General features: G+C 65.0%; 118 protein-coding genes and 1 tRNA gene (2 of these 119 running past the window's edge). 66 read left to right on the top strand and 53 right to left on the bottom strand.

Going from position 1 to position 111,480, the window contains the following annotated elements; translation table 11 throughout:
- The 12 genes in view from NP825_RS15255 to NP825_RS15200 are tightly spaced (at most 48 nt apart) and all read left to right on the top strand, a layout consistent with a single transcriptional unit that may run on beyond the window.
- Positions 1–82, top strand: the end of a protein-coding gene (locus tag NP825_RS15255) for an alpha/beta fold hydrolase (RefSeq protein WP_231732772.1). 749 nt of this gene lie to the left of the window's left edge; only the last 82 of its 831 coding nucleotides appear in the window; its start codon lies beyond the left edge, outside the window; its stop codon occupies positions 80–82.
- Positions 83–101: 19 nt separating this feature from the next.
- Positions 102–1,025, top strand: a complete 924-nt coding sequence (locus NP825_RS15250) for a catechol 2,3-dioxygenase (RefSeq protein ID WP_037557638.1) — start codon at positions 102–104, stop codon at positions 1,023–1,025.
- Between the two features lie 48 nt (positions 1,026–1,073).
- Positions 1,074–1,460 (top strand): heme-binding protein, encoded by a 387-nt coding sequence (locus NP825_RS15245; protein WP_231740077.1) that lies wholly within the window; start codon positions 1,074–1,076, stop codon positions 1,458–1,460.
- A complete protein-coding gene (locus tag NP825_RS15240) occupies positions 1,461–2,972 on the top strand; it encodes a 2-hydroxymuconic semialdehyde dehydrogenase (protein WP_052182496.1) in 1,512 nt (503 codons plus the stop codon). It begins immediately after the preceding gene.
- 2 nt (positions 2,973–2,974) lie between these two features.
- Positions 2,975–3,778 (top strand): 2-keto-4-pentenoate hydratase, encoded by an 804-nt coding sequence (locus NP825_RS15235; RefSeq protein WP_037557713.1) that lies wholly within the window; start codon positions 2,975–2,977, stop codon positions 3,776–3,778.
- A 27-nt stretch (positions 3,779–3,805) separates the two neighbouring features.
- Positions 3,806–4,741, top strand: a complete 936-nt coding sequence (locus NP825_RS15230) for an acetaldehyde dehydrogenase (acetylating) (RefSeq protein ID WP_037557641.1) — start codon at positions 3,806–3,808, stop codon at positions 4,739–4,741.
- The gene (gene dmpG, locus NP825_RS15225) at positions 4,738–5,781 is read left to right on the top strand and encodes a 4-hydroxy-2-oxovalerate aldolase (protein WP_037557643.1); all 1,044 of its coding nucleotides are present in this window, start codon (positions 4,738–4,740) and stop codon (positions 5,779–5,781) included. Before NP825_RS15230 ends, dmpG begins: the two co-directional genes overlap by 4 nt.
- Positions 5,778–6,548: a 2-keto-4-pentenoate hydratase gene (locus NP825_RS15220; protein ID WP_037557645.1), complete on the top strand. Its 771-nt coding sequence runs from the start codon at positions 5,778–5,780 to the stop codon at positions 6,546–6,548. The genes dmpG and NP825_RS15220 overlap by 4 nt, the downstream gene beginning before the upstream one ends.
- Complete coding sequence (locus NP825_RS15215; RefSeq protein WP_037557646.1) at positions 6,548–6,754, top strand: 2-hydroxymuconate tautomerase; 207 nt, start codon at positions 6,548–6,550, stop codon at positions 6,752–6,754. The genes NP825_RS15220 and NP825_RS15215 overlap by 1 nt, the downstream gene beginning before the upstream one ends.
- Before the next feature lie 5 nt (positions 6,755–6,759).
- Positions 6,760–7,038 (top strand): 2Fe-2S iron-sulfur cluster binding domain-containing protein, encoded by a 279-nt coding sequence (locus NP825_RS15210; RefSeq protein ID WP_037557647.1) that lies wholly within the window; start codon positions 6,760–6,762, stop codon positions 7,036–7,038.
- 14 nt (positions 7,039–7,052) lie between these two features.
- Positions 7,053–8,558, top strand: coding sequence for an aldehyde dehydrogenase (locus NP825_RS15205; protein WP_037557648.1), 1,506 nt, complete (start codon positions 7,053–7,055; stop codon positions 8,556–8,558).
- Positions 8,559–8,569: 11 nt separating this feature from the next.
- Positions 8,570–9,802, top strand: coding sequence for an NAD(P)/FAD-dependent oxidoreductase (locus tag NP825_RS15200; RefSeq protein ID WP_231732771.1), 1,233 nt, complete (start codon positions 8,570–8,572; stop codon positions 9,800–9,802).
- 11 nt (positions 9,803–9,813) lie between these two features.
- Here the strand turns inward: NP825_RS15200 and NP825_RS15195 are convergent, their stop codons facing one another.
- Positions 9,814–10,599, bottom strand: coding sequence for a 1,6-dihydroxycyclohexa-2,4-diene-1-carboxylate dehydrogenase (locus NP825_RS15195; protein WP_037557649.1), 786 nt, complete (start codon positions 10,597–10,599; stop codon positions 9,814–9,816).
- 173 nt (positions 10,600–10,772) lie between these two features.
- Between NP825_RS15195 and NP825_RS15190 the strand changes: the two genes are divergently transcribed.
- Genes NP825_RS15190 through NP825_RS15180 form a run of 3 tightly spaced genes read left to right on the top strand, consistent with a single transcriptional unit; the run spans position 10,773 to position 13,455 of the window.
- Positions 10,773–11,789 (top strand): dihydrodipicolinate synthase family protein, encoded by a 1,017-nt coding sequence (locus NP825_RS15190; protein WP_037557715.1) that lies wholly within the window; start codon positions 10,773–10,775, stop codon positions 11,787–11,789.
- Positions 11,786–12,961, top strand: coding sequence for an aromatic ring-hydroxylating dioxygenase subunit alpha (locus NP825_RS15185; protein ID WP_037557650.1), 1,176 nt, complete (start codon positions 11,786–11,788; stop codon positions 12,959–12,961). Before NP825_RS15190 ends, NP825_RS15185 begins: the two co-directional genes overlap by 4 nt.
- Positions 12,958–13,455: an aromatic-ring-hydroxylating dioxygenase subunit beta gene (locus tag NP825_RS15180; RefSeq protein WP_037557651.1), complete on the top strand. Its 498-nt coding sequence runs from the start codon at positions 12,958–12,960 to the stop codon at positions 13,453–13,455. Before NP825_RS15185 ends, NP825_RS15180 begins: the two co-directional genes overlap by 4 nt.
- A 68-nt stretch (positions 13,456–13,523) precedes the next feature.
- Here the strand turns inward: NP825_RS15180 and NP825_RS15175 are convergent, their stop codons facing one another.
- Entirely contained in the window at positions 13,524–14,390 is an 867-nt protein-coding gene (locus tag NP825_RS15175) for an alpha/beta fold hydrolase (protein ID WP_037557652.1), read from the bottom strand.
- Between the two features lie 168 nt (positions 14,391–14,558).
- Between NP825_RS15175 and hpaH the strand changes: the two genes are divergently transcribed.
- The 10 genes from hpaH (at position 14,559) to NP825_RS15125 (ending at position 24,056) form a co-directional block, all read left to right on the top strand.
- A complete protein-coding gene (gene hpaH / locus NP825_RS15170; protein WP_037557653.1) occupies positions 14,559–15,359 on the top strand; it encodes a 2-oxo-hept-4-ene-1,7-dioate hydratase in 801 nt (266 codons plus the stop codon).
- A gap of 61 nt (positions 15,360–15,420) precedes the next feature.
- Positions 15,421–16,131, top strand: a complete 711-nt coding sequence (locus NP825_RS15165; RefSeq protein ID WP_231732770.1) for an HpcH/HpaI aldolase/citrate lyase family protein — start codon at positions 15,421–15,423, stop codon at positions 16,129–16,131.
- Positions 16,132–16,264: 133 nt separating this feature from the next.
- Positions 16,265–16,888 (top strand): UbiX family flavin prenyltransferase, encoded by a 624-nt coding sequence (locus tag NP825_RS15160; RefSeq protein ID WP_231732769.1) that lies wholly within the window; start codon positions 16,265–16,267, stop codon positions 16,886–16,888.
- The gene (locus NP825_RS15155) at positions 16,888–17,460 is read left to right on the top strand and encodes a hypothetical protein (protein WP_052182497.1); all 573 of its coding nucleotides are present in this window, start codon (positions 16,888–16,890) and stop codon (positions 17,458–17,460) included. Before NP825_RS15160 ends, NP825_RS15155 begins: the two co-directional genes overlap by 1 nt.
- Complete coding sequence (locus NP825_RS15150; RefSeq protein ID WP_037557655.1) at positions 17,457–19,010, top strand: FAD-binding oxidoreductase; 1,554 nt, start codon at positions 17,457–17,459, stop codon at positions 19,008–19,010. Before NP825_RS15155 ends, NP825_RS15150 begins: the two co-directional genes overlap by 4 nt.
- Positions 19,011–19,043: 33 nt before the next feature.
- Positions 19,044–20,504, top strand: coding sequence for an aldehyde dehydrogenase family protein (locus NP825_RS15145; RefSeq protein WP_037557719.1), 1,461 nt, complete (start codon positions 19,044–19,046; stop codon positions 20,502–20,504).
- Positions 20,504–21,982 (top strand): non-oxidative hydroxyarylic acid decarboxylases subunit C, encoded by a 1,479-nt coding sequence (locus NP825_RS15140; RefSeq protein ID WP_052182498.1) that lies wholly within the window; start codon positions 20,504–20,506, stop codon positions 21,980–21,982. Before NP825_RS15145 ends, NP825_RS15140 begins: the two co-directional genes overlap by 1 nt.
- A complete protein-coding gene (locus NP825_RS15135; protein ID WP_037557656.1) occupies positions 21,979–22,218 on the top strand; it encodes a non-oxidative hydroxyarylic acid decarboxylases subunit D in 240 nt (79 codons plus the stop codon). The genes NP825_RS15140 and NP825_RS15135 overlap by 4 nt, the downstream gene beginning before the upstream one ends.
- Before the next feature lie 12 nt (positions 22,219–22,230).
- On the top strand, positions 22,231–23,691 hold the full coding sequence (locus NP825_RS15130; protein ID WP_037557721.1) for an FAD-binding oxidoreductase: 1,461 nt from the start codon (positions 22,231–22,233) through the stop codon (positions 23,689–23,691).
- Positions 23,692–23,714: 23 nt separating this feature from the next.
- Entirely contained in the window at positions 23,715–24,056 is a 342-nt protein-coding gene (locus NP825_RS15125) for a cytochrome c (protein WP_037557657.1), read from the top strand.
- Here the strand turns inward: NP825_RS15125 and NP825_RS15120 are convergent.
- The 3 genes from NP825_RS15120 to NP825_RS15110 all read right to left on the bottom strand — a co-directional run bounded on the left by NP825_RS15120 (position 24,022) and on the right by NP825_RS15110 (position 26,802).
- On the bottom strand, positions 24,022–24,555 hold the full coding sequence (locus NP825_RS15120; protein ID WP_058456271.1) for a TIGR02444 family protein: 534 nt from the start codon (positions 24,553–24,555) through the stop codon (positions 24,022–24,024). The genes NP825_RS15125 and NP825_RS15120 overlap by 35 nt on opposite strands.
- Before the next feature lie 72 nt (positions 24,556–24,627).
- Complete coding sequence (locus tag NP825_RS15115; protein WP_152567708.1) at positions 24,628–25,497, bottom strand: IclR family transcriptional regulator; 870 nt, start codon at positions 25,495–25,497, stop codon at positions 24,628–24,630.
- Between the two features lie 219 nt (positions 25,498–25,716).
- Positions 25,717–26,802: a DMT family transporter gene (locus tag NP825_RS15110; protein ID WP_235211618.1), complete on the bottom strand. Its 1,086-nt coding sequence runs from the start codon at positions 26,800–26,802 to the stop codon at positions 25,717–25,719.
- A 58-nt stretch (positions 26,803–26,860) separates the two neighbouring features.
- On the opposite strand from NP825_RS15110, the gene NP825_RS15105 reads away from it, so the two are divergent.
- Positions 26,861–28,066, top strand: coding sequence for a CaiB/BaiF CoA-transferase family protein (locus tag NP825_RS15105; protein ID WP_037557658.1), 1,206 nt, complete (start codon positions 26,861–26,863; stop codon positions 28,064–28,066).
- A 74-nt stretch (positions 28,067–28,140) separates the two neighbouring features.
- Here the strand turns inward: NP825_RS15105 and NP825_RS15100 are convergent, their stop codons facing one another.
- From NP825_RS15100 to NP825_RS15060, 9 genes are all read right to left on the bottom strand, one after another.
- Positions 28,141–28,794, bottom strand: coding sequence for a GntR family transcriptional regulator (locus NP825_RS15100; RefSeq protein WP_161786582.1), 654 nt, complete (start codon positions 28,792–28,794; stop codon positions 28,141–28,143).
- 191 nt (positions 28,795–28,985) lie between these two features.
- Positions 28,986–30,299 carry a site-specific integrase gene (locus tag NP825_RS15095; protein ID WP_231729164.1) on the bottom strand — a complete coding sequence of 438 codons (1,314 nt, stop codon included), beginning with the start codon at positions 30,297–30,299 and terminating at the stop codon, positions 28,986–28,988.
- Between the two features lie 45 nt (positions 30,300–30,344).
- Positions 30,345–31,076 carry a tRNA (guanosine(46)-N(7))-methyltransferase TrmB gene (locus NP825_RS15090; RefSeq protein WP_257545044.1) on the bottom strand — a complete coding sequence of 244 codons (732 nt, stop codon included), beginning with the start codon at positions 31,074–31,076 and terminating at the stop codon, positions 30,345–30,347.
- A gap of 68 nt (positions 31,077–31,144) precedes the next feature.
- Positions 31,145–32,365: a methionine adenosyltransferase gene (gene metK / locus NP825_RS15085; RefSeq protein ID WP_257545042.1), complete on the bottom strand. Its 1,221-nt coding sequence runs from the start codon at positions 32,363–32,365 to the stop codon at positions 31,145–31,147.
- Positions 32,366–32,419: 54 nt separating this feature from the next.
- Entirely contained in the window at positions 32,420–34,087 is a 1,668-nt protein-coding gene (gene lnt / locus NP825_RS15080; RefSeq protein WP_257545040.1) for an apolipoprotein N-acyltransferase, read from the bottom strand.
- Positions 34,088–34,463: 376 nt separating this feature from the next.
- A complete protein-coding gene (locus NP825_RS15075) occupies positions 34,464–34,616 on the bottom strand; it encodes a hypothetical protein (protein ID WP_257545038.1) in 153 nt (50 codons plus the stop codon).
- A gap of 98 nt (positions 34,617–34,714) precedes the next feature.
- Complete coding sequence (locus NP825_RS15070; RefSeq protein ID WP_257545035.1) at positions 34,715–35,272, bottom strand: LptA/OstA family protein; 558 nt, start codon at positions 35,270–35,272, stop codon at positions 34,715–34,717.
- A gap of 14 nt (positions 35,273–35,286) precedes the next feature.
- Positions 35,287–35,928, bottom strand: a complete 642-nt coding sequence (gene lptC / locus NP825_RS15065) for an LPS export ABC transporter periplasmic protein LptC (RefSeq protein ID WP_257545033.1) — start codon at positions 35,926–35,928, stop codon at positions 35,287–35,289.
- A 21-nt stretch (positions 35,929–35,949) separates the two neighbouring features.
- Entirely contained in the window at positions 35,950–36,567 is a 618-nt protein-coding gene (locus tag NP825_RS15060) for a ribonuclease D (RefSeq protein ID WP_257545031.1), read from the bottom strand.
- A 260-nt stretch (positions 36,568–36,827) separates the two neighbouring features.
- Between NP825_RS15060 and NP825_RS23575 the strand changes: the two genes are divergently transcribed.
- Entirely contained in the window at positions 36,828–37,580 is a 753-nt protein-coding gene (locus NP825_RS23575; protein WP_306997110.1) for a cold-shock protein, read from the top strand.
- 269 nt (positions 37,581–37,849) lie between these two features.
- Here NP825_RS23575 and NP825_RS15045 read toward each other — a convergent pair whose 3' ends face one another.
- The 3 genes from NP825_RS15045 to NP825_RS15035 are packed head-to-tail and all read right to left on the bottom strand — an operon-like array spanning position 37,850 to position 39,490.
- Positions 37,850–38,245, bottom strand: a complete 396-nt coding sequence (locus NP825_RS15045; protein WP_306997106.1) for a DUF2141 domain-containing protein — start codon at positions 38,243–38,245, stop codon at positions 37,850–37,852.
- Positions 38,205–38,960 carry a sterol desaturase family protein gene (locus NP825_RS15040; RefSeq protein WP_257545029.1) on the bottom strand — a complete coding sequence of 252 codons (756 nt, stop codon included), beginning with the start codon at positions 38,958–38,960 and terminating at the stop codon, positions 38,205–38,207. Before NP825_RS15040 ends, NP825_RS15045 begins: the two co-directional genes overlap by 41 nt.
- Positions 38,957–39,490: a GNAT family N-acetyltransferase gene (locus tag NP825_RS15035; protein ID WP_257545027.1), complete on the bottom strand. Its 534-nt coding sequence runs from the start codon at positions 39,488–39,490 to the stop codon at positions 38,957–38,959. The genes NP825_RS15040 and NP825_RS15035 overlap by 4 nt, the downstream gene beginning before the upstream one ends.
- A 45-nt stretch (positions 39,491–39,535) precedes the next feature.
- On the opposite strand from NP825_RS15035, the gene crtY reads away from it, so the two are divergent.
- The 10 genes from crtY to NP825_RS14985 all read left to right on the top strand — a co-directional run bounded on the left by crtY (position 39,536) and on the right by NP825_RS14985 (position 49,442).
- A complete protein-coding gene (gene crtY, locus NP825_RS15030) occupies positions 39,536–40,693 on the top strand; it encodes a lycopene beta-cyclase CrtY (protein ID WP_257545025.1) in 1,158 nt (385 codons plus the stop codon).
- Entirely contained in the window at positions 40,690–42,165 is a 1,476-nt protein-coding gene (locus NP825_RS15025) for a phytoene desaturase (protein WP_257545022.1), read from the top strand. The genes crtY and NP825_RS15025 overlap by 4 nt, the downstream gene beginning before the upstream one ends.
- An 88-nt stretch (positions 42,166–42,253) precedes the next feature.
- On the top strand, positions 42,254–42,835 hold the full coding sequence (locus tag NP825_RS15020) for a TIGR00730 family Rossman fold protein (protein ID WP_257545020.1): 582 nt from the start codon (positions 42,254–42,256) through the stop codon (positions 42,833–42,835).
- A complete protein-coding gene (locus tag NP825_RS15015) occupies positions 42,835–43,797 on the top strand; it encodes a phytoene/squalene synthase family protein (RefSeq protein WP_257545018.1) in 963 nt (320 codons plus the stop codon). The genes NP825_RS15020 and NP825_RS15015 overlap by 1 nt, the downstream gene beginning before the upstream one ends.
- Positions 43,794–44,363, top strand: coding sequence for a nicotinamide riboside transporter PnuC (gene pnuC, locus NP825_RS15010; RefSeq protein WP_257545016.1), 570 nt, complete (start codon positions 43,794–43,796; stop codon positions 44,361–44,363). The genes NP825_RS15015 and pnuC overlap by 4 nt, the downstream gene beginning before the upstream one ends.
- A complete protein-coding gene (locus tag NP825_RS15005; protein WP_257545014.1) occupies positions 44,360–44,878 on the top strand; it encodes an AAA family ATPase in 519 nt (172 codons plus the stop codon). Before pnuC ends, NP825_RS15005 begins: the two co-directional genes overlap by 4 nt.
- 240 nt (positions 44,879–45,118) lie before the next feature.
- The gene (locus NP825_RS15000) at positions 45,119–46,138 is read left to right on the top strand and encodes a hypothetical protein (RefSeq protein ID WP_257545012.1); all 1,020 of its coding nucleotides are present in this window, start codon (positions 45,119–45,121) and stop codon (positions 46,136–46,138) included.
- 357 nt (positions 46,139–46,495) lie between these two features.
- The gene (locus tag NP825_RS14995; RefSeq protein ID WP_257545010.1) at positions 46,496–48,028 is read left to right on the top strand and encodes an acyl-CoA synthetase; all 1,533 of its coding nucleotides are present in this window, start codon (positions 46,496–46,498) and stop codon (positions 48,026–48,028) included.
- Entirely contained in the window at positions 48,025–48,642 is a 618-nt protein-coding gene (locus NP825_RS14990; RefSeq protein ID WP_257545008.1) for a 2-hydroxychromene-2-carboxylate isomerase, read from the top strand. Before NP825_RS14995 ends, NP825_RS14990 begins: the two co-directional genes overlap by 4 nt.
- A complete protein-coding gene (locus tag NP825_RS14985) occupies positions 48,639–49,442 on the top strand; it encodes a crotonase/enoyl-CoA hydratase family protein (protein WP_257545006.1) in 804 nt (267 codons plus the stop codon). Before NP825_RS14990 ends, NP825_RS14985 begins: the two co-directional genes overlap by 4 nt.
- Here NP825_RS14985 and NP825_RS14980 read toward each other — a convergent pair.
- From NP825_RS14980 to NP825_RS14955, 6 genes are all read right to left on the bottom strand, one after another.
- Positions 49,439–50,134, bottom strand: a complete 696-nt coding sequence (locus NP825_RS14980; protein ID WP_257545004.1) for an ATP12 family chaperone protein — start codon at positions 50,132–50,134, stop codon at positions 49,439–49,441. The genes NP825_RS14985 and NP825_RS14980 overlap by 4 nt on opposite strands.
- The gene (locus tag NP825_RS14975; RefSeq protein ID WP_257545001.1) at positions 50,131–50,367 is read right to left on the bottom strand and encodes a hypothetical protein; all 237 of its coding nucleotides are present in this window, start codon (positions 50,365–50,367) and stop codon (positions 50,131–50,133) included. The genes NP825_RS14980 and NP825_RS14975 overlap by 4 nt, the downstream gene beginning before the upstream one ends.
- On the bottom strand, positions 50,364–50,984 hold the full coding sequence (locus NP825_RS14970; RefSeq protein WP_257544999.1) for an FMN-binding negative transcriptional regulator: 621 nt from the start codon (positions 50,982–50,984) through the stop codon (positions 50,364–50,366). The genes NP825_RS14975 and NP825_RS14970 overlap by 4 nt, the downstream gene beginning before the upstream one ends.
- Positions 50,984–52,186, bottom strand: a complete 1,203-nt coding sequence (locus tag NP825_RS14965) for an RluA family pseudouridine synthase (protein ID WP_257544997.1) — start codon at positions 52,184–52,186, stop codon at positions 50,984–50,986. Before NP825_RS14965 ends, NP825_RS14970 begins: the two co-directional genes overlap by 1 nt.
- Entirely contained in the window at positions 52,183–52,560 is a 378-nt protein-coding gene (gene crcB / locus NP825_RS14960; RefSeq protein ID WP_257544995.1) for a fluoride efflux transporter CrcB, read from the bottom strand. Before crcB ends, NP825_RS14965 begins: the two co-directional genes overlap by 4 nt.
- Positions 52,561–52,621: 61 nt before the next feature.
- Positions 52,622–53,197: a thermonuclease family protein gene (locus NP825_RS14955; RefSeq protein WP_257544993.1), complete on the bottom strand. Its 576-nt coding sequence runs from the start codon at positions 53,195–53,197 to the stop codon at positions 52,622–52,624.
- Between the two features lie 233 nt (positions 53,198–53,430).
- On the opposite strand from NP825_RS14955, the gene NP825_RS14950 reads away from it, so the two are divergent.
- Both NP825_RS14950 and NP825_RS14945 read left to right on the top strand, forming a co-directional pair.
- Positions 53,431–54,453 carry a MarR family winged helix-turn-helix transcriptional regulator gene (locus tag NP825_RS14950; protein WP_257544991.1) on the top strand — a complete coding sequence of 341 codons (1,023 nt, stop codon included), beginning with the start codon at positions 53,431–53,433 and terminating at the stop codon, positions 54,451–54,453.
- A gap of 51 nt (positions 54,454–54,504) precedes the next feature.
- A tRNA-Val gene (locus NP825_RS14945) sits at positions 54,505–54,580 on the top strand.
- A 2-nt stretch (positions 54,581–54,582) separates the two neighbouring features.
- On the opposite strand, the gene NP825_RS14940 is transcribed toward NP825_RS14945, so the two are convergent.
- Positions 54,583–54,852: a hypothetical protein gene (locus tag NP825_RS14940; RefSeq protein ID WP_257544989.1), complete on the bottom strand. Its 270-nt coding sequence runs from the start codon at positions 54,850–54,852 to the stop codon at positions 54,583–54,585.
- Positions 54,853–55,081: 229 nt separating this feature from the next.
- Positions 55,082–57,754: an aconitate hydratase AcnA gene (acnA, locus tag NP825_RS14935; protein ID WP_257544986.1), complete on the bottom strand. Its 2,673-nt coding sequence runs from the start codon at positions 57,752–57,754 to the stop codon at positions 55,082–55,084.
- Between the two features lie 200 nt (positions 57,755–57,954).
- Here acnA and NP825_RS14930 point away from each other — a divergent pair, with 200 nt between their 5' ends.
- From NP825_RS14930 to NP825_RS14920, 3 genes are all read left to right on the top strand, one after another.
- A complete protein-coding gene (locus NP825_RS14930) occupies positions 57,955–58,668 on the top strand; it encodes a hypothetical protein (RefSeq protein WP_257544984.1) in 714 nt (237 codons plus the stop codon).
- Complete coding sequence (locus tag NP825_RS14925; protein ID WP_257544982.1) at positions 58,665–60,077, top strand: hypothetical protein; 1,413 nt, start codon at positions 58,665–58,667, stop codon at positions 60,075–60,077. Before NP825_RS14930 ends, NP825_RS14925 begins: the two co-directional genes overlap by 4 nt.
- Positions 60,078–60,426: 349 nt before the next feature.
- Entirely contained in the window at positions 60,427–61,044 is a 618-nt protein-coding gene (locus NP825_RS14920) for a hypothetical protein (protein ID WP_257544980.1), read from the top strand.
- Positions 61,045–61,072: 28 nt separating this feature from the next.
- Here NP825_RS14920 and NP825_RS14915 read toward each other — a convergent pair whose 3' ends face one another.
- From NP825_RS14915 to NP825_RS14885, 7 genes are all read right to left on the bottom strand, one after another.
- Positions 61,073–62,251, bottom strand: coding sequence for a GGDEF domain-containing protein (locus NP825_RS14915; protein WP_257544978.1), 1,179 nt, complete (start codon positions 62,249–62,251; stop codon positions 61,073–61,075).
- Between the two features lie 108 nt (positions 62,252–62,359).
- A complete protein-coding gene (locus tag NP825_RS14910; protein WP_257544976.1) occupies positions 62,360–63,370 on the bottom strand; it encodes a LacI family DNA-binding transcriptional regulator in 1,011 nt (336 codons plus the stop codon).
- 50 nt (positions 63,371–63,420) lie between these two features.
- Positions 63,421–64,416 (bottom strand): DUF2891 domain-containing protein, encoded by a 996-nt coding sequence (locus NP825_RS14905; protein ID WP_257544974.1) that lies wholly within the window; start codon positions 64,414–64,416, stop codon positions 63,421–63,423.
- 108 nt (positions 64,417–64,524) lie between these two features.
- Positions 64,525–65,463, bottom strand: coding sequence for a DUF979 domain-containing protein (locus NP825_RS14900; RefSeq protein ID WP_257544916.1), 939 nt, complete (start codon positions 65,461–65,463; stop codon positions 64,525–64,527).
- The gene (locus NP825_RS14895) at positions 65,460–66,131 is read right to left on the bottom strand and encodes a DUF969 domain-containing protein (RefSeq protein WP_257544914.1); all 672 of its coding nucleotides are present in this window, start codon (positions 66,129–66,131) and stop codon (positions 65,460–65,462) included. The genes NP825_RS14900 and NP825_RS14895 overlap by 4 nt, the downstream gene beginning before the upstream one ends.
- A gap of 253 nt (positions 66,132–66,384) precedes the next feature.
- Positions 66,385–70,005, bottom strand: coding sequence for a hydantoinase B/oxoprolinase family protein (locus tag NP825_RS14890; RefSeq protein ID WP_257551483.1), 3,621 nt, complete (start codon positions 70,003–70,005; stop codon positions 66,385–66,387).
- Position 70,006: 1 nt separating this feature from the next.
- Positions 70,007–71,602, bottom strand: coding sequence for a CHASE domain-containing protein (locus tag NP825_RS14885; protein ID WP_374046497.1), 1,596 nt, complete (start codon positions 71,600–71,602; stop codon positions 70,007–70,009).
- A gap of 175 nt (positions 71,603–71,777) precedes the next feature.
- On the opposite strand from NP825_RS14885, the gene NP825_RS14880 reads away from it, so the two are divergent.
- The 6 genes from NP825_RS14880 to NP825_RS14855 all read left to right on the top strand — a co-directional run bounded on the left by NP825_RS14880 (position 71,778) and on the right by NP825_RS14855 (position 78,279).
- Positions 71,778–72,428 (top strand): glutathione S-transferase family protein, encoded by a 651-nt coding sequence (locus NP825_RS14880; protein WP_257544911.1) that lies wholly within the window; start codon positions 71,778–71,780, stop codon positions 72,426–72,428.
- A gap of 443 nt (positions 72,429–72,871) precedes the next feature.
- Complete coding sequence (locus NP825_RS14875) at positions 72,872–73,249, top strand: BlaI/MecI/CopY family transcriptional regulator (RefSeq protein ID WP_257544909.1); 378 nt, start codon at positions 72,872–72,874, stop codon at positions 73,247–73,249.
- Complete coding sequence (locus NP825_RS14870) at positions 73,249–74,937, top strand: M56 family metallopeptidase (protein WP_257544907.1); 1,689 nt, start codon at positions 73,249–73,251, stop codon at positions 74,935–74,937. Before NP825_RS14875 ends, NP825_RS14870 begins: the two co-directional genes overlap by 1 nt.
- 111 nt (positions 74,938–75,048) lie before the next feature.
- Positions 75,049–75,780, top strand: a complete 732-nt coding sequence (locus NP825_RS14865) for a hypothetical protein (RefSeq protein WP_257544905.1) — start codon at positions 75,049–75,051, stop codon at positions 75,778–75,780.
- On the top strand, positions 75,777–77,876 hold the full coding sequence (locus tag NP825_RS14860; RefSeq protein ID WP_257544903.1) for a TonB-dependent siderophore receptor: 2,100 nt from the start codon (positions 75,777–75,779) through the stop codon (positions 77,874–77,876). The genes NP825_RS14865 and NP825_RS14860 overlap by 4 nt, the downstream gene beginning before the upstream one ends.
- Before the next feature lie 19 nt (positions 77,877–77,895).
- Positions 77,896–78,279 carry a reverse transcriptase-like protein gene (locus tag NP825_RS14855; RefSeq protein ID WP_257544901.1) on the top strand — a complete coding sequence of 128 codons (384 nt, stop codon included), beginning with the start codon at positions 77,896–77,898 and terminating at the stop codon, positions 78,277–78,279.
- Between the two features lie 7 nt (positions 78,280–78,286).
- Here the strand turns inward: NP825_RS14855 and NP825_RS14850 are convergent, their stop codons facing one another.
- Complete coding sequence (locus NP825_RS14850) at positions 78,287–79,312, bottom strand: adenosine deaminase (protein WP_257544899.1); 1,026 nt, start codon at positions 79,310–79,312, stop codon at positions 78,287–78,289.
- On the bottom strand, positions 79,305–79,880 hold the full coding sequence (locus tag NP825_RS14845; RefSeq protein WP_257544897.1) for a phosphoribosyltransferase: 576 nt from the start codon (positions 79,878–79,880) through the stop codon (positions 79,305–79,307). The genes NP825_RS14850 and NP825_RS14845 overlap by 8 nt, the downstream gene beginning before the upstream one ends.
- An 80-nt stretch (positions 79,881–79,960) precedes the next feature.
- Here NP825_RS14845 and NP825_RS14840 point away from each other — a divergent pair, with 80 nt between their 5' ends.
- Both NP825_RS14840 and NP825_RS14835 read left to right on the top strand, forming a co-directional pair.
- The gene (locus tag NP825_RS14840; protein ID WP_257544895.1) at positions 79,961–80,395 is read left to right on the top strand and encodes a DUF983 domain-containing protein; all 435 of its coding nucleotides are present in this window, start codon (positions 79,961–79,963) and stop codon (positions 80,393–80,395) included.
- The gene (locus NP825_RS14835) at positions 80,388–81,737 is read left to right on the top strand and encodes a PLP-dependent aminotransferase family protein (protein WP_257544893.1); all 1,350 of its coding nucleotides are present in this window, start codon (positions 80,388–80,390) and stop codon (positions 81,735–81,737) included. Before NP825_RS14840 ends, NP825_RS14835 begins: the two co-directional genes overlap by 8 nt.
- 170 nt (positions 81,738–81,907) lie before the next feature.
- Here NP825_RS14835 and NP825_RS14830 read toward each other — a convergent pair whose 3' ends face one another.
- Together NP825_RS14830 and NP825_RS14825 are read right to left on the bottom strand one after the other, a co-directional pair.
- Entirely contained in the window at positions 81,908–83,569 is a 1,662-nt protein-coding gene (locus tag NP825_RS14830; RefSeq protein ID WP_257544891.1) for a M20/M25/M40 family metallo-hydrolase, read from the bottom strand.
- Positions 83,566–85,764, bottom strand: coding sequence for a S9 family peptidase (locus tag NP825_RS14825; RefSeq protein ID WP_257544889.1), 2,199 nt, complete (start codon positions 85,762–85,764; stop codon positions 83,566–83,568). The genes NP825_RS14830 and NP825_RS14825 overlap by 4 nt, the downstream gene beginning before the upstream one ends.
- Before the next feature lie 321 nt (positions 85,765–86,085).
- Here NP825_RS14825 and NP825_RS14820 point away from each other — a divergent pair, with 321 nt between their 5' ends.
- The 8 genes from NP825_RS14820 to NP825_RS14785 all read left to right on the top strand — a co-directional run bounded on the left by NP825_RS14820 (position 86,086) and on the right by NP825_RS14785 (position 93,429).
- The gene (locus NP825_RS14820) at positions 86,086–86,673 is read left to right on the top strand and encodes a hypothetical protein (RefSeq protein WP_257544887.1); all 588 of its coding nucleotides are present in this window, start codon (positions 86,086–86,088) and stop codon (positions 86,671–86,673) included.
- 9 nt (positions 86,674–86,682) lie between these two features.
- Positions 86,683–87,489, top strand: a complete 807-nt coding sequence (locus tag NP825_RS14815) for a DUF2163 domain-containing protein (RefSeq protein WP_257544885.1) — start codon at positions 86,683–86,685, stop codon at positions 87,487–87,489.
- A 112-nt stretch (positions 87,490–87,601) separates the two neighbouring features.
- The gene (locus NP825_RS14810; RefSeq protein WP_257544883.1) at positions 87,602–87,970 is read left to right on the top strand and encodes a C40 family peptidase; all 369 of its coding nucleotides are present in this window, start codon (positions 87,602–87,604) and stop codon (positions 87,968–87,970) included.
- Between the two features lie 70 nt (positions 87,971–88,040).
- Positions 88,041–90,218, top strand: a complete 2,178-nt coding sequence (locus NP825_RS14805; RefSeq protein WP_257544881.1) for a phage tail protein — start codon at positions 88,041–88,043, stop codon at positions 90,216–90,218.
- Positions 90,219–90,228: 10 nt separating this feature from the next.
- Complete coding sequence (locus NP825_RS14800; protein WP_257544879.1) at positions 90,229–90,681, top strand: DUF2793 domain-containing protein; 453 nt, start codon at positions 90,229–90,231, stop codon at positions 90,679–90,681.
- A gap of 130 nt (positions 90,682–90,811) precedes the next feature.
- On the top strand, positions 90,812–91,924 hold the full coding sequence (locus NP825_RS14795) for an OmpA family protein (RefSeq protein WP_257544877.1): 1,113 nt from the start codon (positions 90,812–90,814) through the stop codon (positions 91,922–91,924).
- 222 nt (positions 91,925–92,146) lie between these two features.
- Entirely contained in the window at positions 92,147–92,767 is a 621-nt protein-coding gene (locus tag NP825_RS14790; RefSeq protein WP_257544874.1) for a DJ-1/PfpI family protein, read from the top strand.
- Positions 92,768–92,997: 230 nt separating this feature from the next.
- Complete coding sequence (locus NP825_RS14785; protein WP_257544872.1) at positions 92,998–93,429, top strand: biopolymer transporter ExbD; 432 nt, start codon at positions 92,998–93,000, stop codon at positions 93,427–93,429.
- A gap of 40 nt (positions 93,430–93,469) precedes the next feature.
- On the opposite strand, the gene NP825_RS14780 is transcribed toward NP825_RS14785, so the two are convergent.
- From NP825_RS14780 to NP825_RS14765, 4 genes are all read right to left on the bottom strand, one after another.
- Positions 93,470–94,006 carry a hypothetical protein gene (locus NP825_RS14780; RefSeq protein WP_257544870.1) on the bottom strand — a complete coding sequence of 179 codons (537 nt, stop codon included), beginning with the start codon at positions 94,004–94,006 and terminating at the stop codon, positions 93,470–93,472.
- A 55-nt stretch (positions 94,007–94,061) separates the two neighbouring features.
- Entirely contained in the window at positions 94,062–94,604 is a 543-nt protein-coding gene (locus NP825_RS14775; protein ID WP_257544868.1) for a DUF1993 family protein, read from the bottom strand.
- Positions 94,605–94,630: 26 nt separating this feature from the next.
- Positions 94,631–96,415 carry an ABC transporter transmembrane domain-containing protein gene (locus NP825_RS14770; protein ID WP_257544866.1) on the bottom strand — a complete coding sequence of 595 codons (1,785 nt, stop codon included), beginning with the start codon at positions 96,413–96,415 and terminating at the stop codon, positions 94,631–94,633.
- Positions 96,416–96,543: 128 nt separating this feature from the next.
- Positions 96,544–96,801, bottom strand: a complete 258-nt coding sequence (locus tag NP825_RS14765) for a YjhX family toxin (protein WP_257544864.1) — start codon at positions 96,799–96,801, stop codon at positions 96,544–96,546.
- 275 nt (positions 96,802–97,076) lie between these two features.
- Between NP825_RS14765 and NP825_RS14760 the strand changes: the two genes are divergently transcribed.
- Complete coding sequence (locus tag NP825_RS14760) at positions 97,077–98,297, top strand: polyhydroxyalkanoate depolymerase (protein WP_257544862.1); 1,221 nt, start codon at positions 97,077–97,079, stop codon at positions 98,295–98,297.
- Positions 98,298–98,587: 290 nt separating this feature from the next.
- Positions 98,588–99,577 carry a dipeptide epimerase gene (locus NP825_RS14755; RefSeq protein WP_257544860.1) on the top strand — a complete coding sequence of 330 codons (990 nt, stop codon included), beginning with the start codon at positions 98,588–98,590 and terminating at the stop codon, positions 99,575–99,577.
- Here the strand turns inward: NP825_RS14755 and NP825_RS14750 are convergent.
- Complete coding sequence (locus NP825_RS14750) at positions 99,574–99,966, bottom strand: hypothetical protein (RefSeq protein WP_257544857.1); 393 nt, start codon at positions 99,964–99,966, stop codon at positions 99,574–99,576. The two genes, NP825_RS14755 and NP825_RS14750, sit on opposite strands and share 4 nt — an antisense overlap.
- 91 nt (positions 99,967–100,057) lie before the next feature.
- Between NP825_RS14750 and NP825_RS14745 the strand changes: the two genes are divergently transcribed.
- A complete protein-coding gene (locus NP825_RS14745) occupies positions 100,058–100,540 on the top strand; it encodes a MarR family winged helix-turn-helix transcriptional regulator (RefSeq protein WP_257544855.1) in 483 nt (160 codons plus the stop codon).
- On the opposite strand, the gene NP825_RS14740 is transcribed toward NP825_RS14745, so the two are convergent.
- Together NP825_RS14740 and NP825_RS14735 are read right to left on the bottom strand one after the other, a co-directional pair.
- Entirely contained in the window at positions 100,537–101,001 is a 465-nt protein-coding gene (locus NP825_RS14740) for a pyridoxamine 5'-phosphate oxidase family protein (protein ID WP_257544853.1), read from the bottom strand. The genes NP825_RS14745 and NP825_RS14740 overlap by 4 nt on opposite strands.
- 67 nt (positions 101,002–101,068) lie before the next feature.
- On the bottom strand, positions 101,069–101,464 hold the full coding sequence (locus NP825_RS14735; protein ID WP_257544851.1) for a VOC family protein: 396 nt from the start codon (positions 101,462–101,464) through the stop codon (positions 101,069–101,071).
- A 116-nt stretch (positions 101,465–101,580) separates the two neighbouring features.
- Here NP825_RS14735 and soxR point away from each other — a divergent pair, with 116 nt between their 5' ends.
- Together soxR and NP825_RS14725 are read left to right on the top strand one after the other, a co-directional pair.
- On the top strand, positions 101,581–102,051 hold the full coding sequence (gene soxR / locus NP825_RS14730) for a redox-sensitive transcriptional activator SoxR (protein WP_257544849.1): 471 nt from the start codon (positions 101,581–101,583) through the stop codon (positions 102,049–102,051).
- A gap of 55 nt (positions 102,052–102,106) precedes the next feature.
- Positions 102,107–102,589: a hypothetical protein gene (locus NP825_RS14725; RefSeq protein ID WP_257544847.1), complete on the top strand. Its 483-nt coding sequence runs from the start codon at positions 102,107–102,109 to the stop codon at positions 102,587–102,589.
- 9 nt (positions 102,590–102,598) lie between these two features.
- Here NP825_RS14725 and NP825_RS14720 read toward each other — a convergent pair whose 3' ends face one another.
- From NP825_RS14720 to NP825_RS14685, 8 genes are all read right to left on the bottom strand, one after another.
- Positions 102,599–102,889 (bottom strand): putative quinol monooxygenase, encoded by a 291-nt coding sequence (locus NP825_RS14720; protein ID WP_257544845.1) that lies wholly within the window; start codon positions 102,887–102,889, stop codon positions 102,599–102,601.
- Between the two features lie 15 nt (positions 102,890–102,904).
- A complete protein-coding gene (locus tag NP825_RS14715; RefSeq protein WP_257544843.1) occupies positions 102,905–103,489 on the bottom strand; it encodes a carboxymuconolactone decarboxylase family protein in 585 nt (194 codons plus the stop codon).
- A 1-nt stretch (position 103,490) separates the two neighbouring features.
- A complete protein-coding gene (locus NP825_RS14710) occupies positions 103,491–104,672 on the bottom strand; it encodes an acetyl-CoA C-acyltransferase (protein ID WP_257544841.1) in 1,182 nt (393 codons plus the stop codon).
- A gap of 63 nt (positions 104,673–104,735) precedes the next feature.
- On the bottom strand, positions 104,736–105,194 hold the full coding sequence (locus NP825_RS14705; RefSeq protein WP_257544839.1) for a MaoC family dehydratase: 459 nt from the start codon (positions 105,192–105,194) through the stop codon (positions 104,736–104,738).
- Positions 105,195–105,289: 95 nt separating this feature from the next.
- A complete protein-coding gene (locus NP825_RS14700) occupies positions 105,290–106,501 on the bottom strand; it encodes a mechanosensitive ion channel family protein (protein ID WP_257544836.1) in 1,212 nt (403 codons plus the stop codon).
- A 17-nt stretch (positions 106,502–106,518) separates the two neighbouring features.
- The gene (locus tag NP825_RS14695; protein WP_257544834.1) at positions 106,519–106,782 is read right to left on the bottom strand and encodes a hypothetical protein; all 264 of its coding nucleotides are present in this window, start codon (positions 106,780–106,782) and stop codon (positions 106,519–106,521) included.
- A 38-nt stretch (positions 106,783–106,820) separates the two neighbouring features.
- Positions 106,821–108,203, bottom strand: a complete 1,383-nt coding sequence (locus tag NP825_RS14690; protein WP_257544832.1) for a putative O-glycosylation ligase, exosortase A system-associated — start codon at positions 108,201–108,203, stop codon at positions 106,821–106,823.
- Positions 108,196–108,372, bottom strand: coding sequence for a hypothetical protein (locus NP825_RS14685; protein WP_257544830.1), 177 nt, complete (start codon positions 108,370–108,372; stop codon positions 108,196–108,198). Before NP825_RS14685 ends, NP825_RS14690 begins: the two co-directional genes overlap by 8 nt.
- Before the next feature lie 68 nt (positions 108,373–108,440).
- Here NP825_RS14685 and NP825_RS14680 point away from each other — a divergent pair, with 68 nt between their 5' ends.
- Together NP825_RS14680 and NP825_RS14675 are read left to right on the top strand one after the other, a co-directional pair.
- Positions 108,441–109,658: a TIGR04063 family PEP-CTERM/XrtA system glycosyltransferase gene (locus NP825_RS14680; RefSeq protein ID WP_257544828.1), complete on the top strand. Its 1,218-nt coding sequence runs from the start codon at positions 108,441–108,443 to the stop codon at positions 109,656–109,658.
- A 17-nt stretch (positions 109,659–109,675) separates the two neighbouring features.
- On the top strand, positions 109,676–110,500 hold the full coding sequence (locus NP825_RS14675; RefSeq protein ID WP_257544826.1) for a hypothetical protein: 825 nt from the start codon (positions 109,676–109,678) through the stop codon (positions 110,498–110,500).
- A 2-nt stretch (positions 110,501–110,502) separates the two neighbouring features.
- Here NP825_RS14675 and NP825_RS14670 read toward each other — a convergent pair whose 3' ends face one another.
- Positions 110,503–110,811 (bottom strand): hypothetical protein, encoded by a 309-nt coding sequence (locus NP825_RS14670; RefSeq protein WP_257544824.1) that lies wholly within the window; start codon positions 110,809–110,811, stop codon positions 110,503–110,505.
- Complete coding sequence (locus tag NP825_RS14665) at positions 110,808–111,050, bottom strand: hypothetical protein (RefSeq protein WP_257544822.1); 243 nt, start codon at positions 111,048–111,050, stop codon at positions 110,808–110,810. Before NP825_RS14665 ends, NP825_RS14670 begins: the two co-directional genes overlap by 4 nt.
- Positions 111,051–111,175: 125 nt before the next feature.
- On the opposite strand from NP825_RS14665, the gene NP825_RS14660 reads away from it, so the two are divergent.
- Positions 111,176–111,480, top strand: the start of a protein-coding gene (locus NP825_RS14660) for a S24 family peptidase (protein WP_257544820.1). 364 nt of this gene lie beyond the right edge of the window; 305 of the gene's 669 nt are visible here — the first part of the coding sequence; its start codon is at positions 111,176–111,178; the stop codon falls past the right edge of the window.

The following is a 111,480-nucleotide window of genomic DNA, read 5'->3' as shown; positions in this document are numbered from 1 at the left end:
TGGCCATTGGGTACAGATCGAGCGGATGGCCAGTTTCAATCGCGCCGTGATCGAATTTTTCAGTCACGGCCTAAAATTTTAAATTTCCCGGGAGAGCGGTGATGGCAATTACAGGCGTGATGCGACCAGGCTTTGTCCAGATGCGCGTCCTCGATCTCGAGGAGGCCATCCCCCATTATCGCGACCGGATCGGGCTGGAACTCGTCGGTCGTTCGGGTGACCGGGCATTTTTCCGCGGGTTCGACGAATTCGATCGACACAGCGTCATCCTGCGCGAGGCGGATATGCCCGGTCTTGATCGGATCGGCTTCAAGGTTTGCCGCGACAGCGACCTCGAAATATTCGCAGACCGTTTGCAAGCCACCGGCGTCGACGTCGAATGGATCACCGCGGGCGAGGAAGAGGGCGTCGGACGCAAGCTGCGCTTCGCGGTTCCTACCGGGCATATCTTCGACCTTTACGCCGACATGGAATTATCGGCAGACGGTCCTCCCACAAAGAACCCGGACGTCTGGCACAGTGAGCCGCGCGGCATGCGCGCTATGCGATATGATCACTCGGCGCTCAACGGCATCGATGTCGCGGGATCGGCGCGAATCTTCGTCGAAGCGCTCGATTTTTCCGTTACCGAGGAACTCGTCGACGAAGCGAGCGGCACTCGGCTCGGCATCTTCCTGAGCTGTAGCAATAAGGCTCACGATATCGCGTTCCTTGCAGGCCCCGAGGATGCGAAAATCCACCATACATCGTTCCGCCTGGAATCCTGGAACGACGTCGGAAATGCTGCCGATATCATCAGTCGCTATGATATCTCACTCGATATCGGCCCGACGCGCCACGGTATCACGCGTGGTCAGACCATATATTTCTTCGACCCTTCGGGAAATCGGAACGAGACCTTTGCCGGCGGTTATGATTATTACCCCGATAATCCTCGCCGGTCGTGGGGCGTCGAACAGGCGGGCAAGGCGATTTTCTATTATGAAAAGGCGCTCAACGACCGCTTCATGACCGTCAATACCTGACTTCCTGCGATGGTCGAAAACTACCACACGATTGCACACGGGTCCGCCTTGGAGGCGGTCGCCGCTGCCGTAGGGCATGGCACCGCCGGCGGAACGCCCGTGGTCGCTGCGGTCGTGGGCGCGTCGGGGGAACTGGTCGCGTTCCTGAAAGGCGGCGCGGCTCCCTTTCACTCCGAAAAGATCGCTCAGGACAAAGCCTTCACGGCCGCAAGTTTCAAAGTGCCGACGGCAGCGGTCTACGAACTGGTCTCGGGCTCCGAAGCCTTATGCAACGGCATCGCGCATCAGCCGCGGGTCGTGATGTTCGGCGGCGGTGTCCCGATCATAGTCGATGGGAATTGCATCGGGGGAATTGGAGTCTCGGGCGGCTCCGAGGAGTTCGACATCGCCTGCGCCCGGGCAGCCGCCGCCTCGATTGGTGCGAAGGAGTTCTGAATGGTACAGGTTCAACAGCTTGCGGTCGAACCGGAAGAGAGAAACCGACCTGTCGCTGCGGATATCTTGAACTTTATCGACGGACGGTTCGTAAAGGGCGGCTCGGGGGCGACGTTCCCCAACATCGACCCCGCCACCGGTCGGGAGACGGGGCGCGTTCATGAGGCGACCCGTGAGGATGTGGATCGCGCTGTAGCGGCGGCCAAGCGTGCGCTCACAGGACCTTGGGGCAAAATGACAACAGCCGAGCGCATTCGGCTCATCGCTGCTGTTGCGGATGAGATCGAACGGCGCTCGGAAGACTTTCTCGATGCAGAAGTGGCCGATACGGGCAAGCCGAGAGCGGTCGCGGCGCACATCGATGTTCCGCGCGGCGCGTCGAACTTCCGGATGTTCGCCGACATCGTCACGACCCTCCCGACAGAATCGTTCGGTACCCCGACGCCTGACGGGAGCGGTGCGATCAATTACGCTGTGCGTAAACCGAAGGGTGTCATCGCGGTCGTCTGCCCGTGGAATTTCCCGCTCTTGCTGATGACCTGGAAAGTCGGCCCGGCGCTGGCCTGCGGGAACACCGTGATCGTCAAGCCGTCCGAAGAGACGCCGCGGACGGCAGCCCTTCTCGGCGAAGTGATGGACGCGGTCGGAATGCCCACGGGGGTCTACAACGTCGTCCACGGCTTCGGCCCCGGCGCAGCAGGCGAGTTCCTCACCGCCCATCCGGACGTCGATGCCATCACCTTCACAGGCGAAACCGGCACCGGGCAGGCCATAATGAAGCAGGCTGCCGTCGGCGTTCGCGACATCAGCTTCGAACTCGGCGGCAAAAATCCAGCGATCGTCTTCGCCGATGCCGATCTTGAGAAAGCAGCCGAAGGCATTTCGCGCGCCGCCTTTCTGAATAGCGGGCAAGTGTGCCTGGGGACCGAGCGTGTCTATGTCGAGCAATCCGTCTTCGAACCTTTCGTAGCCAAGCTTGCCGCTGCCGCTCGCGCACTGAAACCCGGGAACAAGGGTGATCCGCATTACCTCGGGCCGATGATCAGCGAAGAACATCGGCAGAAAGTGCTCGGATATTATGAGCGGGCGATCGCCGAAGGGGCAATCGCCGTTACGGGCGGCGGGGTACCCAACGTCGATGCCGCGGCGGCGGGCGGGTTCTGGGTCGAACCCACAATCTGGACCGGCCTCGCTCATGATTCGACCGTCATGCGGGAGGAGATTTTCGGTCCTTGCTGCGGGATCATTCCCTTCGACACCGAAGACGACGCGATAAGTTGGGCGAACGACACGGATTATGGCCTGTGCGCTACCGTCTGGACAGAAAATCTCTCTCGAGCTCATCGCGTCGCGGCGGCAATGTCCGTCGGCGTGTGCTGGGTGAACTGCTGGTTCCTGCGCGACCTGCGCACGGCATTCGGCGGTTCGGGGCAATCGGGAATAGGCCGCGAGGGCGGAGCGCACAGCCTCGAATTCTACACCGAGCTCGAAAACATCTGCGTGAAGATATGATCATGTCCGAACAAAATACACTTGACCCTGACATCATTGAAGAAGCAGCGATCGCCCTGCGAACGGCGGCCGAAAAGCGCTCGCCGATCCCCCCGCTTCGCGAAAGCCTCAGCGGCGGTGGCGTCGCGGCGGCCTATGCGGTGCAGGAATTGAACACCCGCCACGCACTCTCCTCGGGGCGCCGTCTCGTCGGACGCAAGATCGGGCTTACCTCGCGGGCGGTCCAGAAGCAGCTCGGCGTGGACCAGCCCGACTATGGCATGCTCTTCGCTGATATGGATGTGCCCGAGGGCGAGCCGATCGGGCTCGGGCGGGTCATCCAGCCAAAGGTCGAAGCGGAAATCGCGATCGTGGTCGGGCGCGACCTCCTTCAGCCCGACCTTACGATCGCCGAACTGATCCGGGCGGTCGAATATGTCGTGCCCGCGATCGAGGTCGTGGACAGCCGCATCGCCAATTGGGACATCCGGATCTTGGACACCATCGCCGATAATGCTTCGAGCGGTCTGTTCGTGCTTGGCGCCGTTCCGCGCAAGCTCGACGGGCTCGACCTACGCGCGTGCGGGATGGTGATGGAATGCCGCGGCGAGCCTGTTTCTGTCGGCGCGGGCGTCGCCTGTCTTGGCAGCCCGATCAGTGCCTCCTTGTGGCTGGCGCGCGTCATGGCACGCGAAGGCCGTCCGCTTCTTGCCGGAGATGTTCTTCTGTCGGGCGCTCTCGGACCCATGGCAACCGTCGCGGCCGGCGACGTCGTCGAGGCCAGAATCAATGGAGTCGGGACCGTCAAAGCGGCGTTTGCAAGCTGAGGCGATCAACCGGAAAGGGATAAAGAGATGGCGAAGACGAAATGCGCGATCATCGGATCGGGCAACATCGGCACCGATCTCATGGTCAAGATATTGCGGGGCTCGAGCGAACTCGAACTTGCCGTTGTGGTAGGAATAGATCCCGCCTCCGAAGGCCTTGCGATGGCGCGCGCGCGCGGCGTAACCACGACCCACGAAGGTATCGATGGACTGCGCGCGCTTACGAATTACCCTGACATCGAGCTCGTTTTCGACGCGACCTCAGCCTATGCGCATGTCGAACATGCCAAGGCCCTCGCAGCGGATGGAAAGCTTGTCGTCGATCTGACGCCCGCCGCGCTCGGCCCTTTCGTGGTACCGCCGGTCAACGCAGCGGTCTCCTCGGGCGCTCGCAATATCAATATGGTCACGTGCGGCGGACAGGCGACGATCCCGATTGTCGCTGCGGTGTCGAGCGTCACGCCGGTCCATTATGCGGAAATCGTCGCGTCGGTTTCGTCCCGGTCGGCCGGACCCGGTACAAGGGCCAATATCGACGAGTTCACGCGCACCACGGCCAAGGGCATCGAGGTTGTTGGGGGAGCGGCCAAAGGCCGCGCGATCATCATTCTCAATCCGGCCGACCCGCCGATGATCATGCGCGACACGATCTTCACCCTGACCGACTTGGTTGACGAGAGCTTGGTCTGCGATGCCGTCAAGGCGATGGTCGCCGAGGTCCAGCGTTATGTGCCAGGGTATCGATTGAAGCAGGACATTCAGTTCGAACGGTTCGGATCGAACCGGCCGCTAAAGATCCCGGGCTATGGCGAATTCGAAGGAATGAAGACCAGCGTCTTCCTCGAGGTCGAAGGCGCCGGCGACTATTTGCCAAAATATGCCGGCAACCTCGATATCATGACCGCTGCGGCAAAGGCTGCCGCCGAAGTCCTCGTGCGTCAGACGGGGAGAATCGCAGCATGACCTTCGATCCATCCAGCCAGTCGCTTTACATCCAGGATGTAACGCTCCGCGACGGGATGCATGCCATCCTTCACATGTATGGCACCGACAGCGTGCGAGCCATTGCAAAGGCGCTCGACGCAGCCGGGGTCGATGCCATCGAAGTCTCGCATGGCGACGGCCTCAACGGGACATCCTTTAATTACGGGTTTGGGGCCCACACCGATTGGGAGTGGATCGAGGCAGCGGCTGATGTCATCGAACATGCGGTGCTGACGACGCTTCTGGTTCCGGGCATCGGAACGGTCGAGGAACTGAGGCGCGCGCACAGTCTCGGCGTCCGCTCGGTGCGCGTCGCTACCCATTGCACCGAAGCCGACGTTGCAAAGCAGCATATCGGGATTGCGCGGGACCTCGGCATGGACGTCTCTGGCTTCCTGATGATGAGCCATATGATCGATCCCGAAGCGCTCGCGCAGCAAGCCTTGCTCATGGAGGGATATGGCGCCCATTGCATCTATGTAACCGACAGCGGCGGAGCCCTCGACATGGACGGCGTCCGGACCCGCTTCGAAGCTTACGATCGGGTCCTCAAGCCCGAAACGCAGCGCGGGATGCATGCGCATCACAATCTCTCGCTCGGCGTCGCAAACTCGATCGTCGCGGCGCAGGCCGGCGCGGTGCGCATCGACGCCAGTCTCGCCGGCATGGGTGCCGGGGCGGGCAATGCCCCCCTCGAGGTTTTCATCGCCGCCGCCGATCGCAAGGGCTGGAAGCACGGGTGCGACGTGATGGGCTTGATGGACGCCGCGGAAGATATTGTGCGGCCACTGCAGGACCGCCCGGTGCGCGTCGATCGCGAGACTCTCAGCTTGGGCTATGCAGGCGTTTATTCCAGTTTCCTGCGCCATGCCGAAAAGGCGGCCGAACAATATGGTCTCGATACCCGCCAGATCCTGGTCGAGCTCGGCAGGCGGCGGATGGTCGGCGGCCAGGAAGATATGATCGTCGATGTCGCCCTCGACCTCGTTCGGGACCAGGAACTGGCGGTGTCGCAATGAGCGATTTGGCAAGTCTGGCCGAAATCCTGGACCGGGCCGCGCACGAACGCGTGGCTACGCCGCAGTTGACCCATGCCCGACCCGAGCTGACGGTTGAGGACGCTTATGAAATCCAGCGACTGTCCATCGATCGTCGCCTCCAGCGCGGCGAGCGGCGTGTCGGCGTCAAAATGGGTCTCACGAGCCGGGCCAAGATGCAACAAGTGGGCGTCGACCAGATGGCTTGGGGCCGACTCACCGACAAGATGCTGATCGAGGAAGGGGGCAGCCTTGCGCTCGCTAACTTCGTCCACCCACGCATCGAGCCGGAAATCGCCTTCCTGATGTCGGCTCCCCTCGCCGGTAGGGTTACGATGGCCCAGGCGCTCGCCGCGGTTGCCGCGGTGGCGCCTGCGATGGAGGTGATCGACAGCCGATACGAGAATTTCAAGTTCGCGCTCGCCGATGTCATCGCTGACAACAGTTCTTCCTCGGGCTTTGTCGTCGGAAGCTGGAACGACCCGCACCAGGATATCTCGAATCTCGGGGTCATTCTCGAAATCGACGGCGAAGTCGTCGAAGTGGGGTCCAGCGCCGCCATATTGGGGCATCCGCTACGATCGCTCGTTGCGGCCGCGCGCATGGTGTCGGAGGGCGGCGAGCGCATCGAGGCCGGGGATATCGTCCTGGCGGGCGGGATCACAGCTGCTCCGACCCTTGCCAAGGGTCAGTCGATCCGCACGACTGTCCAGAATCTCGGATCAGTTTCGATCAGGGTTGATGCCTGATGCCGATTATCGAGGTCACCTTGCTCGAGGGACGAACGCCGGAGGCGAAGGAAGCTCTCGTCGCGGCGCTGACCGACGCCGCCGTATCCGCCGTCGGGGCGCCGATCGAGTCGGTTCGCGTCATCCTGCGTGAGGTTCCCGCAGCACATTTCGCAGTTGGCGGCCAGTCGTTCGCCGCGCGGCGCGCGCGCGAGTCCGGGGGATAGTCGCTATGCGCCCGCATCTCGTGGAAATCGTGGGAGGCAGCGCCTTTCCATGCCCGGACGGGGAGCGCGTGCTCGTTGCCATGGAGCGCAGCGGAGCGAGCGACATCGGCGTCGGATGCCGGGGCGGCGGCTGCGGAATCTGCCGGGTACGGGTTATCGAAGGCGCGCATCGGCTCGGCAAGATGAGCAAGGCGCATGTATCGGACGCGGAGCTCCAGGCGGGTTATGCCCTTGCTTGCCGGCTCTATCCTCTCGGTCGTCTGACGATCGAAGTTGTGGAATAAGGTGGAGAAGCGACATGTCGACAAATCTGAAGGCGATTGAAAGCAACTATGGCATTCGCGACGAATATGGCCATCTGATTGGCGGAGAATGGGTCGGGGGCGCCAGCGGCAAGACAATCGCGCTGCTCAACCCTGCTACGGGTGAGACGCTCGCCCGAATTCAAGCTGGGAACGCCGCCGATGTTGGTCGGGCCGTGGCGGCGGCAAAAGCGGCCTTTCCCGCATGGTCCCAGAGCAGCGCGGCGGAGCGGCAGGACCTTCTTTACGAAATTGCGCGCCGCCTCAAGGCGCGCCTTGAAGAATATGCCGTCCTCGAAACGCTGAACAACGGTAAGCCCATCCGCGAGTCGCTGTATTTCGACCTGCCCAACGCGATCGGCCAGTTCGAACTCTTCGCGGGTGCCGCCTACGGCCTGCATGGCCAGACGCTGGACTTTCCCGATGCGATCGGCATCGTGCACCGCGAGCCGCTGGGCGTCTGCGCCCAGATCATACCGTGGAATGTTCCCCTGCTCATGATGGCGTGCAAAATCGCGCCGGCTCTGGCGGCGGGCAATACGGTGGTATTGAAGCCGGCCGAAACGGTATGCCTCTCGGTGCTCGAATTTTTCGTGGAGATGGCCGATATTCTGCCGCCGGGTGTGGTGAATGTCGTCACGGGTTATGGGGCCGACGTCGGAGAGGCGCTCGTAACCCATCCCGACGTGCGCAAAGTCGCTTTCACGGGATCGGTCGCGACCGCGCGCCGCGTGATCCAATATGCCTCGGCGAATATCATTCCGCAGACGCTCGAACTCGGCGGAAAATCGGCGCACATCATTTGTGCCGATGCCGATATCGACGCGGCTGTCGAGAGCGCAACGATGTCGACCGTCCTTAACAAGGGCGAGGTGTGCCTCGCCGGGTCGCGCCTCTTCCTTCACGAGGCAATAGAGGAAGAGTTTCTCGAGAAATTTCGTGATGCGCTCGGCAACATCAGGCAGGGCGATCCGCTGGACCCTGCCACGCAGCTCGGAGCGCAGGCTTCGACTATGCAAATGGAGAAGATCGAATCCTACCTCGCGCTCGCGATCGAGGAAGGGGCGACGGTCTTTGCCGGCGGCGCGCGTTCGGCGGATGCCGGGCTCGCGAAAGGGCATTTCGTCCAGCCGACAATCTTCACCAAGGTCGCAAACGACATGCGAATTGCGCAAGAAGAGATCTTCGGTCCTGTTACCACAGTGCAAAGCTGGCGCGACGAGGACGAGATGATGGCGCGTGCCAATGACACGAGCTTCGGCCTCGCCGGCGGCGTGTGGACCCGCGACCTCGCGCGCGCGCATCGCATTGCAAGGAAGCTTGAAACCGGGACGGTATGGATCAACCGATATTATAACCTCAAACCAAACATGCCGCTCGGCGGATACAAGCAGAGCGGGTTTGGCCGGGAGTTTAGTCACGAGGTGCTCAACCACTATACCCAGACGAAGTCGGTGATCGTGAACCTCGACGAGGGCAAGCTTGGAATGTTCGATCAATAGGGTGACCAATAGTGATCAATAGCATTGCGGTCGTCGGCGCAAACATGGCCGGCGCAAGGGCGGCGGAATCACTGCGCAGCGCAGGTTATGACGGCCATATTCATCTCATCGGCGAGGAGCCGTGGCGCCCTTACGAACGGCCGCCGCTTTCGAAGGAGTTTCTGTGGGAAGGCGGAACGCCTTCTGGAAGCTTCTATCTTCATGACGAGCATTGGTACGCCTCGAACAAGGTCGAGCTCCGCCTGGGCGTGCGAACAACGGCGATCGACCTGCGCGCCGGCGCGCTGAGGCTCGCGTCCGGCGAAGCGGTTCAGGCGGACCGCATTCTCCTGGCAACGGGCGGCGCCGCTCGCCGCCTGCCTTTGCCAGGGGCCGAGGCTGCCAATGTGCACCATCTTCGCACCCTTGGCGACGCCGCCGGCCTTGCCGCCGATCTGCGGCCCGGCGCGCAGATCGTGATCATCGGAATGGGCGTCATCGGCGCCGAGGTTGCTGCCAGCGCGCGGCGAATGGGCTGCAATGTTACCGCTGTTGAGCCGTTCGCTTCGCCGATGATCCGGGCACTCGGGGACCATTTTGGAGCTTGGCTCGGCGAGCATCACCGGATGCAGGGCGTTCGTGCGCTCTACGGCCGATCGGTCAAAGGTCTTCGCCTGAGCGGCGCGAAAGTCTGCGCCGTCGAGCTCGATGATGGCGAAGAACTTGCCTGCGACGCAGTTGTTGTGGGTATCGGGATCGTCCCGGCCGTCGAACTGGCAGCGGATGCCGGCCTGATCGTCGGCAATGGGATCGTAGTCGACGCGCAATGCCGTACCAGCAATCCCGTCATCTTCGCCGCGGGCGACGTCGCCGAGCAACCCGACTTCTTCGGCGGCCGCGTGCGAATGGAGACCTATCAGAATGCAGCCGAGCAGGGCGCAGCTGCAGCGGCCGCCATGCTCGGTCAACCCGTCGAATATTGCCGCCCGTGCTGGTTCTGGAGCGACCAATATGATCTGAACATACAAGTGACCGGGCGCATCGACGCGCAGCAGCAGCTCATCATGCGCGGGAGGGTGGAGGATGATGCCTTTTGCGCATTCTTCCTCGCAGGAGATCTCGTCATGGGCGCGCTGACCGCGAACCGGTCGGCAGATATGGGAGTCGCCAAGCGCCTTGTCGAACGCCGCGCGCGCGTCGGACCGGCGGAGTTGGCCGATGTCGATGTCCCGCTGCGCGAAATATTGAAGAAGTCTGCTTCCTAGGTCCCCGAACTTCAGCCTATCCCGCCTCCGGCAACATAGAGCGTCTGTCCGGTGATGTAGGAGGCCTCGGGGGCGCCGAGAAAACAGATGGCGGCAGCTATCTCGTCGACCTCGCCAAAGCGCGCCATCGGGGTATCGCGCAGCGTCTGCCTTACGACAGCCTCGAACCCTGCCTTGTCTGCCTCGGTGGGCTCGGCCGGATTTCTGGGTGTGACTCTCGTGACGTTCACGCCGCCTGGCGCCACGCAATTGACCCGAATGGGCCTGTCTTCGAGATCCTGGGCAAGCGCCACGGTCAGCGCAGCAACGCCGCCCTTCGCTGCGGCATAGGGCAAGCGGTTGATCCCACGCGTCGCGACCGAGCCGACGTTGACGATCGCACCCTGGCCCGCCGCCAAAAGATGCGGGAGCACGGCATGACAGCACCAGATCGTAGGCCAGAGCGAACGGTTGATCTCAGCCTCTATCTCCTCCGCGCAATAGTCCCAGAAGGGCTTGGCCCAGATCGTGCCGCCGACATTATGGACCGCGACATCGACGCGCCCATGCCGCTCGATCACATTCCCGTAAAGCGAACAGGCGCCGTCTCTTTTCTCAAGGTCGTGAATTTCACCATAAGCGTCGAGCCCGTCGGAACGAAGGCCCGCAACGGCCGCCATCGTGGCGTCCTCGGCGCGGTCAGCGATGGTCACTGTCGCGCCTTCCCGGGCCATTCGGGTCGCAACCGCCAATCCGATGCCTTGGGCTCCGCCCGTAACCACGGCAATTTTATCGGCATATCGCCCGGAGGAAATCATCGTGAGCTCTCCATTATTGCGCAACTAAAATTGATAAATATCAACTGGATAGAATTGTTACGCAATGGTTGATTCAGGAATTACATGTCGCAGCTTGCAAACACAAGGAGTAATGCATTACACTATGAACAACGAAAGGGCCGTGATTCTGCAGGTCCAAAAGGAGAGGGATGATGCGCAGCCGGCTGCTCCGACCCGATGATATCAAAGGCGCCTGGGCCATCGTGCCGACGCCCGCTACCGAAAACGCCTCGGACTGGCGCTCAGAGAACACGGTCGACCTGGATGAAGCCGCGCGGGTGGTGAACGGGCTGATCGACGCTGGAATTGACGGCATTCTCAGCATGGGAACTTTGGGAGAGGCGGCAACGCTCACCCACGGCGAAAAGCTCGATTATATGCGAGCGATTGTCGATGCGGCCGGCGGCCGCGTTCCCGTGTTCGTGGGCACGACCTGCCTTAACACGCGCGATACGATCGCCCTGACCCGGGAAGCGCTTGCGCTTGGCGCCGACGGGACCATGCTTGGCATTCCGATGTGGTGCGCGCCCGCGCTCGACGTTTCCGTGCAATTCTATCGCGACGTCGCCGAGGCCGTCCCCGAAATGAATATCGCCATTTACGCCAACCCCGAAGCGTTCAAGTTCGATTTTCCGCGGGCATTCTGGGCGCAGGTCGCGGAAATTCCCCAGGTCGTGACCGCGAAATATATCGGGGTCGGTACGCTGCTGGCCGATCTCGCGGCCGTGAAGGGCAATATCAAGCTACTCCCCATCGATTTCGATTATTATGCGGCGGCGCGGATGGTCGACGAGATCGATGCCTTCTGGTCCAGTGGCGCCGTTTGCCATCCGCTCGTGACGACGAGTTTGCGCGATATTGTCGCGAAGGCGAGGGCAAGCGGCGACTGGGCGGCCGCGCGGGCGCTGCAGGCGCGTCTGGGCCCCACCGCCGCGCCCCTGTTCCCGAATGGGAGCTTCAAGGAATTTTCAACGTATAACATCGGCCTCGAGAAGGCCCGAATGGACGCTGCAGGGTGGATGAAAGCGGGACCAGTTCGGCCGCCCTATCATCTCGTACCCGAGCCGTTTCTGGCCGGGGCGCGCAAATCCGGCACGATGTGGGCCGATCTGGGACGCGAGCTGGAACGCGAGCAATCCACGCCATTATCATTGGAGGCAATCCCATGACGAAGCTAGATTTGGACTGGCCTCACAATTTCAATGAGATTCCGAAGGAAGTTTTTGTACGCAAGGACGTTTACGACACCGAACTGCAGCGCATTTTTCATGGCGAGGAGTGGCATCCGGTTTGCCATGAGAGCGAGATCCCGGAACGGGGGGATTTCAAGACGTTTCGTCTCGCCGGTATTCCCCTGCTGATCGCGCGCGGCGATGATGGTATCGTTCGCGCCTTCTTCAACGCCTGCTCGCACCGCGGGAACCAGCTCGAAACCGCTCCGATGGGTAACAAGCAGGAATTCGAATGCCCATATCATCGCTGGCTGTTCAGCACGCGGGGGGACCTGGTCGGGTGTCCGAACCAGCGCGAGTTCGTGCCTGGCTTCAACCGCTCCGACTATCCCTTGGCCCAACCCCGGATGGAGAGCGTCTACGGCGTCGTGTTCGTCACCATGTCCGCTCGAACCGAACCCCTTCTCGAATGCCTCGGATCGATCGTGGAAACGCTCCGCGAGCTCGTGGGGGGGGACGGCCGCCTCAAGCTGCTCGGCTACCAGAAGGTCCGGTACAACACGAACTGGAAGTCCTATACCGACAATGACGGCTATCATGCACCGCTCCTGCACCAGGCCTTCAATCTCCTAAACTGGCAGGGCGGTAAGGGGCGCCAGTTCACCAGCACGAAACGGGGCCATATAGGCTTTGAATCCGAGCTGTCGGTTGCCCGTGGCGATACGATGCTCGAAGATCCGTCGATCATCGAGTTCAAGGGGCAGGACCCCTCCGTCGGATCCCGGATCGTCAGCCTCTTTCCGACCTTCGTTGCAACGAAGCATTTGGACGTTATCAACCTGCGGTTCGCGACGCCCATCGATCATGAGCGGGTCGAAGTGCATTACGCTTATTTCGCGCATGCCGATGACGATGAGGAGATGGTGCGGCACCGCTTGCGCCAAAGTTCGAACCTCTTGGGTCCGAGCGGCCTGATCAGCATGGAAGACGCGTCGATTTTTCACCGGATTCATATCGGGAACCACACGCCCGGCGCGGCCATCTTTCAAAAAGGTGTCCGTGACAAAGAGAAGATCGAGGACGAGTTCCTTCAGAACGACGAGAGCGGAAATCTTCCGAGATGGGAATATTATCGGGAAATAATGGGTTTCGAAAGGCGCGCAGCATGACCTTGGCGCCCGAAAACTTTAATCGCGCGCTCGACGACTTGCTCGTCGCGGACGCGGACGCACTCGACAGCAAGGATATGCAGCGCTGGCTATCCAACTATGTGGAAGAGGACGACGCATCCTATATCTGTCTGTCGCGTGAAAATGAGGAACAGGGGCTCGCGCTGGGCTTCATGTACGACGACTGCCACGCGCGCCTGCTCGACCGAGTGACCTATATCACGAAGATATGGGCCGGGACATTTCAGGACTATCGAACTCGGCATTTCGTTCAGCGCGTCGCGGCGGACCGAATTGATGATAACACCTGGAAAGCGCGGTCCAACTTCAGCGTGTTCATGACGCCCGAAGACAGCGGCGTGTCCGAAGTCCTCGCGACGGGGCAATATGAGGATCTCGTTCGAGAAGGCGCGGATGGAGATCTTAAGCTTCTTTCCCGTCGCACCCTCCTCGATACGACGGTACTACCCCGCTATCTGGTCTATCCGATCTAGTCACACCTGGGAGCGATGGTGAGAGCCAGCGCCCTTGGATATGTACGTCATCGGGGTGACAACGGCCCTCAGGCCGTCGTCCAGTCGCGTGCGCCAAAATGGCGTTCGAGCATCGGGCGCATGATGTCCCATCGCTCAAGCTGGCTCCAGTGTCCCGACCTATCGAGAACATAGAGTTCGGCATGCTGGAGATGCTCAAGCAGATAGAGGCTCGTATCGAGAGGGACGATCCGGTCCTGCCTGCCGTGAAAAATCAGCACGTCGTGCGGAAGCTTGCCCAAGATCGACGGCGGCATTGCAAGCGTTTCGATCCCGACCTTCATCGAATCGATCATCTTCGACGCGATGGACATGACAGCGGGATCGGTCGCAATTTGATAGCGCGACGATACGATCTCTTCCATTCCTTCGAACTTGTCAGCGTCATAGGCGAAGCTGTGCATCAGCTGGCGATATCGCGCTGGGCGCGGATCGGAATAAAAGGAGAGCAGCCGAACCAACTCCGGCGTCCGCGGCGCCGGGGCACCTATCGACCCCATGAGAATGACCTTATCGAATCGTTCGGGCGTTTCGCTCAGAAGCTGCAGTGTCAGCGCGCCGCCCATCGAATTTCCGACGATATGGGCGCTGTCGATCTCAAGCGCGTCCATCAGTCCGAGGCATTGTTCGACGCGGACACCGATCCACGCCATGACATTGTCCGGGAACGGATCCGGTATGGTGGACTGGCCAAATCCGATCAGATCGGGTGCGATCACGAAGAAATTTTCGGCGAGATCGGGCATTAGGTGGCGCCAGTTTGATGCGGCGTGCGCACCCGGCCCGGCGCCATGCAGAAGTAATATGGCAGGCTTCTTGGGATCGCCGGCGATCATCGTGTGCGACGTAAGCCCGCGTCCTTCGATTTTCTCTTCCCGGATGACATCCGAACCCATGAAATCTCTCCCTTCCGTCTTATCGATGGCATTCCATCCGACCTGGACATTGCACAATGGCTATCGTGTTGTCCATTGTAAACTCTAGCGACCTGCCGACTGGACTCTCATATCTCATTGTGCAATGCATTTGCCAGATAAGCAATTGTGGGACGGGGAGTAGCCGAGATGGACGACGAGACTGTTGCATCGCTCGCGCGTGAACTGGATGTCGCCGAGGCGAGCCAAACACCCGTCCGGCAGCTGTCGCTTCGCTTCCCTCAGATGACGATAGAAGATGGATATCGCATCGCCCGCGCGTGGGTTGAGCTCAAGAAGGCGGCGGGACGTCGGTCCATTGGCCGCAAGATTGGTCTGACATCGCGTGCGATGCAGGCGTCTGCTGGTATCACCGAGCCCGACTATGGCACGTTGCTCGATGACATGGCGTTCGAGGAGGGGAGCGAAATTCCCATCGATCGCTTCATCAATCCGAAGGTCGAAGTCGAATTGGCCTTCATTCTCTCCCGGCCGCTGGGTGGTCCCGATGTGACGACACGGGCTGTTCTCGCTGCCACTGAATATGTAGTGCCCGCCGTGGAGATCATCGACAGCCGCGTTCAGCCGATCGACGCGGAGACCGGCAGCGCCCGGAAAATCCAGGATACGATTGCCGACAACGCGGCGAATGCCGGGATCGTCCTCGGCGGCCGGCCCATCCGGCCGGACGCCATCGACCTGCGATGGGCCGGCGCCATATTATCTCGCAATGCCGTCATCGAGGAAACAGGAATTGCGGCTGGCGTGCTAAACCATCCAGCGCGAGGGGTCGCGTGGTTGGCAAATCGCTTGTCGCAGTGGGGAGAAGAGTTGCAGGCGGGCGAAATCCTGCTGGGCGGTTCTTTTACCCGCCCGGTCCCTGTGTCGCGCGGCGACGTGATATCTGCGGATTATGGCAGGCTCGGCTCGATCGCGATGCGGTTTGTCTGACATGTCGTCAGCAAATCCTCCCAACCATTTCAAAGTCGCGCTCGCCGAAGGGCGGACGCAGATGGGATTCTGGCTGGCGCTGGCGAACGCCGACATCGCCGAAATCTGCGCCGGACTGGGGTTCGACTGGCTCCTTGTCGATGCCGAGCACGGACCGCAAACTCTGCCCGGGATAATCGAGCAATTGCGGGCAATAGCGTCCTGCCCGCCCTGCGCTGCCGTCGTGCGCGTGCCTTCATCAGACCCCGTCGCGATCCGTCAAATCCTCGACTTGGGAGCGACGACCCTCATGGTTCCGATGGTCGAAACGGCTGAGCAGGCCTTCCGGTTGGTCGAAGCATGCCGCTACCCCCCATCGGGCAGCCGAGGCATCGGCGGTGCAAGGGCATCGCGCTGGGGCGGCATTGCGACCCATGTTGCCGATGCCAACGAGCGGCTTTGTCTGATTGCGCAAATCGAGACGATTCAGGGTGTCGAGAATATCGAAGCAATCGCCGGCGTCGACGGGATCGACGCGCTGTTCATCGGTCCAGCCGATCTGGCAGCGTCGGCCGGGCTCTTGGGAAGCGCCAACCGGGAGCGGGTGCGCGAGCTCACGATGGGCGCGTTGTCCCGCATCCTTGCCGCGGGAAAGCCAGCGGGAATTCTGTCGCGCGATCTCGCGCTTCTCGATGCACATCTCGCCGGCGGCGCAAGCTTCGTCGCTGTCGGAATAGATGCGTTCGCCCTCGCCGATGCGGCACGCGGGCTGCTCGATCGATTCCGCCAGTGACCGCGATCCGCGCGCCGGTTTTGGCCTTGCACAATAAGCAACGGATTGTATGCTGTGTCCAAATAGGAAATCGGGAGCGGGCTATGCTAGTGCCGAATCGACCGGATACAGGCGGCCTCCGCCGGCGGGGGCGATGACGTTGCAAAAGATCGTGATCGCGATCACCGGCGCGACAGGATCAATCTACGGTCTGCGTCTGCTGGAAATGCTGCGTGAAGATCCGAGCTGCGAAACGCACCTCGTGGTCTCCCAGGCAGCCGTGCTCAACATCCGCGAGGAACTGCCGCTAACGCTGAAAAAATTTGAAGCGTCGGCTGACGTGGTTCATAACATACGGAATGTCGGCGCCAGTATCGCGAGCGGATCGTTTCTCTGTGACGGCATGATTGTCGCGCCCTGCTCCATGCGCACCCTTGCGGCGATCGCCAATGGGCTCTCCGACAATCTGATCACCCGAGCTGCCGACGTCATGCTCAAGGAGCGTCGTCCATTAACGCTCATGGTGCGAGAGACGCCCCTGAACCTTGCCCATCTTCGAAACATGGCAGCCTGTACCGAAATGGGGGCGATAATTTTCCCACCCGTCCCGGCGTTCTACGCTCGGCCATCGTCGATCGACGAAATCGTCGACCATAGCTGCATCCGGGTCCTCGACCAGTTCGGCATCCATCGGGCCGCCGATCGCCGATGGACCGGACTGAAGGGCGCAGAAGTGATGCCTCTGGCGCAGGCGGATAAATCGGAAAGGACAATTTGATGGCGGCAGTGCTGATGCGCCGGGAGCTATTGGGCGCCGGGGTTTTTTGCGCGGGTCTGGTTGGAGCCTCCCGCTTCCGGTCAGGAAGTGCGGCGGACGAAGAGGCCGTTCTCGTCGTCAGCCAGCCAAGGGTTGAGGAAAGCGAGCGTTTTGCCGCGTCCCTCATATCGTCTTCGAAAAAGTCTCTCGCGCTGGATGTCGGAAGCGGGCTGGATGAGTTGCTTGGCGACTGGCCCCGCGGCGCGCAGGTGATTGCAGGCCTGACCTCCGACCCCGCTGCAATGATTGCGGCCCAGTTGCTCATCGAGAGTGGAGCGGAGCCTTTGCTTCGATGGGAACATTCCTATGAGGCGGGCCGCTGGACACACCGCATCGGCGCCGCCCCCGGCTTGGGCGCGCTCCCGCAATATACTTGGCCCGCCGTCGTTGCGCAGAAAGTTCGCGATGAGCTGGACGGCCACAAATCATCACCGCGCCGGGCCGCGTGCATTTCGGGGGAATGTGCACTCGCCTCGAATAGCCCCGGCCTACTTGTGACCTGGGCCTTTCGGCTTGCCGGAGAAACGCGGTGAGGCCGCCGCTGCCCGAGGGAATTGCGGCGGCCGACTTTTCACGGGCCCTCGATGAACTCGCAGGCGTCGTCGGCAAAACCTGGGTTTTCGTCGACGAGCTTCCGCTGTCGACTTACCGCGACGCGTATTCGCCGCTTGCCGATGGCACTCTGCTTCCTTCTGCCGCCGTCGCTCCGGAAAGCGTCGAACAGGTGCAGCGGATCCTTGCCATCGCCAACAGCTTCCGATTGCCGATCTGGACCATCGGGACTGGACGGAACTTCGCATATGGCGGGCCGGCACCCCGCAAATCCGGATATCTTGTCCTCGATCTGAAACGGATGAACCGGATCATCGAAGTCAACGAAAAATATGGATATGCGCTGGTCGAGCCGGGCGTTTCCTACATGCAGCTTTATCGCCACCTGCAGCGGATCGGCAGCAAATTGTGGATCGATCCGGCAGCGCCCGCCTGGGGCGGCGTCATGGGGAACGCGCTCGAGCATGGCGCCGGCTACACGCCCTATGGCGATCACTTCATTATGCAATGCGGGATGGAAGTTGTGCTTGCCGATGGCCAGGTCGTTCGCACGGGCCAGGGAGGCATCTCTAACAGCAAGCATTGGCAGATCAGCAAACATGGGCTCGGACCGCAGTTCGATGGCATGTTCACCCAGTCGAATTTCGGCGTCGTCACCAAACTCGGCATCTGGCTGATGCCGGAGCCGCCCGGTTACAAGCCGTTCATGATCACCTTTCCACGCGAAGAGGATCTCGAGCAGATTTTCGAGATCACGCGCCCGCTCAAGGTGAATCAGGTGATCCCTAACGCAGCGGTCGCGGTCGACCTATTGTGGGAGGCCTCGGCGAAGACCACGCGGCGACATTATTATGACGGCAAGGGGCCGCTCCCGCCGTCGATCCGGACGAAGATCGCCGCGGACCTCAATCTCGGGATGTGGAATTATTACGGCGCCCTCTACGGACCACCGCCCATGATCGAGAATAATTGGAAATTGATCGAGGAGGCATTCAGCAACATTCCGGGCGCCAAGTTCCACTTCGCGCGCGAGAATGATCCTGCGTGGGATTATCGCGTTAAGCTCATGCGCGGCGAACCCAATATGACCGAGTTCAGCATCATGAACTGGATCGGCGGAGGGGGACACGTCAACTTTTCCCCGATTTCCGCGCCCGACGGGGCGGAAGCCTTGGCTCAATATAATCTGATCAAGAAACGCTGCCACGAATTCGGCTTCGACTACATCGGGGAGTTTCTGGTCGGCTGGCGGGACATGCATCACATTTTGATGATCATGTACAATCGGGCCGATGAAACGATGCGCAAGAGCGCCCACGATCTCTTCAGTCTCCTGGTGGATGAGGCCGCGGCGGCGGGGTTCGGCGAATATCGTACTCATCTCGCCTTCATGGACCAGATTGCTGGAACCTATCGTTACAACGACGGGGCGCTTTGGGATCTCCATCACCGCCTGAAGGACGCTCTCGATCCCAACGGCATTCTTTCGCCCGGAAAGCAGGGCATATGGCCGAAGTCGGCGCGTCCCTGATGCCACGCGACCCACGCTCCCAGGAGATTCATGATGCGTAAGGACGAAGTGAGGGGGCTTGACCACTGGATCGGCGGGTCACCGGTTGCCCCTGGCGACGGCGCTTATTTCGAAAGCCTGAACCCGATTGACGACAGTCTCTATTCCCGGGCGGCTGCCGGGACTCCGGCCGACGTCGATCGAGCAGTTGAGGCGGCCGACACGGCCTATCGCCGGAACCGCGACCTTTCCGCAGCCGCGCGCGAGGGATGGATGATAAAGGCTTCGGCTCTCATGGAGCGTGACGCATCGCAATTTGCCGACACGCTCGTTGATGAAATCGGCTCGCCGATCGCAAAGGCCGGTTTCGAGACCCGGTTCGCCACGAGCTTCTTGCGCGCGGCCGCAGGCGTTCCCCGGCGCATTCGCGGCGAGACTATTCCATCCGATGCGCCCGGCCGCGTCAGCATGAGTTTTCGCGAACCGGTCGGAGTCGTTGCCGGCATTACGCCGTTCAACGTCCCGCTGATCAAGGGGATCAAGCAGTCGGCCATGGCGCTCGCGACGGGCAATGCCTTCGTCCTGCTTCCGTCGGAAGCGGCACCGCGCGTGGCCGATCAACTCGCGCGCCTCTGGGAGGAAGCAGGCGTGCCCGAAGGCCTGTTCAACATTGTATATGGGGACGGCGCCAAAATCGGCGATGCGCTTACTGGCCATCCCAAGGTTCGCGCGATCACCTTCACGGGCTCGTCCCGGGTCGGGCGGCATATCGCGCGCATCGCAGCTGAAGGCTTCAAGAAATATACCCTCGAACTCGGCGGGAAGAGTCCTCTCGTCGTCTGCGCCGACGCCGACATCGAAAAGGCCGTGGCGGCCGCGATCTTCAGCATCTTCATGTATCAGGGCCAGGTGTGCATGGGGGCGTCGCGTATCTATGTCGAACGTCCGATCTTCGACCGGTTCTCCAAGGCTTTCGCTGCTGCAGCTGCGAAACTCTCATCCGGCGATCTGCGCGATCCCGCAACGATGCTGGGTCCTATCATTTCCGGGCGTCAGCGCGCGCGCGTGCGGCAGCATATCGATGACGCCCGCGGCAAGGGAGCCGAAATACTCGCCGGGGGCGAATGGACGGGCCATGTGTGCCATGCGACCATCCTCTCCGGTGTCCAGCCCGGGATGGAGGTAGCGGCCCAGGAAACCTTCGGGCCGGTCACGTCGCTCTATCCGTTCGATGACCTCGATGAAGCCCTCCGGCTTGCCAACGACACCGAATATGGCCTGAGCGCCGCGATCTTCACGCGCGACATCGACAAGGCGCTTCGGTTCGCTCGCGAAATCGAGTCCGGGATGGTCCATGTCAACGCGCCCACGTTGCACGACGAGCCTCACGTGCCGTTCGGCGGTTCCAAGGCTTCCGGATTTGGCCGCGAGGGCACCGAGGCCGATCTTGAAATCATGACCGAGTGGAAATGGGTGAGCATCCAGACCGACGCGGCCGTTGGGGGAGCACACTGATGTCTCAAGGAAAGTCATCCATTCGCGCCAACCTCGCCGATCGCGCAAGAGGCGTCGGATCGCTGCGCGATTTTCTGGAGCTCCTCGAAGAATATGGGCAGGCCATTACCTGGACGGACCGGATCATGCCCGAGCCCGACCTGCGCAACATTGCCGTGGCCGCCTCGCGCGATGTCAACCATGCTCCTGCGATCCTGTTCGACAATATAGCGGGCTACCCCGGGAAACGCACGGTTGTCGGGGTGCACGGCTCTTGGGATAATATCGCGCTGCTCCTGGGTCAGCCAAAAGGCACCACAATCCGGGATATGTTCTTCGACATAGCCGGGCGCTGGGGCGATGCCTCTGCCCAGATCAGCCGCGTTTCCGAGGGGCAGGCGCCTGTCCATGAGTGCCGGCACGAGGAGAATATCAATCTCTACGACCTGCTGCCCGTGTATCGCATCAACGAGTTTGACGGGGGTTTCTATTTGGCCAAGGCGTCGGTGGCTTCGCGCGATCCGTTGGATCCGGAAAATTTCGGCAAGCAGAATGTCGGCATCTACAGGCTTCAGATCCAGGGTCCCGATCGCTTCAGCCTGATGACGATCCCGTCGCATGACATGGGACGCCAGATCCTCGCAGCGGAACGCGAAGGCCTGCCGCTCAAGATCGCCGTCATGCTCGGCAACCATCCCGGCGTCGCGTTGTTCGCAGCAACACCAATCGGCTACGACGAGTCCGAATATGCTTATGCCTCGGCGATGATGGGAGCGCCGATCCGGCTGACGAATTCCGGCAACGGTATCGACATCCTCGCGGATAGCGAGATCGTCATCGAAGCCGAGCTCCAGCTTGGTGAGCGCGTCTTCGAAGGGCCGTTCGGTGAATTCCCAGGATCCTACAGCGGCGTGCGACGCGCCCCTGTCTTCAAGGTGACCGCCGTCTCGCACCGAAAGAACCCTATATTCGAGAATATCTACATCGGTCGTGGCTGGACGGAGCACGACACGTTGATCGGTCTTCATACGTCGGCGCCCATCTATGCACAGTTGCGCCAGACCTTTCCCGAAGTCACCGCGGTGAATGCGCTGTACCAGCACGGACTGACAGCGATCATCGCGGTCAAGAACCGGATGGCGGGCTTCGCAAAATCCGTGGCGCTCCGCGCGCTTGGTACGCCCCATGGCCTCATGTATCTGAAAAATCTGATCATGGTCGATGGCGATATCGATCCCTTCGATCTCAACCAGGTCATGTGGGCCCTGTCGACCCGGACGCGCGCGGAGGACATCATCGTCCTGCCGAACATGGCGATGGTCCCGATCGACCCCGCTGCCGTGACGCCGGGGAAGGGGCACCATCTGATTATCGACGCAACAAGCTATCTCCCGCCCGATCCGGTGGGCGAGGCACATCTGGTCACCCCGCCCACCGGCCAGACTATCGATGACCTCGGCAAACGGATCCAGGCGATGCAACGAGGCGAGACGCTATGACTGCACCCCATTGCCCGCGATGTGGCTCCGACGCTTCGATCCCTGATTTCCGCGGCGTCGATGGCGAGAAAACGATTTGGACAATCCATCGCTGCACGGCCTGCTGTTTCTCTTGGCGCGACAGCGAGCCGGCGAGTGCGATCGACCCGCGTGTGCGCGCCGAGGAGTTCGCGATCGATGTTTCGGAGCCGGATCTTTTTCCGATCGTCCTGCAACCTTCGACCATGCGGAAATAGGGGGTGATCAAGATGGACGCAAATCGCCAAGCCGCCGCGCTCGACGCGCTAGAAGCACTGGTCGGTGCCGATGGGGTAACGCGCGATCCGGCGGCGCTCGCACCCTTCCATTCCGGAGTCGCCCTGCCCCTGGGTATCATCGCGCCGCGCGACACCGAGCAACTTGCCAAGGTCCTCGCGGTGGCGAGCGAGGCCGGAGCGGCGCTTCAACCTGTGTGCCGCGCGGTCGCAGGTCAGGAGGTGGCGGCACGCGACAAGATCATATTGCTCGATCTTGGCCGCATGAATGAGATTCTCGAGATCAATGAGAACTTGGCTTACTGCCTCGTCGAGCCAGGCGTCACCTTTCGGCAACTCTCCGAACAGATAGGCGAGCGGGGGCTCAAGCTCTGGGTCGATTGCCCGGGTGAGCCCGACGAATCGGTGGCGAGCGCCTTTCTGAAGCGGCGCGTGGGCTATACCCCATATGCCGATCATTATCTTATGCAATGCGGGCTTGAGTTGATGCTGGCCGACGGCCGCAGTGTCCGGACAGGGATGGGTGCTATGCCCAAGAGTACCTGCTGGCAGCTCTTCAAATTTGGTTACGGGCCCTGGATCGACGGGCTCTTCACACAATCCGATCTTGGCGTCGTGACCAAGCTCGGCCTCTGGCTCATGCCCCAGCCCCCGGCAGCGCAATCCTTTGCTGTCACGGTGCCGGACGAAGACGATCTTGGCAAACTTCTCGATGTACTGGGCCCGCTCAAGACCAATATGGTCGTCCCCAATGGCGTGGCGGTGGCAAATGCGCTGCACGAAGCAGCGCGTTCGGGCAAGGTACGCCGCGACTTCGGCGGCACCGGCCCAATGTCCGCCGGCGAGGTTCGAAAAGCCGGGGAGTCGATCGGGCTTGGCTACTGGACTCTTTACGGCTCGCTTTACGGGCTCCCCGACAATGTTCGCATCGCTTGGTCGATGGTCCAGGACGCGTTCGCATCGATCAAAGGCTCGCGGGTGCTGGCCGCTCCCGCAGCCGGGATGGAAGGACTGTGGGCGTGGCGAAAAGGCATGATGCTTGGTTCGGTCGGTAATGCACTTGGCCGCCCTTCGGCCTGGGCCGGAGGATCCTCTCTCGACATCGGCCCCATCAGCCCGGTTGATGGCAAGGAAGGGCTTCGCCTTTATGACTTGTCGCGCGATATTTCCGGCCGGCACGGTTTCGATTTTGTCGGAGAAACGAATGCCGTCTGGCGCTCTGCCCAGCATCGGCAGTATTTGTGCTTCGATGGCAGTCCCGCGGGCAGTAAACGGGCGAGAGACTGCGCTATCGAGCTGATCGATGCGCAGGCAGGTGCCGGATTTGGACAGACGCACGTCGAGCCGGCGCTCGCCGCCTCTGCTAGGGCGACCTATGAAAGCGGCGCGATAACTCAACTGCACGCGCGCGTGAAACGCGCGCTCGATCCCGCGAACCTCTTTCTGTCGGCCTGACCTCAAACAAGGGAATCGAAAGCATGAAGATGGGATTGCTGGCGGTCGCTCTGCTGATGCTAACCGCTTGTTCGAAATCGTCAGATGCGGACAAACCGGACGGTGCAGAATTATATGCCCTGAACTGCGCGGGTTGTCACGACCCGGGCCCGGGTCATCCCGCCACTATGCTGCTTGAAGAGATGGAGCGACCCGTTGCGCCCCTCATTGGCCGCAAGGACCTCGACAAGGACTATGTCCACTCGGTCGTCCGAAACGGGCTGATCGAAATGCCGCCATTCCGCCCAACCGAGCTGACAGACGCCGATGTGGATCTTGTATTCACCTACATCAAGACGGCAAAGGGTCCTTCGAACGCTCCTTGACGACGAGGCGCGCAAGGCTTTGCAAGGCATCGGCAGCGTCAGTCTCGTTAACGATCCGCGTATAGGCCGTCAGACTGAGGTTTGCGGCGTTCATTCGGTCCGCGCAGCTCTCAGCTCCAAGCGCACTCGCCGCGCTGATTAGCAGGTGCTGCGCCAGCCGTTCCCCTTCGAGTTCGGCCATCTTTACGAGGCGCCGGACACGCTGCGCCTTGGCAGCCGAGGCCCCGCTGGTACTGGCGGGAGCTTTCAGCCACCGGCGGGCCTGACGCAGTGGCCCGATGACTTCTGAATTTGTCGCCTCAATTTCTGCGAGGAGAAAACGCAATTCCGTCTCGCTAAGCACGATCGACCGCAGCTGCGCTAACCAGCAGCACAGAAGCAGGAGGTTGACATCGAAGCCATGGTCGTCCTGCAAGCTGAGGCAAATATCCGCTACACCGGGCTGCGCATAAGCTGATACCGAGAAACGCCAGAAGGTGTCGGGATCGAGTGGCTTCACGTCCTGCCCCCGAAATCCCCTCGCATGCCAGCGCCCGGGAGGCTCCCGTTTATGGCGATCGCACCAAGCGGGTCAGGAATCCCCACGCATCTCCTCCGGCTGCCAGCCCATTGCGTTGCTGGCTTTGAGAGCGGCGGCCTGGACTTTGTCGATATTGCTCTGGCAAAAGAATTTTTCGTCGGTCATCCGGCCAAGTACGCCAATCACCGCGATCAGCTTTTCCTGCATGTCGAATACCGGGACTGAAATGGCAGCGAGCCCCGGTACCACTTGGCCGTCCACCTTGGCGTAGCCTTGCCTCCGGATCTCCGTCAGCATAGCTTGCAGCTCGATTTCATCGATGGACGTCCGCGCAGCGCGCTCACGTTCAAGCAGCCGCTTATAGGCAGGGAGTGGCTGGAAAGCCATGAAAACTAGCCCTGCAGACGAATGCTGAATGGGAAGGACCGATCCGACGTGCAAAGACGTCGCAATTGGAACGCCGCCATCGAGCCAACGGATGATCGTCGGCCCATAGTCACCCCATATCGAGAGCAGACCAGTGGTCTCGAGATCATCCGCAAGCTGCCGCAGATAGGCGGTGGTGATGCGAATAACGTCGAGCCTCGACAAGGCCGAGAGTCCGATCTTGAGGGCGGTTGGACCGAGAGAATAGCGACCGTCCGCAGGCTCCTGCTGGACCAGCCCAGTATTAATGTAGGCCTGGAGATATCGGTGCGCCTGGCTGCGCGACATCTCGGCTCCCGCGGCGATATCGCGAAGGGGTGCGCAGCCGCCGGGACAAGATATCAGCGCTTCGAGCACGCGGACCCCAGTCTCTACCGACTGGATACTCTTGCGAGGCTTTTGCGCAACATCGCGCGGCGATTTGGAAGAGGCGGACATATCGGAGTGATCGTCTTCAAGCTCTGTCACTCTCACGCTTTTTGCCTGACGTTCCAAACTTCTTCCATTCTCTTATTTTGTCCCTTTTGCAGGGATACGAGGGTTCTAGGAAGCAACAACAGATACAATTCATATCTCAAGATGCAAAGTCGTTTCTTGTGCAACTGCCCGCGCGGCATTCCTATGCAATGGCAGATTGCGCCCTGTTGCCAGCCATTCGCGCGTATCCGCTCTCCTGCCGTGTGCCAGTGTCCGCCGGCAAATCGAACGTGAAAATTAGCGCGGCGAGGATGCAGCCTCGACGGCCACAGTTTCGACGCGGCCTGCTGCTGGCGGCTCGTCCTCGCGGCGTGTCGCCATGAACACCCCTGCACCGACAAGTGCCGCGCCCGCAATGTGAAAGGGAGCGAGATGTTCTCCAAGCAGGAGAATTGCAAGCGCAACCCCAAAGACTGGGGGCAGATTCATATAGATACTCGCGCGAGCGACACCGATCAAATCCACTGAACGGTTGAAAAAGAAATATGCAAGGAGCGAAGGGAAAATTCCGACATAAAGGATGGCGAGCGGAACCTCAATCCTCGCCGCCATATAATGGCCGTGCGCAATCTCCAGAAGATACGGGATGGCAATGCTTGCGGCCCCGACCGCGAACAGCGTTACGAGAAAGCTGAGCTGATGTATGGCGGGTTTCTTCCGCAAAAGGGTCGAGTAGAGCGAGTAGAGAAAAACGCCGAAAAGGGCGGCGGCATCTCCGCGGTTGAACGTCATGGCCAGAATATTGGCTAGGCTTCCTTGCGCGACGATGACGAGCAAACCGGCCAGTGATACGAGCGTGCCTGCCAACTGACCGATCGTAATTCGGTCTCGAAAGATCACTGTCGAAAGCAGGAGTATCATCGAAGGCATGGCGCCCTGCATCATCAGGTTATTCGTCGCCGTTGTATATTGAAGGCCCCAATAAACCACGAGGGCGAACGCTCCGATCCCAAGCGTTCCGAGAAACGACAGCATTTTCCAATTCTGCAGAATTGCGCGACGATCCGCGACAAGATGCGGCCAAGCGAAAAGTAAGCCTACCCCCATTGCTACGACCCATCGCCAAAAGGCCATGCCGAGGGGGGTAACGAGGTGGTGAACTGCGCGCGCAACAATGGGGTTGAGGGCCCAAAAAAGCGAGGCTGCACAAAGCAATAAGCCAGCAGAACCCCAGGCTCGCTGAAATATTGGAAATCGATGCGTCAATGGATGCCCCTTTTGGTCAGTTTGCCGATCTGGTGCGCCGCCCTGCGCTTCTTCTGGCTCGCAAAATTTGGCTTGAACCATGATCCGATCTGCGTCATCGCGTTGCACATAGTGCATCACATTTTTCTAAATGCAATAAGGAAGCGCATAAGGTGGCGCTCGCTGGAGGGGCACCATGACCCGAATGTTAGAAGGAATTCGGATTCTTGACCTCAGTCGGGTCCTTGCTGGACCTTGGGCAACGCAGCTCATGGCCGATTTGGGCGCCACAGTTATCAAGGTCGAACGCCCGCTCGAAGGGGACGACACGCGTCGTTGGGGGCCGCCTTGGCTTTATGCCGGCGGAGAGGCAACGTCTGCCTATTATCTGTGCGCAAATCGGGGAAAGGAAGCGATTGCCGTCGATTTCACCGACGCCGAGGGACAGCAGATTATTCGAGATTTGGCGGCCGGTTGCGACGTTGTCGTTGAGAATTTCAAAGTCGGGACGCTCAAGCGCTACGGGCTCGACGCTGCGAGGCTGCGAGAGGCCAACCCGGCCCTGGTCTATTGTTCCGTGACGGGCTTTGGCCAAGACGGCCCCTATAGCGGCCGGCCCGGTTATGATTTTATCGCGCAGGGCATGGGCGGATTAATGAGCGTCACGGGTTCGCAGGAAAGTGGCCCGATGAAGACGGGCGTTGCCCTGTCTGACATCATGACGGGTCTCTACTCGGCGATCGCGATCCTGGCAGCTCTTGTCCGGCGGGGAAATACCGGCGAGGGCGCTCATCTCGACGTGTCGTTGCTCGATGTCACCGTTGCCACCCTTGCAAATCAAGCCTTTAACTTTTTCGCCACGGGGGAGAATCCGCCCCGTTATGGCAACGCTCACCCCAACATCGTGCCATACCAGTCTTTCCCGACAGCCGACCGCGGGATCAATCTCGCAATCGGGAACGACTCTCAGTTTCGTCGGCTGTGCGACGCAATTGGGCGGAGTGACCTTGCTGACGACCCACGCTTTGGCACCAATGGTTCGCGGGCCGGAAACAAACAGGCGCTGGAAGATGAGTTGGCGCCGATCTTTGTAGGCGCGGGCGCAGCTTCATGGATAGAACGGCTCGACGCCGCCGATGTCCCGGCTGGTCCGATCAATGAAATTTCGGACGTCTTTAAGGACGCTCATGTTCTGCACCGTGGAATGAAGATTTCGCTCAACCACAAGGAATTGGGTGATCTTCCAGGCATAGCCAGCCCCATCAAAGTCGATGGCGAGCGCGCGGTTGCCTCCACACCACCACCGCTCTTGGGCGAGAATACTGATTCCGTTCTGCGGAGAGAGCTCGGACTGGGCGACTTAGAAGTAGTGGGGCTAAAGACAAGAGGAGTAATAGGGTGATCCTCATCGACCGCACCGAGCGACGATGGAGCCTCCGATCATGCCCTTCCTCACCATGCTCTCATGAATATTAGTTAGGCGGCGGCGCGATGTTTTCGCAGGCCCGCCAACGCCGACGAGGCGACCGCGCCGATGTGTGATTCTGCCAGCCCGCGCGCGCGGGCAGGAGATTTGGAAGCGATCGCCTCAATGATTTCATCATGTTCACGTGCGGTATCGGCCATGAAATGATTGAAACCACCGGCTTGGTTGATGAAGAAATCAGACATGTCAAAATTGCTGTTCTGCCGCGCGTCGAGAAAGGGCGACTGAGCCATATCGTGGATGAGCTGATGGAAGGCACGGTTGAGTTCGCAATAAATTACCGCGCTGCGCGGCTCGTCAAAGTCGATCGTGAGAATACGTGCTTGCAGCGCGCGCAAATCGCGCGTTTGCGAATCGGTCCGACGCGCTGCCGCCAGTTCCGTCAGCAGTCCCTCGAGCCTTTCAAACATGATATAGAAATCTGCGATCTGGTCATAGCTTGGATTTATCACCTCGCAACCGACCTGCGGAATTATGCGAACAAATCCTTCCGAACTCAAACGGTTGAGCGCGGCCATGATCGGCTGGCGGCTCGCTCCGGTATCGCTCACAAGATCCTTGACCGACAGCCGCTGGCCAAAATTATATTGCGCGCCAACCATTCGGCTAACGAGAAGATCGTAAATTTCATCCTTCTTGTTCACTCGAATTGTCTCCAACTTTGGCGCTGCTACGCACGCCGCGAATATCCCCCTTGATTCAGCAAGAACGCAAGAGTCAGTCGTTGGCGAACGGATCCGGCTGCAAGAGCTGTTCGCAACGGAAATCGACAGATTCACTCTGCATATTTTGTTCGGCGCAATCGATCGTGGACAGCAAGTCTTTTTATAAGCGCTTACCATGCGCGATCACGCGCCATATTCGCCAAACGAATGATCGCCGCCAGATGATCGTTCCAACTCTTCATTGCTTCGCGCTTCTCGTCCTTCCAGTCGTGGCGCTGGTAGATACCGGCGACGCCCGCGCGGGAACCTCCGACGTGATTGAGCACAGCTTCGGTCACTTCAAATCGAACGCCTAGCCGTTGAAACCCGGTTGCAAGAGTTCGTCTCAAGTCATGCAGTCGCCAGTCCGGTAACGGTTCGCGGCCGTCTTGCGACATAAGCAGGTCGAGCTTGATCTTGCCTTTGCTATATCCGGTGAACCTTCCGCCCCTGGAGGTCGTGAACATCCTGCCGCTACGCGGCCAGATAGCCGACCCGGCAACCTCGTCGAGGATCGCAACTGCAAGTTCGTTGAGCGGAATTCGGTTGGGCTCGCCATTCTTTGCCCGTTCGCCGGGCAGGGTCCATAGGAGATCTTTACGGTTGAGTTCCTCCCAACGCAGCGACGAAACCTCCTCTCGTCGCTGACCGGTGACGATCAGAAGGCGGATGATGGGTCCGAAACAGGAATGCGTGTTTGGCGCCGCCATCCAGATGCGGCCAAGCTCCTCGTCTGAAAGCCAGCGATCGCGAGGTTTGACCGGGGGCGGGGTTTCCATGCCTTCCATCGGACTCCGATCGATATCTCCCCGGCTGACGGCCCAGCGCAAAAGGCGGCGCAAAACAGCGAAGACGTTACGGATATTTGCGATCTGCGCGCGCGGCATGCGGTCGAAGACGGCAACGATGTCGATTCGCGTAAGATTGGGAAGGGGCTTTGATCCCAAGACCGGCTTTACATGCAGCTCGAGGCTGCGCTTGACGAGGCGCCTCCAGCCTTCTCCAACGCAGGCCTCAGCGAAGCGATCAGAGTAATTATCGAAGGCTAGATCGACCGACTCTCGCCGTCGTTGCCGCTCTGCTTCGCCTGGATCGATTCCCTGGGCGATCAGAATAGCCAGTCGCTCCGCTTCGGCTCTGGCGGTGGCTGGCGTCCATGGCGAGCCATGGCTGCCTATCGTGTAGCGACGCGTCTTAGATTCGCGACCGCCCATTCGGAATTGCAACACGTAAGACACGGCGCCAGCTTTGGTTCGCTTTGCGCCAAAACCCTTTATGCTATCATCCCAAAGAATGTCATGTTGCCCGCTCGAAATGAGAGCATCGACCGACCGTTTTGTGATCTTTCCGCTTGCCATAAATTGGTCTCCCAATACGGCGTTTCCAGCAATCACCCGGCAATCACCGTGGCGGAAATTGCCGCGTAATTGGGGAAAAGATAGCATAGGGAGTGGCTATAAAAAACTAGCCTTTTCAACCCTATAGCACTCCTATATACGCCTCCAGCGAAAATACCACACCTCGTGGCCCTGTGCGCGCGCCTTGGCTTCATAGCGGGTTTCGGGCCAGCCGCCGGGGCGAACGAGGAAATCCTTCGATTCCTGCGCCAGCCATTCGAACTGGTGACGATGGCGCCGCATCATCATCAGCGCGTGGGCGAGATAGACGGGATGGTCGGTGCCGAAGCGGAACTCGCCGCCGGGCTTCAGCTTCGCGGCGATCAGATCGATCGGGCCGTCGTTCATCATCCGCCGCTTCGCGTGGCGGGCTTTGGGCCAGGGGTCGGGGTGCAGCAGATAGGCGAAGCTCAGCGCGCCATCGTCTATGCGGCGCAGCACTTCGAGCGCGTCGCCATGGTGGATACGGACATTGGCGAGCGGCAGGCGCGCGCCGCCCTTTTCGGCGAGATGCGGGTCGCCCGAGACGTGGACGAGCGCCTGGGCGACGCCGTTGACGAAGGGTTCGGCGCCGATGAAGCCATGGTCGGGCAGCATGTCGGCGCGTGCCGCCATATGTTCGCCGCCACCGAAACCGATCTCGAAGTGCAGGGGGCGGTCATAGCCGAACAGTAATTCGGCGGTGACCGGCCCCTCGGCCGGAACCGCGATCTGCGGCAACAGATTGTCGACCAGATCCTGCTGGCCCGCGCGCAGGGGCTTGCCCTTGGCGCGGCCATAGAGGCGGTTGAGGGTGGTCGGATCGCCCGATTTATAAGCTGTCATGGCGCGCGCCCTATATCATATCGTCGCCCCCGCGAAGGCGGGAGCCGCGCTTCTTGTCGGGCGATTCCCTATTTCAGAAACTGCAGCGCATCCACCAGATCGGTGCGCTCCCACGGGAAGGCGTCGCCGTCCGCGGTGCGGCCGAAATGGCCGTAAGCGGCGGTCTGCTTGTAGATCGGCTTGTTGAGGCCGAGGTGGGTGCGGATGCCCTTGGGCGTCAGCCGGACGAGCTGCGGCAGCGCCTGTTCGAGCGCGGCTTCACTCACACCCTCGGCGCCGGTGCCGTGCAGGTCGACATAGACCGACAGCGGCTCGGCGACGCCGATCGCGTAGCTGAGCTGGATCGTGCAGCGGCGCGCGAGCCCCGCGGCGACGATATTCTTGGCGAGATAGCGCGTGACATAGGCCGCCGAGCGGTCGACCTTGGTCGGATCCTTGCCGCTGAACGCGCCGCCGCCGTGCGGGCTGGCGCCGCCATAGGTGTCGACGATGATCTTGCGGCCGGTCAGCCCGGCGTCGCCGTCGGGGCCGCCGATCTCGAACCGCCCGGTCGGGTTGATGTGATAGACGGTGTTCGCGGTCAGCAGCTCGGCGGGCAGCACGTCGGCGATCACGCCGAGCACATATTTGCGAAGTTCCTGATATTTCGCCTCGTCGCCTTCGCCGCTGTGGAAGAAATAGCCCGGCGCGTGCTGGGTCGACACGACGATCGCGGTCGCCTCGACCGGGCGCTCATTGGCGTAGCGCAGCGTGACCTGGCTCTTCGCATCGGGTTCGAGGAAGGGCGCGATGCCCGCCTTGCGGTCGGCCGCCATGCGCTCGAGGATCTTGTGGCTGTAATCGAGCGTCGCGGGCATCAGGTCGGGCGTCTCGTCGGAGGCATAGCCGAACATGATGCCCTGGTCGCCCGCGCCTTCGTCCTTGTCGGCGCTCTCGTCGACGCCCTGCGCGATATGCGCCGACTGGCCGTGGAGGTTGTTCTCGAAGCGGAACTGATTCCAGTGGAAGCCCGCCTGTTCGTAACCGATTTCCTTGACCGTCTGGCGGACGGTGGCCTCGATCTCGTCGAGCGCGCCGGGCGCCCATTCACCGTCCTCGAACACGCCCTTGCAGCGGATTTCGCCCGCCAGCACGACGAGCTGCGTCGTGGTCAGCGTCTCGCACGCGACGCGCGCTTCGGGATCCTTCGACAGGAACAGATCGACGATCGAATCCGAAATCTGGTCGGCGACCTTGTCGGGATGGCCTTCGGAGACGCTTTCGGAGGTGAAGAGGAAGCTGTTGCGCATGGAAGAGGCCTTTTGGGTTATTCGATATAAAGGATGCTTTATGTCGCGCCGCTGTTAGCGTCCGCGCCGCCGAAAGGCAATGGCGGCCGCGAGCAGCAGCAGCGCAAATCCGACCGGCAGCACATTGCCATATTGTGCGAAGAGCGTCGGTGCGTGGGCCCTGGGAACGAAGGTGTCGATACGTCCGGCCGCGTGCATCGGCAGCGAATCGAGGACGCGGCCGTCGGCGTCGACCACCGCGCTGATCCCCGTCGGAGTCGCGCGGATCACGGGCAGCCCCTCCTCGATCGCGCGGAGCCGCGCCTGCGCCAGATGCTGCGGCGGACCCCAGCCTCCGAACCAGGCGTCGTTCGAGGGATTGAAGATGAAATCGGGGCGGTGGGTGCGGTCGACGACCTGCCCCGAAAAGATGATCTCGTAACAGATCTGCAGCCCGACCTGGCCGAAACGGCCGAGATCGAGCGTGTGCGGGCCGGGGCCGGGCCAGAAATCCACGTCGCCCGGCGCAAGGCGCGACAGCCCGATCGCCGACAGGATCGGCCGCATCGGCAGATATTCGCCGTAAGGGACGAGGTGCGCCTTGTCATAGCGCGCGCCGAGCGTGCCGTCGGCGTGGATCGTCATCACCGCGTTGCGCGCGCCGACGACGCTGCCGTCGCGTCCGAGTTCGAGTTTCAGCGCGCCGAGCAGCATCACGTCGTTCGGGTTCATCAGGTCGGTCAGCCGCCCGCGCGCCTCGGCGGGCGAGCGGTCGTAATAGACGGCGGGATAGCCGGTCTCCAGATAATCGGGAATCGCCGCCTCGGGCCACAGGATCAGGCGCGGCGTGTCGTCCTTCGGCGCGGTCAGTCGCGCGAGCTTGGCGAAATTGGCGTCGGCCTTGCCGCCCTCCCATTTGTCCTGCTGGCCGACGTTGGGCTGGACGACGGTGATGGGGGTGCCCCGTTCGGCCAGAGGATGATCCGACTGACGAACCCACGGAGCGATAGCGAATAGGACGAGAAGAACGACGATTGTTGTCGTGTATAGCTTTACGTTAGGCGCCGACTTCGATCGGCGAAGCTGCGCGAACGTTATGAGTTCTCCTGCAAGATAGATTGCAAAACCCGAAAGCCCGTAAGTGCCGATCCATTTCGATAGTAGCGGCAGAACCTCCGTCGGTGCGAGGGTGACACCCAGCGGATTCCACGCAAAGCCCGTGAACATCCAACTCCGCAGCCACTCGGTCAGCGTCCAGAGCGCGGCGAAAGCGAGGATGAAGGAGAGCGTCGCCCCCGTGAAGGCAGGGGCCGCAATCGGCCTTGGGTCATCGGCACTGGACAATCCACCAGCGGCCCCCGCCTGCGCGGGGGCGACGAACTTTTGGACGGCCCACGCCCCCCATGCCGCCAGCGCCGGATACACCGCGAGATAGAGCGACAGCAGCAGCACCGCGACCCACCCCAGCCATGCGGGCATCGCCGCCTGATAGGTGAAAGCGGTCGCGATCCAGTTCAGCCCGATCGTGAAATGCCCGACCCCGAACGCCCAGCCCACGCCGAGCGCGCGCCGGCCTTTGGAGCTCCGCGCGACGAGCGCCATCCAGCCTGCGAAGGCGAGCAAAGTCAGCGGCCAGAGGTTCAGCGGCGCGAAGCCGGTCGCCGACACGGCACCGAGCGCGAGGGCGACAAGCTTCGGCCAGTGATCGGCGAAAGCGATGATGCGGGAAGAGATCGCGGTCACGCGCGCTGCTTTAGCGGCGCGGCGATGCCGCGACAATGACGCTTGCGCGTTTCGGGACGGCGGACGATGAACAGATGTGCCGAGTGCTTGCGACCGATTGCGGACCTATCTTGCATCGTCATCCCGGACTTGATCCGGGATCCATTCTTTCAGCGCCGAATGAATGGATCCCGGATCAAGTCCGGGATGACGAGAATCTGAAAGTCGTGCTCAGCATCTCTTATTTTCGTCATTCCCGCGAAAGCGGGAACCCAGAGTGGGGTTAGCCGACGCACGCTCTGGGTTCCCGCTTTCGCGGGAATGACGAAGGTGAGGAGGGGCAGCTCACCACCCGCAAAAGCGGACCTCAAACCGATCCTCTGCGCATGACGGATGCTCAGCGCGCTTTCGATGGCCCCGCATGGCGGATGATCCGGTCGATCAGTCGCCGTTCCTCGCTCGTCGGTTCGGCGGGTTCGGCGGTGACCTCAGCGGGCTTGCGGCGGCCGAACATCGGGCGACGGACGGGAAGAAGGGGGGAATATCGCATCGGAGCACGCCTTGACCACGCGGCCGCCCCCCGCGCCGCAAAGCCCCCCGGCGCGGATCCTCACGCGCGGCGCCTTACCCGGGGATTAAGGCGTAAGGTTACTGCTTCCTTTGCGGAACCGAAAAGGTGCCGGTGACGCGCCCGTTGGTGCCGCCGGTGATCGGATTGCCGTCGGGGCCGCGCGCCGCGCCGCGCCCGTCGACCGTCGCGCGGCCGCTGTTCAGGTCGATCACCAGCCGCCCGCCGGTCAGGTGATTGCCGCCCTGGTTGAGCTGGACGTTGCCGACCATCGTGATCAGCCTTTTGTCGAGATCATAGATGGCGACATTGCCCTTCGCGGTCTCGTCGCCCTTGTTCACCGTCACTCCGCCGGTCGCGTCGAGGCGGTTGACGTCGGTGCCACCCGAGCGCGTGTAGGCGACGGTCATCCGCGGCGCCTTTACCGTGAGACCCGCCTGCGTCACGGTCACCCCGCCTGCCAGCACGACGCGGTCGGCGCGGTCCTGCACCTCGATGCTGCCGGCGTCGAAATCGACCGGCGCATTGCTGTTGTGGTTGGCGAGTGCCTGCGCCTGCGCCGGGGCGCCGCCGCCGGTCGCGAGGATGCCCAAGCTGGTGAGCGCGAAGCCCGCGCCCGCGAGCATGGCGCTTTTCATCGTCCAAAGCCCCTTCATTTCTTCAGCGCTCCCTGATTGATCCGAAGCTTGGCATTGCCCGACAGGCGCACGACGCGGCTGTCGAGGTCGGCGACAAGCTGGTTGGCCGAAAAATGGCCGATGTTCAACGTGCCGTCGACGCCGCCGGTGCCCGCAAGGCTGCGCCCTTTCAGGTCGATCGCGACATTGCTGGCGTCGATCGCATAGCCGTCGGCGCTGCGCACCTTCACCGTGCCGGGCACCGACACTTTTTCGGTGTCCATATCATATTGCCCCTCGGCGGCGGCGATCGTCGCCGGGCCGTCCTTCAGGCGAATCGCGCCCGAAAGCTCCTGCATCCGCACGATCGGCTCGGCCGAGCTCTTCTGCACCGCGCTCCCCGCGAGCAGGGCAAAGGGCTGACCCTTCGAATCCTGGCCGCGATATTCGGCGCGCGTCACCTTCATCCGCTCGCTCGCCATATCGACCTTGTCCTTGGCGAGGAGGAAGCTGATTTCGGTGCGCTGGGTGAAGGGCGAGAAGACGAGCACCGCGGCGATCACCCCGATGACGAGCGGCAGGCCATAGCGCAGGAGGCGCACGACGCGGTCGTGGCTCGACCCCTTCGCAGCCCACAGGCGGCGCATCGTGCGGTCATGGTCGGCGCGTTCGGACATGATCTTTCAGCGAATCGCTTCTCAGGTGTGCGCGAAAATATCGACTTCGGGCCAGCCCGCGAGGTCGAGCGCCGCCCGGGTCGGCAGGAAATCGAAACACGCCTGCGCCAATCCGGTGCGCCCTTCGCGTGCCAGCCGGGCGTCGAGCACGTCCTTCATCGCGTGAAGGAAGCGCACGTCGCTCGCCGCATAATCGCGCTGCGCGTCCGAAAGTTCCGCCGCGCCCCAGTCGCTCGACTGCTGCTGCTTCGACACATCCTGACCGAGCAGTTCGCGCACCAGCTCCTTGAGGCCGTGGCGGTCGGTATAGGTGCGGATCAGCTTCGAGGCGATCTTGGTGCAATAGACGGGCGCCGTCACCACCCCCAGCGCGTGCTGGATCGCGGCGATGTCGAAGCGGCCGAAATGAAAGATTTTCAACCGATTGGGGTCGGTGAAGATCGCCTTCAGCACCGGCGCGTCATAGCTGCTGCCGGGCTTGAAGCGGACGAGATGCTCGTCGCCCGATCCGTCGCTGATCTGGACGACGCACAATCGGTCGCGCAGCGGGTTCAGGCCCATGGTCTCGGTGTCCACCGCGACCGCGCCGGGGCCCAGCGCGCCCTCGGGCAGGTCTTCTTCGTGAAAATATACGGTCATGGCCCTGCCTTAGGCGAAGGCGCCGCGCCGCTCAATGACTGGTTTCGCGGGGAAGGCCGCAAGCGGCTCCACTCCCCGCAAAGCGAGCAAAATTGCCTATCGCTGCCATGAATTTTCTGTTCGCAGACTGTGGATAATTAGGTTATATATTGCGTTCTTGGCGGCACGGGGCGAGTCTGTGCCCATGGTGAACTGCGTCCCCGTCCGGCGCAAGGAGCCGGTTCAATGGGGTGTGGACGACCGAAAGCGACTAACAGACTATGAGTTTCAACAAGGATCGCCGCGGCCAGCGGGGACGCGGCAAGCGCGATGATTTCGGCAATTTCGACAGCTTTGAACCCGCACCCTATGGCGGCGACAGCTATGGCGGCGGCAATCGTGGCGGCGGCTTCGGCGACCGTGGCGGTTTCGGCGGCGGTGATCGTGGCGGCTTCGGTGGCGGCGATCGCGGCGGCTTCGGCGGCGGACGCGGCGGCGGGATGCCGGCGCAGGTCGTCGGCGAGGGCCAGGGCACGGTGAAATTCTTCAACCCGTCGAAGGGTTTCGGCTTCGTCGCGCGCGACGACGGCGGCGAGGATGTCTTCGTTCACATCAGCGCGGTCGAGCAGGCGGGCCTTCAGGGTCTCGCCTCGGGCCAGCCGCTCGGCTTCACGCTCGTCGAACGCAACGGCAAGGTGTCGGCCATCGATCTCAAGATCGAGGGCGAACCGATGCCGATCGAGGAATTCGCACCGCGTCGCGACGACCGCGGCCCCGGTGGCGACCGTCCGGGCGGCGCCCGCGGCCGGCGCCAGCTCACCGGCGAGCGCACCTCGGGCACGGTGAAATTCTTCAACACGACGAAGGGCTTCGGCTTCATCGCGCGCGACGACGGACAGGCCGACGCCTTCGTCCACATCAGCGCGGTGCAGCGTGCCGGCATGGCCGGCCTCAACGAGGGCGACCGCGTCGCCTTCGACATCGAGGTCGACGATCGCGGCAAGTTCGCCGCGGTGAACCTGCAGCCGGAATGAGCGGCACGCTTCGCTGAAAACGAAAAGGGCGCCCGCGGGCGCCCTTTTTTGTTTCGCGATAATCGACAGCTTTCGACCGATTGCGGACTTAAGATCCTCCTCGGCACGGGGAGGGGGACCACCGAAGGTGGTGGAGGGGCAGGTGCGACATGGCGCGCCTTTTCTGGATCGAAGCGTAAACCGAGGGTGCCCCTCCACCATGCTTCGATGGTCCCCCTCCCCGTGCCGGGGAGGAGCGGCGACGTCCGCTCCCCACCCCAAAGTCGCCTTCACAGCATATATTTCATCCGGATCGTCTGCCGCACCTCGCCCGCGACCGCAAAGCTCGCCGCCTTGAACTTCGGCGGCCCCATGCGGATCGCCGGGTTGCGCGAGAAGCCGAAGCCCTCCTTCGGCAGGAACAGCGCCATGTCCATCCTGTTGTTGCCGTTTTCATCGTGAACGACCGCGATCGCATAGGTGCCGTCGGCGGGTGCATGGACGATGAAGTCGCCCGCATCGACGGCCTTCACCGCCATCCGCACCGACGCCTTGTCCTTGCTGCAATCGGGAAAGGCTTTCGGGTTCGTCGTCAGGCAGACGAGGACCTGCCCCTTGGCATTGCGCAGCCCGGTGATGCTGACCTCAACCGTCGGCGGCGCGCTCGCCGCGGCCAGCAGCGGCAAAAGCGCCCAGCCCGATATCCGTGCCGCACGCCTTGTCCCAGAAACGGAAGTAAAGGCCATAATTCCCCCGATAGGCCGCGTGATGCGCTTCGTGATGCGTCGCGGTTATCAGCCATCGCCCCGCCGGTCCATGGACCAGCGCGCGCGGGAACATCTCCCACCCCATATGGTTGCCGACGCCCATCACCGTCATGATGGCCAGCACAAGCCCCAGCACCGCGACATGGATCGGGATGAGGAATCCCAGCGCCGGGATGACGATCGCGCCGCTGATCGCCTCGACGGGGTGAAAGCTCATCGCCGCCCAGGCGGTCGGCGGGCGGCTCCGGTGATGGACGGCGTGCGCGATGCGGAACAGCCGGGGGCGGTGCATCCAGCGATGCGTCCAATAGAACCAGGTGTCGTGGATCAGCAGATAGGCGAAGAGGCTGGCGGGCAGATACCAGAGCGGAAAGGCGTGGATATCGCTGTAGATGCGCGTCCAGCCGCGCGCCTGCCATCCCCAGGCGACGATGCCCGCGGGCACGCCGTAGATCGCGGCGCTCGCCAGGCTCCACCCGATCTCGTGCCGCATCTGCGCTTCGAGTCCGCGGTAGAGGCCGGGATGCTTCAGCCGCGTCGCCAGCGCGAAGCCGCCGCTGCTGAGCAGATAGCGAACCCCGACGATCGCCGTCATCGCAAGCGCCGACAGCGCGATGGCGGCGGCGGCGCTCATTCTGGCGGCGGGCTCGCGGCGCCTGCGCCGAGGGCGCGCTGCATGAAAACCGTATCGAGCCAGCGGCCCTGCTTCCACCCGCTCGCGTCGAGCCGTCCGGCATGGGCGAAGCCGCAGCGCGCGTGGAGCGCGACCGACGCGGGCTCGGCGCCGCCGATCACCGCGATCATCGTGCGAAAGCCGGCTGCCTCCGCCGCGACCAGCAAGGCTTCGAGCAGCGCCCGGCCGATCCCGCGCCCCTGATGCGCGGGATCGATATAGATGCTGTCCTCGCACGTCCAGGCATAGGCCGGGCGGTCGCGGAACTGGCTCGCATAGGCATAGCCCGCGACCGTGCCGTCTGCGCCGCGCGCGATCAGAAAGGGCCAGCCCTTCGCCCGATGCTCGGAAATCAGCCCCGCGGTGGCGAGCGCGCTGCGCGGCTCGATGTCATAGGTTGCGGTGCCGTGCGCTACATGATGGGCATAGATCGCGGTGACCGGCTTCGCATCGTCGGGCGTCGCGGGGGTGATGAGGGGAGCGGCGTGCATAGGAAAGCGATAGCCGCTGCGCGTCTTGCTCGCTAGGTCTGCTGCATGGCCGTGCCCGAACCCGTTTCCTGCGACATCGCCATCGTCGGCGGCGGGCTTGCGGGCGGGCTCACGGCGCTGGCGCTCGCGCGGCGGCGCCCCGACCTCGACGTGCGGCTGATCGAGCCCGGCGCGGTCGGCGGCAATCATGTCTGGTCCTTCTTCGACGCCGACGTCGCGGCCCGCGACCGCTGGCTGGTCGAGCCGCTGATCGGCCACCGATGGGACGGCTATGCCGTCGCTTTCCCCGCCTATCGGCGCGAGCTTGCGATGGCCTATAACAGCATCACCGGCGAAGCGCTCGCCGAAGCGATCGCCGCTGCGCTGCCCGCCGGACGGCTGATCGCGAAATCGGCCATCCTGCTCGCGCCGCAGGCGGTCGGCTTCGACGACGGCACCCGACTCGGCGCGCGCCATGTCATCGACGCGCGCGGGGTCGGCGACCTGAGCGACATCGATTGCGGCTGGCAAAAATTCGTCGGGCAGGTGCTGCGGATCGAGGGCGGCCATGACCTCGCGCGGCCGGTCGTGATGGATGCGACGGTCGAACAGATCGGCGGCTATCGCTTCGTCTATTGCCTGCCCTTCAATGCGGAGACCGTCTTCGTCGAGGATACTTATTACAGCGACGATGCGGCGCTCGACGTTGCGGCGGTGCGCGATCGGATCGCCGCCTATGCAGACGCGCGCGGCTGGACCGTCACCGCCGTCGAGCGCGAGGAGACGGGGTGGCTCCCCGTGGTGATGGCGGGCGATTTCGATACGCTCTGGCCGAAAGACGATGGCGTGGCGCGGATCGGGGTGCGGGCAGGGCGTTTCCACGCGACCACCGGCTATTCGCTCGCGCAGGCGGTGCGGAGCGCGGCGACGCTTCCGGCGCTGATCGACCGGCCCGATCTCGCGGCGGTGCTGCGCCGCGAGGCCGCTGCCGCGTGGCGGCGCCAGCGCTTCTACCGGATGCTCGGCGCGATGCTGTTCCGCGCCGCCGCGCCCGAGGAGCGCTATCGTGTCTTCGAGCGCTTCTACCGTCTCTCCCCCGGCCTCATCGCGCGCTTCTACGCGGGCGCCTCGACCGCAAGGGACAAGCTGCGCATTCTTTCGGGCAAGCCGCCGGTGCCGGTCGGAAAAGCGCTTGCCGCGCTGGCGAAACTGGATTGGCGATGAAGCGCGCGATCGTCATCGGCGCGGGCTTCGGCGGGCTCGCGCTCGCGATCCGGCTCCAGTCGGCGGGCATCGAAACGACGATCGTCGAGGCGCGCGACAAGCCGGGCGGACGCGCCTACCACTGGACCCGCGAGGGCTTCACCTTCGACGCCGGACCGACGGTGATCACCGATCCGCCGTGCCTCAGCGAGCTTTGGGCGCTGAGCGGGCAGGACATGGCGCGCGACGTCGATCTGATGCCTGTGATGCCCTTCTACCGGCTCGACTGGCCCGATGGATCGCGCTTCGACTATTCCAACGACGAGGCCGCGCTCCGCGCCGAAATCGCGAAGCTGAATCCCGAAGACATCGCGGGCTACGATCGCTTCCTCGCCTATTCGAAGGGCGTCTATGAGCAGGGCTATGTCCGGCTCGGCGCGGTCGCCTTCCTCGACTTCGCCTCGATGGTCCGCGCGGCGCCCGCGCTGATGAAATATCGGGCGTGGCGCAGCGTCTATGCAGTCGTATCCTCTTATGTGAAGGACGAACGGCTGCGGCAGGCTCTGTCGTTCCATACGCTGCTGGTGGGCGGCAATCCGATGACGACCAGCGCCATCTATGCGCTGATCCACACGATCGAGAAGCAGGGCGGCGTCTGGTGGGCGCGCGGCGGGACCAATGCGCTGGTGTCGGGGATGGTGCGCTTGTTCGAGCGGCTCGGCGGCAGCTTGCGCCTCGGCGATCCGGTCGCCGCGATCGAGACGGCGGGCGACCGCGTAACCGGCGCCCGGACGCTGGGTGGCTGGCATGGCGAGGCCGACATGGTGGCCTGCAACGGCGACCTGATGCACAGCTACCGCGACCTGCTCGCCGGGCATCCGCGCGGGGGCAAGGTCGCGCGCGGTCTGACGCGGAGGCGTTGGTCGCCGTCGCTGTTCGTCGTCCATTTCGGGGTAAAGGGCGACTATCCCGGCATCGCGCATCACAGCATATTGTTCGGCCCCCGCTACAAGGGGCTGCTGCGCGACATCTACGGCGGCGTCGTGCCCGAAGACTTCTCGCTCTATCTGCATCACCCGAGCGCGACCGATCGCGGCATGGCGCCCGAAGGTCACGCGACCTTTTACGCACTCGCCCCCGTCGCGCATCTCGGCAAGGCGCAGGCCGACTGGGACGGCGCGTTCGGCGCGCGCTTCGCCGATGCGATATTGGAAGAGGTCGAGCGCCGCGTCCTGCCGGGCCTCCGCGCCCGGCTCGTCACGCGCTTCCATTATACGCCCGCCGATTTCGGCCGCGACCTGTCGGCGCATCTCGGCAGCGCGTTCAGCCTCGAGCCTTTGTTGCGGCAGAGCGCGTATTTCCGGGCGCATAATCGCGACGACCGGATTTCGAATCTTTACTTCGTCGGCGCGGGGACGCATCCCGGTGCGGGGATTCCGGGGGTGGTCGGAAGCGCGAAGGCGACCGCCGCTTTGATGCTGGAAAGCGGCTAGCCCTTTACTTTCCCGTCATTCCCGCGAAGGCGGGAATCCAGCTGGACCCCGCCTTCGCGGGGGTGACGAACAGGAACAGAGTGACGAGATGAAACGCCTTGCCGTCTATTGCGGGTCCGCGACCCCCGACGATCCGATCTATATCGAAACCGCGCGCCACGTCGGCCGCACGCTGGCGACGCGCGGCATCGGCGTCGTCTATGGCGGCGGCCGGCTCGGGCTGATGGGCGCGGTCGCCGACAGCGCGCTGGAGGCGGGCGGCGAGGTGATCGGGGTGATCCCAGATGCGCTCGTCGGGACCGAGATCGCGCATCGCGGCGTCACCGAACTCCATGTCGTTTCGGGGATGCACGAACGCAAACGGATGTTCACCGACCTCAGCGACGGCTTCCTCACCATCCCCGGCGGCGTCGGCACGATGGACGAATTGTGGGAAGCGATCAGTTGGGCGCAGCTCGGCTATCATGCAAAGCCCGTGGGCCTGCTCAACGCGGCGGGCTTCTACAACGATCTGATTGCTTTCAACCGCCGCATGATCGAGGTCGGCTTCATCCGCCCCGCGCACGCCGGGATCATGATCGTCGACGCCGGGATCGACGAACTGCTCGACAAGATGGCGGCCTATCAGCCGCACGAACCGATCTTCGCGATGAAGGCCGACGATCTGTAATGACAGATGCGGGGGGCTATGACGCACAGGCCCTGCACGGCTTTGCGCATGACAGCATCGCGAAGGGCTCGAAGAGTTTCGCGCTCGCCAGTCGGCTGTTCGACCGCGTCACGCGCGAGCGCGTCTGGCTGCTCTATGCCTGGTGCCGCGCCGCCGACGATCTGACCGACGGGCAGGATCATGGCGGCGCGATGGTGCCGGGACACGATGCCGCGGCGGCGATCGGCAGGATTCGCGCGCTGACCGGCCGCGCCTATGCCAAAGAGGTCACCGGCGATCCCGCCTTCGACGCGCTCGGCCTGCTGCTGACCGACGTCGCCATACCGCGCGCGATCATCGACGACATCATCGCGGGCTTCGAACTCGACGCCGACGATTGGCGGCCGCGCAGCGAGGCCGATCTGCTGCGCTATTGCTATCATGTCGCGGGCGCGGTCGGGGTTGCGATGGCGCTCGTCATGGGAATCGATCCCGGGGACGAAACGATGCTCGACCGCGCCTCCGATCTCGGCATCTCGTTCCAGCTCGCCAATATCGCGCGCGACATTGCCGAGGATGCGGCCGCCGACCGCTGCTACCTGCCGGTCGAATGGATGGTCGAGCTCGATATTCCGCCGGGCCAGCACATGCACCCCGCCTTTCGTCCGCGCCTTTCGGTGATGGCGAAATGGTTGTCGGAAATGGCGGCGGATTACGAGGCGTCGGCGCGCTGGGGCGCGCGCAAGCTCGGCCCGCGCAGCCGCTGGGCGGTGCTCGCGGCGGCGGGCATCTATGGCGACATCGCGCGCGAGGTGCGCGCGCGCGGCGACCATGCGTGGGATCATCGCGCCGCGAGCTCGCTCTTCGCCAAATTGGGATGGGTCGCGCGCGCCGGCTGGTCGGTGCTCCGCCGTCCGCCGCAACGGCGGATCAGCCGCGACGGCCTGTGGACGCGCCCGCGCCATGACGGGGCGGCGACGTGAGCCAGCTCGAATGGATCGCAGCGGCCTTCGTGCTGATCAACGTCGCGCTCGTCGCGCTGCGCAGCGTCTGGAACTATCCCTTCGCGCTCGTCGCGGTGACGCTCTACGCCTTCGTCTTCTATGAAGCGAAGCTCTACAGCGACATGCTGCTCCAGGGCTTTTTCCTTGTGCTCAACCTTTACGGCCTGTTCGCCTGGGTTCGCGCGCGGCAGGACAGCGGCATTCCCGTCGGCTGGATGGGCGCGCGTGCGCGCTGGGTCTGGGGCGGCGCGACCGTCGCCGCGTGGATCGGCTGGAGCGCCGCGATGCATCGCTACACCGACGCGGCGGCGCCGTGGATCGACGGCGCGATCGCGATGGCCAGCATCACCGCGCAATGGCTGCTCGCGCGCCGCCGCGTCGAAAGCTGGTTCCTCTGGATTTTCGTCGATCTGATCGCGGTGCCCCTGTTCGCGTGGCGCGGCCTCTATGCGACCAGCGCGGTCTATGTCGTGCTGCTCGGCCTGTCGATCGACGGGCTGATCCAGTGGCGCCGCGCGGCGGCGGCGGGTACGGCGCCGGCATGACCCGCCACATCTGCCTCCACGGCGCCGAAAGCACCGGCAAGTCGACGCTCGCGCCGCGCCTCGCCGCGCGCCTCGGCGCGCTGGTCGTCCCCGAATATGGCCGCACCTGGGCCGAGGCGAACGGCACCGAGTTCGACGAGGCCGCGTTGCTCGCGATTTTCCACGGCCATGTCGCGGCGACGCAGGACGCGCTGGCGCAAAAGCCCGAATGGCTGATTTCGGACACCGACCCGCTGATGACGCAGGCATGGGCGATCATGCTGCTCGGCCGCCGCCTGCCCGAAATCGACGCGTGGATGGGCACCGCCGACCTCTATCTCGTCCCCGCGATGGACCTGCCGTGGCAGGAGGACGGCACCCGCCTCTTCGGCAGCGACCTCGCGCGCCGTCAGTTCATGGACGTCGCCCTCGCCGAGCTCGACCGGCGGAAGCTGCCGTGGGCGTGGGTCGAGGGCGACGGCGATGCGCGACTGGAAAGCGCGCTCGCGGCGGTGCAGGCAGCGGGGCTGGCGTAATTAGAGATGCTGGATGTCGGCTTTTGGGGCGGAGAGCGGCCCCTTCCTAATTTTCGTCATTCCCGCGAAAGCGGGAACCCAGAGCGTGCATCGGCCGATGCCACCCTGGGTTCCCGCTTTCGCGGGAATGACAACATAAGGTAGATCGGCTTCCGGTCGAAATAGGACCGCCGCCCCCTTTCCTACATTGTACCCATATGGTTCATTCGATCAGTTTCACCTGACCAAAAGGACGAACCGATGGACGACACACCCTGCAACCCCGCGCATATCCCCGCCCCGTCCAGCTACCACTGGACGCCCTCGCTGCAGCGCGAGTTTCTGGAGGCCTTCGCCACCAACGGCTCGGTGAAGATCTCCGCGGCAAAGGTCGGCATGTCGCCGTCCGCCGTCTATCAGCTGAGGCAGCGGCCCGAGGGCGCGGCGTTCCGGCTCGGCTGCGCGGCGGCGCTGCTGATCGCGCGCGGGCGGCTCGTCGACGAATTGCTCGACCGCGCGATCTGGGGGCATGACGAGATGACCACCGTGATGCGCGAGGAGGACCGCAGCCTCACTAAACGCCGCCGCATCGACAGCCGCCTCGGCCTCGCGATGCTCGCGCGGCTCGACAAGATGGTCGAGACCCGCGCGCGGGCGGGCGAGGAGATGCTGGCGCAGGTCATCGCCGGCGACTGGCCGGGCTTCCTCTCGCTCTTCGATGCCGCCGAGGCCGCGCGCACCGCCGCCGCACCGGCCGAAGCGGCGCCCGACGGCGAACCCGGCGCCGGCGCCGACCCCGCACCCGCGGCTGGCCCGACGGAGGGTCTGCCCGCCGCGCTGGCGCTCTGGCTCGCGGGCCGCGACAATCGCGCCAACCCGCTTGCCGCGCTGTGGCAGGGCACCGCAATCGCGAATGAAGTTGCGCGGTTTTCCGCCGATCCCGGCGACGAGACCGCAGGCGCCGACGAAGAGGGGCCGACCCCCGAGGAGGAGGCCGCGGCGATGACCGTCTGGCACGACGATGTCACCGGCGACCTGCGCACCAATTTCCCGCCCCCCGACGACTATCTCGGCATCGAGGAAGGCCGGTTCGGCGACGAGGATTATGAGCGCTCGCTCGACCCCGACGAGGAGGACGCGTGGGAAGCCGCCGTCGCCGAGGCCCATGCCCCCTTGCGCCGCGCCGGCGAAGCCGCCCGACGCGCCTTCTTCGGCCTCCCCGACCCCGCCAACGATCCGGCGCCGGAAAGTGCGAACCCGCGCAGGGCAGCCGGCGCCTGATCTTTTTTCGTCGCCCCCGTCTCTCCCCGTCACCCCCGCGAAGGCGGGGGGCCAGCGTCTTCGCGCCTCCGCGTGAAACCGGGAAATCTCACGCAAAGGCGCAAAGGCGCGAAGAAGAAGGAGTGCGCGGCCCGCGCCCTCGGGATGCAACGCGGCCGCGCTGGTCGTTCGCGTCGCCGGGTTCCCGCTTGCACGCGAAGGCCGGAGGTGGGGACGCGAACGCCCCGATCTTGCGCCATGATTTGACGCATCTTGACCGCGCGCGCTCCCGTTGGCTCCCGCTCGCTTGACCGAAAGTTTCAGTTTGCTACGGGTCTTGGACATAACATACCAACGAGCCCTTGGAGAGATCGCCCGATGCACCCCTCAGTTCACGCCGCCACCCATCCCGACAAGCCCGCGGTCATCGTCGCCGAAACCGGCGAGGCGATCAGCTATGCCGAACTCGATGCGGCCTCGAATCGCGCCGCGCAGATGTTTCGCGCACATGGGCTCGGGCATGAGGATGTCGTCGCCTTCATGCTCGACAATACGCCGCATTATTACGGGCTGACGTGGGGCGCGCAGCGCGCGGGGCTGCGCTATGTCTGCATCTCGTCGCGGCTGACGCAGGACGAGACCGACTATATTCTCGAAAATTCGGGCGCGAAGATGCTCGTCGTCTCGGCGAGTCTCGCGGCCGCGGCGCAGCAGCTCACGACGAAGATCACCCGCTATGCGATGGGCGGCGACATAGCGGGCTGGCCGAAGATCGAGGACGAACTGGCGACGATGCCCGCGGAGCGCATCGCCGACGAGCGCGCCGGGGTCGACATGCTCTATTCGTCGGGGACGACGGGCCGGCCGAAGGGCGTCAAGGTTCCGCTGCCCGAGGAGCAGGCGATCGACGCGGCGAACAGCCTCGTCATGCTCGCCTCGGCGGCGTTCGGAATCAACGCCGACAGCGTCTATCTGTCGCCCGCGCCGCTCTATCACGCCGCGCCGCTGCGCTGGTCGATGACGATCCAGCGGCTCGGCGGCACCGTCATCCTGATGAAGAAATTCGATCCCGAGGGCGCGCTTGCGGCGATCCAGCATTATCGCTGCAACGCGGCGCAGTTCGTGCCGACGCATTTCGTGCGGATGCTGAAATTGCCCGACGACATTCGCGCGCAATATGACGTGACCTCGATGAAAAGCGCGATCCACGCCGCGGCGCCGTGCCCGGTGCCGGTCAAGCAGGCGATGATCGACTGGTGGGGACCGGTGCTGCTCGAATATTATGCGGGCTCCGAAGGCAATGGCATGACCTTCGCGAGCAGCCAGGACTGGCTCGCGCACAAGGGCACCGTCGGCCGCGCGATCAACGGCGTCGTTCATATCGTCGGCGAGGACAATGAAACCGAAGTGCCCGTGGGCGAGGAGGGCGCGGTCTTCTTCGAAAGCGACAGCCTGTTCGAATACCACGACGACCCCGAAAAGACCGCCTCCAGCCGCAATTCGCGGGGTTGGTCGACACTGGGCGATGTCGGCAAGCTCGACGAAGACGGCTTCCTCTATCTCACCGATCGCAAGAGCTTCATGATCATCTCGGGCGGGGTGAACATCTATCCGCAGGAGATCGAGAATCATCTCGTCACGCACCCGAAGGTCGCCGACGTCGCGATCGTCGGCGGCCCGCACGAGGAGATGGGCGAGGAGGTGATCGCGGTCGTCCAGCCCGCCGACATGGCCGACGCGACCGACGCCTTCCGCGACGAACTCATGGCCTATGCACGCGAGAAATTGTCGGGGGTGAAGATCCCGCGCCGGATCGATTTCATGGAGGCGCTGCCGCGCCACGACACCGGCAAGCTCTACAAAAGGCTGCTGCGCGACCAATATTGGGAAAAGGCGAAGGCGGGGGCATGACCGCGCGCGTCGAATTTTTCTTCGACCTGTCGAGCCCGTGGACCTGTCTGGCCTTCCACAATCTGCCCGGCGTGCTCGAACGCACCGGGGCGAGCGCGACCTGGCGCCCGATCCTCGTCGGCGGGGTGTTCAACGCGGTCAACCCGGCCGTTTATGCCGCGCGCGAGCAGACCGACAACCGCCGCTTGGAGCATAGCTGGAAGGTGCTGAAGGACTGGGCGCGGCTCGCCGGCGTGCCGATGAACTTTCCGTCGAGGTGGCACCCGGCGAAGAGCATCCACGCCATGCGTTTCTGCTGCGCGCTCGAGGAGGATCAGGACGCGCTCGTCCGCTTTGCCGGGGCGGCGTTCGCCAGCTATTTCGACCGGCAGGAAAATCTCGACGATCCGGGCGTTCTCGAAGCCGCCGCGGACGCCGTCGGGCTCGACGGCGCCGCGATCCGTGCCGCCTCGACCAGCGACGCGGTGAAGGCGCGGCTGCGCGCCAATACCGAAGAGGTGATTGCGCGCGGCGGCTATGGCTCGCCGACGATCTTTGTTGACGACACCGATATGTATTTCGGCAACGACCAGCTTCCGCTCGTCGAGGCCGCGCTCAAAAGGACAGCAGAATGAAGGACCGTATCTCGATCACCATGCTGGAGGACGGCATCGCCGACGTCCGGCTGATCCGTGCCGACAAGATGAATGCGCTCGACACCGCAATGTGGTCGGCGCTTGCCGAGGCGATCGATGAATTGAAGGCCAAGCAAGGCCTGCGCGTCGTCGTGCTGTCGGGCGAGGGCCGCGCCTTTTGCGCCGGGCTCGACCTTACGAGCCTCAGCGCCGAGCGTGATCCGGGCGCGAGCAGCGCGGGCGGAACGCTGGCCGATCGCACGAGGGGCATCGTCAACAACGCCCAATATGCGGCGTGGGGCTGGCGCGAACTGCCGGTGCCGGTGATCGCGGCGGTGCACGGCGTCGCCTTCGGTGCGGGCAGCCAGATCATGGCCGCCGCCGACATCCGCATCGTCCATCCCGACACGCGCCTCGCGATCATGGAGATGCGCTGGGGCCTCGTCCCCGACGTCGCAGGCATGGCGCTGTGGCGGACGCAGGTCGCCGACGATGTGCTGCGCGAGATGATCTATACCAACCGCGAATTTTCAGGGTCGGAGGCGAAGCTGCTCGGCTTCGCGACGCACGTCTCCGACGATCCGCTCGCGAAGGCGCTGGATCTCGCGCGGGTGATCGCGAACAAGAATCCGCATGCGATCCGCGGCGCCAAGCGGCTGTGCAACATGCTCGCCGACGCCAGCGACGCCGAAATCCTGCAGGCCGAAAGCGACGAACAGGTCAAGGTCATCCGCACCCCCAACCAGATGGAGGCGGTGATGGCACATATGGAGAAAAGGAAACCGAACTTTGCGGACTAATCGCCCAGCAGGCTCAGAAACCGCGCCGCATGGTGCCAGTCGGCTTCGCGCCGCGCGCGCGCTTTCTGCGCTTCGCTGTCGGCGCCCCAGCGCCGTTCCTGATACAGCTCGTCGAGACTGACCGCGTCCCACAGCGCATCGGCGGCGAAGGCATCCTCGGCGAGCGCGAGCCCGGCGACGAGCGATCCGCCGATCGTCACCAGCGGCGTCAGCGCGGCGAGGCGGAACGGATCGTGCGCGAGGAGTGCCGCGCGGAGCGCCGCGATGGTCGCGGGCGGCTGGTCGATGGGCAGCACGCCTTGGGTCAGCGCGAACTCGACGCCGTGGCGCGCTTCGGCCCAGGCGAGCAACGGGTTCCACGCCGCCGCCTGCTCGGCCTGCAGCGCCGCGTCGCGGTCGTCGCGGTAGCAGAAAAGGTCGCTCTCCGCATAAGCGGCGATCGGCTCGGCGAAGGCTGCGGGATCGGGGCTGGCGAGGTCGATCGCGGCATTGGCGAGGCCGGTCAGCGGCATCGACGCGGGGTCGATATCCTCGCCCTGCGCGTCCCATTCGGCGGCGATCGCTTCGGCCAGCGCCTTGCTCGCCACGGCCAGCGGGGCTCGTTCGGGGGTGCGTACCGGACGACCGTCGAGCGCAATGCCCCAGCCGCCCGCCTCGGCGATGACTTCGGCCTGCTTCCAGAAGCGTTTCATAATTCTTTCGGCGACCGCCAGCGGCGCGCGAGGATGCGCGGCATCACCGCGAAGTCGAACACGCCCGCCAGCACGACCGCGACGCCGATCCAGCGATCGGCTGGCTGCCCCGCGACCGCCCAGACGCCGCGGATCAGCAGGAAGCCGGCGATGATGAAGAGCGCGCCCATCAGGCGCATCGCGGACAGCGCGAAGAAGCGCTTTTTGGCAAGGGCGTCGTCCGGCTGGTTCATGCGCTTTTCCCTTTCTCGCCAAGCTGGCGCATCAGATGCGCCAGCGCGCCGTGCCCGCTCGCCTCGATCCCCGCGGCGACGCGTTCGCGTTCGTCCGGCACCTTGTCCTGCGACAGCTTGAGCGTCGAGCGCCACGCGGTGATCCGCAGCTCGAACCCGGTGATCGCGCCCGTCATCTGGCTGAAGCGCGCGGGGTTCATCTTGGCCCGCGTCCACGGCGGATCGGCACCGATGCGTGCTTCGTGCTCAGCCGACAGCGTGTCGAACTGCGCGATCAGTTCGGCATCGTCGAGCTTGCGAACCGGACCTTCCATCTCGATCGCGACATAATTCCACGTCGGAACCTGATCGGCGGCCGTATACCAGCTTGCGCTGACATAGGCGTTGGGCCCCTGCACCACCGCCAGCGCGGTCACCCCGTCCAGATGCTTCGTCAGCCCGTTGCCGCGCGACAGATGGAATTGCAGCGTCGCCGCATCCTCGCTCAGCACCACCGGCGCGTGCGCGACGCGCGGACCGTCGGGCGTGCCCGCGAAAACCCCGGCGAAGGCGATCTCGCGCACGAACAGTGCGGGCAGGTCTTCCTGTCGCGGACGATATTGGGGATTGGGATGCATCAACGCGCCTTGGGCGGGCGCGGCCCCTTGGGGGGCGGACGCTTCGCTGCCGGACGCTTGGCGGCGGGCTTGCCGGTTCCGGTCTTCGCTTTTGGCTTGGGCTTGCCGACATGATCGGTCGGCTTGCTCGCGGCGGTGCGGCCGCGCCGTTCGCCGCGCCGTGCCTTGCGGATCTGCTTGCTGTGCGCCTTGGCGGCGGCCTTCGCCGCGGCTTTCGGCGGCGGCCCCTTGGGGATGTCGTCGAGTCCGACCTCGCCGAGCTGCGGGTCGAATCCGAGCGCGTCGAGGCTGGCGGCGAAATGCTCGGGAACCGGGGCCGTGATATCGATCGCGCCGCCGTCGGGATGGTCGATGCGCAAGCGGCGGCTGTGCAGGTGCAGCTTGCGGCTGATCGTCCCGGTCAGGAAGGCGCCCTTGCCGCCATATTTGCCGTCGCCGACGATCGGATGGCCGATCGCCGCCATATGGACGCGAAGCTGATGCGTGCGGCCGGTGAGCGGCTGCAATTCGACCCAGGCGGCGCTGTTCCCGGCGCGCTCGACGATGCGGTAGCGCGTCTTGGACGGCAGGCCCTTGTCGTCGACGTGCATCTTCTCGCCGCCCGATCCGGGCTGCTTGGCGAGCGGCAGGTCGATCTCGCCCTGCGCGATGTCGGGGACACCGACGACGAGTGCCCAATAAGTCTTGCGCGCGCTGCGATTCGAAAAACTCTTGGCGAACCAGGCGGCGGCGCGCGGCGTTCGCGCGATCAGCAACGCGCCCGACGTGTCCTTGTCGAGCCGGTGAACCAGTTTCGGCCGCACCGGCCTGTCATATTTCAGTGCATCGAGCAGTCCGTCGACATGTTGTTCGGTTTTGGTGCCGCCCTGCGTGGCGAGGCCGGGCAGCTTGTTCAGCACCAGCGCGCTCGTATCGCGGTGGATCACCATTGATTCGGCGAGTTCGACATCGGCGTCGGTCAGCGGACGGCCCTTGCGCGCGGGACGCGCGGCGGTCTCGACCGGCGGCGTCGGCATGACGAGCTTTTGCCCCGTTTTGATGCGGTCGGACACGTCGGCCTTCCGGCCGTCGAGCGTCAACTGGCCCGACCGCGCCCAGCGCGCGAGCAGCGCGTGCGGCGTTCCCGGCCGGTGGCGCTTGAACCAGCGGTCGAGGCGGATGCCGTCGTCTTCCTCGGCGATGATGGCGCTGTCGATACTCATGCGGACAATTGCCGCATCGTCAGCATCCCGGCGCCGCACGCCGTGATACCGATCAGTACCGAGGCGAGAACATAGGCCAGTGCCTGCGCCGTCTGCCCGCGCTCGAACAGGGTCCAATATTCGAGGCTGAACGACGAAAAGGTCGTGAAACCGCCGAGGATGCCGACGCCGAGGAACAGCCGCGTCGTGTCGCTGCCGCCGCTGCGCGCGAGCCAGCCGATAAGCAGACCCATCAGCAGGCTGCCGGCGATGTTGATCGACAGCGTCCACCAGGGAAAGCCGGGGCCGAGCCGCGCGAGCATGACCTGGCCGACCAGATGCCGCGCGCCGGCGCCGATCGCGCCGCCGACCATGACTGGGAAAAGTCCGTTCATGCGCTCGCCCTAGCCGCAAAAGCCCGCGACGAAAAGCGGATGCATATCCAGGGTCAGGACCCTATGCGTCGGGTGGGGTGATCGCGCCCGCGGGTCGGTCGTGCGCCGCGCGCCAGGCGGCGGGCGCGTCGAAGCGGCCTTGCCAGATGCCGCGCTGCTTCGCCTCCGCCTTGGCGGCCTCGAACGCATAGGCGTCGCCGATCGCGACGGCCCAACCCTGCCGCACCATTTCGGCGCCAAGATCGACCCCGTCGGGGCCCGGCTGCGTCCGGCATGATGCCAGGGTGCGGCCATAGCGGTCCTTTGCCGCATAGTCGCAATGGAGCAGGTCGCGCCCGACGAGCCGTTCGAGCGCGTTGCGGGCGTCATGGCCGCATGGCCAGCGGCTGCCGTCGGCGCGCGCGCAGTCCTGCCGATATTCGACCGCGTCGATTCCGGTCAGGCGGATCGTCAGTGTGCCGCCGCCCTCCTGCCGCACGGTCAGGCTGTCGCCGTCGATGACGCGCACCAGCGGCGCGACAGCGGTGGGCAGCTGGCTGGTCCAGACGGCGACCGCGAGACCGGCGAGCAGAAGCAGCGCGGCGAGCGAACGCAAGCGGCGGCGCCAGCGCATACGGGTGACGATCGACAGCGGCATGAGCCGGCGCCTGATCCGCGGCGGCGCACTTGGCAAGCGTAAATAAGGGATTGACGAAAAGAACAAACAGGGTCCAAATTGGACCAATCCCGACCGGCTGCTTCCGTGCCGACCTATGGACAGGACTCCGCTAGGTCCGAATTGGCGGCAAATGGGAACGAACAAAAGGTGAATATGGCCGGAATGACGACATAAGGACACCGGGGCGGAGCGAGGAAATGGGGGGACGTGGCATGGAACAGGCGATTCAGATTCGACCCGGATCGGGGGATTTTCGGCTGCCGGCATTCGGCGCCGGGGCCGATACGGAATCGACACCGGGCGCGGTCTCGTCGCTGGTGCTGGTGGGATCGCGGATGCGCGCCGATGAACTTGCGGCGATGGACCGCGTGCGCGTCTCGTGCGTCGAGGCCGCCGAGGCGGCCGATCATCTGCGCGCGAGGCCGATCACCGACATTATCTGGCTCGCATCGAAGGAAGCCATCGAGCCCGAAACCTTCGCCGCCCTTTGCGGCGTCGCTGTCGCGAAATCCTGTCATCTGGTATGCGAGGCTCCTTTTGGTGCACTCGACCGGCTGATGGCGGTGGCGCCTGGCGCGCTTCGCGTCGAATGGCTCGTCGATGCGGACGCGACCGATCGCTTCGTCGCGTTGGCCGCCGCGCGGCGCGAATGGCATCGAGCGATGCACGAAGTGACGCGCGATCCGGCGATGGAACGTATCGACCAGTTGCAGGAGGAGGTGGCGCGCATCTCGCGCCTGCTCGGCGAGCTTGCGGGGCAGCCGCGCGGCGGCCTTCCCGGCACGCCGGCGCCCTATACGCCCGCGAACGAGGGCTTCGGCGACTATACGGGACAGGTTCGCGCGCCGGCGCGCGATTTCGCCGCGATGCCGCGCAGCTTCGTCCCGGAGGAGCGCACGATCGACCGCCAGCGCGCGAAAGCGGTGCGGCGGATGCTGCGTCAGCGGCGGATGCGCGAGCAATATTTTCCCGCCGACCTTTTCGCCGACCCGGCGTGGGACATGCTGCTCGACCTCTATGCGGCGCGGCTGGAGCGGCAGCCGGTGTCGGTGTCGAGCCTGTGCATCGCCGCCGCGGTTCCCGCGACGACCGCGCTCCGCTGGATCAAGACGATGACCGACGCCGGGCTGTTCCTGCGCGAGGCCGATCCGTTCGACGGGCGCCGCATCTTCATCGCGCTGTCGGAAGGCGCCGCCGATGCGATGGCGCGCTATTGCGAGGCGCTGGAGGAATAGGCGGCGCTTGCCAGCGCGAGCGGCTTATGGCAGGGGCGCGCTTCCCTTTTGGGGCGCTTAGCTCAGTTGGTAGAGCATCTCGTTTACACCGAGAGGGTCGGCGGTTCGAGCCCGTCAGCGCCCACCATCTTACCCGGCGATATTCGCCTCCCGTCCACGCCGGACGTTCCACAGGGTGACGAGGCCGACGGCGACCCAGACGACATTGAGCGCGGCGTTGGGCAGCGCGCCGTGATAGCCCGAATTGACGATGAAGCCGGCGGCGCCGAGGACGTTCATCCCCTGATAGACGCGGCCGCGCGCTTCGAGCTTGCCGAACGACAGCAGGGCATAGGCGGCGAGGATCAGCACGGCAGCCGCCCAGCCGATGACCTCGATCGCGATCTCCAGCGCATCCATGCCCGCCCCTTTCCCTCCCGGCGCTCAACGTATCGAGCGCCCGGAATATCGATCAGGGTCCCGGCCTTGGCAAGATAAGGAGGAGGTCCACTCCTCGCTTGCGAAACAAAGCCGCGTGCTCCCGCGAAGGCGGGAGCCTATCTCCGGCCGGTGCCATATCGAACCGGCCGGAGATGGGTCCCCGCCTTCGCGGGGACACACGACTCTTTCAACCGATTTCGTTTCGGCGTCAGGCGGCGAGCTTGCGCAGCACGTAGTGCAGGATGCCGCCGTTCATATAATATTCGACCTCGTTTGCCGTATCGATGCGGCAGAGCGTGTCGAAGCTGAAGGTCGAGCCGTCGGGGCGCGTGACCCCGACCGTCACGGTCTGGCGCGGCTTGATATCGGCGACGCCGCGAATGGTGAAGCTGTCGTCGCCGGTCAGGCCCAGCGTCTCGCGAGTCTGGCCTTCGAGGAACTGCAGCGGCAGGACGCCCATGCCGACGAGGTTCGAGCGGTGGATGCGTTCGAAGCTTTCGACGATCACCGCGCGGACGCCGAGCAGATTGGTGCCCTTCGCCGCCCAGTCGCGCGACGAGCCGGTGCCATATTCTTTGCCCGCGACGACCACCAGCGGCGTGCCGTCGGCCTTGTGGCGCATCGCGGCGTCGTAGATCGGCATGACCTCTTGGCCGTAGCGCGACATGCCGCCCTCGATGCCGGGGACCATTTCGTTCTTGATGCGGATATTGGCGAAGGTGCCGCGCATCATGACTTCGTGATGGCCGCGGCGCGAGCCGTAGCTGTTGAAGTCGGCTTTGCTAACCTGATGTTCCATAAGCCATTTTCCGGCCGGGCTGTCGGCCTTGATGCTGCCGGCGGGGCTGATGTGGTCGGTGGTGATGCTGTCGCCGAGGATCGCGAGCGGCTTGGCATCGACGATGTCGCTGACCGGCGCCGGGGTCATCGTCATCCCCTCGAAATAGGGCGGGTTGGCGACATAGGTCGAGCCCGCGCGCCACTGATAGGTGTCGCTGCCCTCGACTTCGATCTTCTGCCAATGCTGGTCGCCGGTGTAGACATGGGCGTAGCGCGCCTCGAACATGTCGCGGCTCACCGCGCCCGCAACGACGGTCGAAACCTCTTCATTCGTGGGCCAGATGTCCTTGAGGAACACGTCGCTGCCATCCTCGGCCTGGCCGATCGGGGTGGTGGTGAAATCCTCTATCACCGTGCCCTTCAGCGCATAGGCGACGACGAGCGGCGGCGAGGCGAGGAAGTTGGCGCGCACGTCGGGCGACACGCGGCCCTCGAAGTTGCGGTTGCCCGAGATGACGGCCGCGGCGACGAGGCCATTTTCGTTGATCGCCTTGCTGATCGGTTCGGCGAGCGGCCCCGAATTGCCGATGCAGGTCGTGCAGCCATAGCCGACGAGGTTGAAGCCGATATTGTCGAGATGCTCTTGCAGCCCGGCCTTGACCAGATAGTCGGTGACGACCTGCGACCCCGGCGCGAGGCTCGTCTTGACCCACGGCTTGGGCTTGAGACCGAACGCATCGGCCTTCTTCGCGACCAGCCCCGCGGCGACGAGCACGCCGGGGTTCGAGGTGTTGGTGCAGCTCGTGATCGCGGCGATGGTGACGTCGCCGTCGCCAATGTCGAAATCCTTGCCCTCGACCGGAACGCGCGTCCCCGCCCGTTTATAGGTGTTCGCCATGTCGGCGTTGAACACATCGTCGACTTCGGGGAGCGAGACGCGGTCCTGCGGACGCTTCGGCCCGGCGAGGCTGGGGACGACGGTGCCGAGGTCAAGCTCAAGCGTGTCGGTGAACACGGGGTCGGCGGCGCCATCGACGATCCACAGCCCCTGCGCCTTGGCATAAGCTTCGACCAGCGCGATATTTTCCTCGCTGCGGCCGGTCAGGCGCATATAATCGATCGTCTTGTCGTCGATGCCGAAGAAGCCGCAGGTCGCGCCATATTCGGGCGCCATATTGGCGAGCGTCGCGCGGTCGGCGAGGCTCAGCGAAGCGAGGCCGGGACCGAAATATTCGACGAAGCGGCCGACGACGCCCTTGGCGCGCAGCATCTGCGTCGCGGTGAGGACAAGGTCGGTCGCGGTGACGCCTTCCTTGAGGCGGCCAGTGAATTTGAAGCCGACGACCTCGGGGATCAGCATCGACACGGGCTGGCCGAGCATCGCGGCTTCGGCCTCGATCCCGCCGACGCCCCAGCCGAGCACGCCGAGGCCGTTGATCATCGTCGTGTGGCTGTCGGTGCCGACGCAGGTGTCGGGATAGGCGACGGCTTCGCCCGAACCATCCTCGCTCGACCACACCGCCTGCGCGATATGTTCGAGGTTGACCTGATGACAGATGCCGGTGCCCGGGGGCACCGCCTTGAAGTTCGACAGGCTCTTCGACCCCCATTTCAGGAAGTCGTAGCGCTCGCCGTTGCGATAATATTCGATCTCGACATTCTGCTCGAACGCTTTCGGCGTGCCGAATTCGTCGACCATGACCGAGTGGTCGATGACGAGATGGACGGGGACGAGCGGGTTGATCCGGGTCGTGTCGCCGCCGAGGGTGGCGATCGCATCGCGCATCGCGGCCAGATCGACGACGCACGGCACGCCGGTGAAATCCTGCAACAGCACGCGCGCCGGGCGATACTGGATCTCGCGGTTCGAATGCGGATCCTTCTGCCAGTCGACCAGCGCCTGCGCGTCATCCTTCGACACGGTGAAGCCGCCATCCTCGAACCGCAGCAGGTTTTCGAGCAGCACCTTCATCGAGAAGGGCAGCCGCGACACGTCGCCGAGCTTCGCCGCGGCCTTGTCGAGCGAATAATAAGCGTAAGTCTTGCCGCCGACGCTCAGCGTCGAACGGGTGCCCAGCGTGTCGTGGCCCGTGGTCGTCATAGGATTGCAGTCCCCATGTTGGCGCGGCGGGGAATGACCGTCCGGTGGCAGAGCGGGAGAGCGGGGCCAGCGGGAGTCGCACGCGCAGGTTTATGTTGGCGCCGCCTTACGCCGGGGGGTGGGAAATGCAAGGGGGTGGGGGCCAACCCAACATTAGCTTGCGCTTCATTGGGCGAGCATAGTTGACCGATATCGCGATAATGAAGAAGATCGTCAGAAACCCCGTGATTCTGTTGTTTATGACTCGCGATGAAATAGAGTGGGAAGTAGCGTTGGCAGCCAAAGAAATCCGACGGGTAGGGCTATTTGTTGATTGGAATAGCCAAATTAAATCGACCCCTAAGGAGTTGATTGGAAATCCTGTTGAGCAATGTCGCCATGCGTTAAGGGCGACGGGAAAGAAGGCTGCAAAGCTATTATGCGAACTTGAAAATGATACGCTTTTTCGCGTGCGTATACGCCTCTATCACGGCTGGACGAGCGGGGTAACCCAGACTACAAATCGCTTAGCTTTTCGCGGTATCGACGAAATGCATTCGCCCGACGAACTCTTTCCATCATCGCGGGTAATGGCTTGGTCTGACGTCGAATTCGGCGATCGATTGATCGATGCTCTGCCTGAACGCGAGACTGGGCGGCTGCGAATCCATCTTCCTAACACGCTGCGCAAACAGAATGGCGACGCGCACCCGGTGGAAAAAATGGTGGACACCGCATTGGCAGCGGACATGCTCGCTTGGGCCCGCCAAGAGCCTTCGTCCATCATGCTCATTTTTTCGCCCGATGACGATATGGTTCCGCCAGCTTATGTGGCGGAATCATGGATGAAGCCGTACGGAGGTTCGTTGCATCTCGTCCGGCCTCCCGCACGTGCGGAAAGCAAATTTCTGTCTCTTGAAGGACTACTGCTTTGAGCAAGTTATCAAGCGAATTGAACGCTGAACAGGTCGCAGCAGATTTGGCGGTGTTCGCCGATATCGGAACCGACGCCCCAAGCATCGAATTGACGGATCAAGGCGCTGTCGTGCGAATGATACGTCAAGGCGAGCAAACTGAGATCGAAGTGCGCAAAAGCGGTGCGCTAGTCGAAAGCTGGGGAAGTGAAAGCCAGAAGCATGCAAATTTCAAAGCTCTACTGGCTTCCGAACGCTACGGCAATTTGCGCGAGTGGGCGTTCAAACAAACTGCCTTTCTAACACAGGAGATGAGGGACGTCGGAAGCTTGATAGAAGCTTGGGGGCTCTTGAGCGGAACTTTCGAGCTGGTCGATGTATCAAAGGTCGACGATCATCTCTGTTCGCCTCAAAGTGATGGGTCTACGCGCGTATTGTTGATCGACGGTCCGGCGGGCATCGGTAAGACCCAGTTCATTGCAAGCCTCGCCACGCAGCGAGCCAATAGTTACACGTCAAAACGACGCCCCCTGCTTCTGCATGTGCAGAGCCGCGGACGCACATTGACCTACCTTTATGATCTTGTCGCTTTCAGTCTTCAGCGATTGCGGCTGGACGTGACCTTCGATCAGGTCCCCATTCTCGCCAAATATGGTTTGATTACGATAGCTATCGATGGTTTCGACGAACTCGCCGATCCCGATGGATATAATAATGCATGGTCGCAGGTTAGCGATCTCATAGAAACACTGCGAGGGGATGGCAGCATTATCCTCGCAGGGCGGGAAACTTTTATAGGACGCGATCGCGTCGTAAAGGACATAAAAAGCGTAAGGGAAGGCAAGGACGAAATAAATGTCCTGACTTTGCAACCTCCTTCCAAATCAACGGCCGTCGGTTGGTTGGCGCAGCAGGGGTGGAACGACGATCAGATAAATTTGATCGAGGATTTCCTAGAACCAAATTCCTTGGCATTGCGTCCCTTCTTCTTGAAGACGCTCTCCGATCCAAGCGTTGCGGCGAGCCTTTCGGGGACCGCCGCGACGAGCGTGCTTTCGATCCTGATGGAGGCGATGATCGAGCGCGAGACCGGGCTATTTGGCGAAGCCATTCAACGAGTTTTGAATCACGAGCAGCGGCGGCAATATCTGCGGTCTTTGCTTTGCGAGGCTGCGCGTGACATGGCGGAGTCAAATAGCTCTTCGATAAGCGATGCCACGCTTACGTGGCTCGTTGAGATTGCTCTTCCAATCGAAATTGACGAAGCTGCGACGCGCATCTTGAAAGCGCGAAGCCAAGCGATTGCATTTTTCACGAACGATGACAGGCCGGGGTATCGGCGTTTCTTCCACGATAAATTCTACGAATACTTCCTCAGCCTCGCGACCGTACAGATGATTTCGTCGGAGGAATGCGCGGAATTACGGTGAGAGGTGCAACATTCACCAAATTGCCTCGTATGAAGGCGATAGCCAGTAAGCTGACAAGGTGCAGCAATCCCTGATCGAATTATGGCAACAGATTCTTCTTTCCTAAATTATCCAAATGGGTTCAAAATCATTCTGATTCATTCCAAGTGATTCGGGAGATGGAGCTATGGGGTTTAGGGTAGCGCGGGGTTCGCGGGGGAAATCGAAAGGTGTGGCTGCGTCTTCGGGCGGCGGTGAGGACCGGAACAGGCCCTCCTCCAACCCCTCCCGCAAGCGGGAGGGGAGCAAGGCGCGTGGCGGCGCTGGACCCCGGATCAAGTCCGGGGTTCGCGAGCGGGAGAATCCCTTCATGCCCGGCCTCCGCGTGCGGTCGGACGGGTGGACGGCGGCGGGGACGCGGGTGTTTCTGGCTACGCTGGGGCGCACGGGGTGCGTGAGCGATGCGGCGCGGGTGGCGGGGGTCAGTACGACTTCGGTCAACCGCTCGCGGGCATTGTTTCCTCCTTTCGACAAGGCGTGCGGCGAGGCGATCGCGCGGGCGCTGCGCGGGCTGGAGGCGGTCGCTTACGAGCGTGCGGTCGAAGGGCGCGAGATGGTGATTCTGCGCGGCGGAAAGGAGGTCGAGCGGCGGATCGTGCCGTCGGATGCGTTGCTGGGATTGCTGTTGAAACGCGGCGACCTGAAAAACGGGCGCGACGTGCATCTGACGCCCGAGGAGGCCGAAGCCTATGTGTTGCCCGAGGCAGTGCGGCACCGCTTTCTGTCGCGCGAGGCATTTTTCGACGGGATGATTTTCGACAACGTCGCCGAAGGCCATCCCAAGGTGCAGGGGCCGACGCAGCAAGAGACCGACGCCGTCATTCTGGCGCGGCTCGCAATCCTGCGCAAGCGGCGGGATAGGGAAAGGGCGCTCCGCAATCGCAGCGAGCCATCGAGCGACGCGGGTCCGCTCCCGTCGCCGGACTGATGCCCCGCGCTCGCCCGGGCGATGCCGCTCAGGCCGTCGCCTCGCGCCGGACCGGGGCGGGGTGGAAGGTGCGGACGCGGTCGCGGCCCGCGCGCTTCGCTTCGTAAAGGGCCTGGTCGGCGTCGCGCAGCAGCGCCGACAGCGTGATGCCGGGCGTGCCCGCAGCCAGGCCGATGCTGGCGGTCGGGCGCAGAGTCGCGGGGATGCGGTCGGCGCAGGCGGCGTGGAGCCCGGTGCAGACCCGCTCGGCGATCTGGCGTGCGCCATCGATCGTGAAGCCAGGGAGGAGCAGGGCAAATTCCTCGCCGCCGATGCGACCCGCGACCATCTCTGCCGGGCCGGCGGCGCGGACGTGGCAACCGAAAGCCGCGATGATCGCGTCGCCGACCGCATGGCCGTGGGTGTCGTTGACCGACTTGAAGCGATCGAGGTCGGCGATCAGCAGCGCCGCGGGCTGTCCGGCGTCGGCGCAGCGGCGGAGCGCGGCGCCGGCCTTTGCCTCGAACCCGCGGCGGTTGAGCAGGCCGGAGAGCGGGTCGCCGTCGGCTTCCGCGCGAAGTTCGGCGAGCATGTCGATCGCGACCGCGACCATCAGGCTGATCGCGGCGAGGATCGACACCATCGCCTGGCTGAATTGCACCGTGGACCAGTAGAGCGACTGCTGGAAGCCGACATAATCGTCGAAGCCGCCGCTGAAGCTCAGGATGACGACCGGGCGGATGAGCAGATTGGCGGCCGAGAGCGCCGCGATCCAGAACAGGACGCGGTCGATCACGTGCGGCCGCGCGCTCGGCCATAGGGCGCGCACCACCATCAGCGCGATCGCGCCCGCGCCGACGCTGATCGCATAGATGCGCGCCGGAATGCTCGGCTGGGCGAGCAGGAACCAGGTGAAGACCGCGGTCGACAGCGCCGCGACGATCGCCATCGCGCGCCATGGTATGGGCAGGCCGTACCGCCCGATGATCGCGGCGGCGAACAGCGCGCCGGTGGCGAGAAAGCCGATATTGGCGGGAAGCCGCTGCAATTCCATCGGCATCGCCGGGACGACATCCTGGAACAGGAAGGCGATGGCGGTGGCGAGATAGGCGCCCGCGGCATAGGCGATGTAGCGCTCGCGCCGCTGAAGCCACATCAGGAAAAAGGCAGCCGCGAAGGCCAGGCCGATGCCCGGATTGAGAAGCGAAATGAAGAGCTGTCCCGTCAAAGCGGTATCCTGCCTCGGGCCCCCGCACAATCCTAGGCAGGGTATAGATAACAAGTGGTTACGATGGGTCATGGCCCGCCGACAGTGTGTAACGGTGAGGCGGAAAGGTCAGGCGGTGCCGCGCACCGCGAGGCGGACGGGGATGCGGGTGCCGCTGTGGGTGAAGTCGTCGTCCTCGAGCGCCATCGCGACGAGCGCTTCGCCCGCGGCGTCGAGGTCGGGCTCGATCGTGGTGAGTGCGGGGTCGGCCATATTGCCCGCGCGGATGCCGTCGAAGCCGATCAGCGCGATATCCTGCGGCACGCGGCGGCCGGCTTCCTTGAGGCCCTGAAGCACGCCGAGCGCGAGCATGTCGGAAGCCGCGAAAATCGCATCGACTTGCGGATGCGCGGCAAGCAGCGCGTGCGCGGCCGCGACGCCCTGCGCGTGGCGGTCGGCGGCGGTGGGCGGCTCGGTGAGGATCGGCGTGATGCCGTGGCGGCCCAGCGCTTCGACGAAGCCGTCGCGGCGCTCGTCGAACTGGCGCTGCGGCGATCGCTGCGGGCCGATGAAGGCAATGTGCCTGCGCCCGCTCGTGACGAGATGCTCGGCGGCGAGGCGGCCGCCGGTGCCGTTGTCGCTGCGCATCCAGTGGAACGGATCGCCGGGACTGCCCCAGCAGACGAAGTCGAGGCCGGTGGCCTGCGCCTCGGCGAAATAGTCCCACGCCGCGCGATTGCTGGTCGTGCCGATGACGATCATCGCGTCGGCTAGCCCCGACGCCACGAAGTCGGCGCGGAAATTGGCGGCGCTTTCCTGAAAGGAGACGAGCAGGTTGAACCCGCGCGCCGAGGTCGCGGCGGCGATGCTGCCGAGCAGCGCGAAATAGAAGGGGTTGATCGCGCTGCGATCCTCGCCGGGGCGGCAGACGGTGACGAGCGCGAGCGTCTCGCTGCTCTTGAGCCGCAGCGACGAGGCATGGCGGTCGACGACATAGCCGAGTTCGCGTGCGGCGGCGGAAACGCGGGCGCGGGTTTCGGCATTGACGCCGGGGCTGTTCCGGAGCGCGCGCGATACGGTCGATTGCGACACGCCGGCGCGCTCGGCGACGTCGAACGATGTCGGGCGCAGCGTTTTCATCGGCAGTCGTCTCCCCTTTCCGCTGTCTCTCGCCGTGAGGGGAGGGCTTGTCAATCGGCGAGGTCGTCGAGTGCCAGGAGCGCGAAGCTCGCGAGCCAGTGCTCGCCCATATAGTCGCCGGTGACGTGCGGGAGCGCGGCGGCGAGATGGCGCTCCGCCGTGGCTTCGGCGACGGGGCTGACGGAGTGCGCGGGACCGAGCGCGGCGGCGATCGCGCGCCAGCACCAGGCGCGGCTGAGATTGAGGCCGTCGAGATGCGCAATCTTGCCGTCGCTGCGGTCAGAGACGGTGGCGGGGGTGAAGAGTGTTTCGGGCTGCTCCTCCGCAGCATGAGGGAGGAAGGCGTCGAACCAGCGCGGGAAATCCTCGCCGAGGACGGCGGCCATCAGATACGCCTCGGTGAGCGCGGAGGAGAGAAATTCGTCGCCGCCGGGTTCCCACGCCTGACAGTCGCGGTCGCTGGCGAACCAGCTTCGGGCGCGGGCGTCGATCAGGCGGATGAGGCCGGGGTCGCGCGGTTCGGCCCAGCGGCGTGCGAGGAGGAGCGCGAAGGCGATGTTGAAATGGGTGCCGACGCGCAGCGGATAGGTGAGCTTGGGCAGGAAGGCGTGGAAGCGCGCGGCGAAGGCGGCGGCAAGCGGCGCGAGCGCGGCGGCCCAGGGAGCATCGTGGCGCTCGGCCTCGGCATGGAGCGCGAGCAGCCACGCCCAGCCATAGGGGCGCTCGAAGCCCGCGGACATGGGGCGCGAGAGGAACGCGAGTTCGCCCGCGACCTTTTCTGGGACGAGCATCGCGGCGGCGCGGGCGCGAATCTCGGCGGCGGCGGGAAGGTCGGGGAAGCGCCGCGCAAGGCGGAGGACCTGCCACCAGCCGTGGACGCAGCTATGCCAGTCGAAACTGCCGTGGAAGATCGGGTGATGCGCGCACGGCGGCTTGGCGTCCTCGGGCCCGTTCAGGACGAGGTCCATCTTGTAGGGATATTCGCGGCCGAGATGCGACAGGGTCGCGGTCGCGAAGCGGGTGGCGTGGTCGGGGGTCAATTCCATGCCACCTCCATATCCGTTCGCATCGAGCGAAGTCGAGATGCCCATCGGTCGCGCGTGCCTCCGGGGTGTCTCGACTTCGCTCGACACGAACGGAATTATGAGACGGCGTTAGAACGCAAAGAGCCAGATGAACACGATGTTCGCGGCGAGCAGCGGCACTGCGGTGCCGATCTGCGCCTTGATCACGCCATAGGGGCTTTTGAGTTCGAGCAAGGCGGCGGGGACGAGGTTGAAGTTCGCCGCCATCGGGGTCATCAGCGTGCCGCAGAAGCCCGCGAGCATGCCGATCGCCGCGACGACCGCGGGGTCGCCGTGATACTGCTTGATCAGCAGGGGCAGGCCGACCGCCGCCATCATCACCGGGAAAGCGGCGAAGGCATTGCCCATCACCATGGTGAAGAAGGCCATGCCGAGCCCGAAGGCGAGCACCGCGCCGAACAGGCTGCCCTGCGGGATGGCGCCGCCGATCAATCCGCCGACGACCTCGCCGACGCCGGCGAGCGCGAAGACCGCTCCGAGACTGGCGAGCATCTGCGGCAGGATCGCCGCCCAGCCGACCGCGTCGAGCAGGCGACGTCCCTGCTGTGCGGGGAGGAGCAGCGGGGGTTTGAAGCGCGCCATGCCGACCGCGAGCGCGATCAGCACGCCGATCGCGAGCGAGATCAGTGTCGCCTGCTTGGGGTCGGCGAGGCCGGGCACATATTTGAAGAGGAAGGTGCCCCCGAGCGCGACCGCGGGGATGATCAATGCGACCAGAAGCAGGAAATTGCCGTAGCGCGCGGCGCGCTCTGCCTGAATGTCGGCCGCGACTTCGCCGCCGGGCGCGCGGCCGATCTGGCCGGTTCCCGCGATCGCGACGAGCGCGAGGACAAGCAGGCCGTTCTGGAAATCGGTCAGATAATCGCCGCCGAGCATCGAGAGGGCGAGCAGGCCCCAGAAGGCGGCGTTGCCGAAGCGTTTGGGGTTGGTGCGGTCATACAGGCCGAGCAGCGCGAAGAGCGCAAAGGTCCAGCCCGCGAAAATATAGACGAACTCGAGCGTGATCATGCGCCCGCCCCCCACCCCTGCATCCGCTGTTCGAGGCGGCGGAGGCGGAAGCCGTGGATCAGGAAGGCCGCGATCGCGGTCGGGATTGCCCAGAGCGAGAGGTGCAGCGGTTCGATGCTGTAGCCATAGGTTTCGAGCAGCCCCTTCATCAGCAGGATCGACCCGATCGCGAGGAAGATATCCTCGCCGAAGAAGAGGCCGACATTGTCGGTGGCCGCGGCGAAGGCCTTGACCTCCTCGCGCTGGTCGTCGGTGAGGGCGTCGTTCCTTGCTTCCGCCGCCGCTTCGGCCATCGGCGCGACGAGCGGGCGCACGGTCTGCGGGTGGCCCGCGACGGAGGTCAGGCCGACCGCGGCCATCAGTTGGCGCAGCAGGAGGTAGGAAGTGAGCAGGCGGCCGAGCGTCGCGCCCTTCATGCGATCGATCAGGCTGCGCGCGTGCTGCTGAAGCCCATAGGCTTCGAGCAGGCCGATGACGGGGAGGACGATCCAGACGATCGAGACGTAGCGCGTGTCGTTGAACGCCTTGCCGAAGGCGGCGATGATCGCGGTGACGTCGAGTCCGGCGGCGAACCCGGTCGCGAGCGCCGAGGCCATGATGACGAGCAGCGGATTGAAGCGGAGCAGGAAGCCTGCGATGATGATAACGATGCCGATCAGGACGAGCATGGCGTGGGTCGCTGATTTTTGAGCGGGGAAAGAGATTCACGCGGAGACGCGGAGGCGCGGAGAAGGAATAAAGAAAAAGAAAGAGGGGGATTCGCGCAGAGACGTAGAGAGCGCAGAGATGTCAGCTCTTTGCTGAAAGTTTGGCGCCCCATCCATTTATCGGCGGCTTCGCCGCCCATTTTTTTCTCTGCGTTCTCTACGTCTCTGCGCGAATCATATTCTCCGCGCCTCCGCGTCTCCGCGTGAACCTTTTTCATTCCCGCTCGCCCCCCGCTTCCCCATACCCCCCTCCGCCCGGGGTTTCGATCACGAAGGCGTCGCCCGCTTCGAGGGTGGCGCTGCCTGTCGCGGCGAGCATTTCGATCGATCCGTCGGCGCGCTCGACCCAGTTGCGCCCCGGCGCGCCGTCTTCGCCACCCGCGAGGCCCTTTGGCGCGATCTTTCGGCGGTTCGCGAGGATGTTCGCCGCCATCGGTTCGCGGAAGCGGATGCGGCGGGTGGCGCCGTCGCCGCCGCGCCAGCGGCCCCGGCCGCCCGAGCCCTTGCGGATCGAGAATTGCTCGACGATGACGGGGAAGCGCGTTTCCATCACTTCGGGATCGGTCATGCGGCTGTTGGTCATGTGGGTCTGGATCACGGCGGTGCCATCGAAGCCCGGCCCGGCGCCCGAGCCGCCCGCGATGGTCTCATAATATTGGCAGGCGTCATTGCCGAAGGTGAAGTTGTTCATCGTCCCCTGCGCGGGCGCCATCGCGCCGAAGGCCGCGAACAGCGCGTCGGTGATGACCTGACTCGTCTCGACATTGCCCGCGACGACGGCGGCGGGATAGCTGGGGGACAGCATCGAATCCTGCGGCACGATCAGGGTGACGGGGGCCAGGCAGCCCTCGTTCATCGGGATCGGATCGTCGAGCATGGTCCTGAGGACATAGAGGATGGCGGCGCGGACGACGGGAAGCGGCGCGTTGAAATTGTCGGGGAGCGTCGGCGACGAGCCGGTGAAGTCGATGGTGACGTGGCGCGCGTCGCGGTCGACCCGGACCGCGACCGCGACCTCGGCACCATTGTCCATGGCGTAGCGGAACCGGCCGTCGCTCAACCGGGCGATGAGCTGGCGGACGGCGGTTTCGGCCTGATGCTGGCCGTGCGCCATATAGGCGGCGACGGTGGCGGCGCCGTGCGCGGCGCTGAGGTCGGCGAGCGCGCTCGCGCCGCGCTGGCAGGCGGCGACCTGGGCTTTCAGGTCGGCGATGTTGAGCGCGGGGTTGCGGGCCGGGAAGGGGCCGGTGGTCAGGTGCGCGTAGACCTTGGCATCGAGGAATTGGCCGTCGTCGACGATCAGCCGGTTGTCGAAGAGCACGCCTTCCTGGTCGATGCTGGTGCTGTCCGGCGGCATCGAGCCGGGCGCGATGCCACCGAGGTCGGCGTGGTGCCCGCGCGTGGCGACGAAGAAGGCGGGGCTTTCGGCCCCATCCACGAACACCGGCATGATGACGGTGATGTCGGGGAGGTGGGTTCCTCCGTCATAGGGGGCGTTGAGGGCATAGGCGTCGCCCCTGCGGATGCCGCGGCCGTCGCTGGTGCGCTGGCGGAGGATGGTACGGACGCTTTCGCCCATCGAGCCGAGGTGGACGGGCATGTGCGGAGCATTGGCGACGAGGCGGCCTTCGCCGTCGAAGATCGCGCAGGAGAAGTCGAGCCGTTCGCGGATATTGATCGACGAGGCGCTGTGCTGAAGCGCGCCGCCCATTTCCTCGGCGATCGCCATGAACAGGCTGTTGAAGATTTCGAGGCGGATGGGGTCGGGAGGCTCAAGCTCTCCTCCTCCCTTCAGGGGAGAGGCGGCGAGACTTGGGTCGGCAAAGCCGGGCTCTGACGCAGCGGAGAGGGCTATCTTGTGGAGACGCAGTGTTCCCTCGCGCTCTACCGTCGCGGTCCAGCCGGGTTCGACCACCGTCGTCGAGAGCGGGTCGACGATGATTACGGGGCCGGCGATGGTGCGGCCGGGGACGAGGGCGCTACGCTGGTGGAGCGGAACGTCGTGCGGTGCGCCGGCGAGCCAGGCGGTGACGGTTTCGGGGGCGGTTTCGGCGGATGCGGCGGGCGGGGGCAGCGCGGGCGGAGCATCGCCTGCTTCGGTCAGTTCGACGCGGATGCGGTCGACGACGAGATCGGCGTGCGGCGCGTAGCCGAAGCGCTGGCGGAAGGCAGCGGCGAAGGCCCGCGCGACCTCTTGTGGCGGGGCAAGCGGGAGTTCGATGGCATTGTCGCTGTCGGCGAGGCGCACGAAGAGCAGGGTTTCGCGGGTCGTTTCGGCGTCCGGCGCGAGGTCGGTCCGGGCCTGCTCCGACAATTCGGCTTCGGCGGCGGCGAGGGGGACGGTGCAATCGGCGCCAAGCTTCAACGCCAGCGTGCGCTCGCGGATCGCCGAAGGCCGGGCGAGGCCCATGCCATAGGCGGACAGCACCCCGGCGAGCGGGTGGAGCAAGATTTCGTCGATGCCGAGCGCGTCGGCGACGAGGCAGGCATGCTGGCCCGCAGCGCCGCCGAAACCGACGAGGCTGTAATCCAGCGTCACGTCGTGGCCGCGCGCGATGGTGATGCGCTTGATCGCGTTTGCCATCTGCTGGATCGCGATCGCGAGCAGGCCTTCGGCGAGGGCTTCGGGGGTGATGTCGCCGACTTCGGCGGCCATGGCGGCGAATTTTTCCGCGACCGCGTTGCGGTCGAGCGGCCGGTCGCCATTGGGGCCGAAGAGTTTCGGAAAATGATCGGGCTGGATCTTGCCGAGCAGGACGTTGCAGTCGGTGACGGTCAGCGGGCCTCCGTTGCCATAGGCGGCGGGGCCGGGGTTGGCGCCCGCGCTTTCGGGGCCGACGGTGAGGCGCGCGCCGTCCCAGCGGCAGATCGAACCGCCGCCCGCCGCCACCGTGTGGATGCGCAGCATCGGGGCGCGGATGCGGGTGCCCGCGACGAGGGTCTCATTGTCGCGCTCGAGGCGTCCGGCATAATGGCTGACGTCGGTCGAGGTGCCGCCCATGTCGAAACCGATCAGGCGGCTCTTGCCCAAGGGCGCGGCGCTGCCGACCATTCCGACGATGCCGCCCGCCGGGCCGGACAGGATCGCATCGCGGCCGTGGAAGGCGGCGGCGGCGGCAAGGCCGCCCGAGCTTTTCATGAACTGCGGGTCGGTGCCGCCTTCAAGTTGGGCGCAGAATTGATCGACATAATGGCGCAGGACGGGCGAGAGATAGGCGTCGGCGAGCGTGGTGTCGCCGCGGCCGATCAGCTTGATCAGCGCGCTGACCTCGTGGCTCGTCGAGATTTGCGCGAAGCCGAGTTCACGCGCGATGGCGGCGAGGCGCTGTTCGTGGGCCGGGTAGCGATAGCCGTGCATGAGGACGATCGCGATGCTGGAAAGGCCTGCGTCGCGGGCCGCCTGCATTGCGGTGCGCGCAGCATCTTCGTCGAGCGGAGCGAGGATATGGCCTTCGGGGCTGACGCGCTCGGCGATTTCGGCGACCATCGCGTGTGGCGGCGGCGTGCGGTGCAGCGCGCGCGCGAAGAGGTCGGGGCGATCCTGATAGCCGATCGTCAGCGCATCGCCGAAACCCCGCGTGATTGCGAGCAGGGTCGGCTCGCCCTTGCGCTCGAGCAGGGCGTTGGTCGCGACGGTCGATCCCATGCGGATCGCGAGCGGTGGCAGCGCGCCGTCGCTCACGCCGGTGAGGTCGCGGATCGCATTCACGGCGGCGTCGCCCGGGTGCGCGGGGTTTTCGGAGAGATATTTGGCGGTGACGATGCTGCCGTCGGGGCGTCGGGCGACGACGTCGGTGAAGGTGCCGCCGCGGTCGATCCAGATGTGCCAGCGCATGTCAGGCGACATGAACCGGCCAGCGCAGCGTGATGGAAAGACCGTGGTCGGCGGCGACGCGGGTCCAGCTTCCCTTGAGCTGGCGTTCGATCAGGGTGCGGATGAACCGGGTGCCGAAGCTCTCGCCTTCGACATGCGGGGTTTCGGCGAGCCCGGTTTCGACCCAGCTGAGTTCGATCGCGTCGCCGTCCTGTCGCCAGGCGACCGCGAGGTCGCCGGTACCCGACAGCGCGCCATATTTGACGCTGTTGGTGACGAATTCGTGGATGGCGAGCGAGATCGCCTGCGCGCTTTCGTCGTCGAGCCGCACTTCGGGGCCGTCGAGGGCGGCGATGCGGTCGGCGGGCCAGCCCGCGACCTCGAGCTCGCGGCGGATGATGCGGCCGAGTTCGACGCTGCTCACCGCGCCGGTGACGATCATCTGCTTCGCTTCCGACAGGGCGCGCATCCGGCCGTCGAAGCGGGTCTCGAAATCCTGAAGGCTCGTCGATTCGCGGAGCGTGATTCGCGCGAGCGCGCTGATGCGGGCGAGCGCGTTCTTCATCCGGTGCGCCATCTCGCCGATCATCAGTTCGCGATCCTCGGCATGGCGCGCCTGCTGCTCGGCGAGCGCCTGCGCCGCGCCGACGCGGCGCTGCTGGACGCGGTGGAGTTGGGTCGCGAGCAGAGCCAGCGCGAGCCCGAACAGGAAGATGCCGAAGGGGCGGCCGAGCCGTTCGAACTGGCGGCCGTAGGAGATGCGCATCGTCCACACCCGGTCGGCGACGCGCAGCTTTTCGGTGTGCGTGTCCCATCCCATCGTTCCGTGGCGGAAGGCGAGCGGCGCCGAGGGGCCGTCGCCCGCATAGATTTCCACGCCGCGGATCGTGGCGAGCTGCGATCCGAGGACTGCGGTGAACAGGTCGGTGGTGCGGAAGGGGGCGTAGACGAAGGCTTCGATCGGCCGTTCGGTCGACCCCGCCACCGGCGGTGCTTCGGCGGCATAGATCGGAAGATAGACGAGGAAGCCGGACTGTTTTCGCGTCGCCCCGTTTTCCTGCTGCAGCCGCACAAGGCCGCTCGCGGCGGGGGCGCCGGTCTGCCACGCGCGGCGCATCGCCTCGCGCCGGACCGGCTCGCTGTACATGTCGTATCCGAGCGCGTTCTTGCGGCGCGGATTATAGGGTTCGATGAGGACGATGGGGAAGCCTACCGGCTGACTGGTCGCAGGCCAGACCTTGATGTCGCGTCCGTAATTTTCGCGCAACATCGCCTCGGCCGCCGCCGGCGTGCCTTGCCGGATCGCCACCGCGATGCCGATCCCCTCCATGCCGGGCGCGCGCTCCTCGGGCCGCAGCGCGGCGATATAGGCGCGGATGCTCGGCCCGTGGGTGGCAGGTGCCGACTGATAGAGCGCACGCACCCCTTGCAGCACCGCGACATGATCGCGCAGCCGCATGTTGACCTGCATCGCGACGCGATCGGCAAGGTCGGCATCCTCGGCCTGATTGTAAAGAAAGCTGGCGGCTGCGGCGACGAGCGTCGCGAGCAGGATGACGAGGCCGACGAAGCGGACGAGCAGCGCCACAAGCCGATCTGCCCAGGTCGAAGGGCGCATTTTTGCGAATCCTGCCTGATGGCTGCCGTGGCAGCGTCCCCCCTCCGGCGGCGACCTTATTCACGGAGCGCGGACGATGGCAAGATGATTTCGCGGCCAATCCGGCGATGGCGGCCGTTGCGCCGAGGCGGCTTTCGCTTATGCTTCGGCCGGAGCGCGAAAGAGAGGGAATTGCATGATCATCTATGGTTCGATCGTATCGCCGTTCGTCCGCAAATTGCTGGGCTATCTCGGCGAGAAGGGGATCGAGTTCGAGCTGCAGGGCGTGGGGATCGGCGACCCCGATCCGGGATTTCGCGCGGCGTCGCCGCTCGGCAAGATGCCCGCGATGGACGACGACGGCTTCCTCCTCGCCGATTCGAGCGCGATCATCCACTATCTGGAAGCGAAGCACCCCGCGCCGCCGTTGATCCCCGCCGACCCGCAGGAGCGCGGACGCGTGATCTGGTGGGACGAGTTCGGCGATACGGTGTTCGCGGCGTGCGGCGGCAAGATGTTCTTCAACCGCATCGTCTCCCCGAAATTCCTCGGTCGCGAGGGCGACCTCGCCGCGGCTGCAGAGGCCGAGACGGAAGAGCTGCCGAAACTGCTCGACTATCTGGAGAGCACGATCCCGGCCTCGGGCTATCTTGTCGGCGACCGCTTCACCCTCGCCGACCTGGCGGCCGTCTCGCCGCTCGTGAATCTGCGGCATTGCGGGTCGTGCATCGACGCGGTGACGCATCCGCGGATAGCGGCGTGGAGTGAGGCGATCCTGTCGCGCCCCAGCCTGGCGCCGTGGATCGCGAAGGAAGAGCGGATGATGGCGAAGGTGCTGGCGGCCTGAGAGGGGGGCCTCGGCGATGGACGGCGCGACCGTCAAGGCGGCTTTGAACGGGATTCGCGCAGAGGCGCAGAGTTGAAGAGCTTACACCTCTGCGCCTCTGCGCGAATCTGTGGAATGGCGGGTTCCGACCGGTTGCGGGCGTAGGCAAGGATCATATTCTCTCCCCTTGAGGGAGAGATACGAAGGCTTGGCAGCTTGCTGCCTAGCCGAAGTTGAGAGGGGGTTTTGCGTCCGCTGGCGTCGCACCCCTCTCCAAGCTTCGCTAGCTCCCAGGGGAGCAAGCTGCGCTATCCTCTCCCTCAAGGGGAGAGGAGGCTATGGCCGCTCCCCACCCCATAGCCGACGCTGTCCGGCGCCCTCGTGTATTATCCGAATAAATCTCTTGCCAATCGTGCGCTACAAATGTAGCACGCTACAAATGTAGCGCATGAGGTGATTCGGAAATGCTGTCGAGCCTGCCCCCGCGAGAACGCGAGATCGTCGATATTCTCTATGAACGCGGCGCCTCCACGGTGACCGAAATCGGCGAGGCGCTGAGTGACGCGCTGTCGGGGTCGGCGATCCGCGCGATGCTCAAGCGGCTCGAGGCAAAGGGCTTCGTGGCGCGCGAGGCGTCCGAGCGCGGCTTCGTCTATGCGCCGAGCGTGTCGGACAAGACCGCGCGCAAGTCGGCGCTGAGCCAGGTCGTGCGCGTCTTTTTCAACGGATCGGCGACGAGCGCCGCCGCGGCGTTGCTCGGGATGCAGGACGGGATGAAGGCCTCGGAGCTCGACGAACTCGAAAAAATGATCGCGAAAGCGCGCGAAGGGAGAGACCAGTGATGATCACCACCGCCATGTTGCTGGGCCTTGCCTGGAAATCCGCCGCGGTTGCGGGGTTGACGCTGATCCTGCTGCGGCTCGCTCGGTCGCGCTCGGCGGGCGAGCGGTCGCTGATCGCGCACGCCGGGATCGTCGCGCTGCTCGCGCTTCCCGCCGCGATGCTGTTGCTGCCGGCCTGGGCGCCGCTTCCCGCAAGCTGGACCGTCGCGGCCGAAGCCGCGCCGGTCGTTGCGGCGCCGGCAGCGACCGCTTCGACGGCGCAGGCGTTGCCGGTGACGGCGCCCGCCGCTTCGAGCGCGGCCGATACGGCGGGTTTTGTGCTGCCGGAGGTCGGCGATCTCGCGCCCTTTCTCTATGCGATCCCATTGGCGTTGCTGTGTGGAATGATGCTGCTTGCGGTGGTGCGGCTGTTCGCGATGCGCGGCCGGGCCGAAGTGCTGACCGAGGGGTCGTGGCTGTCGGCGCTCGCCGAGGCGCAGCGGCGCATGGGGTTCAAGCACGGCACCGCGCTGCTCGTCAGCAAGGAATTGCGCTCGCCGATCAGCTGGGGCGTGCTGCGCCCGACGATCGTGCTGAGTCCGGTCACGGTCGACGCGGTCGATGAGGCCGAGGCGATCATCGCGCACGAACTGGCGCATGTCGCGCGGCTCGACTGGGCGAAACTACTCGGCGCGCGTGCGGTTTGCGCCCTCTTCTGGTTCAATCCGCTGGTGTGGATGCTGGCGCGCGAAAGTCATCAATTGCGCGAGGAGGCCGCCGACGATGCGGTGCTGATGGCCGATATCGATGGCCCCGATTATGCAACGCTGCTCGTCGGCGCTGCGCGCCACGACAATCAGGGCGCGCTGCTCGCCGCGCATGGTGTCGCGCCGGGCAAAGGCAGTCTCAAGCGTCGGATTACCCGCGTCCTCGACGGCAGCCTGAAGCGCGGCCCGGCAAGCGCGAGTTGGATCCTGATGAGCCTGGTGCTGCTCGCGGGCGTCACGGCGCCGCTTGCCGCCTTCTCGGCGGCGGCGGAAGCGGGCGCAGATTTCGATAGGGCGGCAAAGAACTCCCCGGTTTCTTTCGCCGCCGCCGCCCCGGCCGCGACGCCTCCGTCCGTCGCGGCCGTGGGCGGAGAGACCGCACCTGCCGCAGCCGCGCAGAAGCCGCTCACGGCCGACCAGCTTGTCGGAATGCGCGCGGTCGGCGTGACCCCCGAATATGTCGCGCAGATGCGCGAACATGGCGGATCGATGGACCCCGACGACATTATCGCGGCGAAGGCGGTGGGGGTCGACCCCGCCTATATCCGCGCGATGCGCGGCGTCTTTCCGGGCGCTTCCATGGACGATCTGATCGGTGCCTCGGCGCTGCATATCGAGCCCCGCTATGCTCGCGAAATGAAGAGCGAGTTCCGCAGCCTGTCGATCGACGATTTGACCGCGCTGCGCGCGATGGGGATCACCGGCGACTATATCCGGAAGATGCGCGGCGCCGGTTACGCGCTGAAGAGCCCCGACGAGGCGATCGAACTGCGCGCGACCGGAATGACGCGCGGCGCGACGGGAAAGACCGTGACCCGCAGCGAAGAGCGGGCGACGGTCGATATCGGCCGCGGCGTGATCGAGGCGCGAGGCGCCGACGGCCGCGTTGCGCGTATCGAAATTCCCCGGCCGCCCGAACCGCCGGCACCGCCCGAAAACTGACGCCCGGACATTCGTCCAACCGCAGCTTCCGTTGATCGAACCTTGCTTTTGAAACGCCGCCGCCGCGGCGAGCGCTGACGCTCGCCTGGCGCGTGGAGGGAGGAACACGCCATGAAGACCCTGATTCTTGCCGCTGGCACCGCCTTGTTGTCGGTCCTTGCCCAGGCCGCGCCGAACGGTGCAACCGATGGGCTGGTCGTCGATCCGATCGACTGGAAGGTGGTGCCTTCGACTGCCGCCGAACAGCATCTGCGCATCAGCCATGCATCGTCGAGTAGCGATGTGTCGCTGACCGAACGCGCCGAGTTCGGCGCCGCGCGCGCTGCGTTGCAGGGCGGCGCGGGGCCGGTGTCGTTCACCGTGTCGCACGATGCGGGGACGCTCGCTTGCTCGGGCCGACTGACCGGCGCTTTCGCGGGTGAAGGGAACTGTCGCTTTTCCGCCGATCCGCGGTTCGAGGCTGGACTCGCGGCGCGGGGATTGGCGCCCGATGACCGCGGCGAACTGGTCACGATGCTGCTCGTCGATGCGACGCTCGACCTGGCCGACGGGCTGACCCGCGAAGGCGTGAAGCCCAAGGATAGCGGTGACCTGATCGCCGCCGCGGCGCTCGACGTCACGCCCGCCTATGTCCACGAACTGAAGTCGGATGCGATGGTCCTGACCGATGTCGGCGACGCGATCGCGTGCAAGGCGCTCGATGTCGACGGACCTTATGTGCGCGGCCTTGCCGCGGCGGGCTATCGCAATCTGACCGCCGACGATGTCGTCGCGATGAAGGCAATGGACGTGTCGCCCGACTATGCGCGCGCGATGAACCGGGCGCGCGGGAGCGGTCAGTGAAATTCGCTGCCAGCCTTGCGGCGGTTGCCGCCGCCCTCTCCGCCATGCCTGCCCTGGCGCAGGATGCGGCGCCGTCCGGCGACACGCCGCCGCCTGCATCGACCGGCATCGCCGCTGGTGCGAACAGCGCGGCGCGGCAGGTCTTCGCCCCCGCCGATTTCGCGCGCTACGCGCCGAAGAACGCCTATGACATGCTGGCGCAGGTTCCGGGTTTTTCGATCCGCGACAGCGAGGACCGGCGCGGGCTGGGCCAGGCGACGGGAAACGTCCTGTTCAACGGCGAGCGGCCGTCGAACAAGGCCGACGATATGTATACTCAGCTCTCGCGGATTCCTGCGGGCAATGTCGAGCGGATCGAGATCATCGACGGCGCGACACTCGATATTCCCGGATTGTCGGGGCAGGTCGCGAACATCGTCTATCGCGCCGACAGTTTCTCGGGCCAGTTTTCGTGGAAGCCCGAGTTTCGCGCGCATTACACCGACCCGCTGCTGACCCGCGCCGACGTGTCGGTGCGCGGGCGGACGGGCGAGATCGAATATGAGGCGGCGCTGAGCAACGACGATTCGGCACGCAGCGGCGCTGGTGGCCCGACGCTCATCTATGACGGCGCGGGCAGCATCGTCGAGCGGCGCAAGGATATCTGGAACACCCATTATGACACGCCGAAGCTGTCGGGTCGCATCACCTGGGATCCGCCGGGCGATACCGTCGCCAATCTCGGCGGCCATGTTCAGCGCAAATATGACCGCTATTACGAGGATGGCGTACGCACCGGTCCGGGCCAGCCCGACCGCCTCCGCACCGTCTATGAAAATGCCGACAGCTGGAATTACGAGCTCAGCGGCGATTATCAATTCGGCGTCGGCCCCGGCAAGCTCAAGCTGATCGGGCTGCGCCGGTTCAGCCACGAACCCTATTCGCAGGAGATCGTCACGATCGCCGACGACGGCACGCCCGCGACCGGCGACCGCTTCGCACAGGTCGGCGACATTGGCGAGACGATCGCGCGCGGCGAATATCAGTGGCAGATGCTCGGCGGCGATTGGCAGCTTTCGGGCGAGGCGGCGTTCAACACGCTCGACAATGTCGCGTCGATCGCCACGCTCGATCCGACGGGCGCCTGGGTCGATCAGCCGTTCGACGGCGGGACCGGTGGGGTCAGCGAGGACCGCTACGAAGGGCTGCTGAGCTTCGGGCGCAAGCTTACCGACAGCTTCAGCTTTCAGTTGACCGCCGGGGCCGAGCATTCGACGATCACCCAGACCGGGCCGAACGGCCTGACGCGCAGCTTCTTCCGCCCGAAAGGGTCGCTGACGCTCGCCTGGGCGCCATCGGCCGATTTCGACGCATCGCTCAAGATCCGGCGGCGGGTGCTTCAGCTCAGCTTCTATGATTTCCTCGCGCGCGCCTTCCTCAACGACGGCAACGAGAATCAGAGCAACAACGACCTGCGGCCACAGCAGGACTGGAGCTACGAGCTCGAGATCAACCGTAAGCTGGGCGCCTGGGGATCGACCAAGCTCTATTTCGTCTATCGCGACGTCGAGGACCGGGTCGACGTGATCCCGATCGGTCCGGAAGGCGAGGCGGTCGGCAATATCGCCAAGGCCAAAGCCGGCGCGGTCGAATGGACCTCGACGATCAACCTCGACCCGGCGGGACTGAAGGGCGTCAAGATCGACACCAGCCTGCTGTTTCAGAAATCCTCGCTGCGCGATCCCTTTACCGGAGAAAAACGGCAGTGGAGCGGCTTCACCGACACGGTGCTGAGCGCCGACCTGCGCCATGACATCCCCGGCAGCGACTGGGCGTGGGGCGGGCATGTCGAATATTCGCACGTTCAGCCCAATTATCGCCGCAACCAGACCGACAAGGTCTGGGAAGGCCCGGTGTGGGCGTCGGTCTTCGTCGAGCACAAGAATGTCATGGGGCTGACGGTGCGTGCGTCGATCAACAATATCACCAACGCCCGCTCGAAGCGCGACCGGACGGTCTATGAGGGGCTGCGCGGAGCGAGCGAGATCGCCTTCGTCGAGGAGCGCGACCGGCTGATCGGCCCGATCTTCGCCTTTTCCGTGCGCGGGAAATTCTGAGATCGGCTAGGACGGGCGGATGATCGCGCGGCGGACCAAAATCTATTTCGACGGCGGCTGCCGTCCGAATCCCGGACCGATGGAGATCGCGGTGGTGACGGGCGGCGTCGCGACGGTCGAGCGGGATATCGGGACCGGAAGCAGCCTCGATGCTGAATGGCTGTCGCTGATCGCGGCGCTGCGGCTGGCGCGGGCGCGGGGGCTCACGGATTTCGTGCTGCTGGGCGACGCGGCGGCGGTGATCGCGCAGGCGACGGATAAGGTTCGGGCGCATGGCCGGGTCGCGGGACATCTCGCGGCGTTTCGCGCGCTGGCGGACGAGGGGCCGTCGCCGCGTATCCGACATATCGGCCGCGCGCAGAATCTGGCGGGAATTGCGCTGGCGAAGCTGCACCCGCGGTAGCGAAGGATCAGGCGTAGGCGTCGATCGCCTCGAGATGCTTCGCCTTGTCGATCTCGCTGAGGAAGGAGCCGGTGAAGCTGTTGCGCGCCAGCGTCACAAGGTCGGCTTTCGACAGGTCGAGCGCGTCGGCGACGGCCCGATAATTCGCGTTCACATAGCCGCCGAAATAGCTGGGGTCATCGCTGTTCACCGTTGCGGCCAGTCCGGCGTCGAGCATCGTCTTGAGCGGATGGTCGGCGAGGTCGTCCACGACGCAGAGCTTGAGGTTCGATAGCGGGCAGACGGTAAGGGTCATGCCCTCGCTCACGAGCCGCGCGACGAGAGCGGGATCCTCGAGGCTGCGGTTGCCATGGTCGATGCGGTCGACCTTGAGAAGGTCGAGCGCCTCGTGGACATAGGCGGGCGGGCCTTCCTCGCCGGCGTGGGCGACGAGCTTCAGCCCCAGGTCGCGAGCGCGGGCGAAGACGCGTTCGAACTTCGAGGGAGGATGGCCGACCTCGGAGGAGTCGAGGCCGACGCCCGCGATGCGGTCCAGAAAAGGCAGTGCCTCGTCGAGCGTCGCCTCGGCCTCGGCCTCGCTGAGGTGACGGAGGAAACTGAGAATGAGCTTCGAGGTCATGCCATGCTTCGCGTGCGCTTCGTCGAGCGCGCGGGTGATGCCGGTGACGATGGTCTCAAAGGCGATGCCGCGCATCGTATGACCCTGCGGGTCGAAGAAGATTTCGACGTGGCGGACGCCGTCGGCGCGGGCGCGCGCGAGATAGGCGACGGTGAGGTCGTGGAAATCCTGCTCGGTCCGGAGAACGCCCATCCCCTGATAATAAATGTCGAGGAAATCCTGGAGGTTCGAGAAAGCATAAGCGGCGCGCACCTCCTCAACCGACGCGAAGGGGATGGCGACGCCGTTGCGTTGCGCGAGCTCGAACATCAGTTCGGGTTCGAGCGAGCCTTCGATGTGGAGATGAAGCTCGGCCTTGGGCAGGCCGGCGATGAAGGCGGCGCGCTCGTCCGCGGAAGCGAAACTGTCAGTCATGGGGCAATTCCTCCTCGCGCAAAATGATGGCGGCTTCGGGCTTATGGCGGCGGATTTCCTCGACTGTCAGCCCGTCGATCTCGTGCGGGAAGATCAGCCAGCGATCGGTTTCGTGGACGAAGAAATCGGGTCGGAGGTCGGTGACGTTGCGGCCGGGTTTGAACCAGACCGTCGCGATGCGGATGTCGCGCGGCATATTGTGGCGGCAGCGCGCGCGAAGCTCGGCGATGAAGGCGCGGATGCTGCGCCCCGAATCGAAGACGTCGTCGATGATCAGCAGCCGGTCCTCCGGGTTCAGCGTGTCGATGAGATAGCCGAGCGCGAAGACGCGCACCTGGGGGTCCTGATTGTCGATGCCTTTGTAGGAGGAGGTGCGGATCGCGATATGGTCGCAGTGGTGGCCGTGATAGTCGAGCAGCTCCTGCACCGCGATTCCCACCGGCGCGCCGCCGCGCCAGATGCCGACGAGATGCGTCGGTTCGAACCCGCTGTCGATGACCTTCATGCCGAGCCGCAGCGAGTCGGCGAGAAGCTCGTTCGCGCTGATGTAGATTTTATCGTCGCTCATGCGCGGGAAATAATCCGCCCCTCGACATTTGTCATGCTCGGTATTATGTATGGTATTGTGTATGGATATGGATGGTGGTGATGACCGAACTCGAAGGCCGCGAGAAATGGTTATGGATATACAGGACGGGGCTGCACGGCCTGTGTCCGCGTTGCGGCGAGGGCCGGATGTTCCGGCGCTGGCTGAAGGTGCAGGAGCGTTGCCCGCAATGCGGGCTCGATTATGATTTCGCCGCGCCTGACGACGGGCCGGCCTTTTTTTCGCTCTGCTTCATTGCCTTTCCGCTGCTGTTCCTCGTCGTCTGGTTCGAGGTCGCGCTGAATCCGCCGTGGTGGATGCACCTGATCGTCTCGGTGCCGTTGATGGTTCTCCCTTGCCTTGCGGCGCTTCAGCCGATCAAGGGCTGGCTGGTCGCGTCGCAATATGTGAACCGCGCACAGGAGGCGGGCACCGACGCGCTGTGGGCGCAGCTCCACGCGCGCGCCAAGGGGGAGAGCGTAGAGGGCGATGGCTGAGGGCTGGATTCCCGATCTCGACCGCAGCAGCGGTGCCAAATATGTCGCGATCGCCGAGGCGATCGCGAATGCGATCGAGACCGGCGCGCTCTGTGCCGGCGATCGGCTGCCGACGCAGCGCGATCTTGCCGCGCGGCTCGGGATCGACCTGACCACCGTCACCAGGGCCTATGAGCAGGCGCGGATGCGCGGGCTGATCGGCGCGCGCGGGCGTGCGGGAAGCTTCGTGCTGCCGCAGGATGCGATTGCTGCCGGACCGCCGCCGCGCGACACGGGGATGAACATGCCGCCCGAGGTCGCGGGCGGGTCGCTGCTCGCGGCGTGGGAGCGGACGTCGAGTGCGTTGCTGCGCGCGCCGGGCGCGGGCGGGCGGCTGCACTATACGCCCGCGGGCGGGCGCGAGGCCGACCGTGCGGCGGGCGCGGCACTTTTCGGGCGGCTGGGGCTGGCGAGCGAGCCCGATCAACTGGTGGTGACCGCAGGGGCGCAGAATGCGCTGCACGCGATCGTCGGCGCGACCTTGAAGGCGGGCGATGTCGTCGCGTGCGGGATGCATGTCTATCCGGGCTTCTTGGCGATTGCGAAGAAGGCGGGGTTGCGGTTGGCGCCGCTGGCGCGGATCGATGCCGACGCGCTGGAGGCGCTCTGCCGGCGCGAGACGATCGCGGCGCTTTATGTCGTGCCGACCAACGACAATCCGACCACCGTCACGCTGGATGCCGACGAGCGCGCGGCGCTCGCCGCGGCGGCGCGGCGGCGCGGGGTGCGGCTGATCGAGGACGACGCCTATGGACAGCTTGCCGAGGCAGTGATCGCGCCGCTGTCGAGCTTTGCGCCCGAACGCGGCTGGTATGTCGCCAGCGCATCGAAGATCATCTCCCCGGCGCTGCGCATTGCACATGTCCGTGCGCCGTCGGTCACCGACGCGCTGGCGGTCGCGGTGGAGGTGCATGGAAGCGACGTCATGCCGCCGCCGCTCAATGCCGCGCTGATGACGCGCTGGCTGGAGGATGGAAGCTATGACCGGCTGATCGCCGAGACGCGCGCCGAAGCGGTGGCGCGGCAGGCGATCGCCGCAGAGCTGTTGCCTGCGGGGAGCTACGCCGCGCATCCGTGCGGTTATCATCTGTGGGTGCCGTTGCCGGGCGGGGCCCATCCGGCGCGGATCGCGGGCGCGCTGCGCGCTACCGGGATGATGGCGATCGCTGCGGATGATTTTGCTGTGGGCGCGGTAAAGGCTCCGGCGCTGCGCGTGTCGCTGGGCGGTGCGATCGACCGCGCGGGATTGTGGCGCGGGCTGGCGGTGCTAGCGCGCGAACTGGCGGCGGTTCAGGCGGTGTAATGCAAAGCGAAGTCGGCTTTGGGATGGAGATCTGCCCCTCCCCACCTTCGTCATTCCCGCGAAAGCGGGAACCCAGTGTGGGGTTAGCCGCCGCGCGCTCTGGGTCCCCGCTTTCGCGGGGATGACAAAGTTAGGAAATGACGGCGTCCGCATCGGTCGGAAGCGGCCGCTTATTCCCGCGCTGCGGCGCTTTGGTCGCGGATCGCCTTGAATTCGCTGCCGGGCCTCCATTGTGGCCATTTGGCCGAGCGTGCGAGCTCATCACCGATCCGGTAAAAAATCCGGATATCCTGAACCGAGCCATCGAGATTCCAGCTCGCGTCCCAAGCGTCGCAGGCCTGATGGTAGCATTTGCCGGTATAGTCATCGACCCACTTCTGGCCCGCCGTCTTGCCGCCGTTCACGAGGTCGGAGGCGCCCGCGATGCCCATCATCAGCAAGACGGGAACGCCGCGCTTCGCCATGCTGAAATGGTCGGCACGGAAGAAGAGGCCGCGTTCGGGGAGGCTTTCGACCGACACGGTGCGGCTCTGGGTGGCGGCGACGCGCGCGAGGTCGTCCTCGAGGCTGCCCTGGCCCTTGCCGACGAGGATGACGTCCTTTGCGCGGCCCGCGGTCTGGAGGATGTCGATGCCGAGATTGGCGACGGTCTTTTCGACCGGATAGACGGGCGCCTGGGCATAGGCCTCGGAGCCGAGCAGGCCGCGCTCCTCGGCGGTCCAGAAGGCGAAGAGGAGGGTGCGGTCGGGCGGCGGGGCGGCCTTGAAGCCGCGCGCGATCTCGAACAGGGCGGCGACGCCGAGCGCGTCGTCATTGGCACCGGCGCGATAGATGCGGCCCTGCTCGTCGGGCTTGCCCTCGCCATAGGCGTCCCAGTGGGCGCCGTACATCACCACCTCGTCGGGGCGCTTCGCGCCGGGGATTTTGGCGAGGACATTCTGGCTTTGCACCACGTCGTGCGTCACCGGAATCGCCGCGTCGAAGGTCGTGCCGAGGTCGAACGGGCGGAAGGTGGCGCGGCGCGCGGTGAGGCGGAGCTTTGCCAGATCCTGCCCGGCATCCGCGAACAGCTTCGTCGCGGTGTCGCCCGAAATCCAGCCCTGCAATGCGAGGCTGGTCATCTTTTCGGGCGGAACGACGAGGCTGTAGTTTTCGCCGCCGGGGCTTTTCACGACGTTCCAGCCGTATCCGGCGCCGTCGGTGTCATGGACGATCAGCGCGCCAATCGCGCCGCGGCGTGCCGCCTCTTCGAACTTGTAGGTCCAGCGGCCGTAATAGGTCATCGTGCGGGCGCCGAACTTGCCGAAGCTGTCGTCGCCCTTCGTCGCGACGAAATCGGGGTCGTTGACGAGAAAGACCGCGACCTTGCCCTTGAGATCGACGCCCTTGAAATCGTCCCAGCCGCGTTCGGGAGCGTGGACGCCATAGCCGACGAAGATCATCGGCGCGCCGGCGATCGCGGCGACGTCCTTCGACTGCTGGCTCGACACATAGATGTCGGTGCCGAGGCGAAGCGGCGTCACCGTGCCCCCGCGGTCGAAGGCGAGCGTGGTCGGCGTGCCGAGGCGGGTGTGAAGCAAGGGTACCGGCTGCGTCCAGCCGCCGTCCGGCCCGGCGGGTTCGAGACCGAGCGCCTGAAGCCGGCCGATCAGATAGCCGATCGTCCGCTCCTCGCCGACCGTCCCCGGCGCGCGGCCCTGGAACTGGTCCGAGGCGAGGGTGCGGACGGTGTCGGTGAGGTTGGCGGCGCTGATGTCCTGCGCGGCGGCGGGCGCGGCGGCGAAGAAAGCGGTGGGGAAAGCGGCGGCGAGGAGAGCGGGGCGGAGGATCATGGCTGAGGGGTTTCCGAAGCGGGGGAGGAAGGCGTGGATGCGGCGGCGGCAGGTGTTTCCGTGGGCGACCCCGCCGCCGGGGTCCAGCCTTTCCGGTATTTTTCGAACCAGGCGAGGATCGCCGAGGCCTTGGCCGCCGCCTGCGACGGGCGCGCGGCGATGCCGCCGTGGCTGGCGCCGGGCACCTTGACCAGCGCGGTCGGCACCCCGCGCAGGCGCAGCGCCGTGTAATATTGCTCGGCCTCGCTGACCGGGGTGCGATAATCCTCGCTGCCGACGACGACCATCGTCGGCGTCTTGACGTTGCCGACCAGCGACAGCGGCGAGTGGCTCCAGTAAGTGGCCTGATTTTCCCACGGCATCGCGCCCAGCCAGTAGCGGCCGAAGAAGGCGGGGCCGTCGGCGGTGAGCGCCTGCGTCGTCCAGTTGATCACCGGTTTCTGGGCGACGGCGGCCTTGAAGCGGTCGGTCTTGCCGACGATCCAGCTCGTCAACACCCCGCCGCCCGAACCGCCGGTGACGAACAGCGCGTCGGGATCGGCGATGCCGAGCTCGACCGCGCGGTCGACGATGCTCATCAGGTCGAAATAGTCGTTGCCGGGGTAGTTTTTGTCGATCGCGTTCGCGAACGCCTCCCCATAGCTGGTCGAGCCGCGGGGGTTGGCCGAGAGCACGGCATAGCCCGCAGCGGCGTAAAGCTGGTTGTCGGCGGCGAAATGCGGGCCATAGGCGGCGAAGGGGCCGCCGTGGATTTCGAGGATCAGCGGCACGCGCTGCCCTTCGCGATAGCCGGGCGGCAAGGTCAGCCAGCCGTCGATCGCGAGGCCGTCGAAGCTCGACGCCGCGCTGATCTTGCGCACCTCGCCCAGCGCCTTGGTCGCGGCGAGGGTGCGGCTCAAATCGGTGAGGGTGCGCGTCTTGCCGCCCGCCGCAAGCGCGACCTCGGCCGGGCGCGTGGGCGTGCCCGCGGTGAAGGCGATCGCGTCGTTGGCGGCGACCGAGAAGCTGCCGCCCGAATAGGGGCGGTCGAATTCGCTGTTCGCAAGGCTGGTGGCGACGGTGCGCACCGATCCGTCGAGGCCGATGCGCGCGACCTTGCTCTCGCCGCGCTCGTCATACTGGACATAGAGGCCGCGCCCGTCGGCGTCCCATGCGGCGCCGTCGACGCTGTAATCCCAGGCGGCGGCGAGGCGGCGGCTGCCCGACCCGTCGCGGTTCATCACATAGAGGCCGACATTCTCATAGGCGCGCAGCCGGTCGTCGAAGCCGAGATAGGCGATCATCCGGCCGTCGGGCGAGACGAGCGGGTTCGCGTCGGGGCCCTTGCGCGTCGTGAGCTGGGTGACGGCGCCGCCGGCGACGTCGAGCGCATAGATATTGCTTTCGAGCGGATCGCTCTGCCAGTCGGGGCGGCGGTCGGCGCTGAAATAAAGCGTCGTCCCGTCGCGCGACCAGCTCAGCGGGCCGCCGTCGTGATAGGGGCCGAAGCTGAGCTGGCGCGGCGCGCCGCCGGTCGCGGCGATGAGAAAGATCTTCTCGAACCCCGGCTCGATCAGGCCCTGGCCGTCGGCGCGGAAGGTGAGGAGGTCGTGCACCTCGAGCGGGTCGGCCCATTTCGCGCCCTCGGGCTTGTTCGCGGGGGGCTTGCCGAAGCTCGGCGCTTCGTCCTTTACGAGCATCGTGTAGGCGATCGAGCGGCCGTCGGGCGACCAGGCGATGCTCGACGGGCTGGTCGGCAGGCCGGTCAGCTTCGCCGCCTCGCCGCCGTCCATCCAGCGCACCCAGAGCTGGGCGCCGCCGCCTTCGGTCGAGACATAGGCGAGGCGCCGGCCGTCGGGCGACCAGCGCGGCGAAAAGGCGTCGCCGGTGCGGCCCGCGACCGGGGTCTCGGCGCCGGTCTGGGTGTCGAGCAGCCAGATGCTGCTGACCGCGCGGTCGGACATGATGTCGTTGGCGCGGCGGACATAGGCGATGCGGCGCCCGTCGGGGCTGATCTGCGGATCGGCGGCGGCGGCGAGGTCGAACAGATCCTCGCCGGTGAAGCGGCGCTCGGGCCCCTTGCGCGCGCTGCCGATGGCCGAGGCCGGTCCCGCTTCGGCCGTGGCGGCCGGTTCGGAGACGGGGCTTTCCTGAGCGAGGAGGGGCCGGGCGGCGAGGATGAGAAGGCTCGCGCCGAGCAAGGCGATTTTGCGCATCGAGTGGGTGCCCCTTTTTGCGGTGATTGGTTGAAGGTGTAACCATCTGGCGGGGAGCGTCAATCGGGCGGGGATGGGGAGCCTGTCGCTTTCGCCCCCGGCTTTGATCGGAGGCCTCGCTCAGCAGCACCGAAAGGCGGAACCCCGGATCAAGTCCGGGAGCGAAGGAAAGAGGCGACTAATAACCATATGGGTTATTTTCTATTGACATCGTCACGCTATTATGGCACAAGTATTCCATCATGAAGAATTGCGATTCGGGCTGGCGCCCTTCCGATGCGGGAAGGGTGTTCCGGCCCTTATGCTTTTGGGGACGTGCATATGGACAAGGCGAGCGGAGAGGATGCGATCGGGCCAGGCAACGGGAGGCCGGTGCAACGCAGAAAGGCGCGTGCCAACGGCTGGACCAAGGACCGGCGCGAAGCGTTTCTGGCCGAGTTGGCGACGAGCTGCAATGTGGTGCGGGCGCATGAGGCGGCGGGAATGGCATCGTCCGGCGTTTATCGTCTGCGACAGCGCGACCCGGAATTTGCGGCGCAATGGCAGGCAGCGCTGGAGATCGGATACGACCGGCTGGAGACGGCCTTGGTGCGCCGGGCGATCGAAGTCGTCGATACGCTGGTGTTGGACGAAGCGAAGGAGCCGGTAGCGAAAATGACGGTTGCCGAGGCGATGGCGTTGCTCCGCCTGCATCGCGCCAGCGTCGCGCGTGGCCATGCCAGCGGCCGCCGTGCGGTTGCGCACGAGGTAGCGACGCAGCAGGAAGTCGACGCCATATTGATCGAGAGAATCCGTATGGTGAAGCGTCGGCGCGGATCGCGGGCCGCAAACCCCTCTCAACTTCGGCTAGCGAGCAAGCTCGCAAGCCTTCGTATCTCTCCCCTGAAGGGGAGAGAGCGGGGAGCATAGGAGATCATCATGAACTGGTTTGGCCGCAAGGCCGCGCAGGGGGCTGCGCGGCCCGCTTTGTCGCGGGTGTATGGGAATTGGAGTGCGCCCGCGCCGCTGTCGTGGGAGGCGCAGGTGCGCGAGGGCTATCGCGCCGCGCCGGGGATGAAGCCGTCGGCGCTTGAAACGAGCGACGAGATCGACGCCGCGACGATGGACCTGGAGGGTGCGATCGCAAGCGATGCGATCGCGGCCGACGACCTCGATGCGGGCCGCTGGGACGGGGCGGCGGTGGAGCTGTTCGTCACCGACTGGAGCGCGCCCGATGCGGCGCCGGTCGTCGTGGCGCGCGGGTCGCTCGGCGCGGTCGAGCGGCGCGGCGCGGCGTTCACTGCCGAGCTGCAAGGCGTGACGCGCGCGCTCGATGGACCGGCGTGTCCGGCGACCTCTCCCTCGTGCCGCGCGATGCTGGGCGACCCCGCGTGCCGGGTCGATCTGGCGCCGCGCACGCACGGACGGCGGGTGGTGGCGGTCGAGGGCCGCGCGGTAACGCTCGACGCGGCGGTGGCGGCGGGCGCGATGGCGTTCGGCGGACTGACCTGGATGGAAGGCGCGGTGTGCGGACTGTCGAGTCCGGTGATCGATGCGGTGGGGGCGGTGCTGACGCTGGCGGAGATGCCGCCGGCGCTGCCCGCGCTGCCGCTCAGGGTGCGGCTGGTCGAGGGGTGCGACAAGCAGCTTGCGACGTGCCGGACGCGCTTTGCCAATGCGATCAATTTTCGCGGCGAGGCGCATCTGCCGGGCAACGATCTGCTGACGCGCTATCCGGGTGGCTAGGCTCGTGAGTTTGCCCACCCCGCTGCAGCTAGCCGGCAAGCCGGCAAGCTTCGCTGCCCCTCCCGCTTGCGGGAGGGGGATTGGCGCGCGCGTCTTTGCGGCGGCGCGGGGGATGGTGGGAGCGCGGTTCCGGCCGCAGGGGCGCGATCCGGCGACGGGGCTCGACTGCGTCGGGCTGGTGTGGGCGGCTTATGCCGCGGCCGGACGGATGCTGCCCTTGCCCGTCGGGTATCCGCTGCGGGGATGGGGGTGCGAGCGGATCGAGGCAGCCTTGGCGGCGGCGGGATTCGGGCGAGCGGATGACGGGCGCGACGGCGATGTCGCGCTGATCGCGCTCGCGGCGGGGCAGTTTCATCTGGGAGTGATGGGGGCGGCGAGCTTCGTTCACGCCCATGCGGGGCTGCGGCGGGTGGTGGAGACGCCGGTGGATGCGGCGATGGCGGCCGTGCGCTGGCGGCCCTGCCCACCCCGCTGCGACTAGCGAGCAAGCTCGCAAGTCTCGCTGCCCCTCCCGCCTGCGGGAGGGGAGGGGCTTTTTCAGGAGGTTCGGAATGGCAACGCTGGTGCTGACGGTGGTCGGCGGGATCGTGGGCGGGCCGGTCGGGGCGGCGGTGGGCGCGATGATTGGGCAGCAGGTCGATGCCGCGATCTTCAAGCCCAAGGGGCGCGAGGGGCCGCGGCTGGCCGACCTGAAGGTGCAGGCCTCGACCTATGGCCAGCAGATTCCCAGGCTGTTCGGGACGATGCGCGTCGCGGGAAGCGTGATCTGGGCGACCGACCTGATCGAACGCCGGAACAAGCGCGGCGGCGGCAAGGGGCGGCCGTCGACCACCGAATATAGCTATGCGGTGTCGCTGGCGGTCGCGCTGTCGTCGCGGCGGGTCGGGGCGATCCGGCGGATCTGGGCCGACGGCAATCTGCTGCGCGGGTCGAGCGGGTCGTTCCAGGAACGCTGCACCTTTCGCTGGTACGATGGAAGCGAGGACCAGCCGGTCGATCCGCTGATCGCCTCGGCGGTCGGCATCACGTCGGCGAGCGCCTTTCGCGGGCTGTCCTACGCCGTGTTCGAGGAGCTTGAACTGGGCGCATTCGGCAATCGCATTCCGTCGCTGACCTTCGAGATCGAGGCCGATGCGGGCGTGGTCGATGCGGGCGTTGTCGGCGACGCGCTGCTCGGCGAGGTCGGGCGTTGCGGCGGGCACTGGCCGATCGCGGGCTATGCGGCGTCGGGCGAGCGGGTGCGTGATGCGCTGGCGCCGCTGTTCGAGATCGACGGCACCCGGCTGGTCAGCGATCCGGCCGGCTGGCGGCTTGCTCCGGCCGAAATCCCGCCGGACCCATCGGCGTTCAGCGCTTTCTGCGAAGCGGCGCGCGTGTTGACACCGGCCGATTGCCGCGAGCGGCGGCGCGCGCCGCTGTCGTCGCTCCCCGGAACGATCCGCCTGCGCCATTATGAGCCCGAACGCGATTATCAGCTCGGCCAGCAGACGGCGGCGGTTGCGGGCGGGGGAGCGCGCGAGGAACGCGTCGACCTGCCCGCAGTGCTTTCCGCCGGGTCGGCGCGCGCGCTGGCGCAAACGCTGGCGGCGGCCGCTGCCGATGGGCGCGAGACGCTGGTGTGGGCGGGCGACCTCGCCGCGCTGGCGCTGCCCGTCGGCGGGCTGATCGCGTTGGCGGACGGCGGAGTCTGGCGCGCCGCGTCGCGGACGGTGCGGGGAAACGGCGTGTCGATCGAGTTGCGGCGGTTTCAGCCGGCATCGACCGAGGTCATGGCGGCCGACCCGGGGCTTCCGGTCGGCAGTCCCGACTGGCCCGACGCCGAAGCGAGCGTGCGCCTGTTCGATCTGCCGAATATCGGGCCGACGGCGGCATCGGCGCCGCGGCTGATCGTCGCGGCGGCGGGCAGCAACGATGGCTGGCGCGGCGCCGACCTGTGGGTCCAGCCCGAAGCGGGCACCGAGCCGATCGCGCTCGGCACCGCGCGTCCGGCGGCGGCGCTGGGCGTGCTGGGCGCGGCCTTGCCGGCGGGCGGGAGGCTGCTTTTCGATCGGTCGAGCGCCGTGATCGTCACGCTGGCCAACCCGTCGATGACGCTCGAATCGGTCGACGAACGAGCGCTGCTCGGCGGCGGGAACCGCGCGATGATCGGCGACGAGCTGCTGCAATTTGCCGATGCCGAGATGATCGCTCCCGCGACCTGGCGGCTTTCGCACCTGCTGCGCGGCCGGAACGGGACCATGGCGGCGGCGCAAGCGGCGGGGACTCCTTTCGTGCTGCTCGACGACCCGGCGCTGCTGCCGATCCCCGACGATTTCGCGCGGTTCGCCGAAGCGGGCGCCGCTATCCTGCAATGGGCGCCCCGGTCGGGGGTCAACGTCGCCGATATTGCGGTGCCCACGGCGGGGCAGGCGCTGCGCCCGCTGGCTCCCGTTCATGGCGCTATCCGGCGGAACGGCGCGGGTGGCGCCGAGCTTCGCTGGGTTCGCCGCACCCGCGCCGATGCCGGCTGGCGCGATCATGTCGATGTCCCGCTCGGCGAAGGCCGCGAGACTTGGCGGGTCGCGGTCGAGCCCGCGGCGGCGGGCATCGGGCCGTGGGAGACCGCGTCGCCGTCGCTCGTCCTCGACGCCGCGACCTGGACCGCGCTCGCGCCCGATAGCGTGTTTTCGATCCGACAGGTTGGCGATTTCGCGCTGTCCGAGCCGCTGCTTCTGCCCCTGACAATATGAGGATGATTCGATGACCGAAACGACCCGGACCGCGCGCCTGGCCCTTCCGCTGCTGGCGATGGCGCAGGCGCAAAAGGAAGTGACGCATAACGAGGCGCTCGTGCTGCTCGACGCGCTCGTCCACGCCGCCATAGAGGATGGCCCGCTGACGGTGCCGCCGTCGTCGCCGGTCGCCGGGCAATGCTGGCTGGTCGGTGACGGCGCCGGCGGCGACTGGACCGGGCAGGCGGACGCGATCGCCATCTGGTGCGACGGCGGCTGGCGCTTTGCGCCGCCGCGTCCGGGGATGCGGATCGCGCGGCTGAGCGACGGCGCGTGGCTGCGCTACGCGGCGGGCGTCTGGACCGCGCCGGCGGCGGTTGCGAATCCGGAAGGCGGCGCTACGGTCGATGCCGAAGCGCGTGCGGCGATCGCTGCCCTGATTCTTCTTTTCGAGGCGCAGGGCCTTCTGATTTCAGGATGATTTCAGTTATATTCTCATCGCAAGTGCGACTTTTTGGCAACAGATTAACGATTTGTTGGCTTGCGCGGAACCAAAGGCACGCGTAGGACGTCTGTCGAGACGTATATCTCAATTGAAAGGGGAATCTACTATGAGGAAGCTTGCCGTCGCTGTGGCGTTGGCCTCCACTGCCCTTGCGTCGCCGGCCCTTGCGCGCGACAACTCGTGGTATGTTGGTGTCGGTGGTGGTGTGATGTTGGTCGAGGATCTCGATCTGGACATCGGCACCGTCAATAACGCTGGTACGCTCGATCATCGTACGGGTTATGATGTCGAAGGCACCGTTGGTTACGATTTCGGCGGGTTCCGCGCCGAAGTCGAAGTCGGCTATCGCGAAGCCGATATCAAGGGTGGCACGTTCACTGCTCCCGGTATTCCGGACCACGCCAACGGCACCGGAGCCTTCACGGGTTCGACCCGCCTGAACGGCGATTCGAATGCGCTGAGCTTCATGGTCAACGGCATGCTCGACTTCGGTGACGACGATGGCCTGCAGGGCTTCGTCGGCGGCGGTGTCGGCGTTGCGCGCGTTTCGGTCGAACCCGTCTTCGCGGGTCCGTTCCTCGACGATTCGGACACCGGCTTCGCCTGGCAGGCGATCGCGGGCGTTCGCGCTCCGCTGTCCAAGAATTGGGACGTCGGCCTGAAGTATCGTTTCTTCAACGCCAGCAACCTCGACCTCGTCGATCAGGCTGGCCGCGACGTTTCGACGCGCTTCCGGTCGCACTCGATCCTCGGCACGCTGACCTACAACTTCGGTGGCGCCGAGCCGCCGCCGCCGCCGGCTCCGCCGCCGCCGCCGCCTCCCCCGCCGCCGCCTCCCCCGCCGCCGCCGCCGCCGCCGGCTGTGTGCGAGCCTGGGCCGTACATCGTGTACTTCGACTGGGATCAGTCGGCGATCACGCCGGAAGCGGCTGCGACGCTCGACAATGCGATCAGCGCCTACAACCGCGGTTGCTCGGGTACGCAGGTCTGGCTCGCCGGTCACGCCGACCGTTCGGGTTCGGCCAAGTACAACGTCGGTCTGTCGCAGCGCCGCAACGATGCGGTCCGCAGCTACCTGACCGCACGGGGCATCTCGGACGGCTCGATCTCGGCGGAAGCGTTCGGCGAAAGCCGTCCGGCCGTCGCGACCGCCGATGGCGTCCGCAACGACCAGAACCGTCGCGTGGAAATCAAGTACGGTCCGGGTTCGGGCAACTAAGATTTCCTACCCGGTTCGGGTATGAAGAAAAGGAGGGCGGTGCCGCAAGGCGCCGCCCTTTCTTTTTGAACAATGCGATATCCGCGTTGCCTTGGGGGTGGGCCTTGGGGATGGCGGCTTTGGGTGAGAACGGATAGGTGGCCGTTTCGCAGTCGAAAGCGTGCATCGCATCGCGAATTGCGGTAACGACGCGTTCCCGATTGTCCGACAGAGGAGGTTGCAGTGCAGATCGCGGTTCTGACGTTCGACGGTTTCAACGAGCTTGACAGCTTCGTTGCCGCCGCGATCCTGAACCGGATGAAGGCCAAGGGCTGGGCCGCCCACATCACCTCGCCGACCCGGGAAGTCACGTCGATGAACGGCGTCACCGTTCAACGGCAAAAGCCCCTCGAATTTGCGAACGAGGCGGATGCGGTGCTGATCGGCAGCGGCGTGAAGACGCGGGACATCGCAGCGGATACCGAACTGCTCGCCCAGTTCCGTCTCGATCCGTCTCGCCAGCTTATCGGCGCGCAGTGCTCGGGCACCCTGATCCTGGCCAGGCTCGGCCTGGTCGGCGAATTGCCGGCCTGCACCGATCTGACGACCAAGCCCTGGGTGATCGAGGCGGGTGTCAATGTGATCGATGCTCCGTTCGTGGCGCATGGCAATGTGGCGACCGCTGGCGGATGCCTCGCTTCTCAATATCTCGCCATGTGGATGATTGCGCGAGGTGCGTCTGTCGAGGATGCCACGGACGCGATGCACTATGTGGCGCCGGTCGGTGAGAAAGACCTCTATATCAATCGGGCGCTGTCGGTGGTCACGCCGTTTCTGGCTGCAGAGCCTGCTCGCGCGGCATAGCTGGACGACGGCTATCGGAGCGGCGTGTCGTCGCCCCCTCTTTCGGTCGATGGCCGAATCTTCGTCACCGCCTCCCGAAGACTGCGGCCGCGCTTTCCATTTGCGATATTTGAAAAATGTTATATCATAACCTCATCGACCGGGGCGGCGCGATTGGAGGTGTCGGCTCGATCGGCAGCGCGGAACAAGCGCGGGAGGTGCGCGCGTTTCGCCCGACAGGGAGCGATAGGATGCGCAGACGCAGTCAGTTCCACCGCAGCATTTTCCGGGCCGATCCCAATGGCGATCCCGATATCAACACGACGCCGCTGATCGACGTGATGCTCGTCATGTTGGTGATGTTCATCATCACCATCCCGCCGCCGACGCACAGCGTCGATGTGATGCTGCCCGAGGGAGGACATGCCGAGGTGCGCGACGAAAACCGCATCACCATCGACACGAGCGATATCATCCGCTGGAACGGCGAGGCGGTCGATCTTGCCCAGCTCGGCCAATTGGTGAAGTCGGCGGCCGACCGCCCCGCGAAGGCCACGCTGACGTTCGAGCCGGAGGCGCGGGCACGCTATCTGCGGGTCGATGAGGCGATCGGTGCGATCCGCCGCAACGGCGGCAACAAGATCAGCTTTCCGGGCATCAGCCGCTACCGCGACCTGATCTAAACTGTTGGACTCGGCTGCTCCTGGGGCAGTCCCGTGGTGCCTATCTGTCGCCGCGGCTCCGGACGCGGTCGGCGTGTATCTTCGCCTTCGGGACGCCGAGCCAATAGCGATCGGCCAAGTCGCGATACTCGCGGTCGAACCCGTCGTCCAAAAGGCCGCGCACGTCCGAAGCAACGCCGCATCTCGGGTCCAGTTCGCGCAGGAGGCGAGCGATCCGCGCTTTGATATCCCTTGTCTGGTCCGCCAGGGATTTTTCGAAAAATGCGTCGTCTTCGACATTGGCGAAGCTCGCGCCCGTCGGGCATTTCTTCGTCGAGATTTCGTAGTGCAGCCCGGCGGCACTGTTATGCGCCGAATATCCATCGACGATGACGCGAACGTCGCCCTGGCAGATGCTGAAGCTGCCCCACCATTTGTTACCGAAACGGTCGATGCCCGATGGCGTGCAGGCCTGCCACTCGTAAGGCTTTGACGTCGTCACCTGTGGTTCTTCGACGACCGCCATCACATTCTCGGGGGACTGCTGATGACAGGCGGTGACGAGGATGCAGAATATCGCGAGCCGGCGGCGTCCCATTGCGCTGCGTTATCGCTTTGCGATCTTTGCCATCAGATGCTTGCCCGGGTGCGTTCTACGCCGCCGGCGCGGTTCCCGGACGCAGATATTGCATCATGTAGCTGACATAGTCGGCCTTGCCGAGCGGCACGCCCATGTGGCGCATCACCGCATAGGCGGCGACGAGGTGGAAGTAGAATTGCGGCTGCGCCCAATCGCGTACGTAAGTGGCGGCGGTCATGTCGAACGCCATGCCGTTCGGAAGATCGAAGCCGATAGTGCGGTCGTCGTCGCCGTCGAGCGTCGCGGGGTCGATCGTATCGAGCCACGCCAGCGTTGCGGCAATCTGTGCCTGAAGGCCCGGAAAATCGCCAGCGTCTTCGCCAAGATCCGGCGCATTCTCCGCGCCGAGACGCACCGCGGTCTGGATCGCCTGCGCGCAGGTGAAACGGACCTGCGCGGCGAGCGGAAACATGTCGGGCGCGAGACGCGCGGCGATGAACTGCAATTCGCCGACGCCATTCTGTTCGCCCCAGTCGAGCGCCTTGACGAGTTGTCCGGAAAGCGCGCGCAGCCCGTTGGTATAGGCGGGGATGGTGAGGTCGTGGAGCGTGGGCATCGGGGGCTTCCTTTGAAGGATGGCGGTCAGGCGGCGGCGAGATTGTCCTGGAACTGAAGGCGCGCGAGGCGTGCGTAGAGGCCGTCGGCGGCAACGAGGTCGTCGTGGCGGCCCTCCTCGACGATGCGACCTTCGTCCATCACGACGATGCGATCGGCGGCGCGGACGGTCGCGAGGCGGTGTGCGATGACGATCGTCGTGCGGTCGTGCATCAGCGCCTCGAGTGCGTCCTGCACCAGCCGTTCGGATTCGGCGTCGAGCGCCGAGGTTGCTTCGTCGAGCAGCAGCAAAGGCGCGCGGCGCAGCAGCGCGCGGGCGATGGCGACGCGCTGGCGCTGGCCACCCGATAGCCGGGCGCCGCCTTCACCCATGAAGGTGTCGAGACCATCGGGCAGTTTGCGGAGGAATTCCTCGGCATTGGCGGCGCGCGCGGCCTCCCACAATTCGTCGTCGCTCGCGGCCCAATTTCCGTAGCGCAGATTGTCGCGCGCGGAGGCGGCGAAGATCACGGTTTCCTGCGGCACCATCGCGATCCGGGCGCGGATGGCGGCGGGGTCGGCCTCGGTCAGCGGCACGCCGTCGAGCCGGATCTGCCCTGCCTGCGGATCATAGAAGCGCTCGGCAAGCTGGAAGAGCGTCGACTTGCCGGCGCCCGAGGGGCCGACGATCGCGACGGTTTCGCGCGGGCGCACCGCGAGCGAGAAATCGTGCAGCGCGGGCGCGTCGGGGCGCGTCGGGTAGCGGAATTCGACATGGTCGAATTCGAGCGTCCCGGTCGCCGGTTCGGGCAGGGGCCGCGGATTCGTCGGAGCGGCGATGGTCGGTTCGGCGACGAGCAGTTCGTGGAGCCGTTCGGCCGCGCCCGCGGCGCGCAGCAGGTCGCCATAGACTTCGGTGAGCGCGCCGAACGCGCCCGCGACGAGTCCGCCGGTGAGGACGAAGGCGGCAATCGTGCCGCCGGTGATCGTGCCCGCCGCGACTCCCGCGGCGCCATACCAGAGCAAAGTCGTGATCGCGCCGAAAAGCAGCCCGATGACGATCGCGGTCATCACCGCGCGCAGGCGGATGCGGCGTTTGGCGGTCGCGAAATTGGCCTCGACCGCGGCGGTGAAGCGGTCGGCTTCGCGCCCCTCCTGTCCGAAGGCCTGGACGATCTTCATCGCCCCCAATTGCTCGGCGGTGGTCGCGCCGATGTCCGCGACGCGATCCTGGCTCGACCGCGAGACATTCTGGAGGCGGCGGCCGAGAATGACGATCGGCATGATGATCACCGGGATGCCGATCAGCATCCCCGCGGTCAGCCGGGGCGAAAGCGAGAAGAGATAGACGATCCCGCCGATCCCCATCACCGTGTTGCGGAGCGCGACCGAAACGGTGGTGCCGACGGTCTGTTCGATGATCGCGGTGTCGGCGGTCATTCGCGAAGCGATTTCGGACGGACGATTTTCTTCGAAGAAGCCGGGCGCGAGGCGCAGCAGGTTGCGCTGCACCCCTTCGCGAATATCGGCGACGGTTCGCTCGCCGAGCCAGCTCACGCAATAGAAACGCACCGCGGTCGCGGCGGCGAGCAGCAGTACGATGCCGTAGAAGATGCGGAAATGCGGGGCGACATCGCCGCCGCCGGCGACGAACCCCGAGTCGATCATCGCCTTGAACTGATAGGGAATGGCGAGCGTCGCGAGCGCGGCGACGCCGAGCGCGACTGCCGCGATCAGCAATTGCAGCGGATATCGGCTGGCATGGTGCCAGACCATGCGCAGGCTGGACAGCTTGCGGCGGGCCGGGGCGGGTTGGTCTGATTTGGTCGCCATCGCGGATCGCCCTAGCAGCCGCGCCGACGCCGCTCAACGCCGCAAAATGGTGTCCTGCTTCAAGCGCTTTGAAGCGGAGACATGCAAAGGGGGGAGCGCGGGTGCCGGCCCGCGCTCCCCGACTATCGCTAGCGGTTGTCGAGCTGCGCTCGTACCGCGCGCAGGCCCGCCTGCGTGATCCGATACGGCGCTCCGCCGTGCGAGGCGATGAAGCCGCGGCGGCGGAGGCGCTGGAAGAGCGCGAGACCGCCGCTTTCGAGGATATGGCCGTCGCGCGTGAAACAGAGCGCCTCGATCAGCCGGCCGTCTTCGTCGCGCCGGTGGCGAATCATGCCGCCCTGCGCCAGCACGTGCAGCACGCGCTGTTCCGATTTCGAGATGTTCATTGGAGTGTCCGGGATTTTCAAGCAACAAAAGGCGCGCCGGCCCATCGGCCAGCGGCGTTTGCATCATCCCTTTCGCCGGGATGTTAGCGGTTGCCCGCAATCTCAGACATATTCACTCCGAAAGGGCGTATCGGCGCCCTGCCATCCCGGAATATTATCGATGAACCGAGACTGCAACGCTTTTGATGCATTGCACAATGGCGATGATTGCCTAGACTACTCAGCAATCGGGGTGCCGGACGAGCGCCCGACGACACGCAAGGGGCCCATCGAACATGCTGTATCACGCCTTTGACATGCAGAAGAGCTGGCTCGCGGGAGCGAGCGCGCTGGCGACCGCCGGGGCGCAGGCGATTCAGCATCCCGCCAATCCGCTCGGCTATTTCGGCGGCAGCCCGATGTTCGCCTCGGCGCTCGAAGTCTTCGCGCACGCCGCGGCGCCGCGCGGCAAGCCGGGGTTCGAACTGTATGACACTGTCGTCGACGGCGAGACGGTGCGCGTCGCCGAAGCGATCGAGGCGCGCAAGCCCTTTGGTCAGCTCAAGCATTTCAAGCATCGGGCGAGCGCGGGGAAGCCGAAGCTGCTGATCGTCGCGCCGATGTCGGGTCATTATGCGACCTTGCTGCGCGGCACCGTCGAGCGGATGCTGCCTGATCACGACGTGTGGATCACCGACTGGCGCGACGCGCGCAACGTGCCGCTGGAAGCAGGCAAGTTCGATCTCGACGACTATGTCGACTATCTGATCGCGTGGCTCGAGCATATCGGGCCGGGCGCGCATATGCTCGCGGTGTGCCAGCCGTCGGTGCCCAGCCTCGCCGCGGCCGCGGTGATGGCGGCCGGAAAGCACAAGTGCCGACCGAAGACGCTGACGATGATGGGCGGGCCGATCGATACGCGCAAGGCGCCGACCGCGGTCAACCAGCATGCGACGACGCGGCCCTATGCCTGGTTTCAGGAGAATGTCATCGCGACCGTCCCGGCCTGGTATCCGGGCGCCGGGCGCCGCGTCTATCCGGGATTCCTCCAGCTTGCCGGTTTCATGTCGATGAACCTCGGCAATCACATGATGAGCCATTGGGAGATGTTCAAGCATCTGGTCGACGGTGACGGCGAGAGCGCCGACAAGACCAAGGAATTCTATGACGAATATCGCGCGGTGTGCGACATGACCGCCGAATTCTATCTCCAGACGGTCGATGTCGTGTTCCAGCGCCACCTGCTGCCCAAGGGCGAGATGCTCCATCGCGGCAAGCCGGTCGACCTGACGAAGATCGAGGATATCGCGATCCTCGCGATCGAGGGCGAGCGCGACGATATTTCGGGGATCGGCCAGACCAAGGCGGCGCTGACGCTCGCCAAGGCGGTGCCCGCGGACAAGAAGAAATATCTGATGGCGAAGGGCGTCGGCCATTACGGGATCTTCAACGGCCGCAAATGGCGCGACGAGATTGCACCGGTGGTCGAGACGTGGATTCGCGCGCACAGCGGGTGAGGGCGGCGGCGGTTTTCCACCGAAAGCGGACCTGATCCTCCCCACGGCTACGCCGCAGGGAGGATCATCAGCAATCCGACCGAACTCCGTCATCCCGGCGAAGGCCGGGATCTCACCCTATCGTAATGACGCACCGGCGAGATCCCGGCCTTCGCCGGGATGACGAAAGTAGCTGGAAATGTCCGCTTTCCCACCCCAAAGCCGCCATATCGTTCCGTTCCATGCCGGAGGGGCAGCGCTTTGGCCGAAAGGGATTTGCCGGTCCTGACGATCTGGCCTAGCCTCCCCGCATGGCTATCCACCTGAAAAGCGTGCGCGTCGAGCGTTGGCCGGTGGCGGGGGCGTTCGTGATCAGCCGCGGCGCGAAGACGCATGTCGATGTCGTCGTCGCGGAGGTTGAAGATGGTGATGCCGTCGGGCGCGGCGAGGGGACGCCGGTCTATTATCTGGGCGAGGATGCGGCGGGGTGCCGCGACCGGATCTTGCAGGCGGCATCGCTTGTCGCCGGATTGGGCGCCGCCGAGGCACGCGGCGCGATTCAGGAGATCATGGCGCCGGGGGCGGCGCGCAACGCGCTCGACTGCGCGCTGTGGGACCTGGAAGCGAAGCAGCGCGGCCTTCGGCTGTGGCAGCTTGCCGGGTGCGATGGCGCGCCGACCGCGCGTGTCACCGCTTTCACCATTTCGCTCGGCACGCCGGGTGCGATGGCCGAAGCCGCCGCGACCGCCGAAGCCGACGGCTATCGTCTGCTCAAGATCAAGCTGACCGGCGAGGACGACCGGCTTCGCGTTGCGGGGGTGCGCAAGGGCGCGCCGAACGCGCGGCTGATCGTCGACGCCAATGAAAGCTGGGGGCAGGTCGATCTGCTCGGCGAGACCGAGGCGCTGGCCGACATGGGGGTCGAGATGATCGAACAGCCGGTGCCGGTCGGCGCCGACGCTTTGCTCGACGGAGTCTATGCACCGATCCCCTTCGTCGCCGACGAAAGCTGCCACACCGCCGCCGATATCGCGCGCATCGGGCCTTTTTACGACGGGGTGAACATCAAGCTCGACAAGGCCGGCGGGCTCACCGAGGCGTTGCGACTTGCGGATGCCGCCGACGCGGCGGGGCTGTCGATCATGGTTGGTTGCATGCTCTGCACCAGCCTGGCGATCGCGCCCGCCTTCGTCCTCGCGCAGCGCGCGCGCTGGGTCGATCTCGACGGGCCGGCGCTGCTCGCGCGCGACCGCGAGGGCGGGTTCGAGTTCCGCGAAGGACGAGTCGCGCCGCCGCTTTAGGTGATCAATATCTCGCGACGGTCTTGTGCCGTCGCGCCCACCGCCGTCAGCAACAGCGAAGCGATAATGGGCCCATTGATGTAAATGCTGCCGATCGGAAAAATATAGGTCATGACCGCGAAAATCAACCAAGCCCTTGAAATTCCAGCAGCCCGCAGCCGCCGTGCGGTCAGGAACAGCCAGCCGATCGAATAGGCCAAAGCAACGGCGAATAACAGGGTGTCCGGCCATCCAAAATCATCGAAATGGATCATGCCGCGCTCGCCGAACCAAAACAGGCCGGCGAGTAGCGTCATCTCGGCGAGGATGATAAGCGGCAGCCAACGCCGATATTCGGCGCGGCTCGTCAAGCCATGCCATGCGAAATGACGTTCGATCCAGGCGCCCATAAGGAGCTTATGGCGTCTAACGCACGACCGAGTCCATCATATTAAAGTAAATAATATTGACTATCCGTATTTTGGACTATATCATGCCTGCATGACCGACGCCAACACCCCCCGCCACCACGACATCGTCATGCCCGCGCTGCTGCGCCACGCCCGCACCACCTATGGCGGAGCGATGCGCCGGGCGCTCGACCGCGCGGGGTTCGACGATATTCCCGCCAATGGACTCTATGTGATCGGCGGCCTCGCGCTCGGGGCCGAGGATGTGCCGCTGAGCGCGCTGATTCAGGATCTGCGCATCTCGAAACAGGCGGCGGGGCAGCTTGTCGATACGCTGGTGATGCGCGGCTATCTGGAGCGGCAGGTCGATCCTGCGGACCGGCGACGGTTCGTGCTGCGGCTGACCGAGCGCGGCGCGCATGCGGCGGCGGTGCAAGGCAAGGCGCGCGATGCGGTCGACGCGAAGCTGGCGACGCGCGTGAGCGCCGACGATATCGCGGCGGCGCGGCGCGTGCTGTCGGCGCTGATCGACATCGCGATCGAGGCGCGCGAGCGGGCTGCAAACGCGTCCTAAAGCGTCACCTCGGCGTGCTTGCCGAGGTCGCCGCCTTTCATCGTCATGCCGGTGGCGAGCTTGAACAGCCCCTTGATTCCCGGATCGGCGGTCCAGATTTCGGCATCCTCGAGGTCGAAGCGCAGCAGGACGAGCTTGGGATCGCCTTTGCCGCCCGGATACCAGGCGGCGATGCCGTTGTTCCACAATCGGTCGAGCACCGCGCGATCCTCCTCGCGGCGCAGCGTGCCCGAAATGCAGGCGAAGAGGTCGTGCCCCTTCGAGGCGAATTGCGCCATCGCCGGGCCGCCCGCGGCGAGCCGGTTGTCGGTGGCGGTGAAGAACCACCAGGCGCTGTTCGCATCCTTGTCGAGCTGCGCGTTCATCGGGACATGATGCTCGCGCTCGCCGGTCATGCCGACCATCACATAGGGGCTGGCGTCGAGCGCCTTCCAGAAGGCTTTCTTGATATCGTCGCTCATCGGTCGAGACTCCTTGTCGTCCCCCCGATACCCGATCAACGCGCTGGGCGCCGTGACGTTGCTCTGCTCAGCGCCGGCGCGGCTCCGAATAGCTGACGACTTCATATTCGATGCCGTCGGGATCGAGGAAATAGAAGCGCCGGCCGGGCTCGTAATCACCATGGTTGAAGGGGGTCAGGCCGACCGCCTTCACGCGCATCTCGATCGTGTCGAGATCGTCGACCTGCACCCCGACATGGTTGAGCGGTTCGCCCTTCGGGTAGCGCGCGTCGGCATGTTCGCCGTCGGGGCCGGTATAGAGCGCGACGTAGGCGGCGTCGCTGCCGAGGTGGATCGTGCGGCCGCCGTCTCGCGCCGGGCCGCGCCAGCGCTCGTGCCAGCCGAAGATTGCCGACAGGATGCCCGCGGTGCGATCGGGGTCGCTGACGGTGAGATTCACATGCTCGATGAAGGGATGCGTCACGAAAAGGCTCCTGATTCGGATTGACGCGGCCGTTATGAAAGCTCAAGTCAGGTTTAGATCAAGAGGCAATCGTCATTGCTTCGTTTCGCTCACAATGACGGAACAGGAGAAAGACAATGCATCGCACCGACCTGATCGCGATCGGCGAACTCGCCGCGCGCACCGGAGTCGCGGTGTCGGCGATCCGCTTTTACGAAGCGAAGGGGCTGCTCGCGGCGCTGCGCTCGGGAGGCGGGCAGCGGCGGTTCCTGCGCGCCGACATCCGCCGCGTCTCCTTCATCCTGATCGCGCAGCAGATGGGGCTCAGCCTCGAGGAGATCGCGGCCGAACTCGCGGGGCTGCCGGCCGGGCGCACGCCCAATGCCGCCGACTGGACGCGGATCAGCACCGGGCTGCGCGCGCGCATAGATGCGCGGATCGCGGCGCTCGAACGCACGCGCGAACTGCTCGACCAGTGCATCGGCTGCGGCTGCCTGTCGCTCAAGAAATGCGGTCTCTACAACCGCGGCGACAAGGCGGCGCAACGCGGCGCGGGGCCGCGCTATCTGCTCGGCGACCGGGCGGGGGAGATTGCCGACGTCGATTGACGGATGGACAGTGCCGGATAAAAGGCAACGATATGAAATGACTTGGAGAGGTCCGATGAAAGCGCTCTTTCCCATCCTGTTCATCGCCGGCGCGATGCAGGTCGCTCCTGCGCTGGCCGAGGATGCCGCGGTTTCGCCGCTGATCGGCACCTGGGCGGTCGATGTCGCGAAGCTGCCGATCCCGCCCGAGGCGCGGCCGAAGAGCGTCACGATCACCTATAGCGACGCGGGTGCGGGCCAATGGCGGACGCTGGTCGACGTGACGCTGCCCGACGGGAAGATGGTCCGGGCGAAGTCGACCTGGGCGCCCGACGGCAAACCCGTCCATGTCGAGGGCAATCTGGAGGCCGACACCGTCGCGACGCGAATGCCCGAGCCGAATGTGATGGTCACCGCGCTCGCGCTCGGCGGGGTGCCGGGATCGATGCGCACCTATACGGTGTCGCCCGATGGAAAGACGATGACCGAAACGGTCGTCTTTTTCACCAAGGACGGCACGCCGGGGATGCGCACGAACCTGTTCAACCGGGTCAAGTAGCGCCGGCCGTCAGGCTGCGGCGAGACGTTCGATGTCGGGCGCGCCGGCGAGCCAGGGACCGAAGCGGGCGCCGATCTCGCGGAAATGGGTCGATGCGCGGTGCGCCTCGACCGCCGCGGCGTCGTCATAGCATTCGAGCACCTTGTAGGTGCCGGTCTCGTCGGTGCGGAACAGGCGGTAGAAGCTGTTGCCGGGTTCGTCGGCATTCACCGCGGCGGCGAGTTCGGCGAAGGCCGCCTCGAAATCACCTTCCTTGCCGGGCTGCACGCGCAGCGTCGCGATCACGCCGATGGCACTCATATCCATTCTCCCTTTTCAGGCCTTGAGGTCGGGGTCGACCTCCCAGCCTTCTTCGACCTGGATGCCGAAGCTGTTCAAAATCATCGAAACCTGGGTGTATTGGCCGACGGTGAAGACCAGATCCATGCGGCCCTTGTCGCCGAGCGGCGCGAGCGCGGCCCAGGTCGCGTCGGTCACGAAATGCTGGCCGGTCAGTTCGTCGGCCGCGCGCAGCATGGCGCGGTCGAGGTCGCTCCAGCCTTCCGCGTCCGGACCGGTCTTGATCCGCTCGATCTCGGCCTCGGACAGGTCGCAGTCGAGACCGATGCGCTTGTGCTGCGTCCATTCGTAGCCCGAGCGGCAGTTGTAGCCGGTGCGCAGGATGACGAGCTCGCGGTCGCGCTCCGACAGCGCATTGCGCCGCGACAATATATAACCGCCCCAACCCAGGAAAGCGGTGAGCGCCTTGGGCGCGTGCGCGAGGGTGCGGAAGATGTTGAGCACCCGACCGCCCCCCACCTTGCCGCCATTGGTGGCAAGGAAGGGTTCGAGCGCGGTGCGTTGATCGGCATCGAGCCGGCCCAGGTCGACCGGCTCGATACGCGGAGCGTTCAGGCGCAAATCAGAAGACCTCGAACAGGCCCGCTGCGCCCTGGCCGCCGCCGATGCACATGGTGACGACGGCATATTTGACGCCGCGGCGCTTGCCCTCGATCAGCGCGTGGCCGACGCAGCGCGCGCCGGTCATGCCGAAGGGGTGGCCGATCGAGATCGAGCCGCCGTTGACGTTGAGCAACTCGTTCGGAATGCCGAGCTTGTCGCGGCAATAGAGCACCTGCACCGCGAACGCCTCATTGAGTTCCCAGAGGCCGATGTCGTCCATCTTGAGCTCGAAGCGTTCGAGCAGCTTCGGGATCGCGAAGACCGGGCCGATGCCCATCTCGTCGGGCTCGGTGCCCGCGACCGCCATGCCGACATAGCGGCCGAGCGGGGTCAGGCCGCGCTTCTCGGCGAGCTTGGCTTCCATCACGACGCACGCCGACGAGCCGTCCGAGAGCTGGCTGGCGTTGCCCGCGGTGATCGTGTGGCCTTCGCCCATCACCGGCTTGAGGCTGGCGAGCCCTTCGAGCGTCGTGTCGGGACGGTTGCACTCATCCTTGTCGGCGACGACCTCCTTGTAGGAGACTTCCTTGGTCTCCTTGTCGACGACCGCCATCGTCGCCTTGCAGGGGACGATCTCGTCGGCGAACTTGCCCGCGGCCTGCGCGGCGGCGGTGCGCTGCTGCGACTGGAGCGAATATTCGTCCTGCGCCTCGCGGCTGATGTTGTAGCGCTTGGCGACGACCTCTGCCGTGCCGATCATCGGCATGTAGATGTCCTTGTGCATCGCCAGCAGTTCCTGGTCGGCCTCGAAGAAGACCTTGCCGCTGCCGCTGACCTTTGAAATGCTTTCGACGCCGCCCGCGACGACGATGTCCTGGCGGTCGACGATGATCTGCTTCGCGGCGGTCGCGATCGTCATCAGACCCGACGAGCATTGGCGGTCGATCGACATGCCGGGGACGGTGACGGGCAGGCCGGCGCGCAGGCCGATCAGCCGCGCGACGTTCGAGGTCTGCGACCCCTGCTGCATCGCGGCGCCGAAGATGACGTCGTCGATCTGGCCCCCCTCGACCCCGGCGCGCTCGACCGCGGCGGCGACCGAGTAGGCGCCGAGCGTCGGCGAAGTGGTGTTGTTGAACGAGCCGCGCGCCGCTTTGGTCAGCGGGGTGCGGGCGGTAGAAACGATGACGGCGTCACGCATGATAGGAGTCCTTCTGCTTGGTTCCGATTATCTTTTCGGGGGAGGTCAGCCGGATATTTCCGTTCAGACGAAGAATTGCGTAATCCATTCGGCGATCAGCGCGGGCTTGTCCTCGCCCTCGATCTCGATGCTGATCTCGTTGGTCTGTTGCCATTGGCCGGGGCGCTTCTCGTCGAGCTCGAGCAGCTTGACATGGCTGCGCACGCGCTTGCCCGAACGGACGGGGGCGAGGAAGCGGACCTTGTTGCCGCCGTAGTTGACGCCCATCTTGACGCCGCCGACCTTCGGCCCGTCGGTGCTCGCGCCGAGCATCGGGATCAGCGACAGCGTCAGGAAGCCGTGGGCGATCGTGCCGCCGAACGGGGTCAGCTTTGCCTTTTCCGCATCGACATGGATGAACTGGTGGTCGCCCGTCGCATCGGCGAACTTGTTGATCATCTCCTGATCGACGAGCACCCAGTCGGACGTGCCGAGATGTTCGCCGACCTTGGTCTGCAGTTCCTGCGGCGTGATAGTAGCCATTCGCATTCCCCTCGATTGTTGGTTCGGGGCGCGTTCTAGGCCCGTCTTGCCGCATTGCACAAGAGTGAAGGACTTTGCGCTACGGTGCCGTAACGTCAGTCCGGCTTGGCGGGCTTCGCGGCGCCTGCCCGGGGCTTCGGGGACTCGGGATAGGGCATGATCATCGTGCCGTCGGGCGCGGCGGTGAAGGTCGTCTGGGTCGGATAGGCGAAGTCGTATCCGGCGGCCGAAAGCGCCTCGAACAGGCGGATCGCGACATCGGTGCGCGCCGCCGCCACCTCGTCATATTGATCGCTGAACACGTCGAACAAAAGTTCGAAGTCGAGGCTCGACGCGCTGAAGGTCACGAAGCTCGACCGGATGAACTCATGCCCTGCCGCCTTCACCTGTTCTTCCAGCAATGCGGGAAGCGCGCGAAGCATGTCGGGGCTCGTCTGATAGATGATGTTGAGGACGAAGCTCACCCGCCGCCGGTGAAGATGCGCGAAATTGGTGATCTCCTTGCTGAGCAGATTGGTGTTGGAGATGACCAGAAGCTCGCCGTTCACCGAGCGCAGCCGGGTGCTCTTGAGGCCGATGCGCTCGACCGTCGCGGTGCTCGTATCATATTTGATCGTCTCGCCGACCCGGAACGGCCGGTCGAAGATGATCGAGAGCGAGGCGAAGAGGTCGGAGAAGATGCCCTGCGCGGCGAGGCCGATCGCGATGCCGCCGATGCCGAGGCCCGCGACCAGCCCGGTGACGTTGACCCCCATATTGTCGAGGATGACGATTGCGGCGATCGCGAACAGCGCGACGCTGATCAGCAGCCGGATGATTCCCATCGCATTGCTGAGCGTTTCATTATGTCCTTCGGCGGCGCGACGCTGGATCAGGCCGAGCACGATCTCGCGCGCCCAGATCGCGACCTGCATCACCACCGCGATCGTGAAGACGAACTGGATGAGCTGCAGGATCACCGCCGGCGGCTGCGCATAGCCCGCAACGAGGCGGATCGCGACAATCGCGAGCACCGTCGACTTGGTCTTGTGCAGGACGCGCCCGGCGATGTGCGTGAAGCTCATGTCTGCATCGGCCGACTGCGCAAGCTTGAGCGCGAAGCGCCGGGCCATCGTCAGCAGCGCATAGATGATCAGCCCGACGCCGATCGCGATGCCGATCTGCAGCCAGTGGCTGTTCACCCAGGCGGCGCTCGCGTCCCAATAATGGCGCAGGTCGCCCAGCGGATCGGTCGCTGTAGCGGCCGGCCCTGCGGCAGCGGGTTGCGGGGCAGCGGTCTGGGCGGCGGCGAGAAGCGTAAGGGTCACATCATCCTCTTGGCGGATCAGGCGGAACGAAGCAACGCTGCCGCACCGGGCGCGCGTTCGAGATAGGATAGAAAGCCGCGTTCGTAACGCGAAAGATATTCGGTGGCGCGCGGCAGCGGACCCGCGGCCGCGGCAAAATCGCCGCGTTCCTGCGCCGCGAGCATGGCGGGATGGACATAGGCCTTGCGCGCGACCGCGCAGAGCGTGCCGTCATCTTCATATTGAAAGAGATGCTGTCCCGGCAGACTATCGTCGACATGGATCAGGCGCGCGGCGGACATGCGGTAATAGCGCGCCGGGGCCGCCGATGGTTCCCGTATCAGGGCGTCCCGGGAAGGCTCGGCCGTGCGGGAACCTGGGCCGGACGCGCGATCAGCGGGCGCCATCCCGCTTCCTTCTCGCGCCGTCGGACATAGGTCGACAGACCCATTTCGAGCGCGAGCATCATGTAGATGAAGGGCTGGAAGGCGATGCCGACGAACAGCGAAGCGATCATATAGGTGATATGGCCGTGCTGGAGCGCGGTCGCGAGCGGGGCAATCCACTGCTCCTCGGCGCGGCGCGTCTTGCCATAGCGCCGCCGCAGCCGTTCGAGCTGCACGATGCTGATGCCGTGGATCAGAAGCCAGAGCGCGAGCCCCGGATAACCCTGTTCGCCCAGCATCTCGAAATAGCTGGAATGATAGGCGCGCGACTGATCCTCATAGACCGACGGTTCGTCGGCCAGCGGCCTGTTCGGATCATAGGTGCCCGGCGCCTTTTTGACGCGGATATGATTCTGGATATAGGCCGCGAAGCCGCCGCCGAAGGGGTGGTCCTTCGCATATTCCCATGTCCACGCCCATACCGCGACGCGTGTCGATGCCGATTCGTCCGCCTGGTGATCGCGGATCGTCTCCATCCGCGCGGTGAAGCTTTGCGGCAGGAAGGGGACGGCGGTGACGGTCAGCAGCGCCGCACCCGCAATATAGAGAAAGCGGTGCTGGACCGCGCGCAGCGACAGAATCGCGAGAATGACGAGGCAGACGAGTCCGGTGCGCGCCTGCGTGCCGATCGGCAGCAGCGCGCACGCAAAGACGAGCGCGAAGCAGAAGGCGGAGACGCGCCAGTCGGGCGGGAAGATCGTGCCATGCCGGCGATACCAGAGGATCAGCGGGATGATCGCGATGCCGACCGCCGACATGATCGACCCTTCGTAAAGGCCGAAATTCTCGGGGAGCAGCAACTGAAGCTGACCATAGCCGCCGCCGCCCGCGAGCGTCTTGATCCCGCCCGCGATCGCGATGGCGGCGGCCGACAGCAGCATGATCAGGATCAGGGCCTCGATGCGAAGCTTGGTGCGCAGCGTCAAGGGCAGGAAGATCGCCCAGACGAGGGCTTTCCAGACCCAGCTCCACTTCTCCGCCGCCTCGACCGGGAAGTCGGCACTGATCGTCGTCATCCAGCAATAGAAAAGTAGCACGATCAGCAGGAATTGCCGTCCCGACCACCGTGTGTCGCGCTTGTCGTCGACGACGAGCCAGCCCGCCATCGCGAGCCCGAAGACGATCAGCGAGATCGGGATGGAGTTGATGAGGAAATAGCTCAACCGCTGCGGCGCGACGATGTCGATGTAGCAGAAGCAGAGGACGAACAGGAACGGCTTGCGAAAGCCGAGCCCGATGAAGGCAAAGAGAAAGGCGACGAAGGCAATGTCACGCATCGCCGCGCGTCTCCATCGCCGCGGCTTCGGCCTCGGTCTCTGCATCGCGGCGCTGTTGCCACAGCCGGCGCGGACTCACCTCGTGATCGAGGTCGTCGCGATGCAGCAGGCGCCACAGCGCGATCGCGATCAGGACGTGCGTCAAGCCAATGGAGAAATTATCGACCATATCGCTATGGGTCCTATGCTATTGGGGTTGACGCCGCGTTAAGGCTTATATGTCAAAGCACTGACCCCATGACCCACACGCCCCGCATTCTTCACGTCCTCGATCATAGCCTGCCCGCGCATAGCGGCTACACCTTTCGCACGCGCGCGCTGATGAAGGCGCAGATCGCAAAGGGCTGGGAGGTTGCGGGGGTCACCGGGGTGCGGCATCCGAACCCCGGCGCGGATGTCGAGACCGTCGACGGGCTGACCTTTTATCGCACGCCGCCGATCGCGCCCGTCCGCTCGCCGATCCGCGAATGGCGCGAGATCGCGGCGCTGGCGGCGCGCACCGAAGCGCTGGCGCGGGACTGGAAGCCCGACTTGCTTCACGCGCATTCGCCGGTGCTCGACGGGCTCGCGGCGCTGCGCGCGGGCAAGCGGCTCGGCATTCCGGTCCTCTATGAAATCCGCGCTTTCTGGGAGGATGCGGCGGTTGGCAACGGCACCGGGCGCGAGGGAAGCGCGCGCTATCGGCTGACGCGGATGCTCGAAAGCCATGCGGTCAAGTCGGCGGATGCGGTCGCGGTGATCTGCGAAGGGCTGCGCGGCGACCTGATCGCGCGCGGCGTCGACCCGGAAAAGATCATCGTGTCGCCCAACGGCGTCGACCTCGATCTGTTCGGCAGCCCGCTGCCGCGCGAGGACGGGCTGGCGGCGACGCTCGGCATCGCCGCGAGCGACGCGGTGATCGGCTTCATCGGCAGCTTCTACGACTATGAAGGGATCGACGACCTGATCGCCGCGATGCCGGCGCTCGTCGCCGCGCAGCCGGGTGCGCGGCTGCTGCTCGTCGGCGGAGGGCCGATGGAGACGGCGCTGAAGGCGCAGGCGGCCGCGTCGCCGGTGGCCGACCGGATCCATTTCGTCGGCCGCGTTCCGCACGAAGCGGTCGAGCTTTACTATTCGCTGATCGACATCCTCGCCTATCCGCGCAAGAAGATGCGGCTCACCGATCTCGTCACGCCGCTGAAACCGCTCGAGGCGATGGCGCAGGGCAAGCTCGTCGCTGCGTCCGACGTCGGCGGGCACCGCGAACTGATCGAGGATGGGGTGACGGGGACGCTGTTTGCGCCCGACGATCCGGCGGCGATCGCCGCGGCGCTGTCGGGCTTGCTCGAACGGCGTGACCTGTGGGACGAAAGACGGCGGACGGCGCGTATTTTCGTCGAGACGCATCGTAACTGGTCGTCAAACATTTTGCGTTACGAGCCGGTTTACCACCGCCTGCTCAGCGCCGCCGCGTGACGAGATTCGGGAACGATATGGACGACGAAAACGAAGCGCCGAAAACCAGTCGGACCCTTGCGGTGCTGCGCGCGCTGGGCCCGGCCGTACCCGCAGTGATTGGCGCCGCCGCGCTGACCTTTTTGTTCGCGGCCGTGATGCCGATGGCGTGGGTCGCGGGAATCAGCTGGAACCTCTACCTCGATCGTCTGTCCGATTTCTTCGTGCCGCCGGTCGGCAATGCCGCGCGGCTCATGCTGGCGTTCGGCATGGCGGCCGTCGCCGCCTTGATCGCGGCCTTCATCGCGCTGCTCATCGCCGAGCCCGAGCAATCGGGGCTCGCCGCGCTCGGGCGCCGGCTGCGGCGGAACGAGCTTGCCGATGACGATGCCGACGGCGAGGCGCCCGTTCGCCGCCGCCGCGCCGACCTGCACCCCGACGACCCGCCGCGTCCGCCGATCCGCGCCGGCCGCGACCTTCCGGCGCAGGGGCTGGGGCCGATTGGTGCGCCCGGTGAAGACGCCGTCCCTGAACCGGTCCCCGGGGTTCTCGATGAAGTCCAAGAGGACGAACTGATTCTCGCCGATCTCGCACCGATCGAGATCGATGAACCCGGCGCCGAACCCTGGCTGCAACCGGTCGACCGCGCCGGCCCCGTCCTGCCCGACCCTGCCGATAATTCGCTCGGCGCGATGGTCGCGCGCTTCGAGGCGGGGCTCGCGCGCCGCCGCCCCGAAGCGGTCGCGGTGCCGGCCATTCCAGTGCCGGGAGCGGTACCCGATGCCGACAGCGAAGGCGAAATCGACTTTGCGCTCGAGGCGGCGCTCAGCACGCTTCAGCGGATGAACCGTCAGGCGGGCTGACCCTAATCCTCGACGGTCAATATCTCGATGGTGAAGGCCGTGCCTTCGCCGGGATCGACTGCGACGTCGGCGACGATATGGCCGGGTAGCCGCCATTCGGCCGTCGTCAGCCTGTCCTGAAGCGCTTTCGTCGGCCGGTCTCCCGTGCAGGGAAAGAGGTGGCGCGCGCCGATGAAATTGGCGCTGGCCCAGGGACGCAGCGTCGATGCGCCGATCGTGACGCCGCTGCCCAGTTCGATGGCGAGCAGCCGGGCCAAGCGGCGGTGCGGGCAACCGGGCCGGGCCGGGGCGGAGGGCGACCAGCGCATCATCGGCGCTCTCCCGCGCGGCGGCGGTCGCCGCACGGCGCGACCTGACCCGCGTGACGATCGGCGCGCCATTTGTTCATGAAATGTTCCAATCGACAGATCAGCCGGCGGCCCGGTTCGCGGCCGCCGCGCAAATCGCTGACCAGCCGCGGATCATGGGCCGCGGCCCGGCCGAAAACGCTCGGCGGCATGCGCGATTCGCTGAGAAAACGCTCGATCCGTTGCAGCAGGCTGCGCTCCATTCCATCCTCCTTTGCCCCCAAGATCGGACGACTCGATCAATAGGATATTTCCTATTTGATAGGTGATTTCCTACTTGTCTAGGAAAATTCCTATCGCTATGGATGAAATAGGAAGGATCACTCGCTTGACCATATTCGACCTCGATCCCCGCGCGGCACTCGACCGGCTCCTGACCGAGAGAGGCATCGACTATGCCCAGCTATCGGCGCGCATCGGGCGCAATCCCGCCTATATCCAGCAATATATCAAGCGCGGCACGCCGCGGCGGCTGGCCGAGGAGGATCGCGCGCGCATCGCCGCCTATCTCGGCGTGTCCGAAGCCCTGCTCGGCGGGCCCGAGCGGCGCGTCGCCACGCCCGCCCGGCCGCGCGGGGGCGACATGGTGCTGGTGCCCAAGCTCGCGATCGGCGCATCGGCGGGGCCGGGCGC

The organism is Sphingopyxis sp. DBS4 (assembly GCF_024628865.1).
Taxonomy (GTDB): Bacteria; Pseudomonadota; Alphaproteobacteria; order Sphingomonadales; family Sphingomonadaceae; genus Sphingopyxis.
Note: the sequence above shows the minus strand (reverse complement) of the source record. Positions and strands in the feature narration are given on the sequence as shown.

Coding starts and splice junctions, on each gene's coding strand:
- crcB (WP_257544995.1), bottom strand. CDS start 52,560: ATGAACGGACTTTTCCCAGTCATGGTCGGCGGCGCGATCGGCGCCGGC.
- NP825_RS14745 (WP_257544855.1), top strand. CDS start 100,058: ATGACCGACGCCAACACCCCCCGCCACCACGACATCGTCATGCCCGCG.
- NP825_RS14825 (WP_257544889.1), bottom strand. CDS start 85,764: ATGCGCAAAATCGCCTTGCTCGGCGCGAGCCTTCTCATCCTCGCCGCC.
- NP825_RS15135 (WP_037557656.1), top strand. CDS start 21,979: ATGACTGCACCCCATTGCCCGCGATGTGGCTCCGACGCTTCGATCCCT.
- NP825_RS14900 (WP_257544916.1), bottom strand. CDS start 65,463: ATGATCACGCTCGAGTTCGTCTATATTTTCGCGGGCTGGACCTTTGCG.
- NP825_RS23575 (WP_306997110.1), top strand. CDS start 36,828: ATGAGTTTCAACAAGGATCGCCGCGGCCAGCGGGGACGCGGCAAGCGC.
- NP825_RS15005 (WP_257545014.1), top strand. CDS start 44,360: ATGACCCGCCACATCTGCCTCCACGGCGCCGAAAGCACCGGCAAGTCG.
- dmpG (WP_037557643.1), top strand. CDS start 4,738: ATGACCTTCGATCCATCCAGCCAGTCGCTTTACATCCAGGATGTAACG.
- NP825_RS15060 (WP_257545031.1), bottom strand. CDS start 36,567: ATGACCGTATATTTTCACGAAGAAGACCTGCCCGAGGGCGCGCTGGGC.
- NP825_RS14750 (WP_257544857.1), bottom strand. CDS start 99,966: ATGGGCGCCTGGATCGAACGTCATTTCGCATGGCATGGCTTGACGAGC.
- NP825_RS14910 (WP_257544976.1), bottom strand. CDS start 63,370: ATGAAAACGCTGCGCCCGACATCGTTCGACGTCGCCGAGCGCGCCGGC.
- NP825_RS15210 (WP_037557647.1), top strand. CDS start 6,760: ATGCGCCCGCATCTCGTGGAAATCGTGGGAGGCAGCGCCTTTCCATGC.
- NP825_RS14985 (WP_257545006.1), top strand. CDS start 48,639: ATGAAGGACCGTATCTCGATCACCATGCTGGAGGACGGCATCGCCGAC.
- NP825_RS14830 (WP_257544891.1), bottom strand. CDS start 83,569: ATGATCCTCCGCCCCGCTCTCCTCGCCGCCGCTTTCCCCACCGCTTTC.
- NP825_RS14895 (WP_257544914.1), bottom strand. CDS start 66,131: ATGCTCGTCCTGATCGGCATCGTTATCATCATCGCAGGCTTCCTGCTC.
- NP825_RS14980 (WP_257545004.1), bottom strand. CDS start 50,134: ATGAAACGCTTCTGGAAGCAGGCCGAAGTCATCGCCGAGGCGGGCGGC.
- NP825_RS14785 (WP_257544872.1), top strand. CDS start 92,998: ATGCGCAGACGCAGTCAGTTCCACCGCAGCATTTTCCGGGCCGATCCC.
- NP825_RS15235 (WP_037557713.1), top strand. CDS start 2,975: ATGTCCGAACAAAATACACTTGACCCTGACATCATTGAAGAAGCAGCG.
- metK (WP_257545042.1), bottom strand. CDS start 32,365: ATGCGCAACAGCTTCCTCTTCACCTCCGAAAGCGTCTCCGAAGGCCAT.
- NP825_RS15130 (WP_037557721.1), top strand. CDS start 22,231: ATGGACGCAAATCGCCAAGCCGCCGCGCTCGACGCGCTAGAAGCACTG.
- NP825_RS14755 (WP_257544860.1), top strand. CDS start 98,588: ATGGCTATCCACCTGAAAAGCGTGCGCGTCGAGCGTTGGCCGGTGGCG.
- NP825_RS15015 (WP_257545018.1), top strand. CDS start 42,835: ATGACAGATGCGGGGGGCTATGACGCACAGGCCCTGCACGGCTTTGCG.
- NP825_RS14955 (WP_257544993.1), bottom strand. CDS start 53,197: ATGCCGCTGTCGATCGTCACCCGTATGCGCTGGCGCCGCCGCTTGCGT.
- NP825_RS14740 (WP_257544853.1), bottom strand. CDS start 101,001: ATGAGCGACGATATCAAGAAAGCCTTCTGGAAGGCGCTCGACGCCAGC.
- NP825_RS14725 (WP_257544847.1), top strand. CDS start 102,107: ATGAAAGCGCTCTTTCCCATCCTGTTCATCGCCGGCGCGATGCAGGTC.
- NP825_RS14880 (WP_257544911.1), top strand. CDS start 71,778: ATGATCATCTATGGTTCGATCGTATCGCCGTTCGTCCGCAAATTGCTG.
- NP825_RS14835 (WP_257544893.1), top strand. CDS start 80,388: ATGGCTGAGGGCTGGATTCCCGATCTCGACCGCAGCAGCGGTGCCAAA.
- NP825_RS14670 (WP_257544824.1), bottom strand. CDS start 110,811: ATGATGCGCTGGTCGCCCTCCGCCCCGGCCCGGCCCGGTTGCCCGCAC.
- acnA (WP_257544986.1), bottom strand. CDS start 57,754: ATGACGACCACGGGCCACGACACGCTGGGCACCCGTTCGACGCTGAGC.
- NP825_RS15240 (WP_052182496.1), top strand. CDS start 1,461: ATGGTACAGGTTCAACAGCTTGCGGTCGAACCGGAAGAGAGAAACCGA.
- NP825_RS14930 (WP_257544984.1), top strand. CDS start 57,955: ATGAAGAAGATCGTCAGAAACCCCGTGATTCTGTTGTTTATGACTCGC.
- NP825_RS14665 (WP_257544822.1), bottom strand. CDS start 111,050: ATGGAGCGCAGCCTGCTGCAACGGATCGAGCGTTTTCTCAGCGAATCG.
- NP825_RS14875 (WP_257544909.1), top strand. CDS start 72,872: ATGCTGTCGAGCCTGCCCCCGCGAGAACGCGAGATCGTCGATATTCTC.
- NP825_RS15195 (WP_037557649.1), bottom strand. CDS start 10,599: ATGATTTCCTCCGGGCGATATGCCGATAAAATTGCCGTGGTTACGGGC.
- NP825_RS14965 (WP_257544997.1), bottom strand. CDS start 52,186: ATGAGTATCGACAGCGCCATCATCGCCGAGGAAGACGACGGCATCCGC.
- NP825_RS14690 (WP_257544832.1), bottom strand. CDS start 108,203: ATGCGTGACATTGCCTTCGTCGCCTTTCTCTTTGCCTTCATCGGGCTC.
- NP825_RS15165 (WP_231732770.1), top strand. CDS start 15,421: ATGGGATTCTGGCTGGCGCTGGCGAACGCCGACATCGCCGAAATCTGC.
- NP825_RS15215 (WP_037557646.1), top strand. CDS start 6,548: ATGCCGATTATCGAGGTCACCTTGCTCGAGGGACGAACGCCGGAGGCG.
- NP825_RS15125 (WP_037557657.1), top strand. CDS start 23,715: ATGAAGATGGGATTGCTGGCGGTCGCTCTGCTGATGCTAACCGCTTGT.
- NP825_RS15185 (WP_037557650.1), top strand. CDS start 11,786: ATGACGAAGCTAGATTTGGACTGGCCTCACAATTTCAATGAGATTCCG.
- NP825_RS14775 (WP_257544868.1), bottom strand. CDS start 94,604: ATGCCCACGCTCCACGACCTCACCATCCCCGCCTATACCAACGGGCTG.
- NP825_RS14975 (WP_257545001.1), bottom strand. CDS start 50,367: ATGAACCAGCCGGACGACGCCCTTGCCAAAAAGCGCTTCTTCGCGCTG.
- NP825_RS15145 (WP_037557719.1), top strand. CDS start 19,044: ATGCGTAAGGACGAAGTGAGGGGGCTTGACCACTGGATCGGCGGGTCA.
- NP825_RS14885 (WP_374046497.1), bottom strand. CDS start 71,602: ATGCGCCCTTCGACCTGGGCAGATCGGCTTGTGGCGCTGCTCGTCCGC.
- NP825_RS14780 (WP_257544870.1), bottom strand. CDS start 94,006: ATGGGACGCCGCCGGCTCGCGATATTCTGCATCCTCGTCACCGCCTGT.
- NP825_RS15070 (WP_257545035.1), bottom strand. CDS start 35,272: ATGAAAAGCGCCATGCTCGCGGGCGCGGGCTTCGCGCTCACCAGCTTG.
- NP825_RS14695 (WP_257544834.1), bottom strand. CDS start 106,782: ATGTCCGCCGCGCGCCTGATCCATGTCGACGATAGTCTGCCGGGACAG.
- soxR (WP_257544849.1), top strand. CDS start 101,581: ATGCATCGCACCGACCTGATCGCGATCGGCGAACTCGCCGCGCGCACC.
- NP825_RS14940 (WP_257544989.1), bottom strand. CDS start 54,852: ATGGATGCGCTGGAGATCGCGATCGAGGTCATCGGCTGGGCGGCTGCC.
- NP825_RS15230 (WP_037557641.1), top strand. CDS start 3,806: ATGGCGAAGACGAAATGCGCGATCATCGGATCGGGCAACATCGGCACC.
- NP825_RS15040 (WP_257545029.1), bottom strand. CDS start 38,960: ATGAGCGCCGCCGCCGCCATCGCGCTGTCGGCGCTTGCGATGACGGCG.
- NP825_RS14970 (WP_257544999.1), bottom strand. CDS start 50,984: ATGCATCCCAATCCCCAATATCGTCCGCGACAGGAAGACCTGCCCGCA.
- NP825_RS14685 (WP_257544830.1), bottom strand. CDS start 108,372: ATGGTCGATAATTTCTCCATTGGCTTGACGCACGTCCTGATCGCGATC.
- NP825_RS14890 (WP_257551483.1), bottom strand. CDS start 70,005: ATGCGCTGGCACATCTGGATCGACCGCGGCGGCACCTTCACCGACGTC.
- NP825_RS14710 (WP_257544841.1), bottom strand. CDS start 104,672: ATGCGTGACGCCGTCATCGTTTCTACCGCCCGCACCCCGCTGACCAAA.
- NP825_RS15110 (WP_235211618.1), bottom strand. CDS start 26,802: ATGCACTATGTGCAACGCGATGACGCAGATCGGATCATGGTTCAAGCC.
- NP825_RS15035 (WP_257545027.1), bottom strand. CDS start 39,490: ATGCACGCCGCTCCCCTCATCACCCCCGCGACGCCCGACGATGCGAAG.
- NP825_RS14905 (WP_257544974.1), bottom strand. CDS start 64,416: ATGGAATTGACCCCCGACCACGCCACCCGCTTCGCGACCGCGACCCTG.
- NP825_RS15205 (WP_037557648.1), top strand. CDS start 7,053: ATGTCGACAAATCTGAAGGCGATTGAAAGCAACTATGGCATTCGCGAC.
- NP825_RS14770 (WP_257544866.1), bottom strand. CDS start 96,415: ATGGCGACCAAATCAGACCAACCCGCCCCGGCCCGCCGCAAGCTGTCC.
- NP825_RS15155 (WP_052182497.1), top strand. CDS start 16,888: ATGGCGGCAGTGCTGATGCGCCGGGAGCTATTGGGCGCCGGGGTTTTT.
- NP825_RS14850 (WP_257544899.1), bottom strand. CDS start 79,312: ATGACTGACAGTTTCGCTTCCGCGGACGAGCGCGCCGCCTTCATCGCC.
- NP825_RS15180 (WP_037557651.1), top strand. CDS start 12,958: ATGACCTTGGCGCCCGAAAACTTTAATCGCGCGCTCGACGACTTGCTC.
- NP825_RS15190 (WP_037557715.1), top strand. CDS start 10,773: ATGCGCAGCCGGCTGCTCCGACCCGATGATATCAAAGGCGCCTGGGCC.
- NP825_RS14805 (WP_257544881.1), top strand. CDS start 88,041: ATGGCAACGCTGGTGCTGACGGTGGTCGGCGGGATCGTGGGCGGGCCG.
- NP825_RS14795 (WP_257544877.1), top strand. CDS start 90,812: ATGAGGAAGCTTGCCGTCGCTGTGGCGTTGGCCTCCACTGCCCTTGCG.
- NP825_RS14845 (WP_257544897.1), bottom strand. CDS start 79,880: ATGAGCGACGATAAAATCTACATCAGCGCGAACGAGCTTCTCGCCGAC.
- NP825_RS15175 (WP_037557652.1), bottom strand. CDS start 14,390: ATGGGTTCGGATGTCATCCGGGAAGAGAAAATCGAAGGACGCGGGCTT.
- NP825_RS15105 (WP_037557658.1), top strand. CDS start 26,861: ATGACCCGAATGTTAGAAGGAATTCGGATTCTTGACCTCAGTCGGGTC.
- NP825_RS14920 (WP_257544980.1), top strand. CDS start 60,427: ATGCCCGGCCTCCGCGTGCGGTCGGACGGGTGGACGGCGGCGGGGACG.
- NP825_RS14815 (WP_257544885.1), top strand. CDS start 86,683: ATGAACTGGTTTGGCCGCAAGGCCGCGCAGGGGGCTGCGCGGCCCGCT.
- NP825_RS15000 (WP_257545012.1), top strand. CDS start 45,119: ATGGACGACACACCCTGCAACCCCGCGCATATCCCCGCCCCGTCCAGC.
- NP825_RS15025 (WP_257545022.1), top strand. CDS start 40,690: ATGAAGCGCGCGATCGTCATCGGCGCGGGCTTCGGCGGGCTCGCGCTC.
- NP825_RS14810 (WP_257544883.1), top strand. CDS start 87,602: ATGGTGGGAGCGCGGTTCCGGCCGCAGGGGCGCGATCCGGCGACGGGG.
- NP825_RS14840 (WP_257544895.1), top strand. CDS start 79,961: ATGACCGAACTCGAAGGCCGCGAGAAATGGTTATGGATATACAGGACG.
- NP825_RS14720 (WP_257544845.1), bottom strand. CDS start 102,889: ATGAGTGCCATCGGCGTGATCGCGACGCTGCGCGTGCAGCCCGGCAAG.
- NP825_RS15250 (WP_037557638.1), top strand. CDS start 102: ATGGCAATTACAGGCGTGATGCGACCAGGCTTTGTCCAGATGCGCGTC.
- NP825_RS14705 (WP_257544839.1), bottom strand. CDS start 105,194: ATGGCTACTATCACGCCGCAGGAACTGCAGACCAAGGTCGGCGAACAT.
- crtY (WP_257545025.1), top strand. CDS start 39,536: ATGGCCGTGCCCGAACCCGTTTCCTGCGACATCGCCATCGTCGGCGGC.
- NP825_RS14765 (WP_257544864.1), bottom strand. CDS start 96,801: ATGAACATCTCGAAATCGGAACAGCGCGTGCTGCACGTGCTGGCGCAG.
- NP825_RS14680 (WP_257544828.1), top strand. CDS start 108,441: ATGACCCACACGCCCCGCATTCTTCACGTCCTCGATCATAGCCTGCCC.
- NP825_RS14855 (WP_257544901.1), top strand. CDS start 77,896: ATGATCGCGCGGCGGACCAAAATCTATTTCGACGGCGGCTGCCGTCCG.
- NP825_RS14760 (WP_257544862.1), top strand. CDS start 97,077: ATGCTGTATCACGCCTTTGACATGCAGAAGAGCTGGCTCGCGGGAGCG.
- NP825_RS15075 (WP_257545038.1), bottom strand. CDS start 34,616: ATGCGATATTCCCCCCTTCTTCCCGTCCGTCGCCCGATGTTCGGCCGC.
- NP825_RS15095 (WP_231729164.1), bottom strand. CDS start 30,299: ATGCTATCTTTTCCCCAATTACGCGGCAATTTCCGCCACGGTGATTGC.
- NP825_RS14870 (WP_257544907.1), top strand. CDS start 73,249: ATGATCACCACCGCCATGTTGCTGGGCCTTGCCTGGAAATCCGCCGCG.
- NP825_RS15020 (WP_257545020.1), top strand. CDS start 42,254: ATGAAACGCCTTGCCGTCTATTGCGGGTCCGCGACCCCCGACGATCCG.
- NP825_RS14990 (WP_257545008.1), top strand. CDS start 48,025: ATGACCGCGCGCGTCGAATTTTTCTTCGACCTGTCGAGCCCGTGGACC.
- NP825_RS15140 (WP_052182498.1), top strand. CDS start 20,504: ATGTCTCAAGGAAAGTCATCCATTCGCGCCAACCTCGCCGATCGCGCA.
- NP825_RS14800 (WP_257544879.1), top strand. CDS start 90,229: ATGACCGAAACGACCCGGACCGCGCGCCTGGCCCTTCCGCTGCTGGCG.
- NP825_RS14820 (WP_257544887.1), top strand. CDS start 86,086: ATGGACAAGGCGAGCGGAGAGGATGCGATCGGGCCAGGCAACGGGAGG.
- NP825_RS14995 (WP_257545010.1), top strand. CDS start 46,496: ATGCACCCCTCAGTTCACGCCGCCACCCATCCCGACAAGCCCGCGGTC.
- NP825_RS14865 (WP_257544905.1), top strand. CDS start 75,049: ATGAAGACCCTGATTCTTGCCGCTGGCACCGCCTTGTTGTCGGTCCTT.
- NP825_RS15220 (WP_037557645.1), top strand. CDS start 5,778: ATGAGCGATTTGGCAAGTCTGGCCGAAATCCTGGACCGGGCCGCGCAC.
- NP825_RS14675 (WP_257544826.1), top strand. CDS start 109,676: ATGGACGACGAAAACGAAGCGCCGAAAACCAGTCGGACCCTTGCGGTG.
- NP825_RS15090 (WP_257545044.1), bottom strand. CDS start 31,076: ATGACAGCTTATAAATCGGGCGATCCGACCACCCTCAACCGCCTCTAT.
- hpaH (WP_037557653.1), top strand. CDS start 14,559: ATGGACGACGAGACTGTTGCATCGCTCGCGCGTGAACTGGATGTCGCC.
- lptC (WP_257545033.1), bottom strand. CDS start 35,928: ATGTCCGAACGCGCCGACCATGACCGCACGATGCGCCGCCTGTGGGCT.
- NP825_RS14950 (WP_257544991.1), top strand. CDS start 53,431: ATGGAACAGGCGATTCAGATTCGACCCGGATCGGGGGATTTTCGGCTG.
- NP825_RS15160 (WP_231732769.1), top strand. CDS start 16,265: ATGACGTTGCAAAAGATCGTGATCGCGATCACCGGCGCGACAGGATCA.